Genomic DNA, 92,254 nt, shown 5'->3' with positions numbered 1-92,254 from the left:
GAGCTCGATATCTACTTCTGCGATCCGCACTCGCCATGGCAACGCGGCAGTAACGAGAACACCAACGGGCTGCTGCGCCAATACTTTGCTAAAGGCACCGACCTATCAGTGTTCCCGGCCGACTACCTCGACTACGTTGCCGCCCAACTCAACACCCGACCCCGCAAAACCCTCGGCTGGAAGAAACCCGCTGAAGTCCTCGACGAGCTACTCTCAAACCCGCCAAAACCACCCGCTGTTGCATCCACTGCCTGAAATCGCCTGGGCTTTTGCGGGCATTAGCGTCTGCTCACGAGAAGCAACTCAGCGCTCGGTGGCGCGCAGGCTGAGCGCCAGGACGAGCCGGTTCTCCGGATCGTCCAACGACGTCGACAGAAGCTTCTCGATGCGGCGCACCCGGTACCGCACAGTGTTCGGATGGACGTGCAATTGCTTTGCGACAGAGCTGATATCACCGAAGCCGTCCAAATAGGCGGCCAGGGTGTCGGCCAGCATCGGGTCCTGCTCGCGCAGCGTGCGCACGCGGGCGTCGACCAGTCGCGGGTTGGCGGCCACATGCGCGACGATCTCGTCGAGCAGCACGGTGGTGTGTGCCTCGTCGAGCGTCGTGATCTGACCGATGGCGCCGGGATGCCGGTCGGCGCTGTCGAATACGCGGTCCACCTCGGCGCGCGCCGACGCCGCACCGGCCAGCCCGGCCAGCGGCGCGGCGATCACGGCGCGCAGCGTCAGCCCCAGTTCGCGCTGCAGCGCGGTGACCATGCCGCGCACCCACGACGTCAGCGACGACGTCGCACCGACCTTGGGCAGCAGCACGTAGACCCGATCGCCGGTCGACGCCACCTGAGCATCCGATCGAAACGCGCTGGCGCTCAACGCGATCACATTCGCCGGCACCGTCGCCGACTCGCCGCGGAAGCCCACCAGCGCCGCGCGGCCGTCGGCGACGATACCGAGTTCACGGGCCGTCGCGGCGACGTCGACGTCGTCGTCGCCCAGCCCGATCAGGTTCTGCACCAGCAGCGTGTGCGTCGACGGCGCGGCCGCCAGCCGCGACATGATCCGCGCCGCCAGCACCGCCCCGCCGCGCAGTACCTCCTCGGCGTCGTCGGCCAGCGGCGCCGACCCCTGCTGCAGCCAGATCGTGCCCGCGAAACCCGGCGGGCGACGCGCGTCGTTCTCCGGAAGGTGAATACCGACGGCCAGCCGCGGCCGCAGCCCCAACTCCGGGCGCTCGGCGACGCGCACGACGTCACGGCTGGCGCGCAACGCGTCGAAAATGCCCCACTGGCCGATCCATTCCAGATGCTCGGGCGGCCCCGCCCGGCCCAGGATGGTCAGCCGGCGCAGTTCGTCGGCCTCCTCGTTGGACGCCGAATAGGCCAGCACATGCGACTGCTCGTCCTCGATGCTGATCATCCCGTGCGTGCGGTCGGCGATCGACTGCGCCAACCCGAACAGGTCGGTGCCCGAGTCGTAGAACGGATCGTCGCGGTCGCCGTGATGTTCGAACGCGTGGTTGACGAGTTTGTACAGCAGTTCCCACCGCGCCCGCGGCTCGACTGCGACCACCGCGGTGCCCAGTTCGGCAGCCTGCTTCACCGCCCCCGGCGTCGGCTCCTTGACGAAAATGGCGGCCGGGACGCGGCCGACGCCGTGGGTCTGCTGGGCGATCCAGCCGACGGCTTCGGCGTCGTTCACGCCGAGCAGGAAGAACAGGTCTGCTGAGCCGGCGCCGACGGTCAGGCCGAGCCGGATGTCATCGACGTCAAGCAGCGCGACCGAACCCACCGGCATGTCCAGGCCGCGAGGCGCTTCGACCAGCGTCACCATCGTGCGATCCAGGGCCAGCAGCAGCTGGCCGAGCGACAGTCTGGCCATCACACCTCCCTTGTTCGATTCGACTATAAATCTTGTTCTGCATTGTTCGTTCGTCCATCGGTTGATGAACGCGAAAAAGGCATCCTTACTGCATGGATGCCGTCAGCCAGGTCCCGACTCCGGCCAACGAGCCGGTCCACGAATACGCACCGAACAGTCCCGAACGCACGCGGCTCGTCGCCTCGCTCGACGCGCTGGCCAAGGAGCCCATCGAGCTGCCGCACGTGATCGGCGGTGAACACCGGATGGGCGGCGGACAACGCGTCAACGTGGTGCAGCCGCACCGCCACTCCGCCACGCTGGGCACCTTCACCAACGCCGAGCACTCCGACGCGACCGCGGCCATCGAGGCCGCCATCGCCGCGAAAGAGGGCTGGGCCAACACGCCCTTCGACGAGCGGGCCGCGGTGTTCTTGCGCGCCGCCGACCTGCTCGCCGGACCCTGGCGCGAAAAGCTCTGCGCGGCAACGATGCTCGGACAGTCGAAGTCGGCCTACCAGGCCGAGATCGACGCCGCGTGTGAGTTGATCGACTTCTGGCGGTTCAACGTCGCCTTCGCGCGGCACATCCTCGCCGAGCAGCCGATCAGCACGCGCGGGGTCTGGAACCGCATCGACTACCGCCCGCTGGAGGGCTTCGTCTACGCCATCACCCCGTTCAACTTCACCGCGATCGCGGGCAACCTGCCCACCGCACCGGCGTTGATGGGCAACACGGTGGTGTGGAAGCCGTCGCCGACGCAGACGTTTGCGGCCTATCTGACCATGCAGCTGTTGGAGGCGGCAGGGCTGCCGCCGGGTGTGATCAACCTGCTCACCGGCGACGGAATCGCGGTCTCGGAGGTCGCGCTGGCCGATCCGCGATTGGCCGGCATTCACTTCACCGGCTCGACGACGACGTTCCAGTACCTGTGGCGCGAGGTCGGCAAGAACATCGACCGCTATCGCACGTATCCGCGCCTCGTCGGCGAGACCGGCGGCAAGGACTTCGTGTTGGCGCACACGTCGGCGCAGCCGGACGTGTTGCGCACCGCGTTGATCCGCGGCGCGTTCGACTATCAGGGCCAGAAGTGCTCGGCGGCGTCACGGGCGTTCATCCCGCGCTCGGTGTGGCAGGCGATGGGCGACGACTTCCTGGGCGCCACCGAGGCGTTGCGCTACGGCGACGTCACCGACCTGTCCAACTTCGGCGGCGCGCTGATCGACGACCGCGCATTCGCCAAGAACGTCAAGGCCATCGAACGGGCCAAGAGCGCGGCGGGGGTCACCATCGCGGCCGGTGGCGAATACGACGACAGCGAAGGGTATTTCGTGCGGCCGACGGTGCTGCTGTCCGACGACCCGGGCGACGAGTCGTTCCGCACCGAGTACTTCGGCCCGATCCTGTCGGTGTATGTCTATCCGGACTCGGACTACGAGCGGATCCTCGACGTGATCGACACCGGTGCGGCCTACGGGCTGACCGGCGCGGTCATCGCCGACGACCGGAATGCGGTGTTGCAGGCCGAGAACCGGCTGCGCTACGCGGCGGGCAACTTCTACATCAACGACAAGCCGACCGGTGCCGTGGTGGGCCAGCAGCCGTTCGGCGGGTCCCGCGCATCGGGCACCAACGACAAGGCCGGCTCCCCGATGAACCTGCTGCGCTGGACCTCAGCGCGGTCGATCAAGGAGAACTTCGTCCCGCCGACCGATCACAACTACCCGCACATGAGCTGAGGAGACGACGTGATGGCTGAGGTGTTCCACCGGGTCGCGCGCCCGGCGATTCTGGCGGCCAGCCGGTCGGACGGGTTGCGCCGCACCGCGGAGCGGCTACCGGTCACCCGCCACGTCGTGCACCGGTTCGTGCCCGGCGAGACGGTCGCCGACGCGCTGAACTGCGTTGCGCAGCTCCGAGACAGCGCTCGCCTGGTCAGCATCGACTACCTCGGCGAGGACACCACCCAGCTGGAAGACGCCGAGAACACGGTGCGGGCCTACCTGGAGCTGCTCGACGCGCTCGGCGACCGCGATGAACCGCCGGGCGCGGTGCGGCCGCTCGAGGTGTCGTTGAAACTGTCGGCGCTGGGCCAGGCGCTGCCGCGCGACGGCGAGAAGATCGCCCGCGACAACGCGCACACCATCTGCGAGCGGGCGCAGCGTGTCGGCGCATGGGTGACCATCGACGCCGAGGACCACACGACCACCGACTCGACGCTGTCGATCGTGCGCGACCTGCGCGCCGAATTCCCATGGCTGGGCACCGTTTTGCAGGCCTACCTCAAACGCACGCTCAGCGACTGCGAGGAGTTCGCCGTCAGCGGGGCCCGCATCCGGTTGTGCAAGGGCGCCTATGACGAGCCCGCGTCGGTGGCCTACCGGGACCGCGAAGAGGTCACCGACTCCTACCTTCGCTGCCTGCAGGTGCTGATGGCGGGGTCGGGCTATCCGATGGTGGCCTCACACGATCCGCAGATCATCGCCGCGGTGCCCACGCTGGTGCGTGAGAACAACCGCGGCGTCGACGATTTCGAGTACCAGATGCTGTACGGCATCCGTGACGCCGAACAGCGGCGGTTGGCCGACGAGGGTAATCACGTGCGGGTGTATGTGCCGTACGGCACGCAGTGGTATGGGTACTTCGTCCGGCGCATCGCCGAGCGGCCGGCCAACCTGACGTTCTTCCTGCGCGCGCTCGCCGAACGCCGGAACTGAGCGCCCACCGTCAGATCACTTCCATCCGTAGCCGGTTGTCCGCTTACTCCGTCATAGGGCGCCGGCACGCAGAGGCAGACCACGACATCGTCAAAAACTCACCGCCTCACACCACCGCCGATGGTGAGCCTGCGACGGCGAAGAGTTCCGACACATCCGACACACGATCCAGGTTCGACGCCACAGTCCACAGCTGGGTGGGGTCGTCGAGATGGTGGGCCAGCCGGACCACCTTGTCCTGCAGCTGTTCTGTGGTCATCGGCGCCGACACGCTACCCGTCGCGTGCTCGACAGTGCGCGCCAACTTCTCACCGCTGGTCAGCGTGACCGTGACCCGGCACGAATCGGCGGGCAGCGACGGGTCGAGTTCGGTGCGCACCTTGCGCCGCAACTCCTGCACCGCCGGATCGATGGCGCACTCGTCGCTGAACTCGGGCGGCCCGCCCGCGCCGCGCAACAATCCCACCGCGAAACAGTGGTGGACGGAGAACTTGCTCTGCAGGCCGGTCGCCGGGTCGGCGACGCCCATGACGTCGAGTACCCGCGGATGCACCTCGAGCAGAACATCGGCGATCTCGCCCCCGTCGGCCACATCGGCGCGCAGCGAGCGGCCTGCGTCGATCACCGGATGGCTGACGATGCCGCAGCTGTAGGGCTTGAGCGCGTTGAGTTCGATCAGCCACCGCGAGCCGAGGTCGGCCATCACCGACCAGTCCGCGTCGGCGGCCATCAGCGCAGCCATCCCGCGGCGGCCTGCAAGCGGCTCTGCCGGGCCGGTGAATCCCTCCGACGCCAGCAGCGCCGCCTCGATCCCGATGGCCGCCGCCCGCCCGACCTGAAACGACTTCGTCATCGATCCGAGCTGTTCGGTGTGACCCGCGGCCTGTGTGGCCGCAATCGCGATGGCCGCCGCGGTGCCGCCTGCATCCATCCCGAGGATCCGCGCGGCCGCGCACGCGGCACCCACCGGGCCCGTCGTGGCCGTCACATGCCAGCCGCGGTCGAAATGCGACGGCCACAACGCGTCACCGAGTCTGCTGGCCACCTCGACACCGGCGACCACACCCGCCATCAGATCCTCGCCGCCCGGCCGGGCGATCTCGCCCGCCGCCAGCGCCGCAGGCACGATCGGCGCGCCGGGATGAAGGATGCACGCCAGATAGGTGTCGTCGAAATCCTCAACATGCGCGGTCAATCCGTTCACCAGCGCGGCCCACGGCGGGGTAAGCCGTTCGCGGCGCCCCAGCACGCGCGCGTCGCCGCGCTGCCCCAGATCCGCCGCCGTGGCCAGCGCTGCCTTGGACGCCGGGGCGTGTGCCGCACCCACCGACAGACCGACGACGTTGGCCGCCGTGCGCCGCGCGGCCTCGCGCGCCGACTCCGGCACGTCAGCCCACTGCAGCCCGGACACGAACGCTGCGATGCGTGCGGTGACGTTGGAGCTCATGCGTTTTCGCCTTTCGCCATGGCAGCGAACCATCCTCGTGCACTACCGGCATCGCTCACCGTGCGCGCGGCCTCGACGACCTCCTTCTCGCGGCCGGGCAGCGTGCGTTCGATCAACGCGAGCGCCTTTTGGTCCAGCCGTTCGTCCGACAGCGGTGCGTCCAAACTGCCGCGAGCATGCGCGATTTCGACCGATTCGGTGGACCCGTCGGACAGCTGCACCTCCAGCCGGGCCGCGGCGCGCGCGATGTCCGGATCGGGTGTCAGCACGACGCGTGAGCGCATCGCGGCGACCCGCTCCGACCGCACATGCTCGTCCTCATAGGAGTGCAGATCGACGGGGCCGTCGAGAAGCCCGCAGGCGACCCCGTGCACGGTGCTGAACCGGGCCTCGAGGCCGTTCGTCGGTGCGGTGTTGCCGGTGAGTTCGACCACGAGCGGATGGCAGCGCAGCTCGGCGCGTTGCACCTCGCGACCGCCGATCGCCCGGTGCAGCTCCTCGGCGGCCTCGATCGCCGGGTGGCTGACGATCCCGCACGGATACGGCTTGTACGTGTTCGACAGCAACTCCCAGCGACTGCCCCAATCATCAAGCAGCAGCGAGAGATCCAGCGACGGCGCAAGCACCGCGAAGTAGCCGCGCGGCCCGTCCAGCGCCGACGGCGACGCGGTGAGGCCGCGGCGGGCAGCCACCGCGGCGACCAGACCGTTGGCCGCTGCCTTGCCGGGGTGCAGCGGCTTGTTCATGGTCCCGAAACCCTCCCGGTGGCCCAGCGTCATGCTGGTCGCCACACCCAACGCGCGACCCATGGCTTCGGCGTCGAGACCCAGCAGCATCGACGCCGTGGTCGCCGCGCCCAGCGGCCCCACCGTCCCGGTGATGTGCCATCCGGCGTCGTAGTGCGACGGCGACATCGCCACCGCCACCCGCAGTTGCAGTTCGATGCCCATCGCGATCGCGCGAAGCAGCTGATCGCCGGTGGCGTCGCGCACCGCCGTCGCGCCGAGCGCCGCACCCAGTACCGACGCACCGGGATGCACGACGGTGGCGAGGTGGGTGTCGTCGTAGTCATCCAGATGCGCGGCGAATGCGGTCAACAGCGCGGCCGACGGCGGACCGAAGGTGTCCGCCCGGCCCGGCACCGGAACCTCGCCCGGCGCGGCGGTGCGCCGCAGCCCCGCGGCCAGCCGGTCGGTCTCCTCGGCGCCTGCCGCACCGATGGCGGTGCCGACGACGTTGAGCAGCGCCCGCACCGCCTCGGCCCGGACCGCTCCCTCGACCCCAGCGGCGGTAGACACCACCTCGCTCGCCAGGTCGGTCAGGCTGATCACGACGCTTCCTCGATCAACTCGGCCACCTCATCCCAGCGCGCCGACATCACCGCATCCACGCGGTCGCCAACACAGTCACGCACCTTGCCCGCCAACTGTTCTCGCGTCACCGGCCGCCCGGGTGCGCCCGGCGGCACGTCGATCTCACCGGTGAGCACGCGGCCGTCGGTGGTCGTCACCTCCACGGTCACCGTGTCGTCCAGCAGGCCGGCGCCGCCCGGTTCGAGGTCGATGTCGACGCTGCGGGTCAGCCGCGCTACCTCCGGTCGGTGCACCGCCGCGTCGGAGAAGCTGTCGAAACCCGGCACTCGATCCACCACGGCGACGGCGACAGCATGCTCGAGGCAGAACTTCGCCTCCAACCCCGAGGTCGGGCGATGATGCACCAGCGGCTGAACAGCGGACTGCCTGGCCCGCACCCGGATTCGGGATACCTCGGTCGAGTCGAAATCGTCTGCCACCTCCGCCGCACACGCGATCGGGCGCTGCAAGGCATAACAACACGGGTACACCTTCACCGCCAGCCCGCCGGGCACCACCTCGCCGTCGTCGAGCGCCAGGTCGAAGGGCGGGTCGGACACCAGCCCCAGCCACGCGTCGAGCACGCGCAGGTCGACGGTCGCTCCGTCGGTGACGAGTTGTGCGGCACGGATGCCCGCGTCGACGGCCAGTCCGACCTGAATCGCCTTGGCATCACTGCCGAATGCGCGCTGGACACCGCCCGCGCTGGAGACCGACAGCGCCATCGCCATCGCCGATTGCCGGACGTCGAGCCCCATGGCGGTGGCGGCCACCGCCGCCGCTGCCACCGGTGCCGCCGTCGACGTGGCGTGCCAGCCGCGCGAATAGTGGTTCCATCCCAGCGCGGCGCCGAGCCTGGCCATGACGCCCGCGCCGGCGAGATAGGCCCGCGCGTCGCCACCGGTGGCCGCCGCCGCGGGCACGCACACGGCGCTGATGTGCGTGGTTGACGGCAGGTGAAGGTCGTCGTAGTCGAGCACGTGCGCCTGCGCCGCCCACCGTGCGCCCTTCGGCAGCCCGGCGACAACGTCGGTCAGCGGGTGGTCACGGGCCGCCATGGCGACCGCGACCGTATCGATCAGCGCAGTGTCGGCCAGTGTCAGATCGGCCGGGCCTGGTGTCAGGTCTGCCGCCCACTGCGCGAGTGCTTCGGTGGTGGTCGCATCCTGGCTCAGCTGGGCGCTCACGTGCCTGCCTCGGTCAGCACGGCGCCCAGCAGCGGGGTGGTGACATCGGTGATGTCGGCGCACTCCTCGATGGACCACAGCCGCGCGAGCAGTGTCTCGGTGGTCGAGCGCCCCAGCACCGGCTCCATCAAATCGACGGCCTTGGCGTTGATCTCGTCGTCGCTCATCGGGTCGTCGACCGTGCCGCGCACCGCGCCGACGAAGCGCTGTCGCGAGGTGCCGTCGCGCAGGGTCACCGTGACGTCCGCTGTGCGCACGCCGGCGCGTTGCGGATCGGGAATCAGTTCGTTGCACTCGCGCAGCGCGAGGATGGTCGGGTCGTTCATGCGGTCGTCGTCGTGGGCCATCGCGAACGTGAACCCGCGGTCCACCAGCGTGCCCGCCACCAGGTACTGGCAGTTGATGTCGGGCATCGCACGCTCGTCGACCACACGAGCCAGGTCGTGCGGCAACACGATTCGGATCTGCGCCACGTCGGTGGGATCGATCGGTTGCTCTTCGACCAGTTCGAGAACGGCCTGCACGGCCGCCTGCGCGGGGGAGCCGACCGCGAATTTCTTGATGTTGGTGTGCAGAATCTCGTAGCGCTCGCCGAGGCCGTCGGACAGTTCGTCGCGGCGCACCTCGGTCGACAGCGCGTCGAGGAAGTTCGGCACCCCGCTGAATACATCGGGCACCCCGTCGCAGCCGGACGCGACCATCGCCGCCGCCCGCACGCCGTTGGACGACGGCATGCCTGCGAACACGAACGCCTTCTCGACATGGTTGGGATCGCGCACCCAGCTGGTGACACCCGACGCGCTCTGCGCGGCGTACGACAACGTGTGCCGAACCTGTTGCTCGTCAAGGCCGTACAGCACCGCGGCCGCACCCGCCGCACCGAACAGACTGCAGTAGGCGTGGGTGCTGCGCCCGCTCGACTCGGTGTTCAGCACCGGGGTGCCCAGGCTCAGCACGACGCGGGTGCCGACGTCGTAACCCGTCGCGACGGCGCGCAGCACTTCCTCACCGGACCGCTTGGCGACCTCGCCGACCGCCAGCGCCGCAGGCACCACCGCGCATCCGGGATGGCTGATGGAGCGAGGGTGGGAGTCGTCGGTCTCATCGGCGTGTGCGGAAATCCCGTTGGCGAGAGCAGCTTCCACGGGCGACGAGCGCAGGCCTCCGATCAGCGTGGCCTGCCCGTCGTGCGACTGCGCCACATACGCCAGGCCGCGCCGTCCTGGCGGCAGCTGCGCACCCGACACCATCGCCGCGATCGTGTCGATGATGTGGTGCTTGGTCTTGCGAACGACGTTGGCCGGCAAGGGAGTCTGCAGCGCGGCGCTGACGTGGTCGGCAAGCTGGCGGGTCTGTGGGCTGATCTCGGCAGCCATCGCAATCCTTTCGAGGGTTCTCCAATAGCGGGTGCGTGGTGGGCTCGGCTACATGTAGGCACCACCGTTCACCGCGATCACCTGTCCGGTGATGTACCCGGCATCGTCGCTGCACAGGTACGCCACCATGGCCGCGATGTCGTCGACGGTGCCGATTCGCCCGACCGGGTTACCTTGCTCGCCAAGGCTTTTGTAGTGCTGTTGTGCCACGCTCATGTCACCGAGTTCGGGCCTGCGCTGCGTGTTGATGAGGCCGGGGGAGACGGCATTCACCGTCACGCCGCGTCCGTCGGCTTCATGCGCGCAGGCCTTGGTCAACCCGATCAGTCCGGATTTGGCGGCCACCACCGGAGCGCGGTTCGCCGCCCCTGACTGGCCGGACATGCCCGCGATGTTGACGATCCGGCCCCACCCGCGTTCGCGCATATTCGGCAGAGTCGCGCGACTCAGCAGGAACGCGCCCGTCATCACCGTCGACAGCACGGCGTTCCAGTCGGAAAGGCTCAGCGACTCGACCGGCCCGTGTGCGCGGATACCCGCGTTGTTGACCACCGCGTCGACCCCGCCCCACGCATGTTCGACATCGCCGACGAGACGAGCGACGTCGGCCTCGTTGCCGACGTCCCCCGCCACCCAGCGCACAGTGTCGCCTCCGTCAAGCGACCTGGCGGCTGCCTCCAAAGCGCTTGCGTCACGGCTGGAAAGACACACATTCCAGCCATCGCGCAGCAATCGGCGGGCGATCGCCAATCCGATGTTGCGGCTTGCCCCCGTGACAATTGCTGACCTCATCGGTTGACGGCTCCTACTGGTTAGCCGGCGTGCGCTCACGCCGTTGTTTGACGAATCGCATGACGGCCATGCCGCCCAGCACCGCCGCCAATATCGCCCACAGGATGTTGACGACGACCGATCCGAAGAAGTAGCTCGGACCGTCGGCGAGTTCCAGGCTGCGCAGCAGGTACTCCTCGGCCAGGGGACCCAGGATCAGCCCGAGGATCAACGGGATCACCGGATAACCGTTGAGCCGTAACAGCAACCCGATCACCCCGAAGAGCAAGGCGAGGCCAACGTCGAAGATCGAGTTGCGGATCGCGTAGACGCCGACCATCGACAGGAACAGCACGGTGGGCACCAGCAGTGACATCGGTAGCCGGGTGACCGACGCGAGCGGGCCGGCGAGAAGCACGCCGAGCGGCAGGATCAGCACACTGGCGACGATCAGCGCGAGCACCACCGCATACACCTCGGCGCTGTTGGTTTCCAGCACCCGCGGCCCGGGCTGGATGCCCTGCAGGTAGAACGCCGCCAGCACGACGGCCATGGTGGCGCTGCCCGGGATGCCGAGGGTGAAGGTCGGGATCAGGCTGCTGCTCGCGACGGCGTTGTCGCAGGCTTCCGAGGCGATGATGCCTTTGTGGCTGCCCTTGCCGAACTCGTCGGGGTTCTTCGACCGCTTCTTCTCGGCGGCGTAACTGAGGAAGTTGGCCACCGATGTGCCGATGCCGGGGATGATGCCGAGCAGGATTCCGATGCCACTCGAGCGTGCGACGGCCCCGGGCTCGGCGAGGGTGGCCTTCACACCGGCGATCGCGTCGCGGGATTCCTTGCGCAGCCCACCGGTTTTCACTTCCTGCTCCCGCTGACGTCGTGCCGCAACTTCGGAGCCGACCAGCAGCAGCATCTCGCTGATGGCGAACGTGCCGATCAGCGCGGCCAGGAACGGGATTCCGTCGTAGAGCTGCAGTTCACCGAATGTGAACCGGGTCTTGGCCGTTCCCGGGCTCACCCCGACGATCGCCAGCAGCAGCCCGAACGCACCCACCATCAGGCCCTTGCGCGCCGATCCGCCCATCAGTGTGGACGCGACGACGAGACCGAGAAGGATGATGGCGAACATCTCGCGGGCGCCGAACTTCAGCGACAGCGTGCCGAGCGGCTGCAGGAGAAGCAACACGACGATGCCGCTGATGACGCCGCCGGCCACCGAAGCCATGCGGGCGATGCCGATCGCGAGCCCGGCTTGACCCTTCTTCGCCATCGGGTAGCCGTCCAACGCGGTGACGGCCGAGCCGGTTTCGCCCGGAACATTGAAAAGGATCGCCGGAACCGCGCCGCCGAACGCTGCGCCCGCGTAGATGCTGACGATCAGCACCAGCGAGTTCTCCAGGGGCAGCGTGATCGCGAACGGCAGCAGCAGGGCGGCGGTGTTCGACGTGCTCAGGCCCGGTAGCACGCCGACCAGAAAGCCGACGATCACCCCGAGCACCAGCCACATCAGCGGGCCGGGCTGTATCAGCAACTCCAAGCCGCTGGTGATGTTGTTCAGCATCTAGAACCCCCTCGCCAACGGCAGGGGGACCCGCAGCAACACGGAGAACAGGACATAGGCGGCGGCCAGCAGCACGACCGGATAACCGATGAGCAGCAACGGCTTTCGGACACCCATGATCGCCATTCCGCCGAGCACCACGGCGCCGCCGGCCGGGTAGAACCCCAGTGGGGTCACCAGCCAGATGCACACGGCGACAAGCAACACGAAACTGACGACGCGGCCCACCGCCAGTCGCCCATAGTCCTCGTCCATTTCGCTGTCGACGGAGCGCGACCGCAGGTCGGCGACGATGTTCCATGCGCCCAGCATCACCAGCACCGTGGCCAGCACACGGGGGTAGCCCTGATCGTCGGGATGCAACCCAGAGGACAGCACCCAAGCGAGCAGTCCCACACCGATGCCCATCGCGCCCGGCGTTGCGACCAGTGCCCAGCCCCGCATCTTGGTGTCAGGCGTCGCGTCGGGCGCCGATTTGGCCTCAGCCGGAGAAGGCATCCGGGTTCGCATCCAGAAGTTGCTGCATTTCGTCCTGATTCTCCTGCGCCAGCTTGGTCAGCTCGTCAGGTGTCAGATAAGCCACCTTCGACTTCTCGTTCAGCTTCTCCAGCGATGCGAGGTACTCCTCGTTCTTGAGTGCCGCCGCCAGCGCGTCGACAAGCTGCTGGTAGCGCTCGGGATTCTTGTCGCGGCATTCCGCAGAAGCAAAGAGGACATAGTTCGATGCGTTCGGCGGCAGGTCGACGCCCAGCGCTGCGTTGATCGTCGGCGCATTGTCGGTGATGTCGGGCCACTTGTTCTCGGGCTGCGTCACGGCCAGCACGCGGCTGTCATCGGCGATCGACAGGCTGTTGAAGACGCCCGCGTGGGTGGCGTCCACCTCGTTGGTGACCAGCGCGGTGCGCGAGGGCCCGCCACCGTCGTACCCGATGATGTTGAGGTCGATGCCTAGCTCCTTCTCCATCTGCAACAGGGCGATGTAGTTGTTGCTCTGCAGGTCGCTGACGCTGACCTTGATCTGGCCCGGACGCTTGCGGGCATCCTCGACGAAGTCATTGATCGTCTTCCACGGCGCGTCGTTTCGCACCCGCAGCACGCCGGGCTCGATGCTGATCCCGCCGACCGGGGCGAACGACGACAAGTCGAAATCGACGTCCTGCGTCATGTACGAGAACTGCAGATGGGGCACGCCGTGGGTGACGATGCTGGTGCAGTCCGCGCCCGCCGTCAGCATGGTCTGTGCGCCGATCGCATAGCCGCCGCCCTCGTGGTTCTCCACCACGGCACTGGCGCCGAGCTCCTTGGTGAAGTACGGCTCGAGCTGGCGAGTGGTGGTGTCGAAGCCGCCGCCGGCGGAGCTCGAGACGATCCAGCGGATCTGCTTCCCGCTCAGGTCACCTCCCTCCGAATCGGAGGCACAACCGGACAGCAGGAGAGCTGTGGTCGCGGCGCCGATGAGGCAGGTAGTCGTGATGTGACGTGTCATGGTCTGTCCGATCGTCTGTGATGCGGGTCATGGACAGCATATGGCCGTACATTTGGCCGTCAAGGGCCCGTCTAACTCTTTTCCGCACGTAAGCGGCGGTCACCAGGGATGAGCAGGAGAAACGAAACTGTGGTCGGTCCACATCATGGGACGCATTGTTGCGGCCATTGTGCCGACCTGATGGCGACGCTCAGGCGCGTCCGCGTCGCAGACTCGACCTGTAGCTGTAGCGGGAGGCCACGTACCGGGTGATCGCGAGCTCGACCGGATCACCGCTCACGGTCCGATAGATCCGGTCGATGCGCAGCATCGGCTCACCGACCTTGGACTCTGTTGCCGAGGCGACGCGCGGGTCGGCGACGGCGACGGTGATGGTCTGGTCTGCGCCGCTGATCGGCTCGGCGAGCAGCGGGTCGATGAGCCCGATGATCGTGCGTGAGCTACAGGCGCCCTGCTGCACCTCTGGCGCGGTGGCGATGAGCTTTCCGACGTCGGGGGGGAGATAGACGTCGGTGACACAGAACGGCACGCCGAGGTGGAGCCGGCGGAACGAGACCGTCGCGACCGCGTCGTCCGGCAACCCCATGCGGCCGGCGGCCTCGATCTCCACGCGCCGCGTGAGCGGGGAGAGCACCTCCATCTCGGTGTCGACCGACAGGCTCATCAGATCCTCGACGGTGCCGAATCGCCGCAGGTACTGCGACCCTCCGCGGGCCACGAACGTTCCCTTGCCGGGCACCCGGACGACCAGTCCGTCGGCGACGAGTTCCTGGTAGGCGCGACGCACCGTCTGGCGGCTCACCCCGTGTGCATCGGCGAGTTCGGCCTCGGTCGGCAGGCGGGTATCGGTGTCGGCCGCGCGCAGCACGGCCGCGCGCAGCGCCTCCGCGATGCGCTGGTAGGCCGGGCCCAGCAGTGTCGCCGACTGCCCGTCCGGGTCGTGGGCCAATTGCCGCCCTCCAATGTCATGGCGTGCCCGCGTCCGACCGGGTGCGGCGGGGGCGGGCTTCACGCGATATGTACGCACTAATGACACCGGATGTCAATGGTTTGCGCACTCCTGTCACGTCCATTTCACCTGGTTTGTGCTGGTTGCATTCGAAACAGCCGTGGCAGCGCCCAGCAACCGACAGGCCTAGCAAATGTACGCACATTGTCCGGGTGTCTGGAGATGGCCGGTGCTGAGGCGCGCGGAGAAGGGGAGTTCGGAGAATATTGTCTATATTCAGGATGTGAATCGACCGGTCGCGGCGAACGCCAAGCGGGAGCGAATCCTGCGTCTGAGCGATGTCGCTGCGGCTCACGTCCGCGAGCTGATCGTGTCCGGTCAGCTGCGGCCGGGGGAGTTCATCCGCCCGGAAACCGTGGCCGAAGAACTCGGCATCAGCGCGACGCCGGCCCGCGAAGGGCTGCTGCAGGTGCAGACCGAGGGTTTTCTGACCGTTTCGCCGCGGCGCGGCTTCACCGTCGCACCGCTGTCCAGTGAGGACGTCCGCGACGTCTACGACGCCCAGGCGCTCCTTGGCGGCGAACTCACCGCACGGGCGGCGAAGATCATCGACGCGGGTCGGGTCGATGAGCTGGAACAGATCCAGGCGGAACTGGAGCAGGCCGCCGCCGACCACGACTACGACGCGGTGGAGCGGCTGAATCACCGGTTCCACGCGACCATCTACCGGTTGGCGGGGTCACCCAAGATCCGCTGGCTCATCAAGAACACGTTGTCGTACGCGCCGCGCAAATTCTTTGCAGCCGTTGAGGGTTGGCCCGAAGCATCGGCACACGATCACCGCGCGATCATCGAGCACCTGCGCGCCAACAATGCTGACGAGGCGCGCGTCGCGATGGAGAACCACATTCGCAAGGCGGGGCGCCTGCTGGCCGAACACCTCGCCGCGCAGAACGCGTCGACCTGACGCGTCAGCGCTGTGGTGAACTCTTGGCCAATGTTGTTGGGTCTCGGCCGAGTTCGGCAAGGATCTTGCCGGTGTGCTCGCCGAGCGCGGGCACCGCGTCCATGCGAGGCTCGACGCCGAGATCGATGGGAGGCAACAAGGCCTTCACGGAACCAGCCTCGGTTGCGGTGTCTCGCCACCGATCACGCGCATGCAGCACTGGGTGATCGAGGAACTCCGCGACCGTGTTGACTCCGGCGAAGGCGATCCGCGCCTCCGCCAGCCGGGCTTCGAGTGCCTGCGTGGACAACTCGGCGAAGCGGGCGGAGATCACCGCGTTGAGTTCGTCGCGGTGGGCCACCCGCAGGTTGTTCGACGCGAAGCGTTCGTCCTGTGCCAGTGCGGGATTCTCCAACACCGTCTCGCAGAACCGCGTCCACTCCGGGTCGTTCTGAATGGCCAGCAGCACGGTGTGCCCGTCGCGGGCGACGAACGGGCCGTAGGGCGCGATGGTGGGGTGCTGTGCGCCGAAGCGGCCAGGCTGGCGACCCTTGCCCGCGGCGAAATGCGCTGGCTGACCTACCCATTCGGCCAATGCTTCGAACAGCGACACCTCGATCGAGGCCCCTTGGCCGGTGATTTCACGGCGATACAGCGCGGCCAGGATGCCGCTGAAGGCGTACATGCCCGCAGCGATGTCGGCGATGGAAACCCCGACCTTGGCGACGTCGGCCGGGGTGCCCGTCAGCGATACCAGACCGGTCTCGCACTGCACCAGCAGGTCGTAGGCCTTGCGGTCGGCCCACGGGCCGTCGCTGCCCCAGCCGGTGATCGCGACGACGATCTTGCGCGGGTCGCGCCCGCGTAACTCGTCGGCGGACAGGCCAAGCCGCGCCGCCGCGCCTGGCCCGAGGTTCTGAACGACGATGTCGGCGCGGTCGGCGAGTTCGCGCAGCACCTCTGCACCCTGCGGCGATTTGACGTCGAGCGCGATCGACTCCTTGGACCGGTTGAGCCACACGAAGTAGCTCGACAGCCCGTTGACGGCGTCGTCGTAGCCGCGGGCGAAGTCGCCGGACCCCGGGCGCTCGATCTTGATCACCCGCGCGCCGAGATCGGCGAGTTGGCGGGTCGCGAACGGGGCGGCCACCGCATGCTCCAGCGACAGCACCGTCAGACCACTCAGGGGCAGCGTCACAGGGTCAACCCGCCCCTCTTCACCAACTGCTTGGCGATGACGTTCTTCTGAATCTCGTTCGTGCCCTCGCCGACGATCATCAGCGGCGCGTCGCGGAAATAGCGTTCGACGTCGTATTCGGTCGAGTAGCCGTAGCCGCCGTGGATGCGCACGGCATCCAACGCGATCTGCATGCCCACCTCCGACGCGAACAGCTTGGCCATCCCTGCCTCCATGTCGACGCGTTCGCCGGAGTCGAATCGCTCTGCGGCGGAAAGCAATAGCGAACGGGCCGCGGCGAGTTTGGTGCCCATGTCGGCGAGCATGTTGCCGACCGACTGATGCTGCCAGATCGGCTTGCCGAAGCTCTCGCGCTCCTGCGCGTACCGCAGAGCGTCCTCGAACGCCGCCCGTGCGACGCCGGTCGCGCGCGCCGCGACCTGAAGTCGGCCTACCTCAAGGCCTTTCATCATCTGCGCGAAGCCGTGGCCTTCGGCGGTGCCGAGCAGCGCGTCGGCGGGCACGCGGCAGTCGGTGAACGTCAGCTCGCAGCTCTCCACGCCCTTGTAGCCCAGCTTCGGAAGATCCTTGGAGACGGTGAAACCGGGCACCTTCTCGACCAGCAGGATGGACACGCCGCGATGGGCCGGTTCGGCGTTGGGATCCGTCTTGCACAACAACGCGACCAGACCCGAGCGGCGCGCGTTGGTGATCCACGTCTTGCTGCCGTTGATCACGTAGTCGTCGCCGTCGCGGCGGGCCGCCGTGCGCATCGCCTGCAGGTCCGAGCCGCCGCCGGGTTCGGTGAGCGCCATCGTCGCACGCAGCTCGCCCGTGGCCATCCGGGGCAGGTACTTCTGCTTCTGTTCCTCGGTGCCGAAGAGCATGAGCAGCTTGGACACCACGGTGTGTCCCCCCATCGCGCCTGCCAGGCTCATCCACCCGCGGGCGAGTTCCTCGGTCACCTGGACGTAGCAGGGCATCGACACCTGAACAAACCCGTAAGGCTCCGGGATGGCCAGCCCGAAGATGCCCATGCTCTTCATCGTCTCGATGAGGTCTTCGGGATAGGTGTTGGCGTGCTCCAGATCGCGCACCACGGGCTTGACCTGCTTTTCCACGAAATCGTGGACCGTCTTGACGATCACTTCTTCTTCAGCCGACAGCTTCAACGTGTACCTCCTGACAATAGAAAATATTCTATTGTCGGAGACGGCCGACACCGGGGGTCGCGGCCGGTCCCCGAGTCAGTGCCGGCTGACGAAACGTCCCGAAATCGCTCCGGTCAGCCGCCGCGACGGCGACACGGCCGACATCACCCGCATCACCTTCGTGCCCAGGCCCGGGACCACGTTCTGGCGCCCGGCGCGCATCGCCTCGTAACCCGCCTTGGCCACCGGCTCGGCGTCCATGAAGTAACGGTCGAGCTTCGTCGTCGTGGTCAGTCCCGCCGTCGTCATGAACTCGGTGCGCACCGGCCCGGGCGCCAGGTGCGTACAGGTGACACCGGTGCCGCGCAGGTCGTTGGCGACGCAGGCGGAAAAGCTTCGGACGTAAGCCTTGCTGGCGGCGTAGCCGGCCTCCAACCCATGCGGGATCACCTAGCCGGCGACCGACCCGACGTTGAGGATCGCGCCGTGCCCCGCCTTCACCATGCGCGCAGCGTAGAGAAGTGTGAGGTCGGTCAGCGTGACGACGTTGAGCTGCACCATCCGCGACACCGCGGCGGGATCGGACTCCTGAACCGTCAGCCCGAGGATGCCCACACCGGCGTTGTTGACGAGATATTCGATGCCGACACCCAACGCGTCAACGCGGCCGACCAGATCGCGGCCCGCGCCCGGCGTCGCCAGATCCATCGTGATGGTGTCCACCCGCACGCCGTGACGTGACCGCACCTCCTCGGCCAGCGCAGTCAGCGCGGCGACGCTGCGTTCGCTCGACACCACGACGACGTCGACGCCGTCGGCGGCGAACAGGCGGGCAAGCTCACGTCCGATGCCGGACGAGGCGCCGGTGATCAGGGCTGCGGGCACGGCGGACTCCTATCGCGTGGCACGAAAAGTCACGCAAAGTAAAGCCCACGCCGTAAGCGTCGGCCGTCTAATTCAACGACCGGCCACCCTCAATTGCCGGCGACCGCGACGGGCGCCGACTCCGCACGCGCGCCCTGCTGCGCGACGGCTGCCCGGCGCGTCCCCGGCGACAGCAGGCTCCACCCAAACACGATCAGCAGGTTCAGGCCCAGCGACACCAGGCCGGCGTTGATGCCACCGATCTTGGTCACCCCGGAGGCGTACAACGCGACCGCCGATATGACGCCGACGACCATGCCCGTGGCCACCGCTGCAGCGCGCACCCGTCGGGCGAACAGCACCGCCAGCCAGCCCGGCACCACCTGGGCCAGCAGGTTGTAGACCAGGTTGAGCACCGTAAGCATCAGCGTCGATGCCGTCAGCGTGAGCACCGCGGCCATCACCAGGAATCCGGCCACCACAGCGACCGTCCAGCGGCGCTGCGCTGCGGGCGCGACATTCGGAACCAGGTTGCGGCTCACCATGCCGCCGATGGACAGTGCCGTCGCCGCCAACACCAGCACACCCGACAGCGCCGCACCGGCGGCCACCAGCCCGAGCATCCACTCCGGCAGCAGCCCTTTGGCGGTCACCATGAACACCGTGTTCGGATCGTCCAGTCCCGGGTGATGCTTGAGGCCGTAGTAGGAGGCGAATACCAGGAACGGGTAGATCAGCATGTACATCGGCATCCACACCGTCGAACTCTTGACGGCCCGTTCCGATCGGGCGGGGAACACGTAGGCCCCACCGAAGCCGAGGTAGAAGACGACGCTCTGGAACAGGATCGTCGTCATCGCGAACACCAAAGCCTGTCCGCCCATGGTGGTTTGGGCATGGCTGATGACGTCGGGTCCGGTCACCTCGGAGGTGCCGCCCGCGGCCAGCACCGCGGCCAGCCCGACCAACACCACGCCGAGCAACATGAAGGTGTCTTTGAGGATGGACACGAACGCCGGAGAGCGGATGCCGGATGCCGCGATCCACAGGAACGCGATGATCCCCGCGAGGATGACGCACTGCACCGGCGTCAACCGGAGGCCGAGATTGCTCAAAACCACTTGCAGGCCGATGAATTGGTACTGCCCCCACGGCACCAGCGCGATCAGCATCGTCACGCATGTGATCAGTTCCAGCCGTCTGCTGTCGTAGTGGCGGCCGAACACGTCGGGCACGGTCATGGCGTCGTGACGCTTGGCGGCGCGCCACACGAGGGGAGCCAGGAAGTACCCGATCGAGTAGGCCAGCAGGATGTAGCCCAGAAACCAGATGCCGTAACTGGCCCCGTTGGCGTAAATGCCGCTGGGGAAGCCGATCATCGTGCCGATGCTGTACACCTCGCCGACCGCGAGGAAGTAGATGAGCCACGCGGGAAAGGACCGGCCGCCGACCAGGAAGTCGGAGATTCCGCCGCCCCGCACGGCCCGGCCCGCCCAGAACGCCAACAGGATTGAGCCCGCCATCACGATGACGACGATGCCGATCATCATCGCGCGTCCTCCTTCGCCGTCGTCTCACGTGAGATGCGGAGCGGGCTGGCGTCCTGCGGATAGTGCTTGCGGTCGAAGAACCGCCAACTGATCCACAGGCACAGCGTGGTCAGCGGAAAGCAGCAGAACATCCAGAAGAACAGCAACGGAATTCCGAAGACGAAGATGTTTGTGTCGGACACCAGGATGGTGCCGAGAAGAATCGCCGTCGCAGGTATGCCTAGCCCGATGAGCAGGCTGGGCCAGCTGCGAATCATCGCGCACCTCCCGTCGTCACTGAAAGGCCGTCGCGGCGACGGACCAGGGTGCCGCCCACGACGGTGCCGTCGACGCACAGCGATCTGATCCGGTTCGTGTCGACCGCGGTCGGGTCCTCGGACAGAACGGCCAAGTCGGCGACCTTGCCGACTTCGAGACTGCCCTTGATGTGCTCCTCGCCGGCCAGGTAAGCGGCGTCGATGGTGTACCCACGCAGGGCGGCCTCTACGTCGATGGCCTGTTCCGGGCCCAACACGTTATCGCCACTGGTGCGTCGCGCAACCGCACACCAGATTCCCTCCAGCGGCGGCACCGGTGTCACGGGGGTGTCGGAGTGCAGCCCGAAGTGGATTCCGCGCGATCGCGCCGACGCCAGCGGGCTGATCCGCCGCGCACGCTTGGGGCCGAGAAAGACGTCGCGGTGCCGGTCGCCCCAGTAGTAGACGTGCTTGATGAAGAACGAGGCCAGGATGTCGTGTTCGACCATGCGGTCCAGCTGATCTTCGCGGACGGTCTGGCAGTGCTCGATTCGGTGTCGCCTGCCGGTGCCCTGCGGTGCGCCGAGCTTCGCGTAGCCATCGATGATCGCCTCGATCGCGGCGTCGCCGTTGCCGTGCACCGCCACCTGCCAGCCCGCCGCATCCAGCGCCGCGATGCGGCGAGCCAGGTCGTCGGGCTCGAGCAGCATCATGCCGTGCTCGCGGCGGTCGCAGGTGTATCCCTCGGCCAGACAGCCGGTGCGGCCTTGAATCGAGCCGTCCGCAACGATCTTCACGCCGGTCATCTGGAAGCGGTCGGTCGAGGCGCTGCGGTCGGGCGGCTCGGGCGCGCCGTCGTCCAGGCCGGGCAGCAGCGTGTGGAACAGGTAGCCGTGGACGCGGGTGCGCATCCTGCCCGCCGCGAGCCGGTAGGCGTCCAGTTCGCCCTGGCCGGCGATCAGCCCGATGCCGGTGTCATGCACCGAGGTGACGCCGTGGGCGAGGTATTCCTCGTCGGCCAGCAGCAGGGCCTCGGCCAGTTGCTCGGGTCCCTGGGACGGCATCGCGGAATTGGCCAGAAACGCCGCCGTCTCGATCAGCAGGCCGCTCGGCTCGCCCCGCTCGTCGCGCGCGATCGCGCCGCCCGGCGGGTCTGGAGTCTGTGCGGTGATGCCGATCGCTTGCAGCGCAACGGAATTCACCACGCAGAAGTGGCCGGTGACATGGGTGAGGATCACCGGGTTGTCCGGTGACACCGGGTCGAGGTCATGACGGGTGGGGTGGCGGTTCTCGCTGAGCAGGGTGTCGTCGTAGCGGTAGCCGCGAATCCATTCGCCGGGTCCGCGGTCGCGCACCGCCTGCCGCACCCGCTCCACGATTTCGCCGATGTGCTCGTTGGGCGGGCTGCCGGCGTCGACCGGCGCGGCCAGCGCCATGCCGAAGAAGGTCGGGTGGTTGTGCGATTCGACGAAGCCGGGGATGACGGCGCGCCCGTCGAGATGGACCACGGTCGTGGCGTCCCCGATGAGGCCCGCGATCGACCGGTCGTCACCGATGGCGGTGATGCGGCCGTCGCGCGCCGCCAACGCTTCCGCGCGGCTGCTGGCCCCGTCAAGGGTCAGAACCGTGCCGCCGAGCACGACGAGATCGGCGGCCTGCGGTGCCGTTGCATCGGTGTCATTGGTGTGCTCGCGCGCAGAAGACCGCGCAGAAGACATAGTGATCCCCCCAGGACTCTTGCGTCCGATACTGCCCAGCCCTCTGGGGCCGCGAAAAGGTCCAGAAAGCGCCGGACGAGTGGTACCAGTCCGTCAACGCTCACTCAACAGGAACAGCGCCCAGGCTGCCAACGACTGGGCATCGGTGATGACGCCGTCGCGCATCATCTGTTCGACCTCGGCGCGGCTGAACCACTGGCTGTGCATGTCCTGTTCGGTGTCCTCGCGGTCGTGCTCGCCCTCGGTGATGCCGGTCGCGACGAATACCCGGCCGCGCTGGCTGCTCATTCCGGCGGCGACATCGAGCAGCCCGATCGGCACCATCTTGTCGGCTCGCAATCCAGTTTCCTCCCGCAGCTCGCGGTGGGCGAGCTCGGTGGCGTCCAGATCCGCCCGTCCTGGCGCGGTGCCCTGCGGAAACTCCCAGCGTCGCAGGCCAAGCGGATAGCGGAACTGTTCGACGAGCCGCACCCGCTCACCGTCGCAGGCGATGATCAGCGCATAGTCCGGCTTGTCGATGACGCCGTAGATGCCGTCCGAACCGTCCGGCCGACGGATCTGGTCCTCACGTACCGTCATCCAGTCGTTGCGATACACCTCGCGCGACGCGATGCGCCGGATCTCAGCCACCCGCCAAGTATGCCGAGGCGGTCTGGGCGGTCTCGCGAGCAACGCGGCGGCTGCCAGGTAGCCTCGCTGGCGTGTTGCTGGCCTCGTTGAACCCCGCCGCCGTCGCCGCCGGGGCTGACCTGGCCGACGCGGTGCGCATCGACGGTGTCACGCTCAGCCGCAGCGACCTCGTCGGCGCGGCCACGTCGGTGGCCGAGCGCGTCGGCGGCGCGCACCGGATCGCGGTGCTGGCGAAACCGACCGCCACCACGGTGCTCGCGGTGACCGGCTGCCTGATCGCAGGCGTGCCCTTTGTGCCGGTGCCCGCCGACGTCGGCGCCGCAGAACGCAGGCACATCCTCACCGATTCGGGCGCGCAGGCCTGGCTGGGCGAGCAGCCGGAGCATCCCGAAGGCCTACCGCATATCCCGGTGCGGCTGCACGCGCGGTCGTGGCATCGCTACCCCGAGCCGGCGCCTGAGGCCATCGCCATGGTGATGTACACCTCCGGCACCACGGGGCCGCCGAAAGGAGTGCTGGTCAGCAGGCGCGCCATCGCCGCCGACATCGACGCGTTGGCCGAAGCCTGGCAGTGGACGCCCGAGGACACCCTGGTGCACGGGCTTCCGCTGTTTCACATCCACGGGCTGGTGCTCGGACTGCTCGGCTCCCTGCGGATCGGAAACCGCTTCATACACACCGGAAAACCGAAACCCGCGGCATACGCCGAGGCGGGTGGCTCGCTGTACTTCGGTGTGCCGACGGTGTGGTCGCGGATCGCCGACGACGAGGCCGCGGCGCGCGCGTTGTCGTCGGCGCGTCTTCTGGTGTCCGGCAGCGCGCCGCTGCCGGTGCCGGTGTTCGAGCGGCTCGCCGAACTCACCGGCCACCCACCCATCGAGCGGTACGGGGCCAGTGAAACCCTCATCACGATCAGCACGCGCGCCGACGGTGAACGCAGGCCGGGCTGGGTGGGCCTGCCGCTGCGCGGCGTGCAGACGCGGTTGGTGGACGAGCACGGTGCGCCGGTACCGCACGACGGCGAAACCATTGGGCGACTGCAGATCAAGAGCCCGACCATGTTCGACGGCTATCTCAATCGGCCCGATGCCACCGCCGAGGTCTTCGACGCCGAAGGGTGGTACCGCAGCGGCGATGTGGCGGTGATCGACGGTGACGGCATGCACCGCATCGTCGGTCGCGAGTCGGTGGACCTCATCAAGACCGGTGGCTTCCGGGTCGGTGCAGGCGAAGTGGAGGCGGCGCTGCTTGGCCATCCTGGGGTCGACGAGGTCGCCGTTATCGGGCAGCCCGACAATGACCTCGGCCAGCGCATTGTGGCGTTCGTCGTCGGCAATGCAGATCCCGGCGAGCTGATCAACTATGTGGCAGAACAGCTTTCAGTGCACAAGCGGCCGCGGGAAGTGCGGATCGTCGACAGCCTTCCCCGTAATGCGATGGGAAAAGTGCTGAAGAAGGAGTTGGCGAATTGGGCCTGAAGTTCGACGAGATCTGTATCGATGCCCGCGACGCCACCGCACTCGGCACATGGTGGGCCGAGGTGCTGGGCTGGCCGCACGGCGTCGACGACGACGGCGACGTGCGGCTGCACCCGCCGCCGGGGGCCGGCCCCGACTGGATCTTCATCGCGGTGCCCGACGAGAAAGTCGTGAAGAACCGCATCCACTTGGACTTCCGGCCCGACGATCAGCAGGTCGAAGTCGACCGGTTGATCGCCATGGGCGCCAAGCACGTCGACATCGGCCAGGGCGAGCAGAGCTGGGTCGTGTTGGCCGACCCCGAAGGCAACGAGTTCTGCGTCCTGGCGCCCGACGACTGAGCTGTCGGCGCCGTCGGCGCTGCGGGCGTGGCTATTCTTTGGGGTGTGCGCGCGCTGACGATGGACGATCCAGCGCTGGCGGTCCCGCCGGATATCGTCGGCTCCACCGATCTGCCCGCGCACCTGCGGATCGGCCAATGGCTGGAGCGGCTGATCGCGTCGAAAACCCTGCGGCCGGGCGACAAGCTGCCCGCCGAGGTGGAGATCGCCACCGCCCTTGGCGTCAGCCGGATGACGTTGCGTCAGGCGTTGGGGTCGATCGAGGCGAAAGGCCTGATCGAGCGGCGACGCGGCCGCTTCGGTGGAAATTTCGTGGCCGCGCCGCGCATTGAGTTCGACCACGCAAGCCTGCCGGGTTTCACCGAGCAGATGCGGCGCATCCACCTCGAAGCCGGTGCACACGTGTTGAGTGCGACGACGCGCGTCGCGGCCGCCGAGGTGCGCAAGAACCTTGGCCTGCCCCGCGGTGCCCGCGTGCACGAGATCCTGCGGGCACGATCGGCCAACGGCGAGCCAATCCTGTTGGAGGAGGCCCATTTACCCGCGGCTGTCTTCCCCGGGCTGCTGGCCGCCGACCTGAGCGGCTCGCTGTATGCGCTCATGCGCGAACACGGTGCCGCGCCGTTCTCCGCCGACGAGCGCATCGAGGCGACCGAAGCCAACGAACAGCAGGCCGAGGTGTTGGGCGTGAAGCCGGGCAGCGCACTGTTGCTGATCACGCGGACGTCGTTCACCGAGTCGGGCCTCGCCGTCGAGTTCTCGCGCGACTACCACCGTTCGGATCGAGCGCGGATCCGCATCAAGTCGAAGGTCGAAGTGGCGCCGCCTGACGAGAAACCTGCCGGTAGACGGCCGAAAGCTGAAAGTCTAGACCTTTAAGGGTGCGGCGGCTTAGAGTGAACGCGTGTCGCCGCCGCTTACCGACGCCGTGCTCAACGAGCTGCTCGAACAGATCCCCGTACTGGCCGGGCGGCAGCGGCAACTGCAGGAACTCTCTGGCGGCCTGACCAACCGCAACGTCAAGATCAGTACTCCGGACGGCGTGTACGTCGCCCGCTGCTGCGACATGGGCAGCAATTTCCTCGGCATCGACCGCGACCGCGAATACCGCAACACCATCGCCGCCGAACAGGCCGGCGTCGGGGCGCGGGTGATCGACTACCGCCCCGACCTCGGGATCCTGCTGCTGGGCTACATCGACGGCCATACGCTGTGCAATGACGACTTCCAGCGGCCCGGCGTGCTGCACAAGGCCGCCGCGGCGATCCGTCAACTGCACGCCGGCCCGCGATTCACGGGCCGATTCGACATGTTCGAACGCCAGCCCAGCTATCTGAAGACAGTGCTGGAGAAAGGGTTTCGCATCCCCGACGACTATCTCGACTACGCCGACCGGTTCGACGAAATCGCACACGTGCTCACCGCGACCGACTCCACCACCGTGCCGTGCAACAACGACCTGCTCGCGGGCAACTTCATCTCCGACGGCGACAAGATCTGGCTGATCGACTACGAGTATTCCGGCAACAACGACCCCTGCTTCGAGTTGGGCAACGTGTGGAGCGAATGTGGGCTGTCCATCGAGCAACTCGAGGAACTCGTCACGGCCTACTACGGGCGGCCGCTGCGCCACAAGACCGCACGCGCTCACCTGCAGGGCATCGTCGCCAAGTACGGGTGGACGCTATGGGGCTGTATCCAGAACGGGTCCAGCGCAATCGAATACGACTTCTGGGAGTGGGCAATGGAACGCTATGAAGCCGCGAAAGCCGAGTTCGACGGGCCCAACCTGGCCCGACTGCTCGCCGACGTGCAGGCCGCCGACTGATGGCCGCCGAACTGCCCGACCGCTCCCACGTCGTCGTCATCGGCGGCGGCGTGATCGGCACCAGCGTCGCCTACCACCTGACCAAGCTGGGTCTCACCGATGTGCTGCTTCTCGAGCAGGGCCAATTGTCCAGCGGCACAACGTGGCACGCCGCGGGCCTGGTCGGCCAACTGCGCGCCTCGGAGAGCGCGACGCGGCTCGTGCAGTACTCGACGCAGCTCTACGCCGAACTGGAAAGCGAAACCGGGCTGTCGGCGGGCTACAAGCAGTGCGGGGGAGTGACCGTCGCGCGCACCGAAGACCGGATGATCCAGCTGCGCCGCACCGCCGCCAATGCGGCCGCGTTCAACATGGAATGCGAACTGCTCACCCCCGAGCAGGCGCTCGAACACTATCCGGTGATGCGGGTCGACGACCTCGTCGGCGCCATCTGGCTGCCCGCCGACGGGAAAGCCAACCCGACCGACCTGACCTCCGCGTTGGCCAAAGGAGCCCGCATGCGCGGCACTCGTGTCGTGGAAAGGACAAGGGTCACCGGCATTCTCACCCGCGACGGGCGGGTCAGCGGCGTGAAGACCGACAAGGGCGACGTCGAGGCCGAAATCGTCGTCAACTGCGCCGGCCAGTGGGCCAAGCAGGTCGGCGCGATGGCCGGTGTCAACGTGCCGTTACATTCTGCCGAGCACTTCTACGTGGTCACCGAACACATCGACGGCGTGCATCCGGACCTGCCGATCCTGCGCGACCCCGACGGCTACACCTACTTCAAGGAAGAAGTGGGCGGCCTTGTCATTGGCGGGTTCGAACCCGAAGCCAAGCCTTGGGTGTCGCCCGACGACATCCCCTACCCGTTCGAATTCCAACTGCTGGAAGAGGATTGGGACCACTTCGAGGTCCTGATGAACAGCGCGCTGCTGCGCATTCCTGCGCTCGAGGTGACCGGCATCAAGAAGTTCTACAACGGGCCGGAGAGCTTCACCCCCGACAACCAGTTCCTCCTCGGCGAGGCGCCCGAACTCGGCAACTTCTTCGTCGGCGCGGGGTTCAACTCCGTCGGGATCGCCACCGCGGGCGGAGCCGGCCGTGCGCTGGCCGAATGGATCGTCAACGGCGCACCGACCAGCGACCTCACCGGCGTCGACATCCGCCGGTTCGCACCGTTCAACGGCAACAACCGCTGGCTGCACGACCGCGTCGCCGAAGTGCTCGGCCTGCATTACGAAGTGCCATGGCCCAACCGGGAGATGAAGACCGCGCGGCCGTTTCGGCGCTCACCGGTGCATCATCTGCTTGAGGCGGCCAACGCGAACTTCGGTTCGAGGATGGGCTGGGAGCGGGCCAACTTCTTCGCCCCCGCGGGTGTCGAACCTGCCATCGAATACACCTGGGGCAAGCCGAACTGGCTGGCCTGGTCGGCGGCCGAACAGATCAACACCCGCACCGCGGTCACCGTGTTCGACCAGACGTCGTTCTCCAAATACCTGATGGTGGGGCCCGACGCCGAAGCAGCGCTGCAGTGGCTGTGCACCGCCGACGTCGGGGTCGACATCGACAAGGCCGTCTACACCGGAATGCTCAACGAGCGCGGCACCTACGAGTCCGACGTCACCGTGACCCGCATCGGCGCAGAGGAATTCCTCATCGTCAGCAGCGCGGCCACCACCGAACGCGACAAGGACCACATCCGCAGAAACCTGCCCGCGGGCGCGCATGCGTGGCTGGTCGACGTGACTTCGGCGTACGCGGTGTTCGGCGTGATGGGGCCGCACTCGCGTGATCTTCTGTCGACGTTGACCGACGCCGACCTCTCCGACGACGCGTTCCCGTTCGGCACCAGCCGACAGATCTCGCTGGGGTATGCGACCGTGCGCGCCACCCGCATCACCTACGTCGGAGAATTGGGTTGGGAACTCTACGTACCCACCGAGTTCGCCGTCGGCGTCTACGAGGATTTGATGTCGGCGGGCCAGGAATTCGGCGTCGGCCGCGGCGGCTACTACACGATCGAGTCGTTACGGCTGGAGAAGGGTTATCGGGCGTTCGGCCGCGAACTGACGCCCAGCGAGAACCCCGTCGAGGCCGGGCTGCTGTTCGCCTGCAAACTGAAGACCGACATCGCCTTCCTGGGCCGCGCGGCCGTCGAGAAGGCCAAGGCCGAGGGGCCGCGCCGCAAGCTGGTCGGCTTCCGCGTCGACTCGCCCGAGGCCATGCTGTGGGGCGGCGAACTGGTGTTGCGCGACGGCGCGGTCGCCGGGCAGGTGACCTCGGCGGCGTGGGGTGAGACGACGGGCGCGTGCGTCGGGCTGGCCTACGTGCGCGACACCGACAACTGCGTCATCGACGCCGACTGGGTGAAAACCGGCGATTACCAGGTCAACGTCGGCGGCGAGCTGTATCCGATGTCGGTCTCGCTGCGGCCGATCTATGATCCGAAGAGCGCCAAGATACGGCCCTAAACCATGGCTCTCAGCGTCTTCGATCTGTTCAAGATCGGCATCGGACCGTCGAGTTCACACACCGTCGGCCCGATGGTCGCTGCCGACCGCTTCGTCCGCGGCCTGGCCGGCGACGGACTGCTCGACGCCGTCGAGCGGATCTCGGTCGAGTTGTTCGGATCGTTGGGGGCGACGGGCAAGGGTCACGGCAGCATTCCCGCGGTGGCGCTCGGCCTGATGGGCGAACGGCCCGACGAGGTCGATCCCGGCCTGACGCCGTCGCGTATGGAGGCGATCATCGGCTCGGGTCGGCTGTCGCTGCTGGGCAAGCACCCGATCGACTTCAGCCTGGCCGACGACATCATCCTGCACCGCAGCCGGCAAGCGCGTTTTCATTCCAACGCCATGGTGTTTCGGGCCTTGGACCGCAACGGCAAGGTGCTGGCGGAGCGGACGTTCTACTCCATCGGCGGCGGCTTCGTCGTCGACGAGACCCAGATTTCCGACGACGAGGACCCCGTGGTCGTCGCCGACCCGACTCCGGTTCGCTACCCATTCCGCACCGGAGACGAGCTGCTGGCGCATGCCGACGCCACCGGGTTGCGCATCAGTGACATCGTGATGGCCAACGAAATGGCTTGGCACACAGAAGCACAGGTGCGCTCCGGGCTGCTGCACATCTGGAATGTGATGCAGGAATGCATCCAGGCGGGAATCAACACCACCGGTGTGCTGCCCGGTGGGCTGAAGGTACGCCGCCGCGCCCCGCAACTGGCCGAGAAGCTAGCCGCCAGTAGGGATTCCAACGATCCGCTGGCCGCGATGGACCGCATCAACCTCTACGCCATCGCGGTCAACGAGCAGAACGCCGCGGGCGGGCGCGTCGTCACCGCACCCACCAACGGCGCGGCAGGCATCATCCCCGCAGTGCTGCAGTACTACCACGACTACGTGCCTGGCGCCGACGACGACGGCACCGTCCGGTTCCTGCTCGTCGCCGCGGGCATCGGCAGCATCATCAAGGAGAACGCCTCGATCAGCGGCGCCGAGGTGGGCTGTCAGGGCGAAGTCGGATCGGCCTGCTCGATGGCGGCGGCCGGCCTGACCGAGGTGCTCGGCGGCACACCCTGGCAGGTGGAGAACGCTGCGGAGATCGGCATCGAGCACAACCTCGGCCTGACCTGCGATCCCGTCGGCGGCCTGGTGCAGATCCCCTGCATCGAGCGCAACGCCGTCGGCGCCGTCAAGGCCGTCACCGCGTCGCGGATCGCGCTCAGCGGTGACGGCACGCATCAGGTGTCGCTGGACAAGGCCGTCAAGACCATGCGCGAGACCGGTGCCGACATGAAAGACAAGTACAAGGAGACGGCGCGCGGCGGTCTGGCCTTGAACGTCGTCGAGTGCTGACGCGGACGCGAGGAGCGAAAAGTTTAGACGCGGACGCGAGGAGCGAAAAATTCAGACGCGGACGCGAGGAGCGAAAAGTCTAGACGCGGACGCGAGGAGCGAAAAGTCTAGACGCGGGATCAGTTCGCGTGTAGCGCTTCGTTGAGCGTGATGCCGGTGCCGTCGCGCTTGACGACTTCGACGGCTCCGGTCACCGAATTGCGGCGGAACAGAAGGTTGTTCGCACCGGACAGCTCGCGCGCCTTGACCGTCTGGCCGTCGGCGGTCTGCACCTTGGTGCCCGCCGTGACATACAGCCCGGCCTCCACGACGCAGTCGTCGCCAAGCGAGATGCCGAGCCCGGAATTGGCGCCGAGCAGGCAGCGCTTGCCGACCGAGATCACCTCGGTGCCGCCGCCGGACAGCGTGCCCATGATCGACGCGCCGCCGCCGACGTCGGAGCCGTCGTCGACCACCACGCCGGCCGAGATCCGGCCCTCGACCATCGAGGCGCCCAGCGTGCCGGCGTTGTAGTTGACGAATCCCTCGTGCATGACGGTGGTGCCTGCGGCGAGGTGAGCCCCCAGCCGCACCCGGTCGGCGTCGGCGATGCGCACGCCGGTCGGTGTCACGTAGTCGGCCATCCGGGGGAACTTGTCGATGCCGTACACGGCCACCGGGCCTCGCCTGCGCAGCCGTGCCCGCACCGTCTCGAAGCCCTCCACCGCGCACGGCCCGAAGTTGGTCCACACCACGTTGGTCAGCACGCCGAAGATGCCGTCGACGTTCGCGCCGTGCGGCTGGATCAACCGATGCGAGAGCAGATGCAGCCGCAGGTAGGCGTCATACGCGTCGGCGGGCTTGTCGTCCAGCGAGGCGATCACGGTCCGGACCACGACGACGTCGACGCCGCGGTCCTCGTCGCGCCCGGCCAGCTCGGCCAGCTCGTCGGGCACCTCGGCCACCGACAGCCGCACGGTGCCCGAAGGCCCGTCGCCGGTCAGCTCGGGTGCAGGAAACCAGGTGTCGAGGACGTTTCCGTCGGCGGCAATCGTTGCCACGCCGACGCCAGAAGCTGAGGTCACGTGTGCAGAGGCTACTCGACTAGCCTCAACGGGTGTGGGCCTGGATTTGCATGGCGACCCGATCGCGCTGACCGCGGCGCTGGTGGACATCCCCAGCGAGTCGCGCAACGAGCAGCGCATCGCCGATGAGGTCGAGACCGCGCTGCGCGAGCAGACCTCGGGCTTCGAGATCGTCCGCAACGGCGACGCGGTGCTGGCCCGCACCCGTCACGGCCTGCCGTCGCGGGTCATCCTGGCCGGACACCTCGACACCGTGCCCATCGCCGACAACCTGCCCAGCCGCGTCGTCGACGGCGAGATGTTCGGTTGCGGAACCTCGGACATGAAGGCCGGGGATGCGGTGTTTCTGCACCTGGCCGCGACCGTGGACAAGCCCGCTCACGACATCACGCTGATCATGTACGACTGCGAGGAGATCGAGGCGGCCGCAAACGGGTTGGGCCGCATCGAGCGCGAGCTGCCCGACTGGCTGCACGCCGATCTGGCCATTCTGGGTGAGCCGTCCGACGGCTTCATCGAGGCGGGCTGCCAGGGCACCATCCGCGTGGTCGTCACCGCGCGCGGCACCCGAGCGCATTCCGCGCGATCGTGGTTGGGTGACAACGCCATTCACAAACTGGGTGCTGTGCTCGACCGGCTCGCCGCTTATCAGGCCCGCAACGTCGACATCGACGGGTGCGTGTACCGCGAGGGGTTGTCGGCGGTCGGCATCGACGGCGGTATCGCGGGCAATGTCATCCCCGATCAGGCGTCGGTGACGATCAACTTCCGATTCGCGCCCGACCGCACCGTCGAGCAGGCCGAAGACCACGTGCGGGAGGTGCTCGACGGCCTCGACGTGCAGATCGAGCGGACCGACGCCGCCGCAGGAGCCTTACCCGGGCTCGGCACGCCCGCGGCGGCCGCGCTGGTCTCCGCCGCGGGTGGACAGGTGCGCGCGAAGTACGGCTGGACCGACGTGGCGCGCTTCGCGGCGCGGGGCGTGGCCGCGGTCAACTTCGGGCCCGGCGACCCCAACGTCGCGCACCGCGTCGACGAACGGGTCTCGACGGCGCGGATCACGGCCGCCACCGACATGCTGCGGAACTACCTGACGAAATCCGCTTGACGCGACACCTACTCTGAAGGCATGTGAGCTGACGACATCTTCGGCTGCACCGGGTCTTCGGTGTGCGCCGGATCGCGTCCGTCGTCCATACCTCGAGATTCCTTGAGTTTCCTCGAGATTCTTTGAGTTTCTCTGAGCTTTCCGGGAGCGCTCACATGTCCGATACCGCCGTAGTCTGTTCGAATCTGTCCTTCTCGTGGCCTGGCGAGCCGCCGCTGTTCGAAAAGCTGTCATTCACCATCGGCGACGGCCACACCGGCCTCGTCGCGCCCAACGGGGCGGGCAAGACCACGCTGTTGAAGCTGATCACCGGCGAATACCGGCCGTCGGCGGGATCGGTCGTCGTCGAGGGAACCGTCGGCTACCTACCGCAGACCCTGCCGTTCGTCGCTGACCGCACCGTGGCCGACGTCCTCGGCATCACCTCCGTGCTCGATGCCCTGAACGCATTGGCCGACGGCGACGTGTCCGACGAGGTGTTCGCCGCGATCGGCGACGAGTGGGACATTGAAGAGCGCACGCGCGCGCAACTCGACCGGCTGGGCCTCGCGCACATCGCGCTCGACCGCAGGCTCGGCTCGCTCAGCGGCGGGGAAGTGATCTCGCTCGGGCTGGCCGCCGAACTGCTGAAGCGTCCCGATGTGCTGCTGCTCGACGAGCCCACCAACAATCTCGACGCCGACGCGCGGGCCAAGCTCTACGACGCCCTCGACGACTTCAAGGGTTGCCTGCTGGCCGTCAGCCACGACCGTGTGCTCCTCGACCGGATGGACCGCATCGCCGAGCTGCATCGCGGCGAAATCCTCTTCTACGGAGGCAATTTCACCGCATACGAAGAAGCGGCGAGCGAAGCCCGACGCGTCGCCGAGAGCACCATCCGCAACGCCGAACAACAAGTCAAGCGCGAGAAGCGCCAGATGCAGCAGGCCCGCGAACGGGCCGCCCGCAGGGCGAGCACCGCCGCACGCAACGTGAAAGACGCTGGGATGCCGAGGATCATCGCCGGAGCGATGAAGCGCAGGGCGCAGGAGTCGGCGGGCCGCATCGACGGGGTCAACGCCGCACGCGTCGAGGATGCGAAAGCGCGCCTCGACGAGGCCGAGCGCGCGCTGCGGGATGATCCGTCGATCGTCGTGGATCTGCCCGACACCGAGGTGCCCGCAGGTCGGTTTCTGTTCGAGGGCCATGGATTACAGATGAGCCGGGGCGGGCGCGAGTTGTTCAACGACTTGGAACTCTCGATCCGCGGGCCGGAGCGGATAGCGTTGACCGGACCCAACGGCTCCGGCAAGACCACGCTGCTGCGCATCGTCTCCGGTGAGCTGTCGCCGGATGCAGGCACCATCCGGCGAGCGAGCGGCGTCGCGTACGTGTCGCAGCGGCTCGACCTTCTCGACCCGAGCCGCAGCGTGCTGGAGAACCTGAATGCGTACGCGCCGAGCCTCAGCGTGACGCGGCGCATGCACCTGTTGGCGCAATTCCTGTTCAAAGGCAGCAGGATTCACTTGCCCATAGCGGAGTTGTCCGGCGGGGAGAGGTTGCGCGCCACGCTGGCGTGCGTGCTGTTCGCCGAACCGGCGCCGCAATTGCTGTTGCTCGACGAGCCGACGAACAACCTCGACCTGAACAGCACAGCGCAATTGGAGTCCGCGCTGAACAGCTATCGCGGCGCTTTCGTCGTCGTCAGCCACGACGCCAGCTTCCTGGACAACATCCGCATCGACCGGACGCTGCGGTTGCCCTAACCCGCGAAACTGTATTCCCGCAGGCCGCCACTCGCACTTTCGCCGCGTGGATGCAATCTCGCGGAAATGTCGGCGCCGGGGAGCAGCATGCAGCCATGGGGGAGGTAATCGTCGGCAGCGAGGCGATCGCCAGCGGGCTGGTCACCCGACATGAACTCCAGCGGTGGTATAGCCGAATCTATCCGAACGTGTACGCGCCGAAGGGCCGCGCGCTGACGTTGCGCGATCGCACGATCGGCGCGTGGCTGTGGTCGAAGCGCGAAGGAGTCATCACGGGTGTCGCGGCATCGGCGTTGTACGGCGCGCAGTGGGTTGACGACGACGTGCCCATCGAAATGCTGTGGAACTGCACACGGCCGCCACCGGGTGTCGTCGTCCGCAACGAGCGCGTCGACGATGACGAGTTGACGTGGGCGTGCAAGTTGCCGGTGACCAGCGTCGCGCGGACGGCCTTCGACCTCGGCCGCTACCTACCGCGGGGCCAGGCGATCGCGCGACTGGATGCGTTGATGCGGGTCATGCCGTTCTCAGCCGAGGAAGTGCTGATGCTCGCCAAGCGGTACCACGGCGCACGCGGGGTCAAACAATTGCGTGCGCGTCTACCGCTGGTCGACGGCGGCGCGGCCTCCCCGCGCGAGACGCGGTTGCGATTGGTCTACATCGACGGCGGGCTCCCGAAACCGTCGACGCAGATTCCCGTCTTCGACGAAGACGGCCAACCCGTCAGGATTCTCGACATGGGCTGGGAGGAATTCCGTGTCGCAGGCGAATACGACGGCGATCAACACCGCACCGACCGCCCGCAGTACGTCAAGGACATGCGTGTGATGCGCACGCTCGCACGGCTCGGCTGGATCGTCGACAGGGTCATCAAAGAAGACTCAGACGCCGCCGCGCTCGAACGCGCCCGCGCCGCGTTGATATCGCGGGGCTGGAAGCCCTAGGCCCCGCTCTCACCTCGGCGCGAAACTGCACTCACGCAGGCAAAGTGCGAGTAGCGGCCTGTGGGAATACAGTTTCGCGGCATAAGGATCAGTCTGCTTGAGCTGACGCGTCCGCGGCCGCGCCCATCATCCCGATGTCAGCGAAATCCGCGGCCACCGAACGCAACTCAGCCGCATCACCAGCAACCAGCGCGCGGGCATGGCGCAACGCCAACTGGCCGAAGAGGCAGTCGATGTTCAGCCGGGCGATGCCGTCGACGGCGCGGATGTCGCCGAGGCGCACCGCATCATGAAACGCCCGCAAGGTAATCGCGGATTGCCCGCCACGCTCGGCCGCCCGCGCCGCGTCGCGCACGATGGACCGCGCCCCGACGATGTCGCGGCGCGCCACCGTCGTCCACGCCCGCGCCAGCAGCAACTCCGGGGCGAACAGCATGGACTTCAAGCCGTGCCGAGACTCCGCCCGCGACAACATCTTCGCTGCTTCAGCCATCTCGCCGAGCTGACCGAGCGTGCGCGAAAGCAGCATCCAGGCCAGCGGCCCCCACGAGTATCCCGTCGGCGCCAACACTTTCGCCGCGCCGCGCAACAACAACGCCGCCTCCGCCAACTGGCCGCGGGTGATCAGCACATCAGCGACCAGGATCTCGCCGATCGCCCGGCCCGGCTGCTGCATCTGCGCGAAGTCGGTCAATTGCTGCGCCAACTCCTGCGCGCGGTCCAGCTCGCCCGCCATCACCAACGCCGTGGTCTGGCCGTAGCCGCTGGTGAACCGCAAAAGACCCGGATGCTGCGCTTGCATCGCCCGCTGCGCCAACGCCTCGACCTCGTCGAAGCGACCCATCCGCGCGCAGCTCAGCGTCGCCGCCGCCGCCGACCAGCCGACCGCGGTGTCGTCGGCGTGCGGCGACGCCAGCACCTGTTGCGCGATTTCCACCGCCTTGCCCGGGCGACCGGCATTCATCGCGAACGTCGCTGACAGCGCATCGATCGTGGTCTGCGCGGCCGGCGATGTCACGCGCTTGCGGGTCGTCTGCAGAAACGCCGTCGCGCGCTCCGGCTCCGACAGCATCCAGAACTGGTTGGCCGCCCGCGGCAATGCCCACGCCATCAACTCCGTGTCGGACAGCGTCGAAGGATCGACGGCGGCGAGCACGTCGTCGGCCTCGCGGCCGCGGCCCTGCCACGCCAACGCCTGCGCCAGCGTCAGCCGGGCGTCGAGGTCCGGATTGCGTTCCAGCACGGCCGCTCCGAGCCGCTCGGAAAGCACCAGATCGCCGAGCCGCAGCGCGTCGGCCGCGGCGGCCACCACATCGGGCACCGGCTGCTGATGGCCACTGTCCAACGCCAGCACCGCAATCCGCAGCCGGTCGACGACATCGCGCGGCGGCCGCTCGGACCCAAGCGCATACAGCGCGCTGCGCCGCGACTGCAGATCGGCGTCGGACAGTTGCGCGCGCACCACGTCGACGTACAGCGGATGCGCGCCGCGGGCCACGTCGTCGCCGACGTCGAGAACCTCGGCGGCCATCGCGGCCTGCACCGCGTCATCGCCCGCCACCGCCGCCAGGTCGGCGACCGGAATCGGGTCGCACACCGCGAGAAACTCCAACACCGTGCGCGCGGGCGCGGGCAGCGACTCGACGAACCGCCGCGCCGACGCCCGCAGCGCGGCCCGGTCCGTGCGCGGCGCGTCCAGCTCGGTCCGCGGCAGCACGTTGTCCAGTTGCAGCGCCGTCACCGAATCCGGGGCGGGCTCATCGGGGTCGACGGTGACGATCAGCCGCGCCGCACCGCTGACAGCCAGCTGATACACCAGCGTCGCCGACAGATGGTCCAGCAGATGCGCGTCGTCGACGACCAGCAGCAGGCCGCGCGGCACCGACTCCCGCGCCGCGCGAAGCACCGTCGTCGTCTTGCCCTCCTCGGGCACCTCGACAAGACGGCGCAACGCCGCGAACGGAACCACGCGATCCGACACCGTCCCGGTCACCCACGCCGACGGCCCGCCGAGGTGTTCGGCCGCGGCGCGCGCCACCGTCGTCTTGCCGGCGCCGACGGGCGCGATGACCACCGCTCCGCCACGGTCGGCGACGGTCGCCGAAACCTGTTCGGCTGCCGGTTTCATCGGCGCGCACTTCCAGTCGACGGCCACCCGCCGGAGTCTAGGGTGTGCGCGCAGCCGCCGAGGCCCACTCGTCTACGTTGGCGAGGTGTCCTTCGCTGTCGATCCCGCCCGCGAGTGGGCGGTCTGTGTGTACTGCGCGTCGGTGCCGCGGCACCCCGAGCTGATCGAGTTGGCCGACAGGGTCGGGCGGGCCATCGCCGACCGCGGCTGGACGCTGGTGTCGGGCGGCGGAAACGTCTCGGCGATGGGCGCTTTGGCCAACGGCGCCAGAGCACGCGGCGGCCGCACGGTCGGGGTGATCCCGAAGGCGCTCGTCCACCGCGAACTCGCCGACGTGGAGGCCGACGAACTCATCGTCACGGAGACCATGCGCGAGCGGAAGCAGATCATGGAAGCGCGCGCCGATGCCTTCATCGCGCTGCCGGGCGGCATCGGCACCCTCGAGGAGTTCTTCGAAGCGTGGACCGCAGGCTATCTGGGCATGCACGACAAGCCGGTCGTGATGCTCGACCCGTTCGGCCACTACGACGGTCTTCTCGCCTGGCTGCACGGCCTGGTCGACAGCGGGTACGTCACCAAGGCCGCGCTGGACCGGCTCGTGGTGGTGGACGCCGTCGACGACGCTCTGGCCGCTTGCGCACCGGCCTCGTGATGGCGGTCACCTGATTGCGTTCTAGGGTGGCGGTCAAACGACACTCAGAGGGGATCGCCGCATGACTGACGAGAAGTCGGGGACTCGTAGCAGCGTCGGACTGCTCGACATCGCCACCCGCGTGCCCGGCCTTATCGCCGACACACCGATAATCCTGCGCGGCGTCATCACCGGGTTCGGCGCGCGCCCGTCGGCCAAGACGTCGATCGGCAAGGTGTTCCAGGACCGCGCTGCCCAGTACGGCGACAAGATCTTCCTCAAGTTCGAAGATCAGGAGATCTCCTACCGGGAGGCCAACGAGACCGTCAACCGCTACGCCGCGGTGCTGGCGGCCCGCGGCGTCGGCCACGGCGACGTCGTCGGCATCATGGCGCGCAATTCGCCCGAACCCGTGCTGTTGATGCTGGCGGCGGTCAAGTGCGGGGCGATCTCCGGGATGATCAACTACCACCAGCGCGGCGACGTGCTCAAGCACAGCCTCGGGCTGCTGTCGGCCACGGTCGTCGTCGCCGAATCCGATTTTGTCGACGCCATCAAGGACAGCGGCGCCGACACCGACGCGCTCATCGAGCTCGAGGAGTTCAAGCGGCTGGCCGAGACCGCCCCGACGAGCAATCCGGCGACCGCGTCGGCGGTGCTGGCCAAGGACAAGGCGTTTTACATCTTCACGTCGGGCACCACCGGCATGCCGAAGGCCAGCATCATGACGCACTACCGGTGGCTGCGGGCGCTGGCCGGCTTCGGCGGGCTGGGCATGCGGCTGAACAGCAACGACACGCTGTACTGCTGCCTGCCGCTGTATCACAACAACGCGCTGACGGTCGCGCTGTCGTCGGTGCTCAACGGCGGATCGACGCTGGCGCTGGGCAAGTCGTTCTCGGCGTCGAGGTTCTGGGACGAGGTGATCCGCTACGGCGCGACCGCCTTCGTCTACATCGGCGAGATCTGCACGTATCTGCTCAGCCAGCCGGAGAAGGACACCGACCGCAAGCACAAGGTGCGGGTCATCTGCGGCAACGGTCTGCGCCCGGCGATCTGGGACGAGTTCACCCAGCGGTTCGGCATCGACCGGGTGTGCGAGTTCTACGCCGCCAGCGAGGGCAACACCGCGTTCGTCAACGTGTTGAACGTCGACAAGACCACCGGCATCTGCCCGTCGCCGGTGGCGTTCGTCGAGTACGACGAGGAAACCGGCGAGCCCAAGCGCGACGAGAAGGGCCGCGTCCGCAAGGTCAAGAACGGGCAGCCGGGCCTGCTGCTGTCGAAGGTGAGCAGCTTCCAGCCGTTCGACGGCTACACCGACAGGGAGGCCACCGAAAAGAAGTTGGTGCGCAACGCTTTTCGGGAAGGCGACGTCTGGTTCAACACCGGCGATCTGATGCGGTCACAGGGCTTCTGCCATGCGGCGTTCACCGACCGGCTCGGCGACACGTTCCGGTGGAAGGGCGAGAACGTCGCCACCACCGAAGTGGAGGCCGCGATATCGGTCGACCCGCAAGTGGAGGAGGCGACCGTGTTCGGCGTCGAGGTGCCCGGCACCGGCGGCCGCGCGGGCATGGCGGCCGTGCAGCTCAAGGAGGGCCGCGAGTTCGACGGCAAGTCGCTGGCCAAGGCGGCCTACGAGCATCTGCCGTCCTACGCCGTGCCGCTGTTCGTGCGGGTGGTCAAGGAGCTGGCGCACACGTCGACGTTCAAGAGCCAGAAGGTCGACCTCCGCAAGGAGGGCTACGGCGGCGGCGATGTCAAGATCGATGACCCGATCTACGTGCTGGCCGGCCGCGACGAGGGCTATGTCGAGTTCTACGACGAGTACCTGCAAGAGGTGAAGGACGGCAAGCGCCCCAAGTAAGCGATTTCGGCGCGCTGAGCGGCGCTACGCCCACGCTAGCGCGCCGAAATCCCGCGGGTCCGTAGCCTGGATGGCGTGCAGTCGACGTTCTGCGGCCGTCCGGTGGCCGGCGATCGCGCGCTCATCATGGCGATCGTCAACCGCACTCCTGATTCGTTCTACGACCGCGGCGCCACCTTCACCGACGAGGCGGCCAAGGCCGCGGCGCACCGGGTCATCGCCGACGGCGCCGACGTCATCGACGTCGGCGGGGTGAAGGCCGGGCCGGGCGAGGAAGTCTCGGTCGACGAGGAGATCGCCCGTGTGGTGCCGTTCATAGAATGGCTCCGCGCCACCTATCCGGACCAGCTGATCAGCGTCGATACGTGGCGCGCGGTCGTCGCCAAACAGGCCTGCGCGGCCGGGGCCGACCTGATCAACGACACCTGGGGCGGACACGACCCCGCGTTGCCCGAGGTGGCCGCCGAGTTCGGCGCCGGGCTGGTGTGTTCGCACACCGGCGGCGCCACCCCGCGCACCCGGCCGTTCCGGGTCAACTACGGCACATCCGAGCGCGGCGTCGTCGACGCCGTCATCGCCGAAGTCACCGCCGCGGCCGAACGGGCGGTGGCCGCCGGGGTGTCACGTGACGCGATTCTGATCGACCCGACCCACGATTTCGGCAAGAACACTTATCACGGTCTTAGTTTGTTGCGCCACGTAAAAGACCTTGTTAACACTGGATGGCCGGTCCTTATGGCACTCAGCAACAAAGATTTTGTCGGGGAGACTCTCGGTGTGGGTTTGACCGAGCGACTGGAGGGCACCCTGGCAGCCACCGCGCTGGCGGCGGCCGACGGGGTGCGCATGTTCCGGGTACACGAGGTTGGACCCACACGGCGCGTACTGGAGATGGTCGCGTCGATCCAGGGCATGCGTTCGCCCACGCGCACGGTAAGGGGACTGGCATGACGCTGAGACGTACGCGAGCGAGGAACGAGCGAGAGGGAGTCGAGCGATGACATTGACTCCAGAGCTTCCGATCACCGACGTTGTCGCCGACCGCTGGCTGTCCACAAACAGCTGGAATCGGCCGTCGTGGACGGTCTCCGAACTGGAGGCGGCCAAACGCGGGCGCACGATCTCGGTCGTGCTGCCCGCACTGAACGAGGAGGAGACCGTCGGTTCGGTCGTCGAGACCATCACCCCGCTGCTCGGTGGTCTGGTCGACGAGCTGATCGTGCTGGACTCCGGCTCGACCGACGACACCGAGATCCGCGCGCTCGCCGCGGGCGCGCGGGTGATCAGCCGTGAGGCCGCGCTGCCCGAGGTGGCGCCGCAACCCGGCAAGGGCGAGGTGCTGTGGCGATCGCTGGCGGCCACCACCGGCGACATCGTCGTCTTCGTCGACTCCGACCTGATCGACCCCGACCCGATGTTCGTGCCGAAACTGGTCGGCCCGCTGCTGACCGTCGACGGCGTGCACCTGGTCAAGGGCTTCTACCGCAGGCCGCTGAAGGTCAGCGGCAGCGAAGACGCCAACGGCGGCGGCCGGGTCACCGAGCTCGTGGCGCGCCCGCTGCTGGCTGCGTTGCGGCCAGAGCTGAACTACCTGATGCAGCCGCTCGGCGGCGAGTACGCGGCCACCCGCGAGCTGCTCACGTCGGTGCCGTTCGCGCCGGGCTACGGGGTGGAGATCGGGCTGGTGATCGACACCTACGACCGGCTCGGCCTCGACGCGATAGCGCAGGTCAACCTGGGTGTGCGCGAGCACCGCAACCGGCCGCTGACCGAGCTGGCCTCGATGAGCAGGCAGGTCATCGCCACGCTGCTGTCGCGCTGCGGCATCCCCGACTCCGCGGTCGGGCTGACGCAGTACTTCGCCGACGGGGACGGCTTCACGCCGCGCACCTCGACGGTGTCGCTGGACGACCGCCCGCCGATGATCACGCTGCGGCCCCGCTGACCGGCCCCGCTACCTGGTCCCGTAACTCTGGGTCGTCGCACGTCGGCGTCGGACCCGTGAGGCAGTATCGGAAGCGTGACCCTGATCCTGCTGTACCTGATGGTGCTGGTGCTGGTGGCCATCGTGCTGTTCGGCGTCGGCAGCCTGCTGTTCGGGCGCGGCGAGGTGCTTCCGCCGCTGCCGCGCTCCACCACCGCGACCGTATTGCCCGCATCCGGTGTCACCGGCGCCGACGTCGAAGCGGTCAAGTTCACCCAGACGTTGCGCGGCTACAAGACCAGCGAGGTCGACTGGGTGCTCGACCGGTTGGGCCAGGAACTCGACTCGCTGCGCGGTCAGTTGGCCGCGGTGCAGGCCGCCCAGGCCGCCGACAGCGACACCCGTGAGGCCGAACCGGACGAGGACACCTCCGGCGAAGGCGCGCATGCGCTGCAGTCCGAGGACGGGGCGGACTCATGACCGACACGCCCGAGGACGACGGCCGCGTCCGCTGCGGCTGGATCGACCAATCCCGTTTGGCCCCGGCTGATTTCATTCTCTACCGCGACTACCACGACGCCGAGTGGGGCCGCCCGCTGCGCGATTCGAGGGCGCTGTTCGAACGCGTCACCCTCGAGGCGTTTCAGAGCGGCCTGTCGTGGCTGATCATCCTGCGCAAGCGGGAGAACTTCCGGCGCGCGTTCCACGGCTTCGACATCGACCGCATCGCCCGCTACACCGAGCGCGACGTCACGCGGCTGATGAACGACACCGGGATCGTGCGCAACCGGATGAAGATCGAGGCGACCATCGCCAACGCCCGCGCGGCCGCCGACCTGGACGTCGACCTCGGCGAGCTGCTGTGGTCGTTCGCGCCGCCGAAACGCCCGCGTCCGGCCGACCTGTCCCAGGTACCCGCGGTGACCCCGGAATCGACCGCGATGGCCAAGGAGCTCAAGCGCCGGGGCTTCCGATTTGTGGGCCCGACGACGGCGTACGCGCTGATGCAGGCCACCGGAATGGTCGACGATCACGTCGCTTCCTGCTGGGTACCGGCGGCCGCGTGACACCCCGAGAAGCGATCTTGGCCGGGTCTTTGCACACCGAACCGCCGGGATAGGGAACAATAGAGACGTAGTTCGTTAGCAGTTCAGTGCCGGGAGCTGTCAAACGGGTGGGCAGCCGGCTCATGTGGAGGGAGCACTCGATGGCGGCGATGAAGCCCCGGACCGGTGACGGTCCACTGGAAGCAACCAAGGAGGGGCGCGGCATCGTGATGCGGGTACCACTGGAGGGCGGCGGCCGCTTAGTCGTCGAACTCACGCCGGAAGAGGCGGCTGCGCTTGGGGACGAGCTCAAAGGCGTCACCAGCGGTTAGTTCGACACCTTCCGGTAGATCTCGAGGGTCTGCTCGGCGATGTGCGCCCAGGAGAACTCGGCGATGCAGCGCTGCCTGCCTGCAACCCCGTACTCACGGGCGCGCTCCGGGTCGGCGACCAACGCGTTGACGGCGTCGGCCAGCCGGGTCTCGAAGAACGTCGGATCGCCCTGGTCGTAATGCACCAGAAGTCCGGTCTGATGGTCAGCCACCACCTCGGGAATCCCGCCGACGTCGGAGGCGACGACCGCGGTCGCGCACGCCATCGCCTCCAGGTTCACGATGCCCAGCGGCTCATAAACCGACGGGCACACGAAAACAGTTGCCGCGGATAATATTTCGCGGATCTTGCCGATCGGCAGCATCTCGCGGACCCAGAACACGCCGGTGCGGGCGCGGGACAGCTCCTGCACGGCGGCGGTCACCTCCGCGGCGATCTCCGGGGTGTCCGGCGCGCCGGCGCAGAGCACCAGCTGCACCTCGGGTGCGAATCTGTGCGCCGCGGCAACCAGATGCGCCACACCCTTCTGGCGGGTGATGCGCCCGACGAACGCCACGATCGGGCGGGCCGGGTCCACCCCGAGTTCGGCCAGCACCGACTCCTCGGAGCCCGACGGCTCGACCGGATACCACACGTCGGTGTCGATGCCGTTGCGCACCACGTGCACCCGGCTGGGGTCCAGCGCCGGGTAGGTGTGCAGGACGTCGTCGCGCATGCCGGAGCTCACCGCGATCACCGCGTCGGCGGCCTCCACAGCGGTGCGTTCCACCCAGGACGAGATGCGGTAGCCGCCGCCCAGCTGTTCGGCCTTCCACGGCCGCATCGGCTCCAGAGAGTGGGCGGTCAGCACGTGCGGCACCCCGTACAGCAGGGCCGCCAGATGGCCGGCCAACCCGGTGTACCAGGTGTGCGAATGTACGACGTCGGCGTTCTCGGCGGCGTTGGCCATCGACAGGTCCGCCGACAGGGTCGCCAACGCCGGGTTGGCCCCCTTCAGCGCAGGATCGGGCTGGTGGACGAACGCACCGTCGCGCGGGGCGCCCATGCAGTGCACGTCGACCTCGCACAAACTGCGCAACTGCGCGACCAATTCGGTGACGTGTACCCCTGCCCCGCCGTACACCTCGGGCGGATACTCCCGCGTCATCATCGCCACCCGCATGCCTACGACCGTAGTGTTCGCCGCGTTCCGCCGCAGCCATGTGAACGACGCTGATTTGGGTATTCGAAACCTGCTTTGACACGTACTTTGACCGGCGGCGGGACGGCCATCAATCGTGCGAATGTGTGGCCACCGTCAGAACTCGCAGATAGGTTTGAACCATGAGGGAGCTGCCACACGTCCTCGGCATCGTCCTGGCGGGCGGGGAAGGCAAGCGACTGTATCCGCTGACGGCGGATCGAGCAAAGCCAGCGGTTCCCTTCGGCGGTGCCTACCGGCTGATCGATTTCGTCCTGTCGAACCTGGTCAACGCCCGATACCTGCGGATTTGTGTTCTGACGCAATACAAATCGCATTCGCTGGACCGCCACATCTCGCAGAACTGGCGGCTGTCCGGCCTGGCCGGCGAATACATCACCCCGGTCCCCGCGCAGCAGCGCCTCGGACCGCGCTGGTACACCGGTTCGGCCGACGCGATCTACCAGTCGCTGAACCTGATCTACGACGAGGATCCCGACTACATCGTGGTGTTCGGCGCCGACCACGTGTACCGGATGGACCCCGAGCAGATGGTGCAATTCCACATCGAAAGCGGGGCGGGCGCTACGGTCGCGGGCATCCGGGTGCCGCGGGCCGAGGCCAGCGCCTTCGGCTGCATCGACTCCGACGACTCCGGCCGCATCCGGCAGTTCATCGAGAAGCCGGTCGACCCGCCGGGCACGCCCGACGACCCCGAGCAGACGTTCGTGTCGATGGGCAACTACATCTTCACCACCAAGGTGCTCATCGACGCCATCCGCGCCGACGCCGACGACGACGATTCCGACCACGACATGGGCGGCGACATCATCCCTCGGCTGGTGGCCGACGGGATGGCCGCGGTGTACGACTTCAACAACAACGAGGTTCCGGGCGCCACCGAACGCGACCACGGCTATTGGCGCGACGTCGGCACGCTCGACGCGTTCTACGACGCGCACATGGATCTGGTGTCGGTGCACCCAGTGTTCAACCTGTACAACAAGCGCTGGCCGATTCGCGGTGAGTCGGAGAACCTCGCCCCGGCCAAGTTCGTCAACGGCGGCTCCGCGCAAGAGTCCGTCGTCGGCGCGGGCAGCATCGTCTCGGCGGCGTCGGTGCGCAATTCGGTGCTGTCATCCAACGTGGTCGTCGACGACGGCGCGATCGTCGAGGGCAGCGTGCTGATGCCCGGGGTGCGGGTGGGCCGCGGGGCGATCGTGCGCCGCGCCATTCTGGACAAGAACGTCGTCGTCGGCCCCGGCGAGATGGTCGGCGTCGATCTGGAGAAGGACCGCGAGCGGTTCGCGATCAGCGCCGGCGGGGTGGTCGCCGTCGGCAAGGGCGTCTGGATCTAGCGACGCCATCTGGATCTAGCGCCGGCCTGGATCTCGCCCGCCGCGGTCGAAACCCCTACACCCCCTAGCGGCAATAGGCCGCCGCGCCCCGAATAGGGGCGCTTCGACAGGGGCGCTCGCCCCGTTTCGTCGTGCGAACGCGTCTCGGAGGATTGCTGCTACCCATCCGCCGATTCAGGAGACGATCATGAACCGCAACCATTTTCGGGCCGCCATCGCTGCTGCCGCACTCGCCGTCGGCGCCACCGTTGTCGCGGCCGCTCCCGCAGCCCACGCCGAGAAGCTCTCAGAGAAGACAATCAAGAGCGAATGCAAAGAAGCCGGCGGCACCTACAACAACACTGGGGCGACATCGACCTGCGTGTACAAGGACATCAAGGGCAACAACTACGTCGACTACTTCTCCGGCGGCCACTACGTCACGACGATTCCGCTTTAGGCCTCATCAGCCCGTCGCCGCCCGCCGTTTGCGCCGGCGCAATATGCGAAATCCCAACCACGCCAACGCCACGACGACGACGAGCACGACGATGGGGATGAGGATCGCGAGGAACACCAGGCCGATGCTGAGGCCGTCTTCGACGGTCGACAGCACCGGTGCGGCCACACCTGCGGTGGCGACATTGGCCGCGGGCCGCGCCGCCGACTTGGTCAGCGACACCGCCAGCGCCACAAGCACGCCGAGGACCACCGGAATCCACTGACCCGACTGCGCGAACGCGCCGGGATCGGTGACGGCGGGCGTCTGCGCGGCGGTGCCGGAGCCGAACACGATGCCACCTGCGGTGGGCCGGACGAAGGTCTGGACGGTGTCGTTGACGCTGTCCAGCGCGGGAATCTTGTCGGCGATGACCTCGATGACCAGAAGCCCAGCCACAATCGTCAGAACCCAGCCGTTCTCGAGCCACGCCCAGCCCGGCGGCAGCGTGATCAGGTCGGTGAACCGCGACCGCAGACCGAGGGCCAGCAGCGGAATGTAGGCATTCAGCCCCGCCGCGGTTGCCAGCCCGAGGCCGGTCAGCAGCTCCATCACACCAGTATGGGCGCGAAGCTGGTGACGCCGACCCGAATTGCGGCCTCGTGTGGCTAGATGAAGTTGGGCACGAACCGGTCCGCGGTGCGCATCGCGAAGCCGAGGGGCGTGGCGAGTGCGGCCACGAGCGCGCCCTTGGCGCGGCCGCGACGCCGTGCGGTGACCCGCGGTGGCAGGGCCGCGAAAAGTGTTGCCAACGCGGGCAGCGGGCGGGCGTAGATCGTGCTCTCGACGATCTCTCCCCTTTCGTTGACTCGGACCATGTTCATCGCGTCCAGCTTCTGGCCGCGCACATGACCGCCGAACGAGAACACCGCGGTGTCGTCGCGCGTCAGCGGTTCGGTGGTGGAGATCCCCTCGAGGACGGCGAAGACATCGCGGTGAAGCGCGGCGACGTCATCGGCGCCCTCGAAGCGGATTCGCGAGCTCAACGGGGAGTGAAACACGACGTCGGGGGCCAGAATGTCGGCGACGGCGTCGCCGTCGGCGTTCTCCGCAGCGGTACGCAGCGCGGTCACTGCGGCCACTAATCCCTGCGCGGTTGACTGGTCCGAAGAGGCGATGGTCATCGGGACTCCTTGCGATCGACGGGTTGATCGCGGCGTGCAGATGCGGTGGGCCAGTTTGGCCGACAGCGTTGCTTATGCCATCGCTTTATATTTTCAAGTTAGAGTGAGATAATCAAGTGCCCGGTTCGAACTTCGACGCGGAGGCGATCACGCGGTGAGCACCCGTTCCTATGGCCAGTACTGCGGATTGGCGCGTGCGCTCGATGTCGTCGGTGATCGGTGGAGCCTGCTCATCGTGCGAGAGCTGCTTGTGGGTCCGGCCCGTTACGGGCGACTTCAGGCCGGACTGCCCGGAATCGCCACCAACCTGCTGGCCGAGCGACTGCGTCATCTGGAAGAAGCCGGCGTCGTGGAGCGCCACCTCGACAACGGCAGCAACGGCGTCGTGTACGCGCTGACGCCATGGGGGAGCGAACTTCGCGGTGTCGTCGCTGCATTCGTGAACTGGAGCAAGCCGCTCATGATCTCAGGCCCGCACGGCGATAGCTTCCAGCCGCAGTGGCTGGTCGTCGCGCTCGAAGCACTGTTGCAGCACAAACGCGCCAAGACTGCGATGACTGTGGGTGTGGAGGTCGACGGCGCGACTTACGCGGTACGCATCGGCCGAAAGGGTCTCAAGGTAACGCGCGTCGACGCTGATGCGCGCCCCGACACCGTGTTTCGTGCGGAGCCCATGGTGGTGCTCGGTATGGCGGCGGGCGTATTGGGCGTCGACGAAGCGATCGCCGCAGGCGATCTTCGCGGCGACGCCAAGGATCTCGCCGCCGTATTCGGATCTGGGTGAGGGTCTGCCTTTGACAACGATGGAACGATCAACTGGCTGAACCGGATTCGCCTGTCGCGCCGCATGTTCGGTCGCTGCGGAGTGAAATGACCAGCAGCACAGCCGGTATGACGATCGCCGTCCCGCATGTTCGGTCGCTGCGGAGTGAAATGACCAGCAGCACAGCCGGTATGACGATCGCCGCCCCGAGCATTGTCATCAGCAGCGCACCGGTCGAGCGAGGTAGGTGATCGAGCATCGCCAGGTGGATGAAGAAGGGCGACACCGCCCACACCAGATACATGACCAACGCCGTGCGGACGATCCATCGGTCCATCCGGATGGCGGCCACGGCGAGAACCACCGCGCTGGCAAGCGTCATGGCGCCGTAGTCGCGCATCAAGTGCTCGTTATACGCCATTCCCATGCCCACCACGGCAAGCGCGAAGAACCGTTCGGGAAGCAACAACGCCCACAAGCCCACCACGACTTGCGTTGCGGTGAGCAATGCCAGTCCCGCGTAGCACAACCGGCGCCGCGGTCACGTCGGCCCGCCCGTTATGACGACGTCGGTCGACGGGACCTTGTTCTGCGGGTGATCTCACCTGCCGCTGCTCCCAGCACCGCACCGACCGCTGCCCACCACCACTGATCGGTCGCCGCCGCTATCGCCGAGCCGACGACCAGACCGACGATCAACGGCAGATAGAAGTAGGACCAGGAATTGTCCTTGCCTGTGGCCTGTTCGCGTGTCATCGTTCCGACGGTAGGGCACATGCGGTGGATAAGCGAGGCGCTGCCTGCGTAGGACACCCGAAACTTTGCCAGTGCCATCGATTGCTCAGGTAGCCAATCGCTTTGGGTTTCACCAAATTGTGCGACTCGGCCCACTGCGGTTCGCCCGGTCGAATGATCGGGCGCTCGACAGTGGGCAAATCGAGAGGAGGGGAAGATGTCGACAACGCAGAGTCTGCGGGTAGCAGGGACTGCACTGATGTTGGGGGGAACGGTAGTAGCGGCCGCTGCGCCTGCCGTGGCCCATCCCGACAGTCCGACTCCCGAGGAAGTGAATTTCTTGAACGTCGTCCGCGGCACCTTTCCGGGCGACGACCGCCAGTTGGTGGAAACGGGAGAGCAGGTGTGCACCCTGCTCGCCTGGGCCGGCATGCCGGAACCGGCGGTGAGCGATCTCTTGGTCACCCAAAAGGGCGCCACTCCGGAACAGGCGGGCAATCTGGTACGGGTGGCGCACGACATCATTTGCCCTTACATACCTGGATAACCGGGCAAACGAGCGAGGCGTCAGTCCAGGACGCCCAGATCGACCGTGGCGAGTCGGCCGGGATCGGCCTCGATGTCGATATTGACGATCTTGTTGTCGGCCACGCCGAATCGCAACACCAGCGCCAGCCTGCCACGAGGCGCGACGACGATCCCTACCGAGCCGTCGACCAGAGCGGCTTCGGCGAAGCGGGCATTCGCTGAGAAGGCGCGCGCGTTCGTGGCGACGGCTGAAGCGCCGCGGATCGTGGTCGCGGTGCTTGCCGCCGCTGCGTCGACCCTCAGCACGACGTCGCTGTGCAGCGCGGCCATCAGCGACTCGAAGTCGCCGTCGCGGGCGGCGGCCAGGAACGCCTCAACCAGCCGGCGCTGCTGCACGAGATCCGTTGTCGGATCGGGCGTTTGGCCCCGCACCCGGCGCCTGGCGCGGGCCGCAAGCTGAGCGGCGGTGTTCGCCGAGCGGTCGACGATCGGCGCGATCTCGGCGAACGGGAGGTCGAACATGTCGTGCAGCACGAACGCGAGCCGCTCGACCGGTGACAGCCGCTGCAGGATGACCAGCAACGCCGCGCCGATCGAATCGGCCAGCAACGCCTCCTGTTCGGGATCGACGACCGAAGCGGCCCGGTCGGTCGACGCCTCTGTGGCCTCGTCGAGTGGCTGCTCGCGGTGCGCGCTGCGGGCGCGCAGCAGATCCAGGCAGATGCGCGCGACCACCGTCGTCAACCAACCGCGCAGGTTGTGCACGTCGCTGACGTCGGCGCGGTGCATCCGCAACCACGCTTCCTGCACCGCGTCTTCGGCCTCGGCGGACGAGCCCAGCATGCGGTAGGCGATCGCGTGTAGATGTTCTCGGTGCTCCTCGAACTCGTCCACCGTCATCTCCTTGCGCCTGTCATCGCGGGCCGCTGCGGTCCGTCATATTGATGACGAGACGAAAGGACCGCGTATGACCGAGACGACGATGCGGGCGCCGACGCTGCTGCGCGTGGTGTTGATTGCGCACGGACTGATCACGCTGGCGGGGGCATTCGTGTTGGTGGCCTTCCCGACCGCGATTCCGTCGATGATCAGCCTGAGCGTCACACGCCAGGAGTACCTGCTGGTCTACCTGGTCGGTGCGGCCGAACTCGCCGTGGCGGTGCTGTCGTTCGGGGCGGCCCGGCTGACCGATACCGCCGCCCTGCGCCTGGTCGTCGTGACGCTGATCGTGCTGCACGGCGTCAGCGGAATGCTCGACATCCTGTACATGGCGCTCACCGAGACCAGTGCGACCTTGATCGCCAACACCATCGCCCGGTTCGCCGTTGTCGTGGTGTTCTTCTTCGCCTGGCGCGCCGCGACGCGTCACCACACGCCTGGCACCAGGCGGTAGGGCACCTTCTGGATGTACTCGTCGTATCCGGCGAGTTCCTCGCGTAGGGCCTTCTCCTCGTCGGTGATGCGGGCGACGAAGACGGCCACACCGGGGATGAGCGTGAGCAGCGCCCAATAGGAGCCCAGTGCAAGCGGCACGCCCGTCATCATGATCAGCGCTCCGACGTACATCGGGTGGCGCACCATGCCATAGAGGCCCGTTGACACCACCGGCTGGTCGGCTTCGACCGTGATCGTCGCTGCCGCATAGTTGTTTTGGACGACGGTGGCTTCTGCGATGGCGAGGCCGCCCACCACGAGCACGTTGCCGACTATCACCACCGCTATAGGGACCGCGGACCAACCGAAGCGGTGATCGAGCGCGGACAGGACCGCTGCAGCGACAGTCGTGAGGATGATGCCGACGTTGATCAATCGTTGCGCCGGACGGCTTTCGGCGAACGGACCCGAACGGGTACGCCGGCGCAACGCGTCGGGGTACTTCACCGCCAGATAGACGGTCGGGATCATCGTGGCGACGACGAAGACGGCGATGAAGACCCACGCCTGCCAGTAGTCGAACGTGCCCGCGGGCCAGAACAACAGCACTCCGAAGAAGACGATGCTGAACACCGCGTAACCCAGCATCTGCAGAGTGGTCTTCACGGTCTACTCCTCCGATCGTCAGACGGCGTCGCGGCGGCGGTAGATGATGCCCGCAACGAGAGCAAGTGCCGCGGCGGCCGCGACCATGGCGGTCAGCGCGACAGGCGAATAGTCGATCGGCGCCTTGGTCTGGCCGATCGGCGAGACATCGAGCAGCCACTGCGGAAGCCGCAGCAGCGCGCCGAGATACAGCGAGATGATGACGAAGGTCACTGCCAGCCAAGCGATCCAGGGCAGTCGGACTGCGACAGCCAGGGCGGCGAGTCCGGCCATCGCGGCCTGCGCGGGCACGAAGGCCAGCCCGGCCAGCGTCAGCCGCCAGATGGTCTGCGGCTCGCCGAGCGTGATGCCCGCGCCGAGTCCCATCCCGAGGCCGGCGAAGAACATCAGCACCGTCGACCCGACAATGGCCGCGGCCACGGCGGTGAGAAGCCATCGCCATCGCGACACCGACCCGGCCAGCACGGGCTCGCCGAGACCCGACTCTTCGTCGCTGTGCACCCGCAACACGGTGGCGACGGCGTACGCGGTGGCCGCCGCGGCGAGGAACTGTGTGAGCGTTGTGTACACCCCGTCGGTGCCCTGTTGGGCCAACACCCGCTGGACGAGTTCGTTGCCCTCCGCCACATCCAGAAGCGACTTGGTCATCGACCCGAATGCCAAGCCGGACAACAGCAATGCCACCGTCCAGCCGATCGTCTGCCCGCGCTGTAGCGTCATGTGCAAGCCGAACACGCCGCGGATCGGACGCGCTTTCGGGCGGTCACCCGTGGAGGGGATGACACCGTCGTCGTACTGACGCCTGCTCTCCAGCACCGCGGCCAGCGCCATCAGCGCGACGGCAAGGACGACCAGCATGACGAACGGCCACCACCGCAGTTCGACGAACGGGCGCATCTGCTGTGCCCATGCGACGGGGGAGAACCAAGACAGTGCGCTGCCGGAGTTGTTGATGACATCGCCGACACCGCGCACCAATGCAGCCAGCGCAAGCACACCCATCGCCGCCCCGGTGGCGGCGCGCGACTGCCGCCAGAGTTGCGCCGTGACCGCCGCGACCGCCCCGAACACCATGGCCACACCGGTCACGCCGAAACACATTCCGGCGGAGTCGATGACGGCGAAACCGGCAGAGGCCATGGCTGCCGTCATCGTCAGGGCCAGTATCGCGTTCACGCCGGCGGTCAGAATCAACGCGGCTGCGGTGCGGGCGTACCGGCCGACCACCGATGACAGCACCAGTTCGGCCGCCCCGGCTTCTTCTTCTGCGCGGGTGTGTCGAATGACGGTGAGAATGGCCAGGATTGAGGTTGCGACGATCAACGTGAGCATCAGCTCGTTGGCCATCATCACGGCGAGATCGGTCTCTCGAACACCGAACATCGGGCCGCCCATGATCATCGCCGCAGGGGTTTTCATCAGGCTTACGCGTGCTTCGCGCTGGGCTTCGTCCGGATAGGCGAGCTTGAGCGCGTTGGGCGTGTACACCATCATCAGCGTGAGCACGGCGATCCACACGCTGAGCCGGAAACGGTCTCGGCGCAGGGCCAGCCGCAGCAGGGTACCGACACCAGTGAAGGCCGAGGCCACAGTCGCTGCCTCGTGCCGACCCGGTTGGTGCGCAACCGTCGTCGCGGTCATCGGACCACTCCCTGGTACTCGCGCAGGAACAGATCCTCAAGCGATGCCGGAGTCACGGTCAGGTCGATGATGCCCAGCCGGGTGAGCAGCGCCATCGCGCGGTCGAGATCATTGCGATCGACCGAGAAGACGTAATGGCCGTCACTGATCGAGAAGTCGTGGACGAACGGGGTGCGCGAAAGTTCGCTCCCGTCGTTGTGGGTTCGCGCCCTGACCGTGGTGCGCATCAGGTGTCGAAGCTCGGCCAGCGTTCCGGATCTCACCGCGCGACCGGAGCGGATGATCGTCACGTGGTCGCACAGCTTCTCTACCTCGGCGAGGATGTGGCTGGACAGCAGCACGGCGGCACCGCGGCTGGCGACCTCGTGTACGCACTGCTGAAATGCCTTCTCCATCAGCGGGTCCAGACCGGACGTGGGTTCGTCGAGGATGTAGAGCTCGGCATTGGTGGAGAATGCGGCGACGATGGCGACCTTCTGCCGGTTTCCCTTGGAGTAGGTGCGGGCTTTCTTGTGCGGGTCGAGTTCGAAGCGCTCGAGCAGTTCGTCGCGCCTGCGGGTGTCGACCCCATTGCCGCGTAGCCGAGCCAGGAAATCGATGGCCTGCATGCCGGTCAGATTCGGCCACAGCGTGACATCGCCTGGTACATAGGCGATCCGACGGTGCAGGCTCACCGCGTCGCGCCACGGGTCGCCGCCCAGCAGTCGCACGGTGCCGCTGTCGGCGCGCAGCAGGCCGAGCAGCACCCGGATGGTGGTGGACTTGCCGGCGCCGTTCGGCCCGAGGAAGCCGGTGATTTCGCCTGGCGCGACGGTGAGATTCAGCCCGTCGAGTGCTCGAGTCCGGCCGAATGACTTTGTCAGCCCGTAGATCTCGACCGCGAGCTGTGCCCGTGCGGCGGTGTCAGCCCATTGCAGCGACGGTGCCGTCATCGTGATCTCCTTCGATCGGGGGGCTCAACGGGATGCCTTGTTCGCGTTGCGCGCGGAACGCCTCGTACATCGTCGAATCGGTCATCAGGCCGTTGGTGTAGACCTCGAGGGCGGGCAGCACCATCTCCTCGGCGTAATCGCGCAGCACCGCCCGCAGATCGCTCTGGTCGTTGTTCATCAGCAGGTACAGCAGCAGTCCGCCGCCGCTGCTGATGCCGAGAAATCGGGCGCGCGCCTTCGGGTCGGGGCTGGGCTTGAGGGTGCCTGAGCGCACGCCCTCCTCCAGGTACTGCTCGGCGTTGTCGACCATGCGCTGCCAGAACGCCTTGGCCAGTTCGCCGCCAGTCTGCATGCTGCGCACCAGATAGCCGATCATTGGCGCGTAGCTGTCGATCTCGGCGACCTGCCGCAGCCAGTCGGCGGGATCCGGCGTCCGCAGCGACTCCGTCTTCGTCTCGCGGATCTGGTCGGCGATGTATTCGTCGCACGCCCGCAGCAGGTTGTCCTTGGACCCGAAGTGATGGATGACCAGTGCGGCGCTGACGCCGGCCTTCTGCGCGATGGTCCGCAGTCCGACCCCGAAGCCGCGCTCGCCCACCAGTTCGATGGCCGCATCGCGGATCCGGGCGACGGCCGTGAGATCGTCCGCTGAACGCATGTTTAGTACGCTAAACGCGCGTTTAGCCCGCGTCAAGGCAGGGTCACCCTTTTAGCGCGAGCAGACGCAAAAGTCCGCCCTGTCCTGGGGTTTTGCGGGCACGAGCGTCTGCTCGCGCGAAGGAGCGGCTAGCGGGCTAGCCGATTAGTCCTCGGGGGATGGCCAATCGCGGGCGGCCACGAGGAGGCCGTCGCCGAGCGGTATCAGCACGGGTGTGAGTCGGTCGTCCTCGGCGATCAGCCGCGCCGCCTCCCGCACCGCGTTGACCTCGGCGTCGCGGGCGTCGGGATCGCCTGCGCGTCCACCGAGCGCGGCGCGGTGCACCACGATCGCGCCGCCGGGCCGCAACAGCCGGATGCCCTCGACGACGAAGTCGGGCTGGTCGGCCGGCTCGGCATCGATGAAGACCAGGTCGTAGGACTCGTCAGCCAGGCGGGTGAGTACCTCCTGCGCGCGCCCGCCGATGAGCCTGGTCCGCGACGGGCCGATGCCCGCCTCGGCGAACGCCTGCTTGGCCAGCCGCTGATGCTCGGGCTCGACGTCGATCGTCGTCAGCACGCCGTCGTCACGCATGCCTGACAGCAGCCACAGCCCGCTGACGCCGGCTCCGGTGCCGACCTCGACCACCGCCTTGGCGCCGCTGAGCTTGGCCAGCACGCTGAGCAGCGCCCCGACCGCAGGAGTGACGGCGCCGGCGCCGGTCTCGATGGCACGGTCGCGGGCGGCGGCGACGATCGCGTCTTCGGAGATCGAGTTCTCGGCGTGATTCACGATCGACTCGGCGCGGCTGGGTTGCGGCTGGCTGGCCGGGTCATCGGGCATGCCCGCAGCGTAGAGCGGCGCCGAATCCGCCACCACCGCGACACGCCCGACCCGCAATGCCGAAATGCTGCCAAAAATGATTGGTTTGCCCAGGTTGCGGGTGGGTAGCCTGCTTTCTCAGGGAAAGTTCAGTTAGCTCATATGCCTGCCACACCGCGGCAGGAGACGGTAGCGGCATGGAACACGGCGAACGGCTGCGCTCTTGGAATAACGACGTCGATCGTCGTGTTGCCGCAAATGTCGCATTACCGACGAACGTAGAACGCTGTGACGGGGAGGATCCGACGACTACCACCACTACACCCGTGCATCTCGCTCCCGTGACGATGCCGCATCTCGAGCGGTTCACCGACGGGGAGTGGGTCGAGCCGTCCGACGAGCCGCAGGGCACGGCGGTTTTCGACGCCACAGGCGACAAGTCCACGATGCCGTCGTGGGACGAGCTCGTGCGTCAGCACGCCGATCGGGTGTACCGGCTGGCTTACCGGCTCTCCGGCAATCAGCACGACGCCGAGGACCTCACCCAGGAAACATTCATCCGGGTGTTCCGGTCGGTGCAGAATTATCAGCCCGGCACTTTCGAGGGTTGGCTGCACCGCATCACGACGAACCTGTTCCTGGACATGGTGCGCAGGCGCGGCCGCATCCGGATGGAGTCGCTGCCCGAGGATTACGACCGGGTGCCCGCCGACGAGCCGAACCCGGAGCAGATCTACCACGATTCGCGGCTAGGCCCCGACCTGCAGGCCGCGCTCGATTCGCTGCCGCCTGAGTTTCGCGCGGCGGTCGTGCTGTGCGACATCGAGGGCCTGTCCTACGAGGAGATCGGCGCCACGCTCGACGTCAAGCTCGGCACGGTGCGCAGCCGCATCCACCGCGGCAGGCAGGCGCTGCGGGACTATCTGGCCCGTCACGGCGCCGCCACGGCCAGCGACACGGCCAGCTCAGCCTGACCGTTCGCGGGTGTCGCGGTTCGCTACCCGCGCTACATTCAAGTAAGAAGCGTCTGTCGCAAGGGTGATAGGCCGAGAGGAGCGGGGTGATGGTCGACCCGGGGCATGTGTTCCGCCGCGCGTTCTCGTGGCTGCCTGCCCAGTTTGCCTCCCAGAGCGATGCCCCCGTCGGGCCGCGCCAGTTCGGCTCCACCGAGCACCTGTCCACCGAAGCGATCGCGGCCTTTGTCGACGGCGAACTGCGGATGAGCGCACACCTGCGCGCGGCGCACCATCTGTCCCTGTGCGCGCAGTGCGCCGCCGAGGTAGACGCTCAGCGACAGGCCCGCGCAGCGTTGCGCGACTCGTGTCCAATCGCCATCCCGAGTTCGCTGCTGGGACTGTTGTCGCAGATCCCGCAGGAGACCGCGCAGGAACCGCCCGTCGACGGTGACGACACCAAGTTTGCTGATGGCACCATCCGCGACCGGCGCAAGCGCCGGTAATGTGGAACCCGAACCACGCATTGATCCGCCGGCGAGTAGCGGCGACCCAGATAGAGCCACATAGAGAGTGATACCGGGGTGACCAAGCAGGACCAGTCGGAAGGCAGCCACCGCGTCGCGCCGCGCCCTGTCTCGCGGCCGCCCGTCGACCCGTTGACCAGCAAGACCTTCGGCCGGCCCGAGGGCGTCAACGGCTCATTCCTCGGCGCCGACCAGCACCGCGACCACGGCGAATTCACGCCGACGAACCAGGCGCCCGACCCGGTGCTCGCCGAGGCGTTCGGCAGGCCCAACGGCGGCACTGACTCACTGCAACGCCACCCGGCCGACATCGGCGCGCTGGAGGCCGAGCGCGAGCGCCAGCTGCCGGAGGAACCCGACGACCCGTGGCGCGATCCCGCCGCCCCGGCCACGCTCGGCACACCCGCCGTGCCGAAGCCGGAACCCACGGCTGCGCCCACCGATGTGGGCAAGCTCGGTGTGCGCGACGTGCTGTTCGGTGGCCGGGTTTCCTACGTCGCGCTGGCCGTGCTGGCGATCGTCGCGCTCGTCATCGGATTCGCCGGCGGCTGGGTGGGCCGCAAGACCGCCGAGGTCGTCGAGGCGTTCACCACCTCCAAGGTCACTCTTTCCACCGACGGAAACGCCGAATCGCCTGAGGGCCGTTTCGCCAAAGTTGCTGCCTCCGTTGCGGATTCGGTGGTGACCATCGAAGCCGTCGGGGACAACGAAGGCGCGCAGGGCTCCGGCGTGGTCATCGACGGGCGCGGCTACATCGTCACCAACAACCACGTGATCTCCGAGGCCGCGACCAACCCGAGCCAGTTCAAGCTGTCGGTGGTGTTCAACGACGGCAAGTCGGTGCCCGCCAACCTCGTCGGCCGCGACCCGAAGACCGACCTGGCCGTGCTCAAGGTGGACAACGTCGACAACCTCACCGTCGCCCGTCTCGGTGACTCCGACAAGCTTCACGTCGGCGACGAGGTGATCGCCGCCGGCGCGCCGCTGGGCCTGCGCAGCACCGTCACCCAGGGCATCATCAGCGCGCTGCACCGGCCGGTCCCGCTTTCCGGCGATGGCTCCGACACCGACACGGTGATCGACGGCGTGCAGACCGACGCGGCGATCAACCACGGCAACTCTGGCGGGCCGTTGATCAACATGAACTCCGACGTCATCGGCATCAACACGGCCGGGAAGTCGTTGTCGGACAGCGCAAGTGGTCTCGGCTTCGCCATTCCGGTGAACGAGGTGAAGACCGTCGTCGAGGCGTTGATCAAGGACGGCAAGATCGCCCACCCGACGCTGGGGCTGACGGCCAGGTCGGTGAGCAATGATCTGGCCTCCGGCGCGCAGGTCGCCAACGTCAAGGCAGGTGGACCCGCCGAGAAGGCAGGCATCCTGGAGAACGACGTCGTCGTCAAGGTCGGCAATCGCACCGTCGCCGACGCAGACGAATTCGTTGTCGCGGTGCGGCAGTTGAAGATCGGCCAGGAGGCCCCGATCGAGGTGGTTCGCGACGGCCGTCATGTGACGCTGACCGTGACCCCCGGTTCCGACAACAGCAGCACGTAAATGTTCTCCAACGTCGGCTGGGGGGAGATGCTGGTCCTGGTGGTCGCCGGACTGGTGATCCTGGGGCCCGAGCGGTTGCCGGGCGCGATCCGGTGGACGGCTGGTGCGCTGCGGCAGGCGCGCGACTACATCAGCGGAGCCACCAGCCAACTGCGCGAAGACCTGGGCCCCGAGTTCGACGACCTTCGTGAGCCGCTCAGCGAGTTGCAGAAGCTGCGCGGCATGACGCCGCGCGCGGCCCTGACGAAGCACTTGCTCGACGGCGACGACTCGATCTTCACCGGCAAGTTCGACGACAACGGCAGTTCCAGTGCCAACGGCACGCCCGCTGTCACTGACCGTACGCCGACAGAGAAGACCTCACCGACGGCGCCGCCGTCGCAAGCGTCGACACCGCAACCAGCCCAAACACCTTTCGACCCCGACGCCACCTGAAACAACGCCCAAACCGACATTTGGGCGCGAAAGTGCGAGAAGATCGCGCCTTTTCGTCGATCTCGGCGTTGCGAAAGTCAGCCAGCGCGCTCGCTGAGCGAAACCGCCCAATACCGCAGGCCGACGGCCCAGCCGACCCAAGCGATGCTCGCGACGAGGTTGGCGGGCAGCACCCGCGGGTCCTCGAACGTGCTGATCACGGTCGCCGTGGCGAACAGCAGCGTCAGCAGCAGCCACAGCCAGTAGACGACCCGGGCGATGTGAGCGCGAATCCCGTTGAATCGCTGCAAAAGCAGCGCATCGCGCACCGTCAACCGGCGCTGTGTCTCGACGGGCTGCGACTCTTCCACGCGCAGCGCCAGGTAGCGAAAGCCCATCGCGATGAGCGTGTAGACGAAGATGCCGAGCAGATCGGCGTAGATCATTCCGCCGGAGAAATAGTTGGGAATGCCTATCGTGTCGGCCCTGCCGAAGGCCGAGCCCAGCGCCGAGGCCACCTGCAGCAACACCATGCCGAGGGCGAAGTAGTAAAAGCCGCGCAGCACGCGGGCGCCCCGGCGCTGCATCGGGTAGGCCAGCAGCAGCCGTCGCACGGTCACCGACCGCTTCTGCTCGGAGCGCGGCGGCGGCGTCGACGCTTTCACGAGGTCGGACGCCTCGTCGAGCCAGGCCTGGGCTTGCGCGGCCGCGCGCCTCTCGTCGTCGGGCGCGATGAGCTTGCTCGCGTTGAACCATTGCGCGGCGAACTCGACCTGGCGGCTGGCGTCTTCGAACGACAGCTTGCGACGCCCGGCCTCTGTTCGCCGCTCGCGCCAGTCGCCGATCACCAGCGCGACGATGCCGATGCCCGCGGTAACGATCGGCGTGACGATCGTCAGGGCAACGCGAACGACCTGCTCGGTATCCATCGCGCCTTAGTCTTGCCGCGAAACGGCATTCCGGCAGCAAAACTTCGAGTAGAGCCCTGCGGGAATGCCGTTTCGCGGAAGAGGGTTAGCGGCCCGCCGGGTCCAAACCCAGCGACATGCCCGCCAACCCGCGCTTGCGGGCCGACAGCGTATCGGCGATGTTGCGCAGTTCCTTGCCCGCGGCGGAGTCCGGCGCGCTGAGCACCAACGGGACACCGCTGTCGCCGGCGGAGACCAGCGCGGGATCCAGCGGCACCTGCCCCAGCAAGGGCACGTCGGCGCCGACCGCCGTCGTCAAGCGCTCGGCGACCTGGCGGCCGCCGCCCTCGCCGAACACCTGCATCGTCGTGCCGTCGGGCAACACCAGCCCCGACATGTTCTCGACGACGCCGACGATGCGCTGGCGGGTCTGCAAGGCGATCGCGCCCGCGCGCTCGGCGACCTCGGCCGCGGCCAGCTGCGGCGTCGTCACCACGAGGATCTCGGCGCTGGGGATCAGCTGCGCGACGGAGATCGCGACGTCGCCGGTGCCCGGCGGCAGATCGAGCAGCAGCACATCCAGATCACCCCAGTACACGTCGGACAGGAACTGCTGCAGCGCCCGGTGCAGCATCGGCCCGCGCCACACCACCGGCGTATTGCCTTGGGTGAACATGGCGATCGAGATGATCCGCACGTCGTGGGCGACCGGCGGGAGGATCATCGACTCGACCTGGGTGGGCCGGTCGGTGGTGCCCATCATCCGCGGCACCGAATGCCCGTAGATGTCGGCGTCGAGCACGCCCACCGACAGCCCGCGCGCGGCCATCGCCGCGGCCAGGTTGACCGTCACGCTGGACTTGCCGACCCCACCCTTGCCCGATGCGACGGCATAGACGCGGGTCAGCGAGCCGGGCTGGGCGAACGGGATGACGGGCTCGCGTGCGTCGCCGCGCAACTGCTTGCGCAACTCGGTGCGCTGTTCGTCGCTCATCACGTCGAGGCTGACCTTGACCGCCCCGGTGCCCGGCACGTCAGCGACGGCGGCGGCCACGCGCTCGGAGATCTCGGTCTTCTTCGGGCAGGCCGCGGTCGTCAGATACACCTCGACGTGCACGCCGCCATCGGCTGCGACGGTGACGCTTTTGACCATGCCGAGCTCGGTGATCGGCCTGCGCAACTCGGGGTCGATCACCTTGGCCAGCGCAGCGCGGACAGCGGCTTCCGTTTCATTCGGGCGTTCTGACATCACCGCCGAGTCTAGGCGCAGCGCTGCGTCTCGACTTCCGCGCGGGCGGGCTGGCAGGTCAGGCGCCAGGGCCCGGCGCGGGTCCGACACCGGCCGGCGCCGCGCCGTCGCCCACCGACGGCGGGGGATCGACCGGCGCATCGACCGGAGTGCCGTTCGCCGGGGGAGGCGGCGCCGCCGGAGGTGGCGGTGGCGGCGGCGGGAAGAGCGGCGGGAACAACGGTGGCGCGGCAGGCGGCGGCGGCGCGACGCCCGGCGGCAGCGCCTCGGGCGGCAGCTGCGGCTGCACCGGAGCGGGCGGATTGGTGCCGAGGCAGAACACCGCGCAGTTCTGCTGCTGCGGCGGCGGCTGCAGCCACGGCGGCAGGTTCTGCGCAGGCGGTGGCGGCAGGGGCGGCGCCGCGTCGGCCGGACCCGGCAGCGGGCCGAACGCAGGCCCGTTGCCGGTCTGCATCTGGCTCGCGACGTCGGTGCGGCTCATGTCGGCCAGCGGAGTCATCGCCAGCGGGTCGTTGGCGGGCAGCCCGAGCACGTTCATCGGCAGGCCGGGCCCGATGCCCTGGTAGTTGTCCAGATGCACGTCGGCGATCGGCGGGATCGGCCCGGTGATCGGCGGCAGATCGACGGGGACGACGCCGGTGGCGTACGCGGCCGCCCAGCCCAGCACGTTCTGCGCGTAGGCCATCGAGTTGTTGTAGCGCAGGATCGCCGTCATCACCTGCGACTGGTCCCGCAGATTGAGCCCGCCGCTGCACAGATACCGCGCCGCGGCCAGCGACGAGTCGAACAGGTTCTGCACGTCGGCCTTGCCGTCGCCATTGCCGTCGGAGGCATACCGCGACCAGGTGCCCGGCAGGAACTGCATCGGCCCCATCGCGCGGGCGTAGGTCACGCGGTTGGCGCTGCGGCTCAACTCGATGACTTCGTTGCCCGGGAGCGTGCCGTCCAGCGCGGGCCCGTAGATCGGCCGCACGGCCGAACCCGACGCGTCGGTGGCGCCGCCGTTGGCGTGCATCGACTCGATCCGCCCGATCCCGGCGAGCAGGTTCCAGCTCACGCCGCATTTCGGGTAGGCGGCGGCCATCATCCGCTCGGCGTTCTGGTATGCGTTCAGCGCCATCATCGGAATACGAAGGGCGCCAGGCGCATTAACCACAGCGGCGGGTGCCGGGCCGGAGATATTGGCGGCCGAAGCGATGTGAAACGGCGTCGGCTCCCTTTTCACCGCGACCACCGAGGCGCCCGACCGGTCGCCAGGCGACGGGGCCACCGCCGCCAACGGGGTTACCGCGCTGTCACGGGTGGGGGCATGCGTCGAGGGCGCGCCGCCCACAGCGCCGGCGAAGACAAGAGGAGTGATGGCCGCGATACCGAGTGCGGGTGATCGCATCACCCGCGTTGCGCGCCGCCGCACAGCCTGGAGGGCGGCTCCTCCCCCTATGTGCACTCAACCGTCCTAGCGTCAGCGTTAGGTTGTGAACCAAGTCACCATACCTAGTGGACAAGAGACGCGTGACGACAATGCCTGACCTGGCTCAACCCGATTTTTTCGACCGACGCTCTCCGGAATGGGCTTTGCCAGGACCGCCCTTGTCGTCGTCCCTGGCGCCGTCGGCGGAGTTCGACGGCGCCAGTTCGGCCACCAAATCGCGCAGCTCGTCGAGTTCGCGGCGCAGATAGTCGCGGGTCGCGACCTCGCCGACGGCCAGCCGCAGTGCGGCCAATTCACGCGCCAGGTATTCGGTGTCGGCCTTGGTCTGTTCGGCGCGGCGGCGGTCTTCTTCCAACGACACCCGGTCGCGGTTCTCCTGCCGGTTCTGCGCCAGCAGGATCAGCGGCGCGGCATAGGCCGCCTGCGTCGAAAAAGCGAGGTTGAGCAGGATGAACGGGTACGGATCCCAGCGCAGCCCCACCGCGAAGAGGTTCAGGCTGATCCAGACGATGACGATGATCGTCTGCCAAGCCAGATACCGCCCCGTGCCGAGAAACCGGGCGATCGATTCACTGAACCGTCCGACCGCCTCGGCATCGACGGTGAAGATGGGGCGGCGTCGCGATGTGCGGGGGGTGTCGAGTCGCTGGCGTGCCGACAGATCACTCATGTCACCCCTTCTGCACCGGATAGTTCGGGTTCTTCTCGTTCGCGCCAGTCATCTGGCAGCAGATGGTCGAGCACGTCGTCGACGGACACAGCGCCCAATAGGTGGTTCTCTTCGTCGACGACGGGACCGCAGACCAGATTGTAGGCAGCGAAATACCGGGTGACCGCGGTCAGCGGATCCTCCGGCCGCAGGCTGGGCAGGTCGGTGTCGAGGATGCCGCCGACGAGGGCGGCGGGCGGCTCGCGCAGCAGCCGCTGCAGGTGCACGCAGCCCAGATAGCGGCCCGTCGGCGTGGCCGTCGGCGGCCGCACGACGAACACCAGCGACGCCAGCGCCGGCGTCAGGTCGGGGTCGCGGACCCGGGCCAGCGCCTCGGCGACAGTGGTGTCGGGTGCGATCGCGACCGGCTCGGAGGTCATCAGGCCGCCCGCCGTGTCGGGGGAGTGTGCCAGCAGCCGTCGCAGGTCCTCGGAGTCCGAGGGGTCCATCCGCCGCAGGAACAGCTCGGCGTCGGCCGGGGTCATCGTGCCGAGCAGGTCGGCCGCGTCGTCGGGTTCCATCGCCTCGAGCACATCGGCCGCGCGTTCGGGTTCCAGCTGGCGCAGCACGGTGGCCTGCTCGTCTTCGGGCAGTTCTTGCAGCACGTCGGCGAGCCGCTCGTCGTCGAGGCCTTGGATGACCTCGAGGCGCCGTTTGACCGGCAGCTCACGCAGCGCCTCGGCCACTTCGATAGGGCGCTGTCCCTCGAACTGTTCGAGCAGCTGCGCCACGCCCTGCCCGGGCATGGCCAGCCCGGACGGCGTCAGGCCCTGCACCCGGTCCCAGTCGACGATGGCGACGTTCCTGCGACGGCCGAGTCGACGCGCCAGCGGGCGCACCGCGACCTTCGTGACCATCCAGTCCCTCGTGCGGATCTGTTCGATGCCGAGGTCCACGACGACGAGGTCGACGCCGGCCAGCTCGGGCAGGTCGGGGTCGTCGACGCGGACACGCGTCTCGATGACCTGGCCGAGCACCAGCACCTCGCCGGGGCGCTGCTGGAACTTGCGCAGTGACACGTTGGCGGTGACCAGGGTGACGGCGCTGGGGTCGATCGCGGTGACCCGGCCGATGGGTACGAAGATGCGCCGACGGGTGAGCAGTTCGACAACCAGGCCCAGCACCCGCGGCTGGTGGCGGACGATGCTGATGCTGATGACCACGTCGCGGACACGGCCGATGGATTCGCCGTCGGGCCCAAGGACCACCAACCCCGCGAGCCGAGCTGCGTAGACCCTGTTCACCGACACCATGACTCAAAGGGTAGAGAGTGTGGTTGTGGAAAACCGGTATCGACCCCGCAGAACGATCCTTTCCGTACCTGGCAGCAGCGCCAAGATGATCGAGAAGGCCAAGACGCTGCCCGCCGACGAGGTGTTTCTCGACCTCGAGGACGCCGTCGCCCCCGAGGCCAAGGAGGAGGCCCGCACGCAGGTCGCGATGGCGCTGGCCGATTCGGGCTGGGCGGGCCAGCTGCGCGGCGTGCGGGTCAACGACTGGACGACGCCGTGGACCTACACCGACACCATCGAGGTGGTGTCGACGGCGGGCGCGTCGCTCGACATCATCGTGCTGCCGAAGGTCACCGACGTGTCGCACATCCATGCGCTCGACCTGTTGCTGACGCAGTTGGAGACGACCCACGGGCTGCCGGTGGGCCGCATCGGCATCGAGGCGCAGATCGAGAACGCGCAGGGGCTGACGAACATCGACGCGATCGCGACCGGCCCGCGCGTGCAGGCGTTGGTGCTGGGCCCGGCGGACATGGCGGCCAGCCTCAACATGCGCACCCTCGAGGTCGGCGAGCAGCCCGAGGGGTACGACGTTGGCGACGCGCATCATTTCGTGCTGATGCGCATCCTGGTCGCCGCGCGCACCCACGGCGTGTTGGCGATCGACGGCCCGTTCTTGAAGGTGCGTGACGTCGACGCGTTCCGCCGCGTGGCGGGCCGTTCGGCGGCACTGGGTTACGACGGCAAGTGGGTGCTGCATCCCGACCAGATCGCTGCGGGCAACGAGATTTTCAGCCCGCGCCAGGAGGACTACGACCACGCCGAGCTGATCCTGGAGGCCTACGAATGGCACACCTCTCGCGCGGGCGGGGCGCGCGGCGCGGTGATGCTCGGCGACGAGATGATCGACGAGGCCAGCCGCAAGATGGCGCTGGTGATCGCGGCCAAGGGCCGCGCCGCCGGGATGACGCGCAAGGCCGCGCCGTTCCAGCCGCCGAACTAGCGAAAGGCTGTGGCGCTCACTGGGCTCCGGTCGCATAGAGCCCGACGATGACCAGCAGGTACAACGCCCAGAAGACGGTCACCAGCCCGCCGACAATGGCGCCCGCGAGCGCGAGCCCGTAGCCCTCTTGGCCGGTGCGTCGGCATTCGCGCATCGCGATGACGCCCAGGATCAGCCCCGCGATCGAGGACAGGCCGCAGCACGCAAAACCCACCAGCGCGGTGACCAGCGCCGCAACCGCCTTGCCGTTGGTGCCCGGCGGCTTGATCTGCCCGTACGGGGCGTAGCCGGGATATCCCGAATACCCGGCATAACCCGGATAGCCGGGGTACACCGGCGGCGGCAACGGCGGGTAGTTCGTCGGGTAGTCCACCGGAGCAGCCGGATCCGCCTGCGACGGAAGGTCTTCCAAGCGCGGGAACTCGCGACCGCCGAACGGCTGCTCAGGTGGCGACGTCATTTCATGCGCTGAAGGCGAATGCTGCCCAGATGATGCTGATGATCAGCGTCGCTATCCCGACCGCGATGCCCGCCACCGCCATCCCGTGGCCGCCTTGGCGGTTCTGCTTGATCTGGTTGAGCGCGATCACGCCGAGCACGATGCCGACCACCGAGCCGATGGTGCACAGGATGCCGATCAGCGAGGCCACCAGCGACCAGATCGCCAGCTGATTCGTCTCGGCCTGCGGCTGGCCGTAGCCGCCGCCGTATCCACCGGGATATCCGGCGGTCCCGCCGTACTGCGGTGGCGGGGGATAGCCGGGGACGCCGCCGTATTGCGGTGGCGGAGGCGGATACCCGGCGTCGTAACTCGGTTGTCCGCCGAAACCGGACTGGTCGGGGTAGGGCGGCGGATAGCCCTGCTGTCCGGCGTCGGGTGACTGATACCCCGGCGGGGGATACGCCGACGGCGGAGGGTAGGCGGGCGGCGGGTAGCTCTGCTGGTACTCACCCGGCGGTGGATAGCTCGCCGGCGGCTGGTACGCCGACGACGGCGGCGCGGACGGCGGGGTGTAGCCCGGCGGGGTGAACTGCTCGGTCGGCTGTCCGAGCGGCGATTGCCCTGGCGGGGTGAACTGTTCGGCCGCCTGCCCTGACGGTGCCTGCTCGTCGGATTGCTCGGCCGAGGGCGCTTCGTGCTTGCCCGACTCGGTCGGCTGATCCTGCGGCGTCTGCTCGGTCGGCGCCTCATGGGCGCCCGATGGCTGCTCCGAGGAGCTCGAACCGGCGTCGGATGCTGGCGTTTCGGAAGACTCCCCACCCGGATTTGTCATGCTGATCAACCTAGCGTATGTGCTGGTCCCCGTGTCGTGCGTGCACGTCGGGCACCAACGCGTTCGCTGGTTCGTTGACCGTAGAGAGGCCGAGACGATTCGCGGTGCGGAGCTCGCGGGTATCGCGGATCTCGCGAACATGAGGAGAATGAGGAGCGATGACCAGCCCATTCCAGCCCGGACCCAACCCCGGCGGCACTCCTGGCGTGCCGACCTCCCCGGCACGTGGCGGTCCCGCCAGCCTGCCCACTCCGCCGAAGGGGTGGCCGATAGGCTCGTATCCGACCTACGCGGAGGCGCAGCGGGCGGTGGACTACCTGTCCGATCAGGACTTCCCGGTTCAGCAGGTCACCATCGTCGGCGTCGACCTGATGCAGGTCGAGCGTGTGACCGGCCGTTTGACCTGGCCGAAGGTGCTCGGCGGCGGCATGCTCAGCGGCGCCTGGCTGGGTCTGTTCATCGGTTTGATCCTGGGTTTCTTCAGCGAGAATCCATGGGCCTCGCTGATCACCGGCCTGGTCGCGGGCATCTTCTTCGGCTTGATCACGTCGGCGATCCCGTACGCGATGGCGCGCGGGACACGGGATTTCAGCTCGACGATGCAGCTGGTCGCCGGCCGTTATGACGTGCTGTGCGACCCGCAGAACGCGGAGCGGGGGCGCGACCTGCTGGCCCGGCTGGCGCTCTAGCTCTCTTTAGCTCGGCTAAGCGCACTTTCGCGTGCCCATAAGGGCCGGTAGACCGCAGGTCACGATCGCGATGCGGCTGCCGACGCGCCGCCGCGGGGTGTTGCAAACAATGCACAGGTACCTCTACGGTTCTGGCGCGGGAGGTTCCCCGCCGGAGCCGCTCCGGCGGGCGACATCTACGCGGACGGGAGGCGGGTGGTGCGCGCACGTCGACTGTGGGCAGCGGCGATGGCTGCCGCGACGACGGCATCGGTAGTCACGGCATGTAGTTCCGGCGAGCGCGGAATCGTCATCAACTACTACACGCCGGCAAACGAAATGGCGACGTTCACCGCGGTCGCGAAGCGTTGCAATGAGCAGTTGGCTGGCCGCTTCACCATTCAGCAGGTCAGCCTGCCGAAGGAGGCCGACGCCCAGCGTCTGCAGTTGGCGCGACGGCTGACCGGCAACGACAGAAGCCTCGACGTGATGGCGCTCGACGTGGTGTGGACCGCCGAATTCGCCGAGGCCGGTTGGGCGCTTCCGCTGTCGGATGATCCGTCGGGCCAGGCCGAGATCGACGCCACGACGAACACGCTGCCCGGGCCACTGGAGACGGCGAAGTGGCAGGGCAAGCTCTACGCCTCGCCGATCACCACAAACACCCAATTGCTGTGGTACCGCGCGGATTTGATGGATGAGCCGCCGACGACGTGGGATGGCATGGTGCAGGAGGCGACCCGACTGCACGCGGCGGGCAAGCCCAGTTGGATCGCCGTGCAGGCCAAGCAGTACGAGGGTCTGGTGGTGTGGTTCAACACGCTGCTGCAGAGCGCGGGCGGTCAGGTTCTCTCCGATGACGGCGAGAAGGTGACGCTGACCGACACCCCCGAGCACCGCGCGGCCACCGTCAAGGCGCTGCAGATCATGAAGGACGTCGCCACCGCGCCTGGCGCCGACCCGTCGATCACGCAGACCGACGAGGCCACCGCGCGCCTGGCGCTCGAGCAGGGCAAAGCCGCGCTGGAGGTCAACTGGCCGTTCGTGTTGCCGTCGATGTTGGAGAACGCCGTCAAGGGTGGGGTGAGCTTCCTTCCGCTGAACGAGGATCCGGCGCTGGAGGGCAGCATCAACGACGTCGGCACCTTTTCGCCGACCGACGAGCAGTTCCAGGTCGCCTATGACGCCAGCAAGAAGGTGTTCGGGTTCGCGCCGTATCCCGGGGTGCAACCCGGCCAGGAGGCCAAGGTGACCTTGGGCGGGCTCAACCTGGCGGTGGCGAGCACGACGCAGCACAAGGCCGAGGCGTTCGAGGCGATCCGGTGCCTGCGCGACGTCGAGAACCAGCGCTACACCTCGATCGAGGGCGGCCTGCCCGCCGTGCGCGCGTCGCTTTACGACGACCCGGCGTTCCAGGCCAAGTATCCGCAGTACGCGATCATCCGCGAGCAGCTCACCAACGCCGCGGTGCGCCCGGCCACGCCGGTGTATCAGGCGGTGTCCACGCGGCTTTCGGCGACGCTGGCGCCGATCACCGACATCGATCCGGAGACGATGGCCGACGAACTGACCGAACAAGTGCAGAAGGCCATCGACGGTAAGGGGTTGATCCCGTGACGGCCACGGTGGCAGCACCCAAGGCGCCGACGCCTGCGCGCGGCGGTGCCGGTGACGACAAGAAATCCGACCGCCGGCTGGCGTACATCTTGATCGCGCCCGCGGTGATCCTGATGCTTGCGGTCACCGCATACCCGATCGTCTACGCGGTGTGGCTGAGCCTGCAGCGCTACAACCTGGCTGCACCTGACGACACCGCGTTCGTCGGCCTGGGCAACTACGTGACCGTGCTGTCCGACCGGTACTGGTGGACGGCGTTCATCGTCACGCTGGCGATCACCGTGATCTCGGTGGCGATCGAATTCGTGCTCGGCATGGCGCTCGCGCTGGTCATGCACCGGACCATTTTCGGCAAGGGTGTGGTGCGCACCGCGATCCTCATCCCGTACGGCATCGTCACCGTCGCGGCGTCCTACAGCTGGTATTACGCCTGGACGCCGGGCACCGGGTATCTGGCCAACCTGCTGCCCGAGGGCAGCGCGCCGCTGACCGAACAACTGCCGTCGCTGGCCATCGTGATCCTTGCCGAAGTGTGGAAGACGACGCCGTTCATGGCCTTGCTGCTGCTGGCCGGGTTGGCACTGGTGCCGCAGGATCTGCTCAACGCCGCGCAGGTCGACGGTGCGGGCCCGTGGAAGCGGCTGGTCAAAGTCATTCTGCCGCTTATCAAACCGGCGATCCTGGTGGCGCTGTTGTTCCGCACGCTCGACGCGTTTCGCATCTTCGACAACATCTATGTGCTCACCGGCGGCTCCAACAACACCGGGTCGGTGTCGATCTTGGGCTATGACAACCTGTTCAAGGCGTTCAACCTGGGTCTGGGGTCGGCGATCAGCGTGCTGATCTTCCTGTCGGTGGCCATCATCGCGTTCATCTATATCGCGGTCTTCGGCGCCTCGGCACCGGGATCGGACGAGGAGAGGCGCTGAAAAAATATGGCCGAAGCTGACGAGGCGGGCCGCAGGCTCGAGGAGGAAGCGAGCAGAGATGCCTGAGCGTGTTGGGCCGCAGAAGAAGACCGCCTGGACCGTCGTCAACATCTTAGTGGTCATCTACGCGCTGTTCCCGGTGCTGTGGATCCTGAGCCTGTCGCTCAAATCGACCGCAACGGTCAAGGACGGCAAGCTGATTCCCGACGAGATCACCTTCGAAAACTACAAGGGCATCTTCTCCGGTGACGCGTTCACTTCGGCCCTGATCAACTCGATCGGCATCGGGCTCATCACCACCGTCATCGCGGTGACCATCGGCGGCATGGCGGCCTATGCCGTGGCCCGCCTGGCGTTTCCGGGCAAGCGCCTGCTCGTCGGCGTCGCCCTGCTGATCGCGATGTTCCCCCAGATCTCGCTCGTGACACCGCTTTTCAACATCGAGCGGCGAATCGGCTTGTTCGACACCTGGCCCGGCCTGATCATCCCGTACATCACGTTCGCGCTGCCGCTGGCCATCTACACGCTGTCGGCATTCTTCCGCGAGATCCCATGGGATCTGGAGAAGGCGGCGAAGATGGACGGTGCCACGTCGGCGCAGGCGTTCCGCAAGGTGATCGCCCCGCTGGCGGCGCCCGGCATCGTCACGGCCGCGATTCTGGTGTTCATCTTCGCCTGGAACGACCTGTTGCTGGCGTTGTCGCTGACGGCCACCCAACGAGCTATCACCGCGCCGGTGGCGATCGCGAACTTCACTGGCAGTTCGCAGTTCGAAGAGCCGACCGGGTCGATCGCGGCGGGCGCGATGGTGATCACGATCCCGATCATTATCTTTGTTCTAATCTTCCAGAGACGGATCGTCGCTGGATTGACCTCCGGTGCGGTGAAGGGGTAGTTCGATGGCCGAGATCGTGTTGGACCGGGTGACCAAGAGTTACCCCGACGGCGCCACGGCCGTGAAAGACCTGTCGATCACCATCGCCGACGGCGAGTTCATCATCCTGGTCGGCCCGTCGGGCTGCGGAAAGTCCACCACGCTGAACATGATTGCCGGGCTGGAGGAGATCACCTCGGGCGAGCTTCGCATCGGCGGCGAGCGGATGAACGAGAAGGCGCCCAAAGACCGCGACATCGCGATGGTGTTCCAGTCGTATGCGCTGTACCCGCACATGACCGTGCGCCAGAACATCGCGTTCCCGTTGACGTTGGCGAAGATGAAGAAGGCCGACATCAACGCCAAGGTCGAGGAAACCGCGAAAATCCTCGACCTGACCGAACTTCTCGACCGCAAGCCCGCCCAGCTGTCGGGCGGTCAGCGGCAACGGGTGGCGATGGGCCGCGCGATCGTGCGCGACCCGAAGGCGTTCCTGATGGACGAGCCGCTGTCCAACCTCGACGCCAAGCTGCGCGTGCAGATGCGCGCGGAGATCGCTCGGCTGCAGAACCGGTTGGGCACCACCACGGTTTACGTCACGCACGACCAGACCGAGGCGATGACGCTCGGCGACCGCGTGGTCGTGCTGCGGGCGGGGGAGGCCCAGCAGATCGGCACCCCGGAGGAGCTGTACTCCAGGCCGGCCAACCTGTTCGTTGCCGGTTTCATCGGATCGCCCGCGATGAACTTCTTCCCCGCGACGCTGACCAACATCGGCGTCAAACTGCCCTTCGGCGAAGAAGTCACCCTGACCCAAGAGATGTTCGACGTGATCGGCATGCACAAGAAGCCGACCAACATCATCGCCGGCATCCGGCCCGAGCATCTCGAGGACGCGTCGCTGATCGACACCTACGCACGGATCCGCGCGTTGACGTTCGAAGTCAAGGTCGACTTCGTCGAGTCGTTGGGTGCCGACAAGTACGTCCACTTCAAAACCGAGGGTGCCGGCGCGCAAGCGCAGCAGCTGGCCGAGCTGGCCGCCGAGTCGGGCGTCGGCGAAAACGAGTTCGTGGCAAGGGTTTCCACCGAATCGAAGGTGTCCTCCGGGCAGATGGTGGAGTTGGCGTTCGACACCTCCAAGCTGGTGCTGTTCGACGCCGACACCGGCGTGAACCTGACCATTCCGCCGCCGGGGGTCGCCGCGCCCTCGCAGGAGCAACCGCGTGAGGAACAGCCAGCGCAGTCGGGCGAGTGAGTGTCCTCGACGAGGTTCGCGCCCATCTGAGCGCGCACTTCGCCCGAAGGGGAGTCGCTGAACCCGACACGGCCAGTGTCACTTTCCTCGGCACACAGGCCTACGACGTCTTGCGGTTCGGGCCCGACGACGACGGCGTCATTCACTATGTGTCGCTGGGATGTTCGCGCGAACCGATGACGGATCCGACCGACTTCGCGGCCGATCCGGTGCGTGGCCCGAGGGCAGAAGTTGTTGTGGCGCTTCGCGGTTCGACGCCCGAAGGGTTGTCGCGCAGCGTCGCCGTGCTGGCCGCGACGCCCGCCGTCGAAGGGCTGGTGCTGACGCCGGACGCCCTCGTCGACCTCGGCGCCCCGCTGTGGCGCGGCGCGCCCTTCACTGCATTCCTGCTGGGCCGCAGCGACATCGAGGATGTTCCACTCGCCGCGCCGCAGGATCCCGTCGCGATCCTTTCCGCGGTGCCGATCACGCCGACCGAAGCGGCCTGGGTGCGACTCAAGGGCGCGCAAGCGATGCGCGACGCGTGGCTCACCGACGGCGTCGACGTGCTCGACCCGACTCGTCGCGCGGCCTCACCCAGCTAAACTTCACCCCAGCTAAACCTCACCCAGCTAAACCTCGCGCGAAACGGAATCGACGCAGCGAAACTTCGAGAAAGGGCCTGCGAGGATTCCGTGTCGCGGCGGATATTTAGAGCCAGTGGTTGCGGCGGAACGTCCGATACAACACGAAACACACGCAGAACATCACGATGAGCACCGCGGGGTAGCCCCACGTCCACGAGAGTTCCGGCATGTGTTCGAAGTTCATGCCGTAGATGCCCGCGATCGCTGTCGGCACCGCGGCGATGGCCACCCACGCCGAGATCTTGCGCATGTCGACGTTCTGCTGCATCGCCACCTTGCCGAGCGCGGCGTGCACCAGCGAGCTGAGCATTTCGTCGTAGCTGGTGATGCGGTCGGACGCCTGGGTGTTGTGGTCGAGCACGTCGCGCATGTAGCGCCGCACCTCGATGTTGACCAGGTCGTGGTGGTCGTTGAGGATCCGCTGCAGCGCCAACGTCAAAGGTCCGACGCTGCGCCGCAATTCGACGACTTCGCGCTTGAGCAGATAGATGCACTCGATGTTGGTCTGCGTGCGCGGCGAGAAGATGTCCTCCTCCATCGCGTCGATGTCGGTCTCGATGAGATCGGTCACGTCGAGATATCCGTCGACGACGTGGTCGGCGATCGCGTGCATGATCGCGTACGGCCCGAGCTTGAGCAGAGCGGGTGAGGCCTCGAGTCGCTTACGCACACCGGCGAGTTCACCGTGCTCGCCGTGGCGGACCGTGACCACGAAGTCGGTGCCGACGAACACCATGATCTCGCCGGTCTCGACGATCTCCCTGGCGTTGGTCACCGATTCGTGCTCGACGTAGTTCACCGTCTTTAGCACAAGGAAAAGCGTCTTGTCGTAACGCTCCAGCTTGGGCCGCTGATGGGCGTGCACCGCATCCTCGACCGCCAGTTCGTGCAGGCCGAACACGTCGCCGACGGCCTGCATCTGATGCTCGTCGGGCTCGTGCAGCCCGATCCAGACAAAGGCGTTCTGGCCCTCGGCCTCCAGCTCGTGGACCTTGCTCAACGCCGCGGCGTGGGTGTACTTGCCGGGCAGCCGTTTGCCGTCGACGTACACGCCGCAGTCGACCATGGCGCGGGCCACCGGCACATGGATGGAGGACGCCTCGTGCTTGGTGCGAGCGGGCCGCAGACCTGGCGGCAGCGCGCCCCGAAACGAAGGCATGAGTCAACCTCCTGACACCGCACAAGCCCAGATACGGCCTCGGCCAATGCTACGCGCGGGCGGTGGTGTCCCGGCGGTTCGGCGCTGACGGCGGTGCGCTAGTTTCGACGGCGGAAATCCTCTCTTCGCAAGGAGCCTGAGACGTGAGCACTTCTCCACTCAAGGTCGCGGTGACCGGAGCCGCCGGCCAGATCGGCTACAGCCTGCTGTTCCGCTTGGCGAGCGGCTCATTGCTCGGCCCGGACCGCCCGATCGAGCTGCGCCTGCTCGAGATCGAGCCGGCCCTCAAGGCGCTCGAGGGTGTCGTGATGGAGCTCGACGACTGCGCGTTCCCGCTGCTCGCCGGTGTCGAGACCGGCTCGGACGCCAACAAGATCTTCGACGGCGCGAACCTGGCGCTGCTCGTCGGCGCGCGTCCGCGCGGCCCGGGCATGGAGCGCAGCGACCTGCTGGAGGCCAACGGCGCGATCTTCACCGCCCAGGGCAAGGCGCTCAACGAGGTGGCCGCCGACGACATCCGCATCGGTGTCACCGGCAACCCGGCCAACACCAACGCCCTGATCGCGATGAGCAATGCGCCTGACATCCCCAAGGAGCGGTTCACGGCGCTGACCCGCCTCGACCACAACCGGGCGATCAGCCAGCTGGCGAAGAAGACCGGGGCCAAGGTCACCGACATCAAGAAGATCACGATCTGGGGCAACCACTCGGCCACCCAGTACCCCGACATCTTCCACGCCGAGGTGGGCGGCAAGAACGCCGCCGAGGTCGTCAACGACCAGAACTGGATCGAGAACGACTTCATCCCCACCGTCGCCAAGCGCGGCGCGGCGATCATCGAGGCCCGCGGCGCCTCGTCGGCCGCGTCGGCCGCGTCGGCAACCATCGACGCCGCCCGCGACTGGCTGCTCGGCACCCCGGCCGACGACTGGGTGTCAATGGCGGTGTACTCCGACGGCAGCTACGGCGTGCCCGAGGGGCTCATCTCGTCGTTCCCGGTCACGACCAAAGACGGCAATTGGTCGATCGTGCAGGGGCTGGAGATCGACGACTTCTCCCGCAGCCGGATCGACAAGACGACCGCGGAACTGGCCGACGAGCGCAAGGCGGTCAAGGAGCTGGGCCTGATCTGACGTTGGGTGCCCTGGGCGGTGCGCCGTCCGGCGCGTCCCGAAAAAGCCATTAGGTTACCTACCAGTTCGTCGCTACCCTGAGCGCGTGACGGAAAATGCTGAAGATCCGCAGGTCGTAGTCACCGACGACGAGATCTTCGACGCCCATGTAGCCGGCAAGTTATCCGTGGGGCTGCGGTCACCGCTGGACACGCAGCGCGCCCTGTCGATCGCCTACACGCCCGGTGTAGCGCAGGTCAGCCGGGCGATCGCCGCAGACCACACGTTGGCCGCCCGCTACACGTGGGCCAACCGCCTAGTCGCGGTCGTCAGCGACGGCAGCGCCGTGCTCGGCCTCGGGGACATCGGTCCCGCCGCCGCACTGCCCGTGATGGAGGGCAAGTGCGGGCTGTTCAAGGCCTACGGCGAACTGGACGCCATCCCGATCGTGCTGGACACCAAGGACCCCGACGAGATCGTCGAGACCCTGGTGCGGCTGCGGCCGACGTTCGGGGCGGTCAACCTCGAGGACATCTCCGCCCCGCGGTGCTTCGAGATCGAGCGGCGACTCATCGAGGCGCTCGACTGCCCGGTGATGCACGACGACCAACACGGCACCGCGATCGTGGTGCTTGCAGCGATGCTGGGCGCGACCAAAGTGCTCGACCGCGACATCGCCTCGCTGCGTGTGGTGATCGCCGGTGTCGGCGCCGCCGGTATCGCTTGCGCGAATATCCTTCTGGCCGCAGGTGTTTCGGACATGACCCTGCTGGACTCCAAGGGCATCCTGCACCCGCGTCGTGAGGATCTGACCCCGATCAAGTTCGAGATGGCGCAGCGCACCAACCCCGACGGTCTGTCCGGCGGAATGGTGGAGGCGCTCAAGGGGGCCGACGTGTTCCTCGGCCTGTCCGGCGGCATCGTGCCCGAAGAGTTGATCGCGACGATGGCGCCCAACGGCATCGTGTTCGCGCTGTCCAACCCGGATCCGGAGATCCATCCCGACATCGCGGCCAGGCACGCCGCCGTGGTGGCCACGGGCCGCAGCGACTACCTGAACCAGATCAACAACGTGCTGGCGTTCCCCGGTGTCTTCCGCGGCGCGCTGGACGCCGGTGCTCGCCGCATCACCGAGAAGATGAAAGTGGCTGCGGCCGAGGCGATCTTCGGCGTGGTCGGCGACGACGCGTCGCCCGAATACATCGTTCCCAGCCCGCTGGACCCGCGGGTGCGGCCTGCCGTGGCGGAGGCGGTCGCGGCGGCCTTGAGGGCCGACGACGCCTGATGTGCTGATGGCCGCCCGTCGGCTCGCTGCCGCATTGTCGCTGGTCGCAGCGCTCTTCGTCGTGGGATGCGGCGGCGGCAGTGAATCCACCTCGATAGCGGTCGGCGCCCGCGACGACTCACTATCCACGCTGTTGGCGCACCTGTATGCCGCCGCGCTGCGCACGCACGGCAGCCCCTCCCACGTCGCAGTGGTGGACGACCCGTTGGTCGGCCTGGATTCCGGCGAGGTCATCGTCGCGCCCGGCTTCACCGGTCGGCTGCTGGAGACGTTCGCGCCAGGCGGGAAAGCTCGTGCGGCCGCTCAGGTCTACCGCGACATGGTGGCGGCGCTGCCCGAAGGCGTGGCCGCGGGCGAGTACGCCGAGTCAGCGGAGGACAAGCCTGCGCTCGCGGTCACCGAAGCCACGGCCGACGCGTGGGGCGGCCGCGACATGACAGCTGCCGTGCGCAACTGCGACACGCTTCGCGTCGGGCAGGTCACCGGTACGCTGCGCCCGGCGAAGATCGGCAACTGCGCGGTCAAGGCTCGCGAATTCCCTGACACGGCAGCGCTTTTCACGGCCCTGCGCGACCGACAGGTGAACGCCGCGTGGACGTCGACGGCCGACGCGGATATCCCCGAGGACGTGCTGGTGCTCACCGACCGCACCGCGTTGATTCGAGCGGAGAACGTGGTGCCGCTGTACCGCCGCAACGAGCTGTCCGAGGTGCAGGTGCTCGCGCTCAACGAGGTCGCCGGCGTGCTGGACACCGCTGGTCTGGTGCAGCTGCGGCGCCAGGTCGCCGACGGCGCAGATCCGGCCGCGGTCGTCGACGGTTTCCTCGCCGAGCACCCGCTGGGCGCAACCAGCCGCTAGCTCGTCCTTCCTTTTTCCTCTACGGCGAGCGGGCGTGTCTGCAGCCGACACGCCGTGCAAAATCCCGAGTTTGCGCACGCTCGCGGCCGCGCCACGAGGTGCTTCGGCGTCGAAGGAGGCGTCGACGAGCCAGCTAGTGCGGCATCGTCCGCGATGTCACCGCGGCGACCACCCGCTGATAGCCCGCTCCGGTGGCGCGGGTCAGGACGTCGAGCGCGCGGGCGTCGTTGCCGACGAGCACGCGGGCCTTGTTTTTGCGCACGCCGTCGAGGATGATGCGCGCCGCCTTCTGCGGCGACGTGCTGGCCAACCTCTTGTCGAAGGTTTTCGCCAGCTCGTCCCTGTCCAGCCCCTCCGCGGCGGTCGCATTGCGCGCGATCGCGGTCTTCACGCCGCCGGGGTGCACGCAGGTGACCTTTACGGGATGGCCCGACACCAGCATCTCTTGGCGCAGCGCTTCGGTGAAGCCGCGCACCGCGAACTTGGCGGCGTTGTAGGCGGCCTGGCCCGGCACCGCGAGCAATCCGAACACACTCGAGATGTTGATGATGTGCCCGTCGCCGGACGCAATCACGTGCGGCAGAAAGACTTTCGTGCCGTTGACGACGCCCCAGTAGTCGACGTCCATCACGCGTTCGAGGTCCTTGAACTCGCTGACCTCGACGTTGCCGGTGAATGCGATGCCCGCGTTGTTGTAGATCTGGTTGACGACGCCGTAGTGCTCCTTGACGGCGTCGGCGTACGCCTGGAACGCCTCGCGTTCGGTGACGTCGAGGCGATCGGCCTTCACCGGTGCGCCGAGGGCGTTCAGTCGCTCCTCGGTCGCGGCGAGGCCTTCTGTGTCGACGTCGCTGATCGCCAGCTTTGCGCCGGAGCGCCCGAGTTCGATCGCCAACGCCTGGCCGATCCCGGACCCGGCGCCCGTGACGACGGCGACTTTCCCCGCGAAGCCCTTCATGTACTCACTCCCAGCGGTCGAACCATTGGGAGAAGGTTAGCCGGTACCGCCGGTCCGGCTTACGGCGGGCTCACGGCGATCCGAGCTTCCTCACCTTCCGCAGCATCTGCAGGAACGGCGCGCTGGCGGCCACGGCCTTCTTGAAGCTGGGCTGCATAAGGCTGGCGTTGGCGAAGACGCCGTACTCGAGGCCGAAATCGCGCCACTCGGCCACCTGGTCGACGATTTCGTCCGGCGTACCCGTGAGCAGGCACTGCTGCAGCAGTGACACCGGTACCTGCGCGGTGTATGACAACACCGTCTGCTCGTCGAGTACCTGCGGAATGATGTCCTGGTAGCCGCCGAAACCGTCGCCCATCGGATGGTGGCCGCCGTGCCGCTGCCACGCATCCCCAGGGACCAGCAGCCCGAAAGTCTTCATCGCCACGCAGTCGAGCGCTTCGTCGATATCGTCGCGGCTTCGGCCGGTGACGACGTAGAAGAAGTTCGCCGCGCTGATCGATGTCGGGTCTCGACCGGAGTCGGATGCGGCCGCGCGCACGGTTTCCAGTCCCGCCTTGTAGTCGGCCGGCTCGAAGAGTGCGGCGGGGAACCAGCCGTCGGCGTAGCGTCCGGTGGCCCGCAGCATTCGCGGACGGTGCGAGGCGACCCAGACCTCCGGCCATTTGCCCTTGTAGGGCGGAAGGTCGAACGTCGCGTTGTGCAGCGGGTAGAACTCCGAGTCGCGGGTGACGGGCTTGCCGCCCGAGTTCCACAGCGCCCGGATCGTCGCCATCGCCTCGATGAACCGGCCCACCGGCTTTGCCCAGTCCACCCCGTAGGGTTCGTTGCCCTCCCGTTCGCCGGTGCCGATGCCGAGGATCGCGCGGCCCTTGGTCAGCAGGTGAAGCGTCGCCACCGCCTGCGCCGTGACCGCTGGATTGCGTCGGCCAGTGTCGGTGACCGCCAAGCCGAGTTTCAGCCGACGGATGCGATTCTTCGCGGCGATGTTGCCGAGCATGGTCCACGGCTCGAGGCACGCGTCAGGCCGGGGCATCAACGCCGCCGCGCCCACATATGGCTTCTTCATCACCGATCGGGGAAACAGCGAATTCAGATGATCGGGCACCCAGAGCGAATCGGCCCGCGCTGCCTGAGCGGTCATCAAGCTGTTTCGCACCATGGGGTTGGGGCCGAGCCGACTGTTGGCCAGGTACTCCACGACGCCGACGTCGAATTTCGCCATAGGCCACCGCCTTCCCGATGCGCATATTCTCGGTGCCGCCCCACCCACGAAGGTGAGTAGTCGACTACTTCAGTCGACTACGCCGAGCCACGCCCCAGGCGGGCGTAAACTCCCGAATTCTCACGGCGTGTCGGCCACAGACCCGCCCTGCCGCAGCGGGGCGGCGATGAAAGACGTCTCGTGGACTGAGCACCGCAGGCGTGTCACGCCTGAAAGTTGTTTCGCTCGCAAGGATCTGCCTATGCCGACGGTGGAAGTTGTTGGCGGTCGGGCTATGCGAACGCGTCGCCGTCGGTACTGTGGCCGCATGCCCGGCTGCACGTCGACGCTCTACGTGTTTCCGCATGCTGGCGGATCGGCGGAGTACTACGTGCCGTTCGCCAAATCGTTTTCAAGCGACGTCAAGTGCTTGGCCGTTCGTTACCCCGGACGATCTGGCATCCACGATCTCGCTTCCTTCACCAGCATTTCCGATCTTGCCGAAGGCGCGTGCCGACTGTTGTCCCCGGCACATCGGGCCGACGGGACCGTTGCGTTCTTCGGCCACAGCATGGGAGCTTTGGTCGCCTTTGATGTCGCCCGTCGATTCGAAGCGGCAGGCGGGCGGATTGCAGCGCTATTCGTATCCGCCTGTGCTGCGCCAGGTCAGATTGGCTACGACTACATTCCGGAGTCCGACCGCGGTCTTCTCGATGCGGTCACTGCGATGACCGGAGCGAACCCGGAGTTCTTAGAGGACGAAGAGTTCGCCGCAAGAATCTTGCCCACACTCCGAGGACTCAAGGCCATCGCAAACTACGAATGTCCAGTCGACGCGGCCGTGTCATGCCCGATCTTCGCCTTCCTCGGTGATGATGACGACGTCGCGACCTACGAGAAAGTCCAGGGCTGGTCTCGGCGAACGACAGCGGAATTCAGCGCGCGGGTCTTTCCCGGTCACCATTTCTATATCAACGACAACCTGTTCGAGCTCGTTACCGAGATCGAAGACAGACTCACGTCATGCTGCGCCAGCAAAGGTCATCCGAACAAATCCGCGTTGTGACTGGGCGGCATGAGCCATCGTCCAATGGCACGGTGACATGGCGGCTACTGAGCGCTGCATCGAAAGCCTGCAGCAGGTGTAGGCGATGGAGGCTCGCGCACTCTGATCCAGCAGAAGCGGCGGTAGATGCGGTCGGTCGACATCGTTTTGATGTCAACATCGTTGTGCTGAAAGAGTTATCCCAGCCTAAGCAACAAACTGAGGTCTGAGCTGCGCCTTTCGTCGAGAGACGAATTGGCAGTGAATATTTTGGCGAAAACGCCTTCCATCCGTTCTCGGCCGACCCTAATATTGGCGGCAGCGTCAAGCCAGTAATCGACGCGGAGGCTGAGCTCGGTCTTCCGGTGATGTCGATTGCGCAAACCTCTGGCCTTTGGGTGGTCAGGGCTTACATCAAAACTCCAGGACCGGTCTGCTCCGTCAGGGGGGGCAGTCACTCGCGCCCAGACCGACCGAGAGGCGCTGCAATGCGTTTAAAAGAGCATTTTGTTCCATCGGTTCTCATGAACCGTGCTCGGCGACAGCCGGACGACATCGCATATACGTTCATCGACTACGAGGTAAATCCATCAGGGTTCGCCGAGAGCCTGACGTGGTCGCAGCTCGCACAACGAGCGCGCATTATCGCGCGAGAGTTGTTGCTATGCGCCTCGATTGGCGATCGAGCGGCGATCTTGGCTCCCCAGGGTCTTGACTATATCGTCGCGTTCTACGGTGCGATGCAGGCGGGACTCATCGCCGTCCCGCTCCCGGCGCCCCAATTCGGCGGCTATGACGAACGGGTGTCGGGAGCACTGGAAGACTGCTCGCCGGCGGTATTACTGACAACCTCGGCAGTGGTCGCAGAAGTGTTGCCGTATGCCGGCGGGCGCACAGGTGCGGCCGCGCCGCGAGTGATCGAGATCGATGCGCTGGACTTCGATTCGCCGTTGATGGCGGATGTGGGCTTGGGTCCTTATTCGTCGACGGCCTATCTGCAGTACACGTCGGGCTCGACTCGGCGGCCGGCCGGTGTCGTCGTCACTCACCAGAACGTGTTGGCCAACCTGGGCCAGATTTTTGCCGACTACTTCGAGCATCGCGCCAAAGTTCCGCCGTCCGACATCACCTTCGTCTCGTGGCTGCCCTTCTTTCACGACATGGGGATGGTGCAAGGCGTCTTTGCTCCGCTGCTGGTGCCAAGCGCGGTGTCAGGTGAAACCGTCGGGCGGCCAGCGTTTCTGATGAGCCCGGTGGCGTTTCTGCAGAGGCCGGCTCGGTGGATGCAGTTGTTGGCGGTCAACAGCCCGTCGTGGTCGGCGGCGCCGAATTTCGCGTTTGAGTTGGCGGCTCGTCGTACGTCGGATGAGGATATGGCGGGGCTGGATCTGGGTGGTGTGCTGGGCATCATCAGTGGCAGTGAACGCATTCACGCCGCGACGATTCAGCGTTTCAATGACCGGTTCTCGCGTTTCGGTCTGCCCAGCGACACGGTACGACCCTCTTACGGCCTCGCGGAAGCGACGCTCTATGTGACGTCCGCGCCGAAGGGTCATGCGCCGGCCAGAGTTCGTTTCGATTACGAGAAGTTGGCTGCGGGTTATGCGGTGTGTAGTGAGGGTGATGGGGCGACGGAGTTGGTGAATTACGGTCCGCCTCGGGCGTCGACGGTGCGCATCGTTGATCCGGAGACGCGGGCGGAGTGTCCGGCGTCGAAGGTGGGCGAGATCTGGGTGCATGGTGACAACGTCGCCGGTGGTTATTGGCGCAATCGGGAATTGTCGCAGCGCACGTTCGGGGTCGAGTTGGTCAATCCGTCGCCGGGCACGCCGCGGTCGGGGTGGTTGCGTACCGGGGACTTAGGGGTGATGTCACAAGGCGAGTTGCTCATCATCGGTCGGATCAAGGACCTGCTGATCGTCGACGGACGCAACCATTACCCCGACGACATCGAAGCCACGATCCAAGAGGTCACCGGTCGGCGGGTTGCCGCCATCGCGATCCCCGATGGACGTACCGAGCGGCTGGTGGTGATCGCCGAAATCAAGAACCGCGGCGAAGACGAAGAGACACTGCGCAGATTGCAGACTGTCAAACGCGAAGTGATAACGACGGTTTCGCAGTCCCACAGTGTGCGGGTGGCTGATTTGGTGTTGGTGGCGCCGGGTTCGATTCCTATTACGACGAGTGGCAAGGTGCGGCGTTCGGCGTGCGCGGAGCGGTACCGTGGTGATGGGTTTCTTCGTCTGGATGTTGGTCTATGACTGCGGCTTTTGACGAGGACGCGCTGCGCGACTGGCTGGTCGACTACCTGGTCGCCAACATCGGCTGCAACCCAGACGAAATCGACCTGGATTCGTCGATGCATGACCTCGGATTGGGGTCGGGCGATGCGGTGGTGCTCACAGGAGAACTGTCGGAGTTGTTGGGGCGACAGGTATCTCCGGTGGAGTTCTGGCAGTACCCGACGATCAACGCGTTGGTGAAATTCCTGACCGGCTCACCGTCTGAAGTCGAAGTGGTGGACAGCTGCGGGGGGTCATACCTGGGTGAGCCGGTTGCGGTTGTTGGTTTGGGGTGTCGGTTTCCTGGTGGGGTTGGTGGGCCGGAGTCGTTGTGGCGGTTTGTGTGTGAGGGTCGGTCGTCGGTGGGGCGGTTGCCTGCGGATCGGTGGGCGTTGTTTGATGATGGTTCGCCGGAGGTGGGGGCGGCGTTGGCTGCTACCACTCGGTGGGGTTCGTTTCTGAGTGATGTTGATGCTTTTGATGCGGAGTTTTTTGAGATCTCGCCGCGGGAGGCGGCCAAGATGGATCCGCAGCAGCGGTTGGTGTTGGAGGTGGCTTACGAGGCGTTGGAGCATGCCGGGATTGCGGCGCCGTCGTTGCGGCAGAGCTTGACTGGGGTGTTTGTTGGTGCGTGTTTGGGGGAGTACGGGTATCTGGCGTCGGCGGATTTGAGTCAGGTTGATGCGTGGTCGGGTACTGGTGGGGCGTTGAGCGTTATCGCCAATCGGGTGTCGTATTTTCTGGATCTGCGGGGGCCGTCGGTGACGGTGGATACGGCGTGTTCGTCGTCGTTGGTGGCGGTGCATCTGGCGTGTCAGAGTTTGCGGACCGGGGATGCGGATCTGGCGTTGGCGGCGGGGGTCAATGTGGTGTTGTCGCCGGCGGTGACGCGCAGTTTCGATTTGGCCAATGCGATGTCGCCGTCGGGTTGTTGTCATGCCTTTGATGCCGCCGCTGATGGGTTTGTTCGTGGTGAGGGTTGTGGGGTGGCGGTGCTCAAGCGGCTCTCGGATGCGCGCCGTGACGGGGATCGGGTGTTGGCGGTGGTGCGGGGGTCGGCGGTTAATCAGGACGGCCGCTCCAATGGGTTGATGGCGCCCAATCCGGCTGCGCAGATGGCGGTGTTGCGTGCGGCCTATGCCAATGCCGGTCTCGCCCCGGGTGAGGTCGACTATGTGGAGGCCCACGGCACCGGCACGCTGCTGGGTGATCCCATCGAAGCCCGCGCACTGGGCACAGTGCTGGGCCGAGGCCGCCCCCCAACAAACCCACTGCTCATCGGCGCCATCAAAACAAACCTCGGCCATCTTGAGGCCGCGGCGGGCATCGCGGGGTTCTGCAAGGCGGTGCTGGCCGTGCACAGTGCCCATATTCCGGCTAACGCGTGCTTCGACTCTCCGAATCCGCATATTCCGTTTGGGGATTTGCGGTTGAGAGTTGTTGATGCTCCGATGGATTGGCCGGTGACGGGTCGGCCCAGGCGTGCGGGGGTGTCGTCGTTCGGGTTTGGTGGTACCAACGCCCATGTGGTGCTCGAGCAGGCGCCGGTTGTCGAGCCCGCGGCCGGGGTGCCGGCGCCGGCGGTGACCACGTTGGTGGTGTCGGGTAAGACCACCCAACGGCTCGAGGCGATGGCTGCGGTGCTGGCCGACTGGATGGAACACGACCAACCCGGTGTGGAGTTGGCCGACATCGCCCACACCCTCAACCACCACCGCACCCGACACCCACTATTCGCCACCGTCTGCGCCCGCAACCGCACCCAAGCAATAACCGCACTGCGGGAATTGGCCGCAGGCCGAACGACAGCGGGGGTCGTGAGGGCCCAACACCTGCCCGCTGATGCGCGCACAGTGTTCGTGTATCCGGGTTCGAATTCGCAATGGGCCGGCATGGGTCGACAGCTGCTGGCCGACGAGCCGGCCTTCGCTGCAGCGATCGCCGACCTCGAGCCGATATTCGTTGCCCAAACCGGTTTCTCGCTGCAGCGGGCACTCACCAGTGGCGAATCACCGAGCGGTGAACGAGGGGTACAGCCGGTCACGATGGCGGTGCAGTTGGCGTTGACGGCGTTGTGGCGTTCCTACGGGGTGGAGCCCGATGCGGTGATCGGCCATTCCATGGGTGAGGTGTCAGCGGCGGTGGTGGCCGGGGCGCTGAGTCCCGCCGAAGGGCTGTATGTGATCACCACCCGGTCGCGGCTGATGGCGCGGCTTGCCGGGCAGGGCGCCATGGCGCTGCTGGAAACGGACACCCACGCCACCGAGCAACTCATCGCCGACTACCCCGACGTCACCATCGCCGTGCACGCCTCCCCACGCCAAACCGCCATCGCCGGACCACCCCACCAGATCAATGCCCTCATCGCCCAAGTCCAGCAGAAGGCTCTTCCCGTGCGGAGGATCGACACGCAAATCGCTGCCAACACCGTCCTGATGGATCCGATATCGGACGAACTGGCCTCGGCACTAAGTGCTTTGACACCGAAAAGCCCGAAGATTCCTTACCTGTCCACCGTCGCAACCGCGGACTCCGCAGTTGTGCTCGACGCCGCACATTGGGTAGCCAATCTGCGCCATCCACTGCGACTCGATCAGGCAATCGCGGCGGCAGCGCGCAACCACAGCACATTCATTGAGATCAGTCCACATCCCGAGGTCGCCGACCCCATCGCCGCCATCCTCGAGTCAGAGCCGTGGTCTGGCTGCTTCGCGTTGCACACGAGGACGGCCAGGGTAGACGACGAAACCCTCTACTTTCATTCGCAACTCGCCGCTTTGGGTGTGACACCGCAGGCGAACGCCGCTGGACGCCTGGTGGACATCCCGCCCACGCCCTGGCTGCATTCGAGGTATTGGGTGCCGAATCGATCGGTCCGGGCGGGAGTGACCGCGGCGCACCCACTGCTCGGGACGCACGTGGAGATGCCATCGGGCCGTGAACACGTATGGCAGGTTCGGGCGCACACTGAGCGCAACCCCTGGCTGATGAATCATGCCGTGCACGGTCAACCCGTGATGCCTCTGGCGGCGTTCGCCGAGATGGTGGTGGCAGCGGGTAGTGCGGCCCTTGGGCTACCCGTGGGGGATGTGGAGGTGAATCGGCTCGAAACCGAGCAGATTCTTGCCCTGGACGGTCGGACCGAGTTGACCACTCAGCTTGTCCGGGACGCCGACGATGCGGTTCGAGTCGAGATCCACTCGCGATCGACCGGGGGCCGTTGGTGTCGGCATGTAGTGGCGCGCGTGGGCGTGACGCGCCACGGCATCCCGCCTCAGGACTGCAACACCCTTTCCGATGTCGGAACTGTAGTGGCGCCCACGGACTTCTACGCTGCACGAGGACGTGCCGGAATCCAACAGGGCCCGCCGTTCACCGCATTGACCCGCATCGTTCGTACGCCCGGCGAAACGGTGCACGCCGAAATCGTGCTGCCCGAAGAGGCCGGTTCGACTCAGGGTTACGGGATCCACCCGGTGATGTTGGAGGCGGCGCTGCAGAGTTTGGTCGCGGCAACACCGGTCGAGCCCCTGCCGGTCGAAGTCACTTACCTGCCGATGTCGCTGGGATCGATTCGGCTGTCTGGAGTTATGGGCCGACGAGCGCGGTGCCGTGCGGAGTCGGTCAGCGCCAACGACGACGGTGCGGACCTATGGGGTCACGTCAGCGTGATCGATGACGCAGGCACAGCCATCGCAGAGGTGAGGGACGTCCGTCTGCGGCGTGTGGAACGGTCGATGGTGCCGTCAACGTTGGACAGAGCGACCGGCGACGACGCGCATCGATCAGGCCCTAGCTCCGACTGGTCGTCGATGACCGCTGAAGAGGTCTGCGCGGAACTGCAAGCAGGACTGCAAGCCATCTTGGCCCGCGAATTACAGGCTCCGCAAACGACTTTGGACATCAATCAGCCGTTCCCCGAGATGGGACTTGACTCGATGATGGCGATGGCCGTCCTTCGAGAGGCCCAGCACCTGGTGGGTATCGACCTGTCAGCGACGATGTTATGGGATCACCCGACCATCTCGTCGTTGGCGAGGCATCTGGCGGAAAGCCTGGCACCTGAACTGAATACGGAGCACGACGACGTCGATCTCGATGGTTCCACCAGCAGCAGTGTGTTGGATGCGTTGTTCGACAGCGTGGAATCGGAGCATTTTCCCAGTGAGAGCGGTATCCGATGATGAGAACCACCTTCAGCCGAATTTCGGATATGACCGCAGCCCAGCGTGCAGCGCTGGACGATCAGTTCGAGAAGGCTTCTCGGCTGGCCGCAGCGGAGCCCATAGCCGTGATCGGAATTGGCTGTCGCTTCCCCGGTGGTTCGGTGGGTCCGCAGGCGTATTGGGAATTCCTGGCTGACGGAGGCGACGCGATCGGCGAGGTGCCCTCGGACCGCTGGGATGTCGAGGAGTTCTACGATCCTGACCCGTTCTCGCCCGGGCGGATGAGCTCGAAATGGGCCGGTTTCCTTCCCGATGTGTCCGGCTTCGACGCCGACCACTTCGGAATCTCACCGCGCGAGGCCGAGACGATGGATCCGCAACAGCGGCTGCTGTTGGAAGTGGCGTGGGAAGCGTTGGAGCATGGCGGGTTCGCGCCGGAGGCCATGGGCGGCAGTCGCACTGCGGTGATGATGGGGGTGTATTACACGGAATATCAAACGGCCTCGGCCGCGAACCCTGACGCGATCGACGCTTATTGCGCAACGGGTAACGCTCACAGCATCACCGTCGGTCGGATCGCGTATCTGTTGGGTCTGCATGGGCCGGCGGTCGCGGTGGACACGGCTTGCTCGTCATCGCTTGTTGCGGTGCATCTGGCCTGTCAGAGCCTGCGGATGCGTGAAAGCGACGTTGCTCTGGCCGGTGGCGTCAACCTCATCCTGCGTCCGGAAACCCAGCTCGCGTTGTCCAAGTGGGGGATGCTGTCGCCACATGGGCACTGTCGCTCCTTCGATGCAGGGGCCGACGGGTTCGTGCGGGGTGAGGGTGCTGGTGTGGTCGTGCTCAAGCGACTCACCGACGCAGTGTGTGACGGTGACCGAGTGCTGGCCGTAGTGCGCGGCTCGGCGGTCAACCAGGATGGCCGCTCCAACGGCCTGACCGCACCCAATGCGCTGGCCCAACATGATGTGATCACAAGGGCGTTGCGGGGCGCCGATGTTGCAGCGGGCTCAGTGAATTTCGTCGAGGCTCACGGGACCGGTACGGCCCTCGGTGACCCGATCGAGTTCGACGCATTGTCAGCCACCTACGGCCAGGGAAACGGTCCATGCGCGGTCGGGGCCGTCAAGACGAACATGGGCCATTTGGAGGGGGCGGCAGGTATCGCAGGCTTCATCAAGGCCGTTTTGGCCGTCCACCGAGCGCAGATTCCCCCCAATCTTCATTTTCTGCAGTGGAATCCGGCGATCGACGCGTCCGCGACACGACTGTTCGTTCCTACTGACCTGATGCAGTGGCCCGACTGTTCGGGCCCGCGCCGGGCGGCAGTGTCCTCGTTCGGCCTCGGTGGGACCAATGCACATGTGGTGCTCGAGCAAGGACCGGATATGCCGGCCTCGTCAGGTGGTAGTTCGGAGTCCTCGGTGAGCACGCTTGTCGTGACCGGTAGGACAACCGAGCGCGTGAGTTCATGGGCGACGGCATTGGCCGATTGGCTGGAGCGTGACACCACGGATGTCGAATTGGCGGATCTGGCACGCACACTGCGTCACCGCCAGGGCGAAGGCAAGTTCGCCGCGGTGTGTGCGGTTGATCGGCAACAAGCCGTCACAGGTTTGCGGACCCTTGCTGCCGGAGTGCCTGCGCCCGGAGTGGTCTTGCCGCGCGAGGCGCCTGCCGCCTCCGGCACGGTGTTCGTGTACTCGGGCCAGGGCTCGCAGTGGGCGGGTATGGGTCGGCAGTTGATGGCCGATGAACCGGCCTTCGCCGCAGCGATAGCCGATTTGGAGCCGGTCTTCGTTGCGCAGGTCGGGTTCTCGCTGCGCAAAGTGCTCACCGACGGCGAGCAACTCATCGGCATCGACCGTATCCAACCGGTGCTGGTCGGTATGCACCTGGCGCTTACCGAGTTGTGGCGTCATCACGGCGTGCGACCCGACGCAGTGATCGGGCACTCGATGGGTGAAGTCTCCGCGGCTGTGGTGGCCGGGGCGCTGACGCCCGCCGACGGGCTGCGGGTGATAGCCACCCGATCGCGGTTGATGTCCCGGCTGTCCGGACAGGGCGCGATGGCGCTGCTGGAACTGGACGCAGCGGCCACCGAGGAGTTGATGGCCGGCTATCCCGATATCACCTTGGCGGTGTACGCCTCTCCGCGTCAGACAGTGGTGGCCGGGCCCCCGGCACAGGTCGACGCGATGATCGCCGTGGTTGACGCACAAGGAAGATTGGCGCGGCGCATCGAGGTGGACGTGGCCTCCCATCACCCCACCATCGATCCTATTCTCTTCGACTTGCGCAGTGCGCTTGCCGATCTGACGCCGAGCGCTCCACAGATCCTGCTCTTCAGCACCACAGGGAACGCGGGCCGCCAAACGCCGGTGTTCGACGCGGGCCACTGGGTGGCCAACCTTCGCCATCCGGTTAGGTTCAGTCAGGCCGTGGCGATCGCGGGTGCCAAGCACGCCAACTTCGTTGAGGTCAGCCCGCATCCGCTGCTCACCCATGCCATCACCGAAACTCTTGAGTTTGTGGGGTCCTGCGGCGACATCCGCGTGGCCGCGACGATCAACCGGGACAGCCCGGAGACAATCACCTTCCACGCGAATCTCTCTACTGTGCACTTCCCAGTGGATGCGGAAAGTTGCGACGAGAAAGGTTGCGACGGAGGCTCAAACGGCCTAGTAGACCTTCCGCCCAGGCCCTGGATGCACTCGAAGTACTGGGTTAACGATCGCGCGGACGGTCGGCCGACGGGGATGCACCCCATGCTCGGTATGCACGTCGAGATGCCACAGGGCCGCGATCACGCGTGGCAGGCGGACGTCGGCACCGACCTCCTCCCATGGCTGCAGGATCACAAGGTGCATGGCCAGCCCGTCATGCCCGCCGCGGCTTTCGCTGAGATCGCTTTGGCCGCAGGCTGCGAAGCATTCGGCCTGCCCGCCGACGCCGTTACGGTGAATCGACTCGAGGTCGAACAGATGCTGCCCGTCGAGAGCCGAACCCAATTGACCACGGTCCTCAACTCGGGCGCAGGCAACAGTGTGCGAGTCGAGGTCTATTCGCGGTCAACCGGCGGCACGTGGTGTCGGCACGCGGTCGCCTGTGTCCACGCCGGGCAAGGCGCGGTCGACACGACTTGGAACGGTGCGCTCGGCGACACCGGTACCATCGTGTCACCAGTCGACTTCTACACTGCGTTGCGACGTACCGGTGCCCATCATGGACGTGCCTTTGCCGCCCTGACCCGGATCATTCATTCTGACAACGGGTTTGCCGAAGCAGAGATCGCGCTGCCCGACGATGCAACTTCGCATCGCGAGTTCCGTGTCCATCCGGTGATGTTCGACGCTGCCCTGCAGACCCTGGCTGCCGCCATGCCGACCGAGTCACAGCAGGGCATGACCGAGGTCACGTACCTGCCGGTGGCGATGGAGACGATCCGTGTGCATAAACAGGTCGGACGGCGAGGCCGGTGCCGGGCGGAGTTGATCAACGTCGACGACACCGGCGCTGTAGGGCGCATCACACTGTTGGACGACACTGGCGCACCGACCGCATCGATCAGCGGCGTCTACCTGCGACGCGTAAATCGGCGCGCGGTGCCGTTACCGCTGGCGCAGAAGCTGTTCGACTCCGTGTGGCGACAAACACCGCTATCACCGGACAGCGTCGCACCGCGTCCCTGCCCGCCAGCCGGAAGCTGGCTGGTGCTGACCCATGGGGTCGACATGAAGGACATCGCGGAGGATTTCACGACCGGGTTCGCCACTTCGAGTCGGCGTGTGATCACGGCTAACCTTGGGGATGAATCTGCGGTACTAGACGCGTTCGCCAAAACGGCTGCAGATCCGGATCTTCCGCCGGTCGGTGTGGTCATTTTCGTCGGCCAGCCCGGCATCGACGGGATGGCCCCCGACGATGAACCGACACGCGCACGCGATGTGATTTGGGCGGTGTCCGCCGCGGTACGCGCAATCGTGTCCGGCTGGCACGGGAAGTCGCCACGGATGTGGCTGGTGAGTCGTAACGGTCTTCTGGTTCACGATGACGAGCGGGGTCATCCGACGGTCGGTGCGCTCAAGGGTCTGATCCGCGTGTTGGCGTACGAACATCCTGATCTGCGAGCCACCTTGGTGGATCTGGATATGGACGCAGACGTCAGGGCCATGTTGACCGCCGAGCTCGCGGCGCAAGGCAGTGATGACGTGGTCGCTTGGCGGGGTCAGGACAGGTACGCCGAACGGCTTGCTCGAGCGACGCTCAACGCTCGCGTGCGTGATCCGGTAGTGCGTGCAGATGGCGCATACATCATCACTGGTGGTCTCGGCGGGGTCGGCATGGTCGTCGCTCGCTGGCTGGTCGACAGCGGCGCCGCCCGTGTGGTTCTCAACGGTAGAAGCGGCCCCTCCGAAAGTCAACGAAAAGACCTCTCGGAGTTGGAAGCACGCGCCGAGGTCGCCGTGGTGTGCGGTGATATCGCTGCGCCGGGAATGGCCGAACGGCTTGTAGCGGCTGCCGAAGCGACTGGGCGGCCCCTGCGCGGAATCGTCCACTCGGCCGCCGTCATTGACGACCAGATCGTCGTGAAGCTCACCAGGGAAAGCCTGGAACGGGTTTGGGCTGCGAAAGCAATGGGTGCGTGGCGACTTCATAAAGCGACCACAGAACGCAAGCTCGATTGGTGGGTCGGGTTCTCGTCGGTGGCGTCCCTGCTGGGATCGCCGGGACAGACGTCTTACGCCTGCGCGAACGCATGGCTGGACGCTCTGGTCTCGTGGCGCAGAGCGTCGCTTCTGACAGCCACAACCATCAACTGGGGCCAATGGGCGGAGGTTGGAGTCGCGAGCGCACTCAACTTCGGGGTTCTCGATCCGATAAGTCCCGCTGAAGGGATCGAGGCGCTGGAAGCGGTGCTCGCCGGCGACCTTGCGCGTGTCGGCGTCACGCGGCTGCGCCTCGATCGGGCGGTCGCCGCATTCCCGGAAATCCAGCAACTCAACTACTTCACCGACCTCGCAGGGGAAGTGGGTTCGGAAAGCGACGATGACTGGCCGGGTACCGATGCACTGCAGCACCTAGACTCCGGCGAGGTCAACCGCGTTGTCACGGGGCGTCTGCGGAGACGCGTTTCAGCGATCATGGGCTATCCCGACGATCGCGCCGTGGCCACGGACGAGCCGTTGACCGGACTCGGAATGGATTCGCTCATGGCTGTGCGAATCAGGAATACCGTCCGCGGAGATTTCGGTGTAGAGCCTCCGGTGGCACTTCTCCTTCAAGGCGCCTCACTGGTCGATGTCGCCACTGAGTTGATCGGTCAGCTCGGCCTCAGCGAGCACGACGAAATCAGGCCCAATAATGAGGGCGATTTCAGGGGGTGATTGCAACAGCCACCTTGTTGGAGGTTGTTGTGTATCTGAAGGCTTATCCCTGGATTATGCGTCAGTTCT

At 66.9% G+C, this 92,254-nt stretch carries 82 protein-coding genes and 1 pseudogene; 43 read left to right on the top strand and 40 right to left on the bottom strand.

Annotated features, from left to right (window positions below; all coding sequences use genetic code 11):
- Positions 1-255: IS30 family transposase (locus CQY20_RS14795; RefSeq protein WP_109789712.1), on the top strand; the 255-nt coding region annotated here is incomplete at its 5' end.
- A 48-nt stretch (positions 256-303) separates the two neighbouring features.
- Here CQY20_RS14795 and CQY20_RS14790 read toward each other — a convergent pair.
- Positions 304-1,881, bottom strand: a complete 1,578-nt coding sequence (locus CQY20_RS14790) for a PucR family transcriptional regulator (protein WP_097940838.1) — start codon at positions 1,879-1,881, stop codon at positions 304-306.
- 92 nt (positions 1,882-1,973) lie between these two features.
- Here CQY20_RS14790 and pruA point away from each other — a divergent pair, with 92 nt between their 5' ends.
- Both pruA and CQY20_RS14780 read left to right on the top strand, forming a co-directional pair.
- Positions 1,974-3,599: an L-glutamate gamma-semialdehyde dehydrogenase gene (pruA, locus tag CQY20_RS14785; RefSeq protein WP_097940837.1), complete on the top strand. Its 1,626-nt coding sequence runs from the start codon at positions 1,974-1,976 to the stop codon at positions 3,597-3,599.
- 12 nt (positions 3,600-3,611) lie between these two features.
- Positions 3,612-4,577 (top strand): proline dehydrogenase family protein, encoded by a 966-nt coding sequence (locus CQY20_RS14780; RefSeq protein ID WP_097940836.1) that lies wholly within the window; start codon positions 3,612-3,614, stop codon positions 4,575-4,577.
- Between the two features lie 106 nt (positions 4,578-4,683).
- Here CQY20_RS14780 and CQY20_RS14775 read toward each other — a convergent pair whose 3' ends face one another.
- The 9 genes from CQY20_RS14775 to CQY20_RS14735 all read right to left on the bottom strand — a co-directional run bounded on the left by CQY20_RS14775 (position 4,684) and on the right by CQY20_RS14735 (position 14,706).
- Positions 4,684-6,024 carry an MmgE/PrpD family protein gene (locus CQY20_RS14775; RefSeq protein WP_163701643.1) on the bottom strand — a complete coding sequence of 447 codons (1,341 nt, stop codon included), beginning with the start codon at positions 6,022-6,024 and terminating at the stop codon, positions 4,684-4,686.
- Positions 6,021-7,355 (bottom strand): MmgE/PrpD family protein, encoded by a 1,335-nt coding sequence (locus CQY20_RS14770; RefSeq protein WP_097940834.1) that lies wholly within the window; start codon positions 7,353-7,355, stop codon positions 6,021-6,023. Before CQY20_RS14770 ends, CQY20_RS14775 begins: the two co-directional genes overlap by 4 nt.
- On the bottom strand, positions 7,352-8,563 hold the full coding sequence (locus CQY20_RS14765; RefSeq protein ID WP_097940833.1) for an MmgE/PrpD family protein: 1,212 nt from the start codon (positions 8,561-8,563) through the stop codon (positions 7,352-7,354). The genes CQY20_RS14770 and CQY20_RS14765 overlap by 4 nt, the downstream gene beginning before the upstream one ends.
- Positions 8,560-9,939, bottom strand: coding sequence for an MmgE/PrpD family protein (locus CQY20_RS14760; RefSeq protein ID WP_097940832.1), 1,380 nt, complete (start codon positions 9,937-9,939; stop codon positions 8,560-8,562). The genes CQY20_RS14765 and CQY20_RS14760 overlap by 4 nt, the downstream gene beginning before the upstream one ends.
- A 48-nt stretch (positions 9,940-9,987) precedes the next feature.
- Positions 9,988-10,731, bottom strand: coding sequence for an SDR family NAD(P)-dependent oxidoreductase (locus CQY20_RS14755; protein WP_097940831.1), 744 nt, complete (start codon positions 10,729-10,731; stop codon positions 9,988-9,990).
- A gap of 13 nt (positions 10,732-10,744) precedes the next feature.
- Positions 10,745-12,271, bottom strand: a complete 1,527-nt coding sequence (locus CQY20_RS14750; RefSeq protein WP_097940830.1) for a tripartite tricarboxylate transporter permease — start codon at positions 12,269-12,271, stop codon at positions 10,745-10,747.
- A complete protein-coding gene (locus tag CQY20_RS14745; RefSeq protein WP_163701640.1) occupies positions 12,272-12,769 on the bottom strand; it encodes a tripartite tricarboxylate transporter TctB family protein in 498 nt (165 codons plus the stop codon).
- Positions 12,753-13,757: a tripartite tricarboxylate transporter substrate binding protein gene (locus tag CQY20_RS14740; protein ID WP_097940828.1), complete on the bottom strand. Its 1,005-nt coding sequence runs from the start codon at positions 13,755-13,757 to the stop codon at positions 12,753-12,755. Before CQY20_RS14740 ends, CQY20_RS14745 begins: the two co-directional genes overlap by 17 nt.
- 190 nt (positions 13,758-13,947) lie before the next feature.
- A complete protein-coding gene (locus CQY20_RS14735) occupies positions 13,948-14,706 on the bottom strand; it encodes a GntR family transcriptional regulator (protein WP_234816249.1) in 759 nt (252 codons plus the stop codon).
- A gap of 283 nt (positions 14,707-14,989) precedes the next feature.
- Here CQY20_RS14735 and CQY20_RS14730 point away from each other — a divergent pair, with 283 nt between their 5' ends.
- Positions 14,990-15,673 (top strand): GntR family transcriptional regulator, encoded by a 684-nt coding sequence (locus tag CQY20_RS14730; protein ID WP_234816248.1) that lies wholly within the window; start codon positions 14,990-14,992, stop codon positions 15,671-15,673.
- Positions 15,674-15,677: 4 nt separating this feature from the next.
- Here CQY20_RS14730 and CQY20_RS14725 read toward each other — a convergent pair whose 3' ends face one another.
- From CQY20_RS14725 to CQY20_RS14695, 7 genes and pseudogenes are all read right to left on the bottom strand, one after another.
- Positions 15,678-16,844, bottom strand: coding sequence for a CaiB/BaiF CoA transferase family protein (locus CQY20_RS14725; protein ID WP_097940846.1), 1,167 nt, complete (start codon positions 16,842-16,844; stop codon positions 15,678-15,680).
- A 2-nt stretch (positions 16,845-16,846) separates the two neighbouring features.
- Positions 16,847-18,001, bottom strand: coding sequence for an acyl-CoA dehydrogenase family protein (locus CQY20_RS14720; RefSeq protein WP_097940826.1), 1,155 nt, complete (start codon positions 17,999-18,001; stop codon positions 16,847-16,849).
- Positions 18,002-18,076: 75 nt separating this feature from the next.
- A pseudogene (locus CQY20_RS35475) lies at positions 18,077-18,865 on the bottom strand (SDR family NAD(P)-dependent oxidoreductase).
- Between the two features lie 89 nt (positions 18,866-18,954).
- Complete coding sequence (locus CQY20_RS14710) at positions 18,955-20,394, bottom strand: sodium:solute symporter family protein (RefSeq protein WP_097940825.1); 1,440 nt, start codon at positions 20,392-20,394, stop codon at positions 18,955-18,957.
- Positions 20,391-20,651 (bottom strand): DUF3311 domain-containing protein, encoded by a 261-nt coding sequence (locus CQY20_RS14705; RefSeq protein ID WP_097940824.1) that lies wholly within the window; start codon positions 20,649-20,651, stop codon positions 20,391-20,393. The genes CQY20_RS14710 and CQY20_RS14705 overlap by 4 nt, the downstream gene beginning before the upstream one ends.
- Positions 20,648-22,348, bottom strand: a complete 1,701-nt coding sequence (locus tag CQY20_RS14700) for an amidohydrolase (RefSeq protein WP_097940823.1) — start codon at positions 22,346-22,348, stop codon at positions 20,648-20,650. The genes CQY20_RS14705 and CQY20_RS14700 overlap by 4 nt, the downstream gene beginning before the upstream one ends.
- A gap of 93 nt (positions 22,349-22,441) precedes the next feature.
- Entirely contained in the window at positions 22,442-22,927 is a 486-nt protein-coding gene (locus CQY20_RS14695) for an NUDIX domain-containing protein (protein WP_371871150.1), read from the bottom strand.
- Between the two features lie 122 nt (positions 22,928-23,049).
- Between CQY20_RS14695 and CQY20_RS14690 the strand changes: the two genes are divergently transcribed.
- Genes CQY20_RS14690 through CQY20_RS14665 form a run of 6 tightly spaced genes read left to right on the top strand, consistent with a single transcriptional unit; the run spans position 23,050 to position 30,467 of the window.
- Complete coding sequence (locus tag CQY20_RS14690; protein WP_097940821.1) at positions 23,050-24,456, top strand: acyl-CoA synthetase; 1,407 nt, start codon at positions 23,050-23,052, stop codon at positions 24,454-24,456.
- Positions 24,447-24,797, top strand: coding sequence for a VOC family protein (locus tag CQY20_RS14685; RefSeq protein WP_097940820.1), 351 nt, complete (start codon positions 24,447-24,449; stop codon positions 24,795-24,797). The genes CQY20_RS14690 and CQY20_RS14685 overlap by 10 nt, the downstream gene beginning before the upstream one ends.
- Before the next feature lie 45 nt (positions 24,798-24,842).
- Positions 24,843-25,676, top strand: a complete 834-nt coding sequence (locus CQY20_RS14680; protein WP_097940819.1) for a GntR family transcriptional regulator — start codon at positions 24,843-24,845, stop codon at positions 25,674-25,676.
- A 25-nt stretch (positions 25,677-25,701) separates the two neighbouring features.
- The gene (locus CQY20_RS14675) at positions 25,702-26,625 is read left to right on the top strand and encodes a choline/ethanolamine kinase family protein (RefSeq protein ID WP_097940818.1); all 924 of its coding nucleotides are present in this window, start codon (positions 25,702-25,704) and stop codon (positions 26,623-26,625) included.
- Positions 26,625-29,081, top strand: a complete 2,457-nt coding sequence (locus CQY20_RS14670; protein ID WP_097940817.1) for a GcvT family protein — start codon at positions 26,625-26,627, stop codon at positions 29,079-29,081. The genes CQY20_RS14675 and CQY20_RS14670 overlap by 1 nt, the downstream gene beginning before the upstream one ends.
- Before the next feature lie 3 nt (positions 29,082-29,084).
- Positions 29,085-30,467, top strand: coding sequence for an L-serine ammonia-lyase (locus CQY20_RS14665; protein WP_097940816.1), 1,383 nt, complete (start codon positions 29,085-29,087; stop codon positions 30,465-30,467).
- A 119-nt stretch (positions 30,468-30,586) separates the two neighbouring features.
- On the opposite strand, the gene dapD is transcribed toward CQY20_RS14665, so the two are convergent.
- The gene (dapD, locus tag CQY20_RS14660; RefSeq protein WP_097940815.1) at positions 30,587-31,531 is read right to left on the bottom strand and encodes a 2,3,4,5-tetrahydropyridine-2,6-dicarboxylate N-succinyltransferase; all 945 of its coding nucleotides are present in this window, start codon (positions 31,529-31,531) and stop codon (positions 30,587-30,589) included.
- Positions 31,532-31,565: 34 nt separating this feature from the next.
- Between dapD and dapE the strand changes: the two genes are divergently transcribed.
- The 3 genes from dapE (at position 31,566) to CQY20_RS14645 (ending at position 35,328) form a co-directional block, all read left to right on the top strand.
- A complete protein-coding gene (dapE, locus tag CQY20_RS14655) occupies positions 31,566-32,639 on the top strand; it encodes a succinyl-diaminopimelate desuccinylase (RefSeq protein WP_097940814.1) in 1,074 nt (357 codons plus the stop codon).
- A 155-nt stretch (positions 32,640-32,794) separates the two neighbouring features.
- Positions 32,795-34,384 carry a ribosomal protection-like ABC-F family protein gene (abc-f, locus tag CQY20_RS14650; RefSeq protein WP_097940813.1) on the top strand — a complete coding sequence of 530 codons (1,590 nt, stop codon included), beginning with the start codon at positions 32,795-32,797 and terminating at the stop codon, positions 34,382-34,384.
- A 95-nt stretch (positions 34,385-34,479) separates the two neighbouring features.
- Positions 34,480-35,328, top strand: coding sequence for a putative endonuclease domain-containing protein (locus tag CQY20_RS14645; RefSeq protein ID WP_097940812.1), 849 nt, complete (start codon positions 34,480-34,482; stop codon positions 35,326-35,328).
- A gap of 88 nt (positions 35,329-35,416) precedes the next feature.
- Here CQY20_RS14645 and CQY20_RS14640 read toward each other — a convergent pair whose 3' ends face one another.
- Positions 35,417-37,483, bottom strand: coding sequence for an AAA family ATPase (locus tag CQY20_RS14640; protein ID WP_097940811.1), 2,067 nt, complete (start codon positions 37,481-37,483; stop codon positions 35,417-35,419).
- 58 nt (positions 37,484-37,541) lie between these two features.
- Between CQY20_RS14640 and CQY20_RS14635 the strand changes: the two genes are divergently transcribed.
- The 7 genes from CQY20_RS14635 (at position 37,542) to CQY20_RS14605 (ending at position 43,259) form a co-directional block, all read left to right on the top strand.
- A complete protein-coding gene (locus CQY20_RS14635) occupies positions 37,542-38,108 on the top strand; it encodes a cytokinin riboside 5'-monophosphate phosphoribohydrolase (protein ID WP_234816247.1) in 567 nt (188 codons plus the stop codon).
- Positions 38,109-38,169: 61 nt separating this feature from the next.
- Positions 38,170-39,957: a long-chain-acyl-CoA synthetase FadD6 gene (gene fadD6, locus CQY20_RS14630; RefSeq protein ID WP_097940810.1), complete on the top strand. Its 1,788-nt coding sequence runs from the start codon at positions 38,170-38,172 to the stop codon at positions 39,955-39,957.
- Positions 39,958-40,032: 75 nt separating this feature from the next.
- Complete coding sequence (gene folP / locus CQY20_RS14625) at positions 40,033-40,908, top strand: dihydropteroate synthase (protein WP_097940809.1); 876 nt, start codon at positions 40,033-40,035, stop codon at positions 40,906-40,908.
- 46 nt (positions 40,909-40,954) lie between these two features.
- Entirely contained in the window at positions 40,955-41,902 is a 948-nt protein-coding gene (locus CQY20_RS14620) for a glucosyl-3-phosphoglycerate synthase (RefSeq protein WP_097940808.1), read from the top strand.
- Between the two features lie 75 nt (positions 41,903-41,977).
- A complete protein-coding gene (locus tag CQY20_RS14615; RefSeq protein ID WP_097940807.1) occupies positions 41,978-42,361 on the top strand; it encodes a DivIVA domain-containing protein in 384 nt (127 codons plus the stop codon).
- The gene (locus tag CQY20_RS14610; RefSeq protein ID WP_097940806.1) at positions 42,358-42,948 is read left to right on the top strand and encodes a DNA-3-methyladenine glycosylase I; all 591 of its coding nucleotides are present in this window, start codon (positions 42,358-42,360) and stop codon (positions 42,946-42,948) included. Before CQY20_RS14615 ends, CQY20_RS14610 begins: the two co-directional genes overlap by 4 nt.
- Positions 42,949-43,088: 140 nt before the next feature.
- Positions 43,089-43,259 (top strand): DUF3117 domain-containing protein, encoded by a 171-nt coding sequence (locus CQY20_RS14605; RefSeq protein ID WP_174814771.1) that lies wholly within the window; start codon positions 43,089-43,091, stop codon positions 43,257-43,259.
- On the opposite strand, the gene glgA is transcribed toward CQY20_RS14605, so the two are convergent.
- A complete protein-coding gene (glgA, locus tag CQY20_RS14600; protein WP_097940805.1) occupies positions 43,256-44,422 on the bottom strand; it encodes a glycogen synthase in 1,167 nt (388 codons plus the stop codon). The genes CQY20_RS14605 and glgA overlap by 4 nt on opposite strands.
- A gap of 161 nt (positions 44,423-44,583) precedes the next feature.
- Between glgA and glgC the strand changes: the two genes are divergently transcribed.
- Together glgC and CQY20_RS14590 are read left to right on the top strand one after the other, a co-directional pair.
- A complete protein-coding gene (gene glgC, locus CQY20_RS14595) occupies positions 44,584-45,798 on the top strand; it encodes a glucose-1-phosphate adenylyltransferase (protein WP_097940804.1) in 1,215 nt (404 codons plus the stop codon).
- Positions 45,799-45,985: 187 nt separating this feature from the next.
- Positions 45,986-46,237: a hypothetical protein gene (locus tag CQY20_RS14590; RefSeq protein ID WP_097940803.1), complete on the top strand. Its 252-nt coding sequence runs from the start codon at positions 45,986-45,988 to the stop codon at positions 46,235-46,237.
- Positions 46,238-46,243: 6 nt separating this feature from the next.
- On the opposite strand, the gene CQY20_RS14585 is transcribed toward CQY20_RS14590, so the two are convergent.
- Together CQY20_RS14585 and CQY20_RS14580 are read right to left on the bottom strand one after the other, a co-directional pair.
- On the bottom strand, positions 46,244-46,828 hold the full coding sequence (locus tag CQY20_RS14585) for a DUF4126 domain-containing protein (RefSeq protein WP_097940802.1): 585 nt from the start codon (positions 46,826-46,828) through the stop codon (positions 46,244-46,246).
- Between the two features lie 56 nt (positions 46,829-46,884).
- Complete coding sequence (locus CQY20_RS14580; protein WP_097940801.1) at positions 46,885-47,400, bottom strand: nuclear transport factor 2 family protein; 516 nt, start codon at positions 47,398-47,400, stop codon at positions 46,885-46,887.
- 154 nt (positions 47,401-47,554) lie between these two features.
- On the opposite strand from CQY20_RS14580, the gene CQY20_RS14575 reads away from it, so the two are divergent.
- Positions 47,555-48,184, top strand: coding sequence for a winged helix-turn-helix transcriptional regulator (locus tag CQY20_RS14575; protein WP_097940800.1), 630 nt, complete (start codon positions 47,555-47,557; stop codon positions 48,182-48,184).
- 28 nt (positions 48,185-48,212) lie between these two features.
- On the opposite strand, the gene CQY20_RS14570 is transcribed toward CQY20_RS14575, so the two are convergent.
- Both CQY20_RS14570 and CQY20_RS14565 read right to left on the bottom strand, forming a co-directional pair.
- A complete protein-coding gene (locus tag CQY20_RS14570) occupies positions 48,213-48,671 on the bottom strand; it encodes a hypothetical protein (RefSeq protein ID WP_133119073.1) in 459 nt (152 codons plus the stop codon).
- A gap of 50 nt (positions 48,672-48,721) precedes the next feature.
- On the bottom strand, positions 48,722-48,919 hold the full coding sequence (locus tag CQY20_RS14565) for a hypothetical protein (protein ID WP_097940798.1): 198 nt from the start codon (positions 48,917-48,919) through the stop codon (positions 48,722-48,724).
- A gap of 196 nt (positions 48,920-49,115) precedes the next feature.
- Here CQY20_RS14565 and CQY20_RS14560 point away from each other — a divergent pair, with 196 nt between their 5' ends.
- The gene (locus tag CQY20_RS14560) at positions 49,116-49,445 is read left to right on the top strand and encodes a DUF732 domain-containing protein (protein WP_234816246.1); all 330 of its coding nucleotides are present in this window, start codon (positions 49,116-49,118) and stop codon (positions 49,443-49,445) included.
- Positions 49,446-49,465: 20 nt separating this feature from the next.
- On the opposite strand, the gene CQY20_RS14555 is transcribed toward CQY20_RS14560, so the two are convergent.
- Positions 49,466-50,326 carry a sigma-70 family RNA polymerase sigma factor gene (locus CQY20_RS14555; RefSeq protein WP_097940796.1) on the bottom strand — a complete coding sequence of 287 codons (861 nt, stop codon included), beginning with the start codon at positions 50,324-50,326 and terminating at the stop codon, positions 49,466-49,468.
- 67 nt (positions 50,327-50,393) lie between these two features.
- Here CQY20_RS14555 and CQY20_RS14550 point away from each other — a divergent pair, with 67 nt between their 5' ends.
- The gene (locus tag CQY20_RS14550; protein ID WP_097940795.1) at positions 50,394-50,819 is read left to right on the top strand and encodes a hypothetical protein; all 426 of its coding nucleotides are present in this window, start codon (positions 50,394-50,396) and stop codon (positions 50,817-50,819) included.
- Here the strand turns inward: CQY20_RS14550 and CQY20_RS14545 are convergent.
- The 5 genes from CQY20_RS14545 to CQY20_RS14525 all read right to left on the bottom strand — a co-directional run bounded on the left by CQY20_RS14545 (position 50,792) and on the right by CQY20_RS14525 (position 55,519).
- Positions 50,792-51,466: a methyltransferase family protein gene (locus CQY20_RS14545; protein WP_234816245.1), complete on the bottom strand. Its 675-nt coding sequence runs from the start codon at positions 51,464-51,466 to the stop codon at positions 50,792-50,794. The two genes, CQY20_RS14550 and CQY20_RS14545, sit on opposite strands and share 28 nt — an antisense overlap.
- A gap of 18 nt (positions 51,467-51,484) precedes the next feature.
- Positions 51,485-53,107, bottom strand: a complete 1,623-nt coding sequence (locus CQY20_RS14540) for an ABC transporter permease (RefSeq protein WP_097940794.1) — start codon at positions 53,105-53,107, stop codon at positions 51,485-51,487.
- A complete protein-coding gene (locus tag CQY20_RS14535; protein ID WP_097940793.1) occupies positions 53,104-54,039 on the bottom strand; it encodes an ABC transporter ATP-binding protein in 936 nt (311 codons plus the stop codon). Before CQY20_RS14535 ends, CQY20_RS14540 begins: the two co-directional genes overlap by 4 nt.
- Complete coding sequence (locus CQY20_RS14530) at positions 54,011-54,697, bottom strand: TetR/AcrR family transcriptional regulator (RefSeq protein ID WP_097940792.1); 687 nt, start codon at positions 54,695-54,697, stop codon at positions 54,011-54,013. Before CQY20_RS14530 ends, CQY20_RS14535 begins: the two co-directional genes overlap by 29 nt.
- A gap of 144 nt (positions 54,698-54,841) precedes the next feature.
- Positions 54,842-55,519, bottom strand: coding sequence for an O-methyltransferase (locus CQY20_RS14525; protein ID WP_165789260.1), 678 nt, complete (start codon positions 55,517-55,519; stop codon positions 54,842-54,844).
- Between the two features lie 176 nt (positions 55,520-55,695).
- Here CQY20_RS14525 and sigE point away from each other — a divergent pair, with 176 nt between their 5' ends.
- From sigE to tatB, 4 genes are all read left to right on the top strand, one after another.
- A complete protein-coding gene (sigE, locus tag CQY20_RS14520) occupies positions 55,696-56,472 on the top strand; it encodes an RNA polymerase sigma factor SigE (RefSeq protein ID WP_097940790.1) in 777 nt (258 codons plus the stop codon).
- A gap of 89 nt (positions 56,473-56,561) precedes the next feature.
- Positions 56,562-56,957: an anti-sigma E factor RseA gene (gene rseA, locus CQY20_RS14515; protein WP_097940789.1), complete on the top strand. Its 396-nt coding sequence runs from the start codon at positions 56,562-56,564 to the stop codon at positions 56,955-56,957.
- 78 nt (positions 56,958-57,035) lie between these two features.
- The gene (gene htrA, locus CQY20_RS14510; protein ID WP_097940788.1) at positions 57,036-58,532 is read left to right on the top strand and encodes a serine protease HtrA; all 1,497 of its coding nucleotides are present in this window, start codon (positions 57,036-57,038) and stop codon (positions 58,530-58,532) included.
- Complete coding sequence (gene tatB, locus CQY20_RS14505) at positions 58,533-58,967, top strand: Sec-independent protein translocase protein TatB (protein ID WP_097940787.1); 435 nt, start codon at positions 58,533-58,535, stop codon at positions 58,965-58,967.
- 77 nt (positions 58,968-59,044) lie between these two features.
- Here the strand turns inward: tatB and CQY20_RS14500 are convergent, their stop codons facing one another.
- From CQY20_RS14500 to CQY20_RS14480, 5 genes are all read right to left on the bottom strand, one after another.
- Entirely contained in the window at positions 59,045-59,875 is an 831-nt protein-coding gene (locus tag CQY20_RS14500) for a hypothetical protein (protein WP_097940786.1), read from the bottom strand.
- Between the two features lie 85 nt (positions 59,876-59,960).
- A complete protein-coding gene (locus CQY20_RS14495; RefSeq protein ID WP_097940842.1) occupies positions 59,961-61,103 on the bottom strand; it encodes an Mrp/NBP35 family ATP-binding protein in 1,143 nt (380 codons plus the stop codon).
- 58 nt (positions 61,104-61,161) lie between these two features.
- A complete protein-coding gene (locus CQY20_RS14490) occupies positions 61,162-62,493 on the bottom strand; it encodes a lytic transglycosylase domain-containing protein (protein ID WP_097940785.1) in 1,332 nt (443 codons plus the stop codon).
- Between the two features lie 145 nt (positions 62,494-62,638).
- Positions 62,639-63,205 (bottom strand): DUF1003 domain-containing protein, encoded by a 567-nt coding sequence (locus tag CQY20_RS14485; RefSeq protein WP_097940784.1) that lies wholly within the window; start codon positions 63,203-63,205, stop codon positions 62,639-62,641.
- The gene (locus CQY20_RS14480) at positions 63,202-64,497 is read right to left on the bottom strand and encodes a magnesium transporter MgtE N-terminal domain-containing protein (RefSeq protein WP_097940783.1); all 1,296 of its coding nucleotides are present in this window, start codon (positions 64,495-64,497) and stop codon (positions 63,202-63,204) included. The genes CQY20_RS14485 and CQY20_RS14480 overlap by 4 nt, the downstream gene beginning before the upstream one ends.
- A 25-nt stretch (positions 64,498-64,522) precedes the next feature.
- Between CQY20_RS14480 and CQY20_RS14475 the strand changes: the two genes are divergently transcribed.
- Positions 64,523-65,479, top strand: a complete 957-nt coding sequence (locus CQY20_RS14475; RefSeq protein WP_097940782.1) for an HpcH/HpaI aldolase/citrate lyase family protein — start codon at positions 64,523-64,525, stop codon at positions 65,477-65,479.
- Positions 65,480-65,495: 16 nt separating this feature from the next.
- Here CQY20_RS14475 and CQY20_RS14470 read toward each other — a convergent pair whose 3' ends face one another.
- Both CQY20_RS14470 and CQY20_RS14465 read right to left on the bottom strand, forming a co-directional pair.
- Entirely contained in the window at positions 65,496-65,939 is a 444-nt protein-coding gene (locus CQY20_RS14470; RefSeq protein WP_097940781.1) for a DUF4190 domain-containing protein, read from the bottom strand.
- Between the two features lies 1 nt (position 65,940).
- A complete protein-coding gene (locus CQY20_RS14465) occupies positions 65,941-66,753 on the bottom strand; it encodes a DUF4190 domain-containing protein (RefSeq protein ID WP_097940780.1) in 813 nt (270 codons plus the stop codon).
- A gap of 158 nt (positions 66,754-66,911) precedes the next feature.
- Here CQY20_RS14465 and CQY20_RS14460 point away from each other — a divergent pair, with 158 nt between their 5' ends.
- The 6 genes from CQY20_RS14460 to CQY20_RS14435 all read left to right on the top strand — a co-directional run bounded on the left by CQY20_RS14460 (position 66,912) and on the right by CQY20_RS14435 (position 72,683).
- A complete protein-coding gene (locus CQY20_RS14460) occupies positions 66,912-67,442 on the top strand; it encodes a YflT domain-containing protein (RefSeq protein WP_097940779.1) in 531 nt (176 codons plus the stop codon).
- Between the two features lie 198 nt (positions 67,443-67,640).
- The gene (locus CQY20_RS14455; protein ID WP_097940841.1) at positions 67,641-69,038 is read left to right on the top strand and encodes an ABC transporter substrate-binding protein; all 1,398 of its coding nucleotides are present in this window, start codon (positions 67,641-67,643) and stop codon (positions 69,036-69,038) included.
- Positions 69,035-69,967, top strand: coding sequence for a carbohydrate ABC transporter permease (locus CQY20_RS14450; RefSeq protein ID WP_272938813.1), 933 nt, complete (start codon positions 69,035-69,037; stop codon positions 69,965-69,967). Before CQY20_RS14455 ends, CQY20_RS14450 begins: the two co-directional genes overlap by 4 nt.
- 58 nt (positions 69,968-70,025) lie before the next feature.
- Positions 70,026-70,862 (top strand): carbohydrate ABC transporter permease, encoded by an 837-nt coding sequence (locus CQY20_RS14445; protein WP_097940778.1) that lies wholly within the window; start codon positions 70,026-70,028, stop codon positions 70,860-70,862.
- 4 nt (positions 70,863-70,866) lie between these two features.
- Positions 70,867-72,099 carry an ABC transporter ATP-binding protein gene (locus tag CQY20_RS14440; protein ID WP_097940777.1) on the top strand — a complete coding sequence of 411 codons (1,233 nt, stop codon included), beginning with the start codon at positions 70,867-70,869 and terminating at the stop codon, positions 72,097-72,099.
- The gene (locus tag CQY20_RS14435) at positions 72,096-72,683 is read left to right on the top strand and encodes a suppressor of fused domain protein (protein ID WP_097940776.1); all 588 of its coding nucleotides are present in this window, start codon (positions 72,096-72,098) and stop codon (positions 72,681-72,683) included. The genes CQY20_RS14440 and CQY20_RS14435 overlap by 4 nt, the downstream gene beginning before the upstream one ends.
- A gap of 106 nt (positions 72,684-72,789) precedes the next feature.
- On the opposite strand, the gene corA is transcribed toward CQY20_RS14435, so the two are convergent.
- A complete protein-coding gene (corA, locus tag CQY20_RS14430; RefSeq protein ID WP_097940775.1) occupies positions 72,790-73,884 on the bottom strand; it encodes a magnesium/cobalt transporter CorA in 1,095 nt (364 codons plus the stop codon).
- A 143-nt stretch (positions 73,885-74,027) separates the two neighbouring features.
- Between corA and CQY20_RS14425 the strand changes: the two genes are divergently transcribed.
- The 3 genes from CQY20_RS14425 (at position 74,028) to CQY20_RS14415 (ending at position 77,140) form a co-directional block, all read left to right on the top strand.
- Entirely contained in the window at positions 74,028-75,017 is a 990-nt protein-coding gene (locus CQY20_RS14425; RefSeq protein ID WP_097940774.1) for a malate dehydrogenase, read from the top strand.
- Between the two features lie 85 nt (positions 75,018-75,102).
- Positions 75,103-76,281 carry an NAD(P)-dependent malic enzyme gene (locus tag CQY20_RS14420; protein ID WP_097940773.1) on the top strand — a complete coding sequence of 393 codons (1,179 nt, stop codon included), beginning with the start codon at positions 75,103-75,105 and terminating at the stop codon, positions 76,279-76,281.
- A 7-nt stretch (positions 76,282-76,288) separates the two neighbouring features.
- On the top strand, positions 76,289-77,140 hold the full coding sequence (locus tag CQY20_RS14415) for a glycine betaine ABC transporter substrate-binding protein (RefSeq protein ID WP_097940839.1): 852 nt from the start codon (positions 76,289-76,291) through the stop codon (positions 77,138-77,140).
- Positions 77,141-77,273: 133 nt separating this feature from the next.
- Here CQY20_RS14415 and CQY20_RS14410 read toward each other — a convergent pair whose 3' ends face one another.
- Both CQY20_RS14410 and CQY20_RS14405 read right to left on the bottom strand, forming a co-directional pair.
- A complete protein-coding gene (locus CQY20_RS14410; protein WP_097940772.1) occupies positions 77,274-78,098 on the bottom strand; it encodes an SDR family NAD(P)-dependent oxidoreductase in 825 nt (274 codons plus the stop codon).
- A gap of 70 nt (positions 78,099-78,168) precedes the next feature.
- Positions 78,169-79,323 (bottom strand): LLM class flavin-dependent oxidoreductase, encoded by a 1,155-nt coding sequence (locus tag CQY20_RS14405; RefSeq protein WP_097940771.1) that lies wholly within the window; start codon positions 79,321-79,323, stop codon positions 78,169-78,171.
- A gap of 307 nt (positions 79,324-79,630) precedes the next feature.
- Here CQY20_RS14405 and CQY20_RS14400 point away from each other — a divergent pair, with 307 nt between their 5' ends.
- From CQY20_RS14400 to CQY20_RS14385, 4 genes are all read left to right on the top strand, one after another.
- The gene (locus CQY20_RS14400) at positions 79,631-80,368 is read left to right on the top strand and encodes a thioesterase II family protein (RefSeq protein WP_097940770.1); all 738 of its coding nucleotides are present in this window, start codon (positions 79,631-79,633) and stop codon (positions 80,366-80,368) included.
- A gap of 467 nt (positions 80,369-80,835) precedes the next feature.
- Positions 80,836-82,611 (top strand): AMP-binding protein, encoded by a 1,776-nt coding sequence (locus CQY20_RS14395; protein WP_097940769.1) that lies wholly within the window; start codon positions 80,836-80,838, stop codon positions 82,609-82,611.
- Positions 82,608-86,816 carry a type I polyketide synthase gene (locus CQY20_RS35470; protein ID WP_097940768.1) on the top strand — a complete coding sequence of 1,403 codons (4,209 nt, stop codon included), beginning with the start codon at positions 82,608-82,610 and terminating at the stop codon, positions 86,814-86,816. Before CQY20_RS14395 ends, CQY20_RS35470 begins: the two co-directional genes overlap by 4 nt.
- The gene (locus tag CQY20_RS14385) at positions 86,816-92,185 is read left to right on the top strand and encodes a type I polyketide synthase (protein ID WP_097940767.1); all 5,370 of its coding nucleotides are present in this window, start codon (positions 86,816-86,818) and stop codon (positions 92,183-92,185) included. Before CQY20_RS35470 ends, CQY20_RS14385 begins: the two co-directional genes overlap by 1 nt.
- Positions 92,186-92,254: the final 69 nt, after the last annotated feature.

This window comes from Mycolicibacterium agri (genome assembly GCF_002553505.1).
Taxonomy (GTDB): domain Bacteria; phylum Actinomycetota; class Actinomycetes; order Mycobacteriales; family Mycobacteriaceae; genus Mycobacterium; species Mycobacterium agri.
This window is presented reverse-complemented; position numbering and strand designations above follow the sequence as displayed.

Coding starts and splice junctions, on each gene's coding strand:
- CQY20_RS14645 (WP_097940812.1), top strand. CDS start 34,480: ATGGGGGAGGTAATCGTCGGCAGCGAGGCGATCGCCAGCGGGCTGGTC.
- CQY20_RS14395 (WP_097940769.1), top strand. CDS start 80,836: ATGCGTTTAAAAGAGCATTTTGTTCCATCGGTTCTCATGAACCGTGCT.
- CQY20_RS14700 (WP_097940823.1), bottom strand. CDS start 22,348: ATGTCTTCTGCGCGGTCTTCTGCGCGCGAGCACACCAATGACACCGAT.
- CQY20_RS14710 (WP_097940825.1), bottom strand. CDS start 20,394: ATGATGATCGGCATCGTCGTCATCGTGATGGCGGGCTCAATCCTGTTG.
- CQY20_RS14695 (WP_371871150.1), bottom strand. CDS start 22,927: ATGACGGTACGTGAGGACCAGATCCGTCGGCCGGACGGTTCGGACGGC.
- CQY20_RS14485 (WP_097940784.1), bottom strand. CDS start 63,205: ATGAGTGATCTGTCGGCACGCCAGCGACTCGACACCCCCCGCACATCG.
- CQY20_RS14590 (WP_097940803.1), top strand. CDS start 45,986: ATGAACCGCAACCATTTTCGGGCCGCCATCGCTGCTGCCGCACTCGCC.
- CQY20_RS14500 (WP_097940786.1), bottom strand. CDS start 59,875: ATGGATACCGAGCAGGTCGTTCGCGTTGCCCTGACGATCGTCACGCCG.
- CQY20_RS14610 (WP_097940806.1), top strand. CDS start 42,358: ATGACCGACACGCCCGAGGACGACGGCCGCGTCCGCTGCGGCTGGATC.
- CQY20_RS14525 (WP_165789260.1), bottom strand. CDS start 55,519: ATGCCCGATGACCCGGCCAGCCAGCCGCAACCCAGCCGCGCCGAGTCG.
- CQY20_RS14665 (WP_097940816.1), top strand. CDS start 29,085: ATGGCTCTCAGCGTCTTCGATCTGTTCAAGATCGGCATCGGACCGTCG.
- CQY20_RS14540 (WP_097940794.1), bottom strand. CDS start 53,107: ATGACCGCGACGACGGTTGCGCACCAACCGGGTCGGCACGAGGCAGCG.
- CQY20_RS14605 (WP_174814771.1), top strand. CDS start 43,089: ATGGCGGCGATGAAGCCCCGGACCGGTGACGGTCCACTGGAAGCAACC.
- CQY20_RS14790 (WP_097940838.1), bottom strand. CDS start 1,881: ATGGCCAGACTGTCGCTCGGCCAGCTGCTGCTGGCCCTGGATCGCACG.
- CQY20_RS14495 (WP_097940842.1), bottom strand. CDS start 61,103: ATGTCAGAACGCCCGAATGAAACGGAAGCCGCTGTCCGCGCTGCGCTG.
- CQY20_RS14445 (WP_097940778.1), top strand. CDS start 70,026: ATGCCTGAGCGTGTTGGGCCGCAGAAGAAGACCGCCTGGACCGTCGTC.
- CQY20_RS14740 (WP_097940828.1), bottom strand. CDS start 13,757: ATGACACGTCACATCACGACTACCTGCCTCATCGGCGCCGCGACCACA.
- CQY20_RS14400 (WP_097940770.1), top strand. CDS start 79,631: ATGCCCGGCTGCACGTCGACGCTCTACGTGTTTCCGCATGCTGGCGGA.
- CQY20_RS14585 (WP_097940802.1), bottom strand. CDS start 46,828: ATGGAGCTGCTGACCGGCCTCGGGCTGGCAACCGCGGCGGGGCTGAAT.
- CQY20_RS14465 (WP_097940780.1), bottom strand. CDS start 66,753: ATGACAAATCCGGGTGGGGAGTCTTCCGAAACGCCAGCATCCGACGCC.
- sigE (WP_097940790.1), top strand. CDS start 55,696: ATGGAACACGGCGAACGGCTGCGCTCTTGGAATAACGACGTCGATCGT.
- CQY20_RS14530 (WP_097940792.1), bottom strand. CDS start 54,697: ATGCGTTCAGCGGACGATCTCACGGCCGTCGCCCGGATCCGCGATGCG.
- CQY20_RS14745 (WP_163701640.1), bottom strand. CDS start 12,769: ATGCCTTCTCCGGCTGAGGCCAAATCGGCGCCCGACGCGACGCCTGAC.
- CQY20_RS14780 (WP_097940836.1), top strand. CDS start 3,612: ATGGCTGAGGTGTTCCACCGGGTCGCGCGCCCGGCGATTCTGGCGGCC.
- rseA (WP_097940789.1), top strand. CDS start 56,562: ATGGTCGACCCGGGGCATGTGTTCCGCCGCGCGTTCTCGTGGCTGCCT.
- CQY20_RS14705 (WP_097940824.1), bottom strand. CDS start 20,651: ATGATTCGCAGCTGGCCCAGCCTGCTCATCGGGCTAGGCATACCTGCG.
- CQY20_RS14535 (WP_097940793.1), bottom strand. CDS start 54,039: ATGACGGCACCGTCGCTGCAATGGGCTGACACCGCCGCACGGGCACAG.
- CQY20_RS35470 (WP_097940768.1), top strand. CDS start 82,608: ATGACTGCGGCTTTTGACGAGGACGCGCTGCGCGACTGGCTGGTCGAC.
- CQY20_RS14470 (WP_097940781.1), bottom strand. CDS start 65,939: ATGACGTCGCCACCTGAGCAGCCGTTCGGCGGTCGCGAGTTCCCGCGC.
- corA (WP_097940775.1), bottom strand. CDS start 73,884: ATGCCTTCGTTTCGGGGCGCGCTGCCGCCAGGTCTGCGGCCCGCTCGC.
- CQY20_RS14775 (WP_163701643.1), bottom strand. CDS start 6,024: ATGAGCTCCAACGTCACCGCACGCATCGCAGCGTTCGTGTCCGGGCTG.
- CQY20_RS14405 (WP_097940771.1), bottom strand. CDS start 79,323: ATGGCGAAATTCGACGTCGGCGTCGTGGAGTACCTGGCCAACAGTCGG.
- CQY20_RS14440 (WP_097940777.1), top strand. CDS start 70,867: ATGGCCGAGATCGTGTTGGACCGGGTGACCAAGAGTTACCCCGACGGC.
- CQY20_RS14580 (WP_097940801.1), bottom strand. CDS start 47,400: ATGACCATCGCCTCTTCGGACCAGTCAACCGCGCAGGGATTAGTGGCC.
- CQY20_RS14490 (WP_097940785.1), bottom strand. CDS start 62,493: ATGCGATCACCCGCACTCGGTATCGCGGCCATCACTCCTCTTGTCTTC.
- pruA (WP_097940837.1), top strand. CDS start 1,974: ATGGATGCCGTCAGCCAGGTCCCGACTCCGGCCAACGAGCCGGTCCAC.
- fadD6 (WP_097940810.1), top strand. CDS start 38,170: ATGACTGACGAGAAGTCGGGGACTCGTAGCAGCGTCGGACTGCTCGAC.
- CQY20_RS14555 (WP_097940796.1), bottom strand. CDS start 50,326: ATGACGGTGGACGAGTTCGAGGAGCACCGAGAACATCTACACGCGATC.
- CQY20_RS14620 (WP_097940808.1), top strand. CDS start 40,955: ATGACATTGACTCCAGAGCTTCCGATCACCGACGTTGTCGCCGACCGC.
- abc-f (WP_097940813.1), top strand. CDS start 32,795: ATGTCCGATACCGCCGTAGTCTGTTCGAATCTGTCCTTCTCGTGGCCT.
- glgA (WP_097940805.1), bottom strand. CDS start 44,422: ATGCGGGTGGCGATGATGACGCGGGAGTATCCGCCCGAGGTGTACGGC.
- CQY20_RS14415 (WP_097940839.1), top strand. CDS start 76,289: ATGGCCGCCCGTCGGCTCGCTGCCGCATTGTCGCTGGTCGCAGCGCTC.
- CQY20_RS14480 (WP_097940783.1), bottom strand. CDS start 64,497: ATGGTGTCGGTGAACAGGGTCTACGCAGCTCGGCTCGCGGGGTTGGTG.
- CQY20_RS14385 (WP_097940767.1), top strand. CDS start 86,816: ATGAGAACCACCTTCAGCCGAATTTCGGATATGACCGCAGCCCAGCGT.
- CQY20_RS14750 (WP_097940830.1), bottom strand. CDS start 12,271: ATGCTGAACAACATCACCAGCGGCTTGGAGTTGCTGATACAGCCCGGC.
- CQY20_RS14760 (WP_097940832.1), bottom strand. CDS start 9,939: ATGGCTGCCGAGATCAGCCCACAGACCCGCCAGCTTGCCGACCACGTC.
- CQY20_RS14560 (WP_234816246.1), top strand. CDS start 49,116: ATGTCGACAACGCAGAGTCTGCGGGTAGCAGGGACTGCACTGATGTTG.
- tatB (WP_097940787.1), top strand. CDS start 58,533: ATGTTCTCCAACGTCGGCTGGGGGGAGATGCTGGTCCTGGTGGTCGCC.
- CQY20_RS14755 (WP_097940831.1), bottom strand. CDS start 10,731: ATGAGGTCAGCAATTGTCACGGGGGCAAGCCGCAACATCGGATTGGCG.
- CQY20_RS14670 (WP_097940817.1), top strand. CDS start 26,625: ATGGCCGCCGAACTGCCCGACCGCTCCCACGTCGTCGTCATCGGCGGC.
- glgC (WP_097940804.1), top strand. CDS start 44,584: ATGAGGGAGCTGCCACACGTCCTCGGCATCGTCCTGGCGGGCGGGGAA.
- CQY20_RS14410 (WP_097940772.1), bottom strand. CDS start 78,098: ATGAAGGGCTTCGCGGGGAAAGTCGCCGTCGTCACGGGCGCCGGGTCC.
- CQY20_RS14565 (WP_097940798.1), bottom strand. CDS start 48,919: ATGACACGCGAACAGGCCACAGGCAAGGACAATTCCTGGTCCTACTTC.
- CQY20_RS14550 (WP_097940795.1), top strand. CDS start 50,394: ATGACCGAGACGACGATGCGGGCGCCGACGCTGCTGCGCGTGGTGTTG.
- CQY20_RS14460 (WP_097940779.1), top strand. CDS start 66,912: ATGACCAGCCCATTCCAGCCCGGACCCAACCCCGGCGGCACTCCTGGC.